General features: G+C 72.6%; 106 protein-coding genes, 1 tRNA gene and 1 other RNA gene (2 of these 108 only partly in view). 52 read left to right on the top strand and 56 right to left on the bottom strand.

The annotated features are described in order from the left end of the window. A protein-coding gene (locus BTM25_RS25310; RefSeq protein WP_103565881.1) for a BTAD domain-containing putative transcriptional regulator crosses the window boundary here: on the bottom strand, window positions 1–789 show its beginning. 2442 nt of this gene lie to the left of the window's left edge; the window shows 789 of its 3231 coding nt (coding positions 1–789); its start codon is at window positions 787–789; its stop codon lies beyond the left edge, outside the window. A 98-nt stretch (window positions 790–887) separates the two neighbouring features. Continuing rightward, window positions 888–2249, bottom strand: a complete 1362-nt coding sequence (locus tag BTM25_RS25305; RefSeq protein WP_103565527.1) for an NAD(P)/FAD-dependent oxidoreductase — start codon at window positions 2247–2249, stop codon at window positions 888–890. Between the two features lie 329 nt (window positions 2250–2578). Between BTM25_RS25305 and BTM25_RS25300 the strand changes: the two genes are divergently transcribed. From BTM25_RS25300 to BTM25_RS25290, 3 genes are all read left to right on the top strand, one after another. After that, complete coding sequence (locus BTM25_RS25300) at window positions 2579–3160, top strand: YbhB/YbcL family Raf kinase inhibitor-like protein (RefSeq protein ID WP_103565526.1); 582 nt, start codon at window positions 2579–2581, stop codon at window positions 3158–3160. Window positions 3161–3426: 266 nt separating this feature from the next. Next, window positions 3427–5217, top strand: coding sequence for a chromosomal replication initiator protein DnaA (locus tag BTM25_RS25295; RefSeq protein WP_146059148.1), 1791 nt, complete (start codon window positions 3427–3429; stop codon window positions 5215–5217). An 84-nt stretch (window positions 5218–5301) separates the two neighbouring features. After that, a complete protein-coding gene (locus BTM25_RS25290) occupies window positions 5302–6063 on the top strand; it encodes a carbonic anhydrase (RefSeq protein WP_235828649.1) in 762 nt (253 codons plus the stop codon). Window positions 6064–6110: 47 nt separating this feature from the next. Here the strand turns inward: BTM25_RS25290 and BTM25_RS25285 are convergent, their stop codons facing one another. Continuing rightward, the gene (locus BTM25_RS25285) at window positions 6111–6311 is read right to left on the bottom strand and encodes a hypothetical protein (RefSeq protein ID WP_103565524.1); all 201 of its coding nucleotides are present in this window, start codon (window positions 6309–6311) and stop codon (window positions 6111–6113) included. Window positions 6312–7438: 1127 nt separating this feature from the next. On the opposite strand from BTM25_RS25285, the gene BTM25_RS25280 reads away from it, so the two are divergent. From BTM25_RS25280 to BTM25_RS25270, 3 genes are all read left to right on the top strand, one after another. Continuing rightward, a complete protein-coding gene (locus BTM25_RS25280; protein ID WP_103565523.1) occupies window positions 7439–10291 on the top strand; it encodes a helix-turn-helix transcriptional regulator in 2853 nt (950 codons plus the stop codon). Between the two features lie 318 nt (window positions 10292–10609). Next, complete coding sequence (locus BTM25_RS25275) at window positions 10610–11416, top strand: AfsR/SARP family transcriptional regulator (RefSeq protein WP_103565522.1); 807 nt, start codon at window positions 10610–10612, stop codon at window positions 11414–11416. A 5-nt stretch (window positions 11417–11421) separates the two neighbouring features. Continuing rightward, window positions 11422–12018 (top strand): dTDP-4-dehydrorhamnose 3,5-epimerase family protein, encoded by a 597-nt coding sequence (locus BTM25_RS25270; protein WP_103565521.1) that lies wholly within the window; start codon window positions 11422–11424, stop codon window positions 12016–12018. Window positions 12019–12122: 104 nt separating this feature from the next. Here BTM25_RS25270 and BTM25_RS25265 read toward each other — a convergent pair whose 3' ends face one another. From BTM25_RS25265 to BTM25_RS25255, 3 genes are all read right to left on the bottom strand, one after another. Then, window positions 12123–13049 carry an NADP-dependent oxidoreductase gene (locus BTM25_RS25265; protein WP_103565520.1) on the bottom strand — a complete coding sequence of 309 codons (927 nt, stop codon included), beginning with the start codon at window positions 13047–13049 and terminating at the stop codon, window positions 12123–12125. A gap of 72 nt (window positions 13050–13121) precedes the next feature. Continuing rightward, entirely contained in the window at window positions 13122–13514 is a 393-nt protein-coding gene (locus BTM25_RS25260; RefSeq protein WP_103565519.1) for an SgcJ/EcaC family oxidoreductase, read from the bottom strand. After that, window positions 13511–15091: an FAD-binding oxidoreductase gene (locus BTM25_RS25255; protein WP_103565518.1), complete on the bottom strand. Its 1581-nt coding sequence runs from the start codon at window positions 15089–15091 to the stop codon at window positions 13511–13513. Before BTM25_RS25255 ends, BTM25_RS25260 begins: the two co-directional genes overlap by 4 nt. Before the next feature lie 155 nt (window positions 15092–15246). Here BTM25_RS25255 and BTM25_RS25250 point away from each other — a divergent pair, with 155 nt between their 5' ends. The 18 genes from BTM25_RS25250 (at window position 15247) to BTM25_RS25165 (ending at window position 34020) form a co-directional block, all read left to right on the top strand. After that, window positions 15247–16398 (top strand): glycosyltransferase, encoded by a 1152-nt coding sequence (locus tag BTM25_RS25250; protein ID WP_103565517.1) that lies wholly within the window; start codon window positions 15247–15249, stop codon window positions 16396–16398. After that, on the top strand, window positions 16395–17480 hold the full coding sequence (locus BTM25_RS25245) for an acyl-CoA dehydrogenase family protein (RefSeq protein WP_103565516.1): 1086 nt from the start codon (window positions 16395–16397) through the stop codon (window positions 17478–17480). The genes BTM25_RS25250 and BTM25_RS25245 overlap by 4 nt, the downstream gene beginning before the upstream one ends. Continuing rightward, complete coding sequence (locus BTM25_RS25240; RefSeq protein ID WP_103565515.1) at window positions 17477–18301, top strand: aromatase/cyclase; 825 nt, start codon at window positions 17477–17479, stop codon at window positions 18299–18301. Before BTM25_RS25245 ends, BTM25_RS25240 begins: the two co-directional genes overlap by 4 nt. Next, window positions 18298–19047 (top strand): cyclase family protein, encoded by a 750-nt coding sequence (locus BTM25_RS25235; protein ID WP_103565514.1) that lies wholly within the window; start codon window positions 18298–18300, stop codon window positions 19045–19047. The genes BTM25_RS25240 and BTM25_RS25235 overlap by 4 nt, the downstream gene beginning before the upstream one ends. A gap of 14 nt (window positions 19048–19061) precedes the next feature. After that, on the top strand, window positions 19062–19661 hold the full coding sequence (locus tag BTM25_RS25230) for a malonic semialdehyde reductase (RefSeq protein ID WP_103565513.1): 600 nt from the start codon (window positions 19062–19064) through the stop codon (window positions 19659–19661). Window positions 19662–19696: 35 nt separating this feature from the next. Continuing rightward, on the top strand, window positions 19697–20962 hold the full coding sequence (locus BTM25_RS25225) for a beta-ketoacyl-[acyl-carrier-protein] synthase family protein (RefSeq protein ID WP_103565512.1): 1266 nt from the start codon (window positions 19697–19699) through the stop codon (window positions 20960–20962). After that, window positions 20959–22182: a ketosynthase chain-length factor gene (locus BTM25_RS25220; protein WP_103565511.1), complete on the top strand. Its 1224-nt coding sequence runs from the start codon at window positions 20959–20961 to the stop codon at window positions 22180–22182. Before BTM25_RS25225 ends, BTM25_RS25220 begins: the two co-directional genes overlap by 4 nt. Before the next feature lie 55 nt (window positions 22183–22237). Further along, a complete protein-coding gene (locus BTM25_RS25215) occupies window positions 22238–22483 on the top strand; it encodes an acyl carrier protein (RefSeq protein WP_103565879.1) in 246 nt (81 codons plus the stop codon). Continuing rightward, window positions 22483–24021 (top strand): FAD-dependent monooxygenase, encoded by a 1539-nt coding sequence (locus BTM25_RS25210; protein WP_103565510.1) that lies wholly within the window; start codon window positions 22483–22485, stop codon window positions 24019–24021. Before BTM25_RS25215 ends, BTM25_RS25210 begins: the two co-directional genes overlap by 1 nt. After that, window positions 24018–24467: a lipocalin-like domain-containing protein gene (locus BTM25_RS25205; RefSeq protein WP_103565509.1), complete on the top strand. Its 450-nt coding sequence runs from the start codon at window positions 24018–24020 to the stop codon at window positions 24465–24467. The genes BTM25_RS25210 and BTM25_RS25205 overlap by 4 nt, the downstream gene beginning before the upstream one ends. Before the next feature lie 73 nt (window positions 24468–24540). Then, entirely contained in the window at window positions 24541–25392 is an 852-nt protein-coding gene (locus BTM25_RS25200) for an NAD(P)H-binding protein (RefSeq protein WP_103565508.1), read from the top strand. Beyond that, entirely contained in the window at window positions 25389–26252 is an 864-nt protein-coding gene (gene rfbA / locus BTM25_RS25195) for a glucose-1-phosphate thymidylyltransferase RfbA (protein ID WP_103565507.1), read from the top strand. Before BTM25_RS25200 ends, rfbA begins: the two co-directional genes overlap by 4 nt. Window positions 26253–26289: 37 nt before the next feature. After that, entirely contained in the window at window positions 26290–27291 is a 1002-nt protein-coding gene (gene rfbB, locus BTM25_RS25190; RefSeq protein WP_103565506.1) for a dTDP-glucose 4,6-dehydratase, read from the top strand. Beyond that, complete coding sequence (gene rfbD / locus BTM25_RS25185; protein WP_103565505.1) at window positions 27288–28229, top strand: dTDP-4-dehydrorhamnose reductase; 942 nt, start codon at window positions 27288–27290, stop codon at window positions 28227–28229. Before rfbB ends, rfbD begins: the two co-directional genes overlap by 4 nt. 100 nt (window positions 28230–28329) lie before the next feature. Next, a complete protein-coding gene (locus BTM25_RS25180) occupies window positions 28330–29364 on the top strand; it encodes a ketoacyl-ACP synthase III family protein (protein WP_146059146.1) in 1035 nt (344 codons plus the stop codon). Between the two features lie 17 nt (window positions 29365–29381). Continuing rightward, window positions 29382–30359: a 3-oxoacyl-ACP synthase III family protein gene (locus tag BTM25_RS25175; RefSeq protein WP_103565503.1), complete on the top strand. Its 978-nt coding sequence runs from the start codon at window positions 29382–29384 to the stop codon at window positions 30357–30359. 141 nt (window positions 30360–30500) lie between these two features. Continuing rightward, on the top strand, window positions 30501–32045 hold the full coding sequence (locus tag BTM25_RS25170) for an acyl-CoA carboxylase subunit beta (protein ID WP_103565502.1): 1545 nt from the start codon (window positions 30501–30503) through the stop codon (window positions 32043–32045). A gap of 202 nt (window positions 32046–32247) precedes the next feature. Beyond that, complete coding sequence (locus tag BTM25_RS25165; RefSeq protein ID WP_103565501.1) at window positions 32248–34020, top strand: acetyl/propionyl/methylcrotonyl-CoA carboxylase subunit alpha; 1773 nt, start codon at window positions 32248–32250, stop codon at window positions 34018–34020. On the opposite strand, the gene BTM25_RS25160 is transcribed toward BTM25_RS25165, so the two are convergent. From BTM25_RS25160 to BTM25_RS25135, 6 genes are all read right to left on the bottom strand, one after another. Further along, the gene (locus BTM25_RS25160; protein WP_205648264.1) at window positions 34007–34705 is read right to left on the bottom strand and encodes a DUF2306 domain-containing protein; all 699 of its coding nucleotides are present in this window, start codon (window positions 34703–34705) and stop codon (window positions 34007–34009) included. The genes BTM25_RS25165 and BTM25_RS25160 overlap by 14 nt on opposite strands. Window positions 34706–34857: 152 nt before the next feature. Continuing rightward, window positions 34858–35280, bottom strand: a complete 423-nt coding sequence (locus BTM25_RS25155) for a hypothetical protein (protein ID WP_103565500.1) — start codon at window positions 35278–35280, stop codon at window positions 34858–34860. A gap of 55 nt (window positions 35281–35335) precedes the next feature. Further along, window positions 35336–35720: RNase P RNA component class A (gene rnpB / locus BTM25_RS25150), an RNA gene on the bottom strand. Between the two features lie 42 nt (window positions 35721–35762). Then, a complete protein-coding gene (locus tag BTM25_RS25145) occupies window positions 35763–36860 on the bottom strand; it encodes a bifunctional RNase H/acid phosphatase (RefSeq protein ID WP_103565499.1) in 1098 nt (365 codons plus the stop codon). Then, entirely contained in the window at window positions 36857–37600 is a 744-nt protein-coding gene (locus tag BTM25_RS25140; RefSeq protein ID WP_103565498.1) for a zinc ribbon domain-containing protein, read from the bottom strand. The genes BTM25_RS25145 and BTM25_RS25140 overlap by 4 nt, the downstream gene beginning before the upstream one ends. Beyond that, window positions 37597–38415 carry a Nif3-like dinuclear metal center hexameric protein gene (locus tag BTM25_RS25135; protein ID WP_103565875.1) on the bottom strand — a complete coding sequence of 273 codons (819 nt, stop codon included), beginning with the start codon at window positions 38413–38415 and terminating at the stop codon, window positions 37597–37599. The genes BTM25_RS25140 and BTM25_RS25135 overlap by 4 nt, the downstream gene beginning before the upstream one ends. A gap of 211 nt (window positions 38416–38626) precedes the next feature. Between BTM25_RS25135 and BTM25_RS30750 the strand changes: the two genes are divergently transcribed. Together BTM25_RS30750 and BTM25_RS25125 are read left to right on the top strand one after the other, a co-directional pair. Further along, window positions 38627–38980 (top strand): DUF6191 domain-containing protein, encoded by a 354-nt coding sequence (locus BTM25_RS30750; RefSeq protein WP_103565497.1) that lies wholly within the window; start codon window positions 38627–38629, stop codon window positions 38978–38980. An 8-nt stretch (window positions 38981–38988) separates the two neighbouring features. Then, a complete protein-coding gene (locus BTM25_RS25125; protein ID WP_103565496.1) occupies window positions 38989–39351 on the top strand; it encodes a hypothetical protein in 363 nt (120 codons plus the stop codon). Between the two features lie 9 nt (window positions 39352–39360). Here BTM25_RS25125 and BTM25_RS25120 read toward each other — a convergent pair whose 3' ends face one another. The 8 genes from BTM25_RS25120 to BTM25_RS25085 all read right to left on the bottom strand — a co-directional run bounded on the left by BTM25_RS25120 (window position 39361) and on the right by BTM25_RS25085 (window position 50213). Next, complete coding sequence (locus tag BTM25_RS25120; RefSeq protein ID WP_103565495.1) at window positions 39361–40287, bottom strand: hypothetical protein; 927 nt, start codon at window positions 40285–40287, stop codon at window positions 39361–39363. Continuing rightward, a complete protein-coding gene (locus tag BTM25_RS25115) occupies window positions 40284–41522 on the bottom strand; it encodes a glycosyltransferase (RefSeq protein WP_103565494.1) in 1239 nt (412 codons plus the stop codon). Before BTM25_RS25115 ends, BTM25_RS25120 begins: the two co-directional genes overlap by 4 nt. Then, window positions 41519–41767, bottom strand: a complete 249-nt coding sequence (locus BTM25_RS25110; protein ID WP_103565493.1) for an acyl carrier protein — start codon at window positions 41765–41767, stop codon at window positions 41519–41521. The genes BTM25_RS25115 and BTM25_RS25110 overlap by 4 nt, the downstream gene beginning before the upstream one ends. A gap of 34 nt (window positions 41768–41801) precedes the next feature. Further along, the gene (locus tag BTM25_RS25105; RefSeq protein WP_103565492.1) at window positions 41802–45887 is read right to left on the bottom strand and encodes a type I polyketide synthase; all 4086 of its coding nucleotides are present in this window, start codon (window positions 45885–45887) and stop codon (window positions 41802–41804) included. Between the two features lie 138 nt (window positions 45888–46025). Continuing rightward, the gene (locus BTM25_RS25100) at window positions 46026–47036 is read right to left on the bottom strand and encodes an alpha/beta fold hydrolase (protein WP_103565491.1); all 1011 of its coding nucleotides are present in this window, start codon (window positions 47034–47036) and stop codon (window positions 46026–46028) included. A 206-nt stretch (window positions 47037–47242) separates the two neighbouring features. After that, window positions 47243–47863: a DUF6069 family protein gene (locus BTM25_RS25095; protein ID WP_103565490.1), complete on the bottom strand. Its 621-nt coding sequence runs from the start codon at window positions 47861–47863 to the stop codon at window positions 47243–47245. A gap of 175 nt (window positions 47864–48038) precedes the next feature. Beyond that, entirely contained in the window at window positions 48039–49058 is a 1020-nt protein-coding gene (glnII, locus tag BTM25_RS25090) for a glutamine synthetase (RefSeq protein WP_103565489.1), read from the bottom strand. Window positions 49059–49343: 285 nt separating this feature from the next. Further along, the gene (locus BTM25_RS25085) at window positions 49344–50213 is read right to left on the bottom strand and encodes a LysR family transcriptional regulator (RefSeq protein WP_103565488.1); all 870 of its coding nucleotides are present in this window, start codon (window positions 50211–50213) and stop codon (window positions 49344–49346) included. Window positions 50214–50308: 95 nt separating this feature from the next. On the opposite strand from BTM25_RS25085, the gene BTM25_RS25080 reads away from it, so the two are divergent. Further along, window positions 50309–51490, top strand: a complete 1182-nt coding sequence (locus BTM25_RS25080) for an MFS transporter (RefSeq protein ID WP_103565487.1) — start codon at window positions 50309–50311, stop codon at window positions 51488–51490. A gap of 3 nt (window positions 51491–51493) precedes the next feature. On the opposite strand, the gene BTM25_RS25075 is transcribed toward BTM25_RS25080, so the two are convergent. The 4 genes from BTM25_RS25075 to BTM25_RS25060 all read right to left on the bottom strand — a co-directional run bounded on the left by BTM25_RS25075 (window position 51494) and on the right by BTM25_RS25060 (window position 56121). Continuing rightward, window positions 51494–52930, bottom strand: a complete 1437-nt coding sequence (locus BTM25_RS25075; RefSeq protein ID WP_103565486.1) for an alkaline phosphatase family protein — start codon at window positions 52928–52930, stop codon at window positions 51494–51496. A gap of 172 nt (window positions 52931–53102) precedes the next feature. Then, a complete protein-coding gene (locus tag BTM25_RS25070; protein WP_205648263.1) occupies window positions 53103–53939 on the bottom strand; it encodes an NAD-dependent protein deacetylase in 837 nt (278 codons plus the stop codon). 14 nt (window positions 53940–53953) lie between these two features. Then, a complete protein-coding gene (locus BTM25_RS25065) occupies window positions 53954–55138 on the bottom strand; it encodes a thiolase family protein (protein ID WP_103565485.1) in 1185 nt (394 codons plus the stop codon). 62 nt (window positions 55139–55200) lie between these two features. Beyond that, complete coding sequence (locus tag BTM25_RS25060) at window positions 55201–56121, bottom strand: TauD/TfdA dioxygenase family protein (RefSeq protein WP_103565484.1); 921 nt, start codon at window positions 56119–56121, stop codon at window positions 55201–55203. 136 nt (window positions 56122–56257) lie between these two features. On the opposite strand from BTM25_RS25060, the gene BTM25_RS25055 reads away from it, so the two are divergent. The 5 genes from BTM25_RS25055 to BTM25_RS25035 are packed head-to-tail and all read left to right on the top strand — an operon-like array spanning window position 56258 to window position 63545. Then, the gene (locus BTM25_RS25055) at window positions 56258–57820 is read left to right on the top strand and encodes an ABC transporter substrate-binding protein (RefSeq protein ID WP_103565483.1); all 1563 of its coding nucleotides are present in this window, start codon (window positions 56258–56260) and stop codon (window positions 57818–57820) included. A gap of 10 nt (window positions 57821–57830) precedes the next feature. Further along, window positions 57831–58790, top strand: a complete 960-nt coding sequence (locus BTM25_RS25050; RefSeq protein ID WP_103565482.1) for an ABC transporter permease — start codon at window positions 57831–57833, stop codon at window positions 58788–58790. Then, the gene (locus BTM25_RS25045) at window positions 58787–59629 is read left to right on the top strand and encodes an ABC transporter permease (protein ID WP_103565481.1); all 843 of its coding nucleotides are present in this window, start codon (window positions 58787–58789) and stop codon (window positions 59627–59629) included. Before BTM25_RS25050 ends, BTM25_RS25045 begins: the two co-directional genes overlap by 4 nt. Further along, window positions 59626–61230 carry a dipeptide ABC transporter ATP-binding protein gene (locus tag BTM25_RS25040; protein ID WP_103565480.1) on the top strand — a complete coding sequence of 535 codons (1605 nt, stop codon included), beginning with the start codon at window positions 59626–59628 and terminating at the stop codon, window positions 61228–61230. The genes BTM25_RS25045 and BTM25_RS25040 overlap by 4 nt, the downstream gene beginning before the upstream one ends. Beyond that, window positions 61227–63545: an arylsulfatase gene (locus tag BTM25_RS25035; RefSeq protein WP_103565479.1), complete on the top strand. Its 2319-nt coding sequence runs from the start codon at window positions 61227–61229 to the stop codon at window positions 63543–63545. The genes BTM25_RS25040 and BTM25_RS25035 overlap by 4 nt, the downstream gene beginning before the upstream one ends. On the opposite strand, the gene BTM25_RS25030 is transcribed toward BTM25_RS25035, so the two are convergent. Then, complete coding sequence (locus tag BTM25_RS25030; protein WP_103565478.1) at window positions 63546–63965, bottom strand: hypothetical protein; 420 nt, start codon at window positions 63963–63965, stop codon at window positions 63546–63548. Between the two features lie 137 nt (window positions 63966–64102). Beyond that, a complete protein-coding gene (locus BTM25_RS25025; protein WP_168212236.1) occupies window positions 64103–65002 on the bottom strand; it encodes a LysR family transcriptional regulator in 900 nt (299 codons plus the stop codon). A gap of 94 nt (window positions 65003–65096) precedes the next feature. On the opposite strand from BTM25_RS25025, the gene BTM25_RS25020 reads away from it, so the two are divergent. Together BTM25_RS25020 and BTM25_RS30535 are read left to right on the top strand one after the other, a co-directional pair. Next, the gene (locus BTM25_RS25020) at window positions 65097–66182 is read left to right on the top strand and encodes an alcohol dehydrogenase catalytic domain-containing protein (RefSeq protein ID WP_205648262.1); all 1086 of its coding nucleotides are present in this window, start codon (window positions 65097–65099) and stop codon (window positions 66180–66182) included. 79 nt (window positions 66183–66261) lie between these two features. Beyond that, window positions 66262–66642: a helix-turn-helix domain-containing protein gene (locus BTM25_RS30535; protein WP_235828643.1), complete on the top strand. Its 381-nt coding sequence runs from the start codon at window positions 66262–66264 to the stop codon at window positions 66640–66642. Between the two features lie 491 nt (window positions 66643–67133). Here BTM25_RS30535 and BTM25_RS25005 read toward each other — a convergent pair whose 3' ends face one another. Beyond that, entirely contained in the window at window positions 67134–68012 is an 879-nt protein-coding gene (locus BTM25_RS25005) for a phenylalanine 4-monooxygenase (protein ID WP_103565475.1), read from the bottom strand. Window positions 68013–68187: 175 nt separating this feature from the next. Beyond that, entirely contained in the window at window positions 68188–68343 is a 156-nt protein-coding gene (locus tag BTM25_RS29810; RefSeq protein ID WP_168212235.1) for a hypothetical protein, read from the bottom strand. 461 nt (window positions 68344–68804) lie between these two features. On the opposite strand from BTM25_RS29810, the gene BTM25_RS29365 reads away from it, so the two are divergent. Continuing rightward, window positions 68805–69227 carry a hypothetical protein gene (locus BTM25_RS29365; protein WP_146059145.1) on the top strand — a complete coding sequence of 141 codons (423 nt, stop codon included), beginning with the start codon at window positions 68805–68807 and terminating at the stop codon, window positions 69225–69227. A 289-nt stretch (window positions 69228–69516) separates the two neighbouring features. Here the strand turns inward: BTM25_RS29365 and BTM25_RS25000 are convergent, their stop codons facing one another. Next, entirely contained in the window at window positions 69517–70419 is a 903-nt protein-coding gene (locus BTM25_RS25000; RefSeq protein WP_103565474.1) for a helix-turn-helix transcriptional regulator, read from the bottom strand. A gap of 100 nt (window positions 70420–70519) precedes the next feature. On the opposite strand from BTM25_RS25000, the gene BTM25_RS24995 reads away from it, so the two are divergent. Together BTM25_RS24995 and BTM25_RS24990 are read left to right on the top strand one after the other, a co-directional pair. Continuing rightward, the gene (locus BTM25_RS24995; RefSeq protein WP_103565473.1) at window positions 70520–71176 is read left to right on the top strand and encodes an Atu4866 domain-containing protein; all 657 of its coding nucleotides are present in this window, start codon (window positions 70520–70522) and stop codon (window positions 71174–71176) included. Then, a complete protein-coding gene (locus tag BTM25_RS24990; protein WP_103565472.1) occupies window positions 71173–72501 on the top strand; it encodes an amidohydrolase family protein in 1329 nt (442 codons plus the stop codon). The genes BTM25_RS24995 and BTM25_RS24990 overlap by 4 nt, the downstream gene beginning before the upstream one ends. Window positions 72502–72596: 95 nt before the next feature. On the opposite strand, the gene BTM25_RS24985 is transcribed toward BTM25_RS24990, so the two are convergent. Beyond that, a tRNA-Val gene (locus BTM25_RS24985) sits at window positions 72597–72669 on the bottom strand. 56 nt (window positions 72670–72725) lie between these two features. Continuing rightward, window positions 72726–73274: a dihydrofolate reductase family protein gene (locus BTM25_RS24980; protein WP_103565471.1), complete on the bottom strand. Its 549-nt coding sequence runs from the start codon at window positions 73272–73274 to the stop codon at window positions 72726–72728. Window positions 73275–73398: 124 nt separating this feature from the next. On the opposite strand from BTM25_RS24980, the gene BTM25_RS24975 reads away from it, so the two are divergent. After that, a complete protein-coding gene (locus BTM25_RS24975) occupies window positions 73399–74019 on the top strand; it encodes a TetR/AcrR family transcriptional regulator (protein WP_235828641.1) in 621 nt (206 codons plus the stop codon). Here BTM25_RS24975 and BTM25_RS24970 read toward each other — a convergent pair. After that, window positions 73997–74410, bottom strand: coding sequence for a VOC family protein (locus BTM25_RS24970; RefSeq protein ID WP_103565470.1), 414 nt, complete (start codon window positions 74408–74410; stop codon window positions 73997–73999). The two genes, BTM25_RS24975 and BTM25_RS24970, sit on opposite strands and share 23 nt — an antisense overlap. Window positions 74411–74496: 86 nt before the next feature. Here BTM25_RS24970 and BTM25_RS24965 point away from each other — a divergent pair, with 86 nt between their 5' ends. Continuing rightward, window positions 74497–75444, top strand: a complete 948-nt coding sequence (locus BTM25_RS24965; protein ID WP_103565469.1) for a helix-turn-helix transcriptional regulator — start codon at window positions 74497–74499, stop codon at window positions 75442–75444. On the opposite strand, the gene BTM25_RS24960 is transcribed toward BTM25_RS24965, so the two are convergent. The 6 genes from BTM25_RS24960 to BTM25_RS24935 form a co-directional block, all read right to left on the bottom strand. Continuing rightward, entirely contained in the window at window positions 75426–75980 is a 555-nt protein-coding gene (locus BTM25_RS24960; protein WP_103565468.1) for a carboxymuconolactone decarboxylase family protein, read from the bottom strand. The genes BTM25_RS24965 and BTM25_RS24960 overlap by 19 nt on opposite strands. After that, the gene (locus tag BTM25_RS24955) at window positions 75977–76858 is read right to left on the bottom strand and encodes an SDR family NAD(P)-dependent oxidoreductase (RefSeq protein ID WP_103565467.1); all 882 of its coding nucleotides are present in this window, start codon (window positions 76856–76858) and stop codon (window positions 75977–75979) included. Before BTM25_RS24955 ends, BTM25_RS24960 begins: the two co-directional genes overlap by 4 nt. Before the next feature lie 45 nt (window positions 76859–76903). Next, a complete protein-coding gene (locus tag BTM25_RS24950; RefSeq protein WP_103565466.1) occupies window positions 76904–77809 on the bottom strand; it encodes a proteasome assembly chaperone family protein in 906 nt (301 codons plus the stop codon). Between the two features lie 74 nt (window positions 77810–77883). Continuing rightward, on the bottom strand, window positions 77884–78843 hold the full coding sequence (cbbX, locus tag BTM25_RS24945) for a CbbX protein (protein ID WP_103565465.1): 960 nt from the start codon (window positions 78841–78843) through the stop codon (window positions 77884–77886). Beyond that, a complete protein-coding gene (locus BTM25_RS24940; protein ID WP_103565464.1) occupies window positions 78840–79265 on the bottom strand; it encodes a ribulose bisphosphate carboxylase small subunit in 426 nt (141 codons plus the stop codon). The genes cbbX and BTM25_RS24940 overlap by 4 nt, the downstream gene beginning before the upstream one ends. Next, entirely contained in the window at window positions 79265–80698 is a 1434-nt protein-coding gene (locus BTM25_RS24935) for a form I ribulose bisphosphate carboxylase large subunit (RefSeq protein WP_103565463.1), read from the bottom strand. The genes BTM25_RS24940 and BTM25_RS24935 overlap by 1 nt, the downstream gene beginning before the upstream one ends. Window positions 80699–80895: 197 nt before the next feature. Between BTM25_RS24935 and BTM25_RS24930 the strand changes: the two genes are divergently transcribed. Beyond that, window positions 80896–81783 carry a LysR family transcriptional regulator gene (locus BTM25_RS24930; protein ID WP_235828639.1) on the top strand — a complete coding sequence of 296 codons (888 nt, stop codon included), beginning with the start codon at window positions 80896–80898 and terminating at the stop codon, window positions 81781–81783. 40 nt (window positions 81784–81823) lie between these two features. Next, window positions 81824–82999, top strand: a complete 1176-nt coding sequence (locus tag BTM25_RS24925; protein ID WP_103565461.1) for a saccharopine dehydrogenase family protein — start codon at window positions 81824–81826, stop codon at window positions 82997–82999. Here BTM25_RS24925 and BTM25_RS24920 read toward each other — a convergent pair. Both BTM25_RS24920 and BTM25_RS24915 read right to left on the bottom strand, forming a co-directional pair. Next, window positions 82959–84143 (bottom strand): GAF domain-containing sensor histidine kinase, encoded by a 1185-nt coding sequence (locus tag BTM25_RS24920; RefSeq protein WP_103565460.1) that lies wholly within the window; start codon window positions 84141–84143, stop codon window positions 82959–82961. The genes BTM25_RS24925 and BTM25_RS24920 overlap by 41 nt on opposite strands. A 34-nt stretch (window positions 84144–84177) precedes the next feature. Further along, entirely contained in the window at window positions 84178–84834 is a 657-nt protein-coding gene (locus BTM25_RS24915; RefSeq protein ID WP_103565459.1) for a response regulator, read from the bottom strand. A 160-nt stretch (window positions 84835–84994) separates the two neighbouring features. Between BTM25_RS24915 and BTM25_RS24910 the strand changes: the two genes are divergently transcribed. Further along, window positions 84995–85966, top strand: coding sequence for a phosphoribulokinase (locus BTM25_RS24910; RefSeq protein WP_235828638.1), 972 nt, complete (start codon window positions 84995–84997; stop codon window positions 85964–85966). 153 nt (window positions 85967–86119) lie between these two features. Here the strand turns inward: BTM25_RS24910 and BTM25_RS24905 are convergent, their stop codons facing one another. Continuing rightward, complete coding sequence (locus BTM25_RS24905; RefSeq protein ID WP_205648261.1) at window positions 86120–87910, bottom strand: chloride channel protein; 1791 nt, start codon at window positions 87908–87910, stop codon at window positions 86120–86122. Between the two features lie 330 nt (window positions 87911–88240). On the opposite strand from BTM25_RS24905, the gene BTM25_RS24900 reads away from it, so the two are divergent. The 3 genes from BTM25_RS24900 to BTM25_RS24890 all read left to right on the top strand — a co-directional run bounded on the left by BTM25_RS24900 (window position 88241) and on the right by BTM25_RS24890 (window position 90886). Then, the gene (locus BTM25_RS24900) at window positions 88241–89257 is read left to right on the top strand and encodes a trypsin-like serine peptidase (RefSeq protein WP_103565458.1); all 1017 of its coding nucleotides are present in this window, start codon (window positions 88241–88243) and stop codon (window positions 89255–89257) included. Window positions 89258–89568: 311 nt separating this feature from the next. Beyond that, entirely contained in the window at window positions 89569–90570 is a 1002-nt protein-coding gene (locus BTM25_RS24895; protein WP_103565457.1) for a trypsin-like serine peptidase, read from the top strand. Between the two features lie 94 nt (window positions 90571–90664). Further along, window positions 90665–90886, top strand: coding sequence for a hypothetical protein (locus BTM25_RS24890; protein WP_103565456.1), 222 nt, complete (start codon window positions 90665–90667; stop codon window positions 90884–90886). 64 nt (window positions 90887–90950) lie between these two features. Here BTM25_RS24890 and BTM25_RS24885 read toward each other — a convergent pair whose 3' ends face one another. The 7 genes from BTM25_RS24885 to BTM25_RS24855 all read right to left on the bottom strand — a co-directional run bounded on the left by BTM25_RS24885 (window position 90951) and on the right by BTM25_RS24855 (window position 98345). Next, entirely contained in the window at window positions 90951–91148 is a 198-nt protein-coding gene (locus BTM25_RS24885) for a DUF397 domain-containing protein (protein ID WP_103565455.1), read from the bottom strand. Continuing rightward, window positions 91145–91954 (bottom strand): helix-turn-helix domain-containing protein, encoded by an 810-nt coding sequence (locus tag BTM25_RS24880; RefSeq protein ID WP_103565454.1) that lies wholly within the window; start codon window positions 91952–91954, stop codon window positions 91145–91147. Before BTM25_RS24880 ends, BTM25_RS24885 begins: the two co-directional genes overlap by 4 nt. A gap of 316 nt (window positions 91955–92270) precedes the next feature. After that, window positions 92271–96356, bottom strand: coding sequence for a trypsin-like peptidase domain-containing protein (locus BTM25_RS24875; RefSeq protein ID WP_103565453.1), 4086 nt, complete (start codon window positions 96354–96356; stop codon window positions 92271–92273). Between the two features lie 63 nt (window positions 96357–96419). Continuing rightward, the gene (locus BTM25_RS24870; protein WP_103565452.1) at window positions 96420–96755 is read right to left on the bottom strand and encodes a CU044_2847 family protein; all 336 of its coding nucleotides are present in this window, start codon (window positions 96753–96755) and stop codon (window positions 96420–96422) included. Window positions 96756–96792: 37 nt separating this feature from the next. Continuing rightward, window positions 96793–97236 (bottom strand): peroxiredoxin, encoded by a 444-nt coding sequence (locus tag BTM25_RS24865; RefSeq protein ID WP_103565451.1) that lies wholly within the window; start codon window positions 97234–97236, stop codon window positions 96793–96795. Between the two features lie 74 nt (window positions 97237–97310). Then, complete coding sequence (locus tag BTM25_RS24860) at window positions 97311–97739, bottom strand: DUF3052 domain-containing protein (RefSeq protein WP_103565450.1); 429 nt, start codon at window positions 97737–97739, stop codon at window positions 97311–97313. 192 nt (window positions 97740–97931) lie between these two features. Next, on the bottom strand, window positions 97932–98345 hold the full coding sequence (locus tag BTM25_RS24855; protein ID WP_103565449.1) for a YjbQ family protein: 414 nt from the start codon (window positions 98343–98345) through the stop codon (window positions 97932–97934). A 264-nt stretch (window positions 98346–98609) separates the two neighbouring features. Here BTM25_RS24855 and aceE point away from each other — a divergent pair, with 264 nt between their 5' ends. Continuing rightward, on the top strand, window positions 98610–101396 hold the full coding sequence (aceE, locus tag BTM25_RS24850; protein ID WP_103565448.1) for a pyruvate dehydrogenase (acetyl-transferring), homodimeric type: 2787 nt from the start codon (window positions 98610–98612) through the stop codon (window positions 101394–101396). A 133-nt stretch (window positions 101397–101529) separates the two neighbouring features. Here the strand turns inward: aceE and BTM25_RS24845 are convergent, their stop codons facing one another. The 7 genes from BTM25_RS24845 to BTM25_RS24815 form a co-directional block, all read right to left on the bottom strand. After that, complete coding sequence (locus BTM25_RS24845) at window positions 101530–101907, bottom strand: VOC family protein (RefSeq protein WP_103565447.1); 378 nt, start codon at window positions 101905–101907, stop codon at window positions 101530–101532. A 95-nt stretch (window positions 101908–102002) separates the two neighbouring features. Next, the gene (locus BTM25_RS24840; protein WP_103565446.1) at window positions 102003–102707 is read right to left on the bottom strand and encodes a helix-turn-helix transcriptional regulator; all 705 of its coding nucleotides are present in this window, start codon (window positions 102705–102707) and stop codon (window positions 102003–102005) included. A gap of 38 nt (window positions 102708–102745) precedes the next feature. Beyond that, window positions 102746–103702, bottom strand: a complete 957-nt coding sequence (locus BTM25_RS24835) for an alpha/beta fold hydrolase (protein ID WP_103565445.1) — start codon at window positions 103700–103702, stop codon at window positions 102746–102748. Between the two features lie 52 nt (window positions 103703–103754). Continuing rightward, window positions 103755–105263 (bottom strand): glycosyltransferase family 39 protein, encoded by a 1509-nt coding sequence (locus BTM25_RS24830; protein ID WP_103565444.1) that lies wholly within the window; start codon window positions 105261–105263, stop codon window positions 103755–103757. 120 nt (window positions 105264–105383) lie between these two features. Then, the gene (locus BTM25_RS24825) at window positions 105384–106586 is read right to left on the bottom strand and encodes an RNA polymerase sigma factor (protein WP_235828636.1); all 1203 of its coding nucleotides are present in this window, start codon (window positions 106584–106586) and stop codon (window positions 105384–105386) included. Beyond that, on the bottom strand, window positions 106577–106924 hold the full coding sequence (locus tag BTM25_RS24820) for a YciI family protein (RefSeq protein WP_103565442.1): 348 nt from the start codon (window positions 106922–106924) through the stop codon (window positions 106577–106579). Before BTM25_RS24820 ends, BTM25_RS24825 begins: the two co-directional genes overlap by 10 nt. Before the next feature lie 17 nt (window positions 106925–106941). Next, window positions 106942–107343, bottom strand: a complete 402-nt coding sequence (locus BTM25_RS24815; protein ID WP_103565441.1) for a DUF6069 family protein — start codon at window positions 107341–107343, stop codon at window positions 106942–106944. A 226-nt stretch (window positions 107344–107569) separates the two neighbouring features. Here BTM25_RS24815 and BTM25_RS24810 point away from each other — a divergent pair, with 226 nt between their 5' ends. The 6 genes from BTM25_RS24810 (at window position 107570) to BTM25_RS24785 (ending at window position 113850) form a co-directional block, all read left to right on the top strand. Further along, on the top strand, window positions 107570–108685 hold the full coding sequence (locus tag BTM25_RS24810) for a PucR family transcriptional regulator (protein WP_407923411.1): 1116 nt from the start codon (window positions 107570–107572) through the stop codon (window positions 108683–108685). 123 nt (window positions 108686–108808) lie between these two features. Next, complete coding sequence (locus BTM25_RS24805) at window positions 108809–109726, top strand: ACP S-malonyltransferase (protein WP_103565439.1); 918 nt, start codon at window positions 108809–108811, stop codon at window positions 109724–109726. Continuing rightward, window positions 109723–110691, top strand: a complete 969-nt coding sequence (locus BTM25_RS24800; protein WP_205648260.1) for a beta-ketoacyl-ACP synthase III — start codon at window positions 109723–109725, stop codon at window positions 110689–110691. Before BTM25_RS24805 ends, BTM25_RS24800 begins: the two co-directional genes overlap by 4 nt. Before the next feature lie 38 nt (window positions 110692–110729). After that, window positions 110730–110987, top strand: coding sequence for an acyl carrier protein (locus BTM25_RS24795; protein WP_103565438.1), 258 nt, complete (start codon window positions 110730–110732; stop codon window positions 110985–110987). Window positions 110988–111076: 89 nt separating this feature from the next. Next, window positions 111077–112381 carry a beta-ketoacyl-[acyl-carrier-protein] synthase family protein gene (locus BTM25_RS24790; RefSeq protein ID WP_103565437.1) on the top strand — a complete coding sequence of 435 codons (1305 nt, stop codon included), beginning with the start codon at window positions 111077–111079 and terminating at the stop codon, window positions 112379–112381. A 41-nt stretch (window positions 112382–112422) separates the two neighbouring features. Beyond that, window positions 112423–113850 (top strand): acyl-CoA carboxylase subunit beta, encoded by a 1428-nt coding sequence (locus tag BTM25_RS24785; protein ID WP_103565436.1) that lies wholly within the window; start codon window positions 112423–112425, stop codon window positions 113848–113850. 51 nt (window positions 113851–113901) lie between these two features. Here BTM25_RS24785 and BTM25_RS24780 read toward each other — a convergent pair whose 3' ends face one another. Continuing rightward, window positions 113902–114133, bottom strand: partial view of a DUF3145 domain-containing protein gene (locus tag BTM25_RS24780; RefSeq protein ID WP_103565435.1) — the final stretch only. The gene runs 263 nt beyond the window's last position; 232 of the gene's 495 nt are visible here — the last part of the coding sequence; the start codon falls outside the window, past its right edge — the gene reads right to left on this strand; its stop codon occupies window positions 113902–113904.

Genomic DNA, 114133 nt, shown 5'->3' with positions numbered 1-114133 from the left:
GGTCAGCGGGGCGCGCAGGTTGCCCGGCGGCGGCTCGGCCGGGGCCGCGGCCGGCGGCGCCAACAGGACCGGGTCCCGCCGCAGCATCGCGACGTGCAAGTCCGCCAGCTCCGGCGACGGGTCGACGCCCAGCTCGTCGGCCAGCTCCCGGCGCAGCGCCGCGTACTCGGCGAGCGCGTCGGCCTGGCGTCCCGCCGCGTACAGGGCGCGGATCAGCCGGGCCCGCAGCGGCTCGCGGAGCGGGTCGGCGGCGGCCAGCGCCGCCAGCTCGGGGATCAGCCCGGCGTGGCCGCCGAGCGCGAGGTCGGCGTCCAGCCGCTCCTCCAGCGCCGCCCGGCGCAGCGCCTCCAGCCGCGCGGCGCGCGCGTCGGCGGCCGGACGGCCCCGCGCGTCGGCCAGCGCGGGCCCGCGCCACAGGTCCAGCGCCGCGCGCAGCCCGGCGGCGCGCTCGGCGGCGGTCCCGGCGCGGCGGGCGGCGGCGACGCGGGTCTCGAAGTCGTGGGCGTCCACCGCCTCGGGCGGCACCGCCAGCCGGTACCCGGCGGGCCCGGACGGCACCAGGTCGCGCCCGATCGCCGCCCGCAGCCGCGACACGAGCGACTGGACGGCGTTCGGCGCGGCGGCGGGCGGGTCCTCGCCCCACAGCGCGTCGACCAGCGCGTCCACCGCGACGGGCCGGCCGGCGTCCAGCGCGAGCACCGCCAGCAGCGCCCGCAGGCGCGCCCCGCCCACCGCGACGGCGCGGCCGTCCGCCGTGACCTCAAGCGGGCCGAGAATCGCGATCCGCACCAGGTGATTGTGCCCCATCCAGGGCACCGGGCCGAGACGTGCGGACGCCCCGGCGGTCACGGGGACCGCCGGGGCGTCCGGCCGGGAGGACGGGCGGGTCAGGCCGCGTTCTCCTTCGGCTTGGCGTCCGCCGTCGCGGCCAGCTCGAACTCGGCGCGCGGCTGCTCGATGCTGCCGAGCGAGACGGTCTCGCGCTTGAAGAACAGCGCGAGCGTCCAGTCGGCCAGGACGCGGACCTTGCGGTTGAAGGTCGGGACCCGCGACACGTGGTACGTGCGGTGCATGACCCAGGCCGGGAAGCCCTTGACCTTGATCCCGTAGGTGTTCGCGACGCCCTTGTGCAGGCCGAGGCCCGCGACCGAGCCCACGCTGTTGTGGACGTACGGCTTCAGCGACTTGCCGCGCAGCGCCCGGACGAGGTTGTCCGCGAGCACCTTCGACTGCCGCACCGCGTGCTGGGCGTTCGGGGCGCAGAACATGCCGTCCTGGGTCAGGTCCGGCACGGCCGCGTTGTCGCCGGCGGTGAACGCGCGGACGACGCCCTCGACCGTCAGGTACTCGGTCGCCTTCACCTGGCCGCGCTCGTTGAGCGGAAGGTCGGAGTTGCGGACGACCGGCGCCGCCTTCACCCCGGCCGTCCAGACGAGCGTGCCCGCCGGGAAGCTGCTGCCGTCCGAGCACTCGATGACGCCGCCGACGGCCGACTGGAGGAACGTCTTGAGCTTGACGTCGATGCCACGGCCGCGGAGCTGCTCGGCCGTCCAGCGGCCCATGTCCGGGCCGACCTCGGGCAGGATGCGGTCGGCGGCCTCGACGAGGACGAACCGCAGGTCCTGCGGGGTGACCTTGCGCATGTACTGGACCGCGCCGCGGGCCATGTCCTCCAGCTCGGCGAGCGCCTCGACGCCCGCGAAGCCGCCGCCGACGAACACGAAGGTCAGCGCCTTGCGGCGGATCTCCTCGTCGTCGGTCGACTCGGCGATCTCGAGCTGCGCCAGCACGTGGTTGCGCAGGTGGATCGCCTCGCCGATGGTCTTGAAGCCGATGCCGTTCTCGGCCAGGCCGGGGATCGGGAGGGTGCGGGAGACCGAGCCGGCCGCCATCACGAGGTAGTCGTAGGAGATGCGCTCCGGCGGCCCGGCGAGGGGCTGGACGATCGCCCATCGCTCGGCGTGGTTCAGCTCGGTCACGCGGGCGTTGCGGACGACGCAGCGGGGCAGCACCCGGCGCAGCGGCGCGACGACGTGGCGCGGGGACACGTTCCCCGCGGCGGCCTCGGGAAGGAACGGCTGGTACGTCATGTACGAGTTCGGGTCCACGACGGTGATGCTGACGTCGCCCCGCTTCAGCTCGCGGCGCAGCTTCTTCTGCAGTCGCAGAGCGGTGTACATGCCCACATAGCCGCCACCCACGATGAGGATGTGGGGAGCGCCAGAGGTTCCCTCGGCGGTCCTGGCCATTGCGGCCCTCCAATGTTCACGGTCGGCTTGTGAAGACATTCACAAGCTAGCCGATGGCACGGGCCAAACGCCAACCGGTATCCGTGAAAGAACGCATCTTCTTTCCGTCCGGGCAAATTGGACCGCGCCCAGGGCGTGAACTTCGCCACTCCTTCTCCCGGAAACGGCCATCTGGCAGCAAACGACGCATGACTAACGTCACACCACGAATCTGCCGGGGCTCGCGGTGCCGCGAGGCGAAGTCCCGTCCCACCCCGCCGCACACTCTATGGTTGGGGCGGACGAGGAAGGGGGCGCCCGCGCGGGCGTGCGACGCGGGACGAAGCATCATGAGCATTGACCGACGCCCGGCCCTGGCCGCGGCGGGCGCGCTCGCGCTCACCGCGCTGCTGAGCGGCTGCGGAACGGTCGGCCTGCCGGAGAACGCCAGCGCCGAGCTTTCCGACGGTTTCACCGTGACCAGCCCCGCGTTCCATGATGGCGGCGACTTGCCCACGCGATTCGCCTGCGCCACGTACTCTGGCTCCGACGCCCTGGGCCGGACCCCGCCGCTGCGGTGGTCCGGGGCGCCGACGGGCACGCGGTCGTTCGCCATCGTCATGGACGACCCGGACGCCAGCGACGGGGCCTACGTGCACTGGGTGTACGCGGGCATCGACGGCAACAGGCAGGAACTCGTCGAGGGCACCCATTTGGACAAGACGGTGGAGGGGCTCAACACCGGCAAGAAGGTGGGCTACAAGCCGCCGTGCCCGCCCAAGGGGGAACGGCACCGCTACCGGTTCACCATCTACGCCCTGAACTCCCCCGCGCCGTTCGCGAACGGGGCACCGCTCAAGGACTCGCTCGCCGCGATAGCCGAGCACGTCATCGCCCGGGGCAGGATCACCGGGAACCTCGGCGGCAGGTAGGCGCGTTCAGTCATGAGGCCGTCCCGCCCGCGATGCCGCCGGAGTCCCGATCCGGGACCCCGGCCGACAGACAGGCGCCGTCCGGCCGGACTGGCCGTACGGCACACCGCCATGTGAGGGTAGATGTGCACGAAGGGTGTGACAACGGTCATAGCGGTCGGCCAGAATCAATCTAGGTCCGCGGGAAACCGGCTGCTTGCGACAATGGGCACGGCCCCGTGGTCCGTGCCTGGGACTCTCGCCGGGCCAAGGCATTGGGTGGTGGCATGACTTCTTACATCGTGGTCTTCGGCCTGATCGTGGTCGTCGTCCTCGTGGTGATCCTCGTCGCCCTGGGGCTGCGCGCCAGCAGAGCCGGGCAGGACGACGACGACTGGATGGACGAGGAGCCGCAGCAGCCCCGGGGCCGCCGCGCCGCTCCCCCCGTCCCGGAGCAGCAGGCCGACGACGGTTACGGGCACGACGCCGACGGCTACGGCGCCGCCCCGCAGCCCGGCGCCCCCGCCGAGGCCCCCGAGTTCGACCGCCGCGTCGCCGGGGGCGGCGGCCCGCTCGCCGCCCCGCCCTCCGCCGCGCCGGCCGCCCCGCCCCGGGGCGGGTCCAGCGACGAGCTGGAGGACGACGACTACTGGGCGACGATCACCTTCGACAAGCCCAAGTTCCCCTGGCAGCACGACGAGAGCGGCGACCGGCCCGAGCCGGACCCGGCGGCCGACCCGCTGAACGTCCAGGCGGCGCAGGCGGGACCGCAGCCCGGGCCCCAGACCGGCCCGCAGCCGGTCGAGCCGCCCGGCCTCACCCAGCCGGTCCCGGCGGACATGTTCCCCAATGGCGTGCCCGGCTCCACCGGCCCGCAGCAGACGCCCGGGTCGTTCGCGCCCGCCGCGTTCGGCGCCGACCCCTCCGCGACGGCCAGCGACCCGCTCCCGGTCGAGCAGCCGTCCTACGAGCCGCCGTCCTACGACCAGCCGGTGTACGAGCAGCAGCAGCCCTCGTACGACCAGCCGTCGTACGAGCAGCCCTCCTACGGGCGCACCGAGCAGCAGGGCTACCCGGACAAGCCGGGCTACGGCGAGTCCTACCCGGACTCCCAGCCGACGTACGGCACGCCGGAGCCCGCTCCGTCCTACGACTCCTCGCCGTACGGCGGCGACCCGCTCGGCGGGGGCCTGTCGGTGCCGCCCGCGGCGACGCCGTCCCCCGCGTCGTCGTTCGACCGGCCGTCCGACCCGCTCGGGCTGCCGCTCGGCCGCGCCGAGGAGCCCGCCGCGCCCGCCGCGAGCTGGGACTCCGGGCCGCTCGCCCCGCCGCCCGCCCCGCCCGTCACGCCGCCCGTCGCCCCGCCGGTCACCCCGGCCGCGCCGCAGCCGGCCGCCGCGGACGCCGACGGCGGCAGCAAGCTCCCGACCGTGGACGAACTGCTCCAGCGCATCCAGTCCGACCGGCAGCGGTCCGCGAGCACGCCGTCGGCGTCGGGCGAGACGCAGAGCACCTCCTACGGGAGCGGGCTCCCCGACCCGCTCGGCGCCGACCCGCTGAGCACCGGGCCGTCCTACGGCGGGTCCTCGTGGTCGCCGCCGGCGCCGGCCGCGCCGTCCTACGACCCGGACGCGTCCGGGTCGTCCAGCGGCGGGTACTCCACCGGCGGGACGGGCGGATTCGGGACGCCCGGCGACGGCTACCCGAGTTCCCCGTACGGCGACCCGCTGAGCACCGGCCCGACGTACGGCGGGTCGTCCTCCTACGGGACGACGGGCGAGCAGCCGTCCGAGCCGAGCCGCTACGGCGACTTCAGCGGCAGCAGCTACAGCGGCTCGGGCGACCCCCTCGGCACGGGCGGCACCCCCGCGCCGTCCTACGACCCGAACGCCACGCAGGCGTACGGCGGCGGGTACTTCGGGCCGTCCTCGAGCGGCCAGGACCAGCAGGGCGGCAACCAGGCCGCGCCCGGCGCCCCGGCGCCCGAGAACGGCGGCCGGTACGGGTCGTCCTATCCCGGCCAGGAGCCGCGTTCCCCGCAGGACGACTGGGAGAACCACCGCGACTACCGGCGCTGACGGGCGTCCGCGCCGGACCGGCGCACCATGAGGGAAGGGTCACCGCACCGCGCGGTGACCCTTTTCATTTGGTATGAAAGAGATGTGACAGGTGATTTGTCTGCATCGCGTCCTTCGTCCCAGCGCTGGTGGGCCCCCTGGTCCAACCGGAAGCGCCGGACCCCGGCCGACCTCGACGCCCCCGGGGTCTCGCCGAGCGACGTGCTGCTCGACGGCGTCCGCGACTACCACGGCACGATGGCGCCGCTCGTCCGGCCGATCATGGCCGAGCTGGCGTTCGCGCAGAAGCCCCAGCACCTCTTCATCACCTGCGTGGACTCGCGCGTGGTGCCCAACATCATCACCGCGAGCGGTCCCGGCGACCTGTTCATCAACCGCAACGTCGGGAACCTGGTGCCGCGCTCCGGCTCCCGGACGCCGGACGACTCGGTGGCCGCGACCGTCGAGTACGCGGTGAACGTCCTCGGCATCCGCACCATCACCGTCTGCGGCCACTCCAACTGCGGCGCGATGGCCGCCCTGCTCGCGGGCGGCACCGAGGTCGAGCACCTGCGCTCGCTGACGCACTGGCTGCGCCACGGGCACCGCAGCCTCGCCCGTTTCCTGGACGAGGGCCCCGACGAACGCGCGCCGCTGGCCCGCCTCTGTCAGATCAACGTGGAACAGCAGCTCGACAACCTGCTCACCTACCCGTGGCTGCGGACGATGGTGGACGCCGGGGACGTCGAGTTGGTCGGCCTCTACCTGGACCTGGAGTCCGCCGAGGTCAGCGCCCTGAACCGCGAGACGCGCGAGTTCGCCCCGGTGGCGGGCACGCCGCCCCAGGAACCCGTCCCGGCCCCCTGACACGCCGTCCGGGCCGTCCCGCTCCGGTGCGGGACGGCCCGTCCGCGTCAGCGGCGCACGAGCCGCTCGTCGTCGCGCGCGGCGCCGCCGCCGCGCACGTACATTCCGGTGAGCCGCCGCGCACGGCGCGCGTGCGCCGAGGACGCCGGCTGGAACAGGGAGTCGTTGCGGCTGGCCCGGGCGAAGTCCACGAGCCAGCCGATGAGCAGGAGGGGCACCAGCGCGCCCGCCAGCAGAAGGACGATCATCTGCACTCCTCTCCGCGGGGCTCGTCGCGCCCCGCCGGCCGCCGCCGCCCAACGCCGCCGACCGGCCGTGTTCCTCACGGTAGGCCGGTCGACCGCACGACTTTGTGTCCGGCGACCCGAACTTTCCGGTAATTCGCCACACCCCACCCACAAACGAAAAACCCGCCACACGGCTCGGCCGCAAGCGCCGTCGCGCCGACGGCATCGGCGCGCGACTCGTCCTCGATGCACGACACACCCCGAACGACCGCAGGCCGACAGGGCCGACACGGAGGCAAAACATCCACATCAACCGGATGTGGACGAAAGATCCGAAAGGGCCATCCAGCCGCAGCACACTTTCTGAAGGACCACCGAATTACCCGGCCCTTCATCCGCCAGCAACGGCCCCCGCCGCCCCCTGGCGTTCGCATCGAAGAACAATGACCAAACCTTGACCGGAAGGGTCTTGCACCAGACAAGCAATCTTTACATCTGTGACATATATCACCGAACACCATCAACTTGTGGCCACTATATTGACCAGCAATGGGTGGCATAGACGCGTTTCCAGCGCGTTAACGTACTTCAATTTTAAGTTACATAATGCGTCATGCCGAAAGTAGTGGAACGGGGGAAGGGTGTAATGCTGGAAGGACGCACTGTAAAACGGCCAGGCTGATACCAACGATCCTCGTGGTCGGCAATTCGAGCACCGGCGGCCGGACGGACCCGCGCCTCATCCGCTTTGACGAGCGCCGCGCTGGAACGTTACCGAGGGATCGCCCGCAGCGAACCGGCCGGACCCGAGCAGCCCGTCCGCCCACCGGGGATCGCCACGGCGACCGGCGCCGGGCCGCCACCGGCATGTGATCGCCCTTCAGTGCGATGCCGCGGACCGGCACACCTGCGCGGACACCGCCGGGTTCCGACCCGAGACCGTCACCCGGCCCCGAAAGGAGACACGGCACGACCGGCTCGAACTCGCTTATCAATATTTAATGAGCACATTTTATTATTGAACGAGCGACGACCACATGTTCGTAATCCCGCGACGCACGCGCCGCCACCGCCATCGATCGACCGCCGTTTCATCGGATTCGGGCATCGATCACACGGGGCAAGCACGAAGTTGGAGGTTGTGAACGATGCTGATCGAACGGGACACGGAGAGCGAGGAACTCGCCGACGCCCTCTCCGCGGCCGCGGACGGCACCGGCGGAATGGTCCTCGTGACAGGTCCCGTCGGAAGCGGGAAGACCGAGTTCCTGTCCGCGTTCGCCGGACACGCCGTACGTGCGGGAGCCGTGGCCGTGCGCGCCACGGGCTCGGCGGCGGAGCGGAACGTCCCGCTCGCGGTCATTCACCAGCTCACCTCTGATATACCGTCCGACAAGGCGGCGGCGATCGGTCTCCGGCGGCTGCTCAGTACGGCCCGGGACGGCGTCCATGACCTCACCTTCTCCCGGACGGGCGCGATCACACCACCGGCGGCGAACCTCTTCATCGACGTGTGGGAGCACATCCTGCGTCTGGCCGACCAGACGCCGTTGGTCATTCAGGTCGACGATGTCCAGCACATCGACGACGCCTCTCTGCACTGCCTGCTGTTTTGTGCCCGCCGGCTCTCGTCGGCCCGGGTCCTGCTCGTCCTTGCCGACAGCGGCCAGTCCCGGCAGCTCTCCACGATGTTGCAGGCGGAGGCCGCGCACCTTCCGAACTACCGAAGCCTGCGGCTCGCCCCGCTGACGCCGCGCGGGACGGCACGCGTACTGTCGCGACATCTCGGCGTGCCCGCGCCCCCCAGGCTGGTCGCAGCCTGCCACGCGCTCACCGGCGGAAACGTTTCCCTCGTCCGCGCGATCGCGGCGGATTGTGCGAACGCGCGCGGACGCCCGGCGGACGAACCGGTGATCGGTGCCGCCTTCCGCTCCACCGTGCACGCGAACGTCCGTCGCTGCGGGGATGCCACCGTCCAGGTGGCGGCCCTGCTCGCGGTGCTCGGTGGTCTGGCGACACGACGGCTGCTGACCAAGGCTCTCGCTGCGGACCCGATGGCGATCGCGCAGGACCTCGACACGCTCGAGGCGATGGGCCTGACCGAGGGCGAGCGCATACGGCGGCCCGCCGTAGGCGCGGCGGTGCTGGAGAGTTTCTCCGCCGAGACGCGGGCGGGCCTGCACCGGCAGGCTGCCGTGCTGTTACACGACGTCGGCGGCCCCGCGACGGTCATCGCGGACCACCTGCTCGCCGCCGGCTCCATCGACGCATCGTGGGCGGGCGGCATCCTGGAAGAGGCCGCCGATGCCGCTCTGGACGCGGGTGATCACCATCGGGCGATCGAGTTCCTCCGCCTGGCCGCACAGCGTCACGGCGCCGGGGGGCGTCAGTACGAGATCATCGCCAAGGTCATGCTGATCGAGCGGCAGCATGATCCGCGCTCCGCGATCAGGCACCTGCCGACACTGGTCGATGCCCACCGGCTGGGACGCCTGGGCGACCGGACCGCACTGGAACTGGTCGACGCGCTCACGTGGGACGGGCAGTACGCATCGGCGTCGAAGATCCTCCGGCAGATGACGGCGCCGGGGACGCGGCACGATCCCGAAACCGTCTCCTGGCTCCATGTCACCCGGTACCGTGCGCGGCACACGTTTCCGGTACTGCGGCAGAGTCTTCGAGAGGTACAGGAAACGGACGTCCGACACGTCTCGACCGCGGAGCGCGCCGCCGCGGCGCTCACGCGGGTGCTGGCCCGGGACAACGAGGCCGAGGCCGCCGACCAGGCCGAGTTGATCCTCACGATGCCGCCCGTGGCCGACTACACGACGAGTGCGATCAAGATGGCCGTGGTCGCGCTCGTCTACGCCGGCCGGATCAAGAAGGCGCGGCAGTGGTGCGACCGGTACCTGCGCGAGTGGGCGGCGAGCGCACCGGCCGCCTGGCGGGGAGCGCTCTCGGCTATCCGCGCGGACATCGCGCTGCGGGAAGGCGATCTCGGCGCCGCGTCCAAGCACGCCAGGAAAGCACTCGACCTGGTGGACTTCGACACCTGGGGGGTGGGCCTGCCCGATCCGCTGGGCAAGCTCATTCTCGCCGCGACCTGGTCGGGAGACCTCCAGACCGCGACCCATCTGATCAGCCGTCCAGTGCGCCAGGAGGCATTCCAGACGCGTTTCGGCCTTGTCTACGTCCACGCGCAGGTGCATTACAACCTGGCCCTGAGGCAGCCGGAGGTCGCCTTGCGGAAAGCCCTGGCCTGCGGTCGGCTGATGCAGGACTGGGACCTCGACCATTCGTCGCTCGTTCCCTGGCGCACCGACGCCGCCGAGGCATATCTCCAGTTGGGCGAGCTGGATCGCGCCAAAGAACTGGCCCAGGAGCAGTTGCGCCGGGCCGGCGCGACCGATGCCCGGTCCCGTGCCATCGCGCTCCGCGTCGTCGCCTCGACCATCGAACCGTCCAGCAGGCTTCCCCTCCTGACGCGCGCGGCCGACCTGCTGCGCGCCTGTGGCGACCGGCTCGAACTGGCCCGTGTCCTGGCCGACCGGGGGATCGCCCGCTGGGCGCTGCACGAGGCCGATCGCGGCACGGCCGATCTGGCCGACGCCCGTCGCCTGGCCCTGGAGTGCGGCGCGATGCCGCTCGTCTCGGCGCTGGATCCCCTGGTCGAGAAGGAGAACGCGGTCGAGGAGACCCCGGTCGTGTCGCCCGGCGTCTCGCTTCTCGCCCCCCGGCGGGACGCCAGGGCATCGAGGAAGAACCTGGAGTCGCTCACGAAAGCCGAACTGCGGGTCGTGGAACTGGCCGCGGCCCGGCATTCCAACCGTGAGATCTCCAGAAAACTGAGAATCACGGTCAGTACCGTCGAGCAGCACCTCACGAACGCTTTCCGCAAGCTGGGGGTTCGTCGCAGGACCGACCTGTGGACGTTCTTCCATGTCGATGCGCTGCGCAAGCCCCCGGGAGATCACGGCTCCGCTTCCGGTAACGCGGTCTGAGCGACCCTCCGGTCCACCCGGGCGCGAGCATCGACACCGTGCAGCGTTGCCCACGGGACTTCCGGCGGAAGGCGTGGCTTTCTCTCGGTGTATCACTCGCCGACGCGGGCCAGCTCGCCCACAGTGATGCCGTCGCCACGATCGGCCGCCATTTCCTACGCGACCCCTTAGGGGTCGGACAAAAATTTATAGGGGTCGGCTCCGTCAAATCATTGGGGGTCGCATGCCACTCGACAATTAATATCTCACAGGGCTGTACGCCGGGATGTCACGCGACTTACGCTGAGATCACCGCCGTCCCCGCCTTGGAGGTCGAACGTGGAAGAACACCGGAGGATCACCGTTCTCGGGCCGCTCACCCTGTCCACTCTCAACAGGGTCAACGCCGCTCCGAGCGCTCCCAAGGAACGCAAGATACTCGTCCTCCTGCTCCTCAATCACGAGCAGACGGTACCGGTGTCGGTACTGATCGACGAGCTGTGGGGAGAAGCTCCCCCCAAGTCCGCTCGAACCGCGCTCCAGACCCATGTCATGAACGTCCGGCGCGGCCTCACCGAGAAGTTCGGCCTGTCCAGCGAAACAGTGCGAAGGCAGGTGCTCACAACGAGCAACGATGGATATTCGATAAACTTCGGCTCGGTTTTCTTCGACCTCAGGGAGTATCTCCGCCTCATTCGAGAAGGACAAAACTCCGTCGCCGCCGGGAACCACCACCGATCGGTGGAACTCTTCCAGACGGCCGAAGCTCTGTGGCAGGGGCCCGTCCTCTCCGACGTCGAACACGGGATGCCGCTGCGCGCCGAGGTCACCCGTCTTGAGCAGCTGCGGCTGGCGAGCCAGGAAACGTGCATCGAGAGCGAGCTGCGCCTCGGGCGCCACCGGGAACTGATAGCGGAGTTGTCGCGGCTCACGCTGCAGAACCCCTATCACGAACGGTTGCACGAGTACCTGATGCTCGCCCTCCATCGGGCGGGCAGGCGCGTGCAGGCGCTGGAGGTGTTCCACCGGCTGCGCAAGGCGATGATGGACGAGGTCGGCCTCGTGCCCTCCGGACGGGTCCAGAGGCTCCAGGAGGAGATCCTGCACGCCCGCGACGGCGGCGAACTCTCCCTGGCGAATGGATGACGGCGATGGAGCCCCTGTCGCTGGACGGCGCCCATCTGATCAGTCCCGTGCCGCACCCCGACGAGAGAGGCGAGCTTTACCAGATCTTCGACTCCGGCGAGCTCCGGGCCGCCGTCGGGCACGCGATGCGGGTCAGCCAGGCCAACTGCCTGGTGTCCCGGCGCGGCGCGATCCGCGGGATCCATTTCGCCGAAGTCCCACCCGGTCAGGCCAAATACGTCATGTGCCCGTCCGGTTCGGTCCTCGACGTCATCGTCGACCTGCGCGTCGGATCGCCGACGTTCGGCCATTGGGAGAGCGTGGTCCTTGACGACGCGCGTCCGCGCTGCGTCTACGTGGCCGAGGGTCTCGGCCACGCCCTGATGGCCCTGTCGGAACGGGCCGCCGTCGTTTACCTGTGCTCCCGTCCGTACACGCCGGAACGGGAGCACGCCGTCAACCCGATGGACGACTCGATAGGAATCGACTGGCCCGCCGATATTCAACCGATCCTTTCGGAACGGGACCGCGGGGCGCCGACCCTGGCCGAGGCCGAGCGGGCGGGCGTGCTGCCGACGTACGCGGCCTGCCAGGCGTTCGCCTCGGCGTTGCGGGCCACCTGACCCGTCGGCGCGCACCGGTCTTCGGCGACCGCCCGGTACGCCTCCGGCCCCGCTCGTACGAGCGGGGCCGGAGGGACGCGCGGACCCGTCAGGACGGGCCGGTGTCAGCCCGGCAGCACGACGAGCTTGCCGCGGGCGTGACCGGTCTGGCTCTCCCGGTGCGCGTCGGCCGCCTCGGCCAGCGGGTAGGCGTGGCTGACGGTGAGGGTGACGTGGCCGTCCGCCACCAGTTCCGCCGCCGCGCCGAGCAGCCGGGAGATCTCTTCGGCGGGGGCGGCGACGAATCGGACGCCCGATTCCGCCGCGCTCGCGTCGGCGATCGTGAGCACCCGGTCGGCGCTCCCCGTCAGGTCGAGGAGCTCGGCCAGGCTGCCCGCCCCGGCGAGGTCCAGCGCGCCGGCGATCCCGTCGGGCGCGACCTCCCGGACCCGCTCGGCCAGCTTCTCGCCGTAGGCCACCGGCACGACGCCCAGCGAACGCAGGTAGTCATGGTTCCGGGCGGACGCGGTCCCGATCACGTTCAGGCCCTGGTGCCGCGCGGCCTGGACGGCGAACGTGCCGACGCCGCCGGCCGCCCCGTCCACGAGGAGAGTGTCCCCACGCGACAGCCCGAGCAGTTCGAGCAGGTACAGGGACGTCGACCCGGCCACCGGCAGCGCGGCAGCGGTCTCCCAGGGGATCGAGGCGGGCTTGCGCACCAGCATCTCGGCGGGGGCGAGGGCCAGTGCGGCGTACCCGCCGGTGCCGATCGAGCCGAGCACCTCGTCACCGACCGCGTGACCTGTCACGCCCGGGCCGACCGCGTCCACCACGCCGGCGACCTCGCCGCCGGGTACCGCCGGCAGGTCGACGGGCATGAACTGCGCCATCGCACCGCTGCGCAGTTTCCAGTCCATCGGGTTCACGCCCGCCGCACGCACCGAGACCCGCACCTGGCCGGGGCCGGGGGGCGGGACGTCCAGTTCCACCGTCCGGAGCACGTCCGGCTCTCCATACTCGGAAAACTGGACGGCCCGATAAGTACGTGTCATGTGTCCTCTTCCGCGATCTCGGAGTTGGTCATGGGGCGCTCGGGAGTCTACTCCGCCGCAGCTCCTTCGTGATCACTTCAGGGGGCAGTTGTGATACGCGGTGATGAACCATTCGCCGTCGACCCTGGTGATCGTCCAGGTGGCCACTCGCCTACCGTCCTCCGGCACGGCGTTTTCACCTGCCATGATGATGCCGATGTCGCTGATAACGACCACGGTGTCGTCGTTGATACGGCGGATCAGCCGCGGCTTGTTCGTCGCCCGGCTGCCGGTGAGCTGGCCGTCGAAGGCCGTGCGCATGAACTCCCGGATCTCCTCGCGCCCGTTCTGGAAGATGCCGGTCATGACGAGGGTGGCGTCCTCGGTGTAGACCGCCGCCACGGCGTCGGCGTCATTGGCGGCCCACGCTCCGACGAACCGGTCCAGTACGTCGCGGACGATCGTGTCGGTCTCATTGGTGGTCATCGCTGCTCACTCCGATCAGATGCGGGACGAATGGACAGTGTGTGCTGGAAAACGTGCAACGGATCCCAGTCGGCCTTGATCCGCTGCAGTCGCGGATAGTTCTCCTTGTAGTAGAGGTCGTGCCAGGGCACGCCCGAGGCGTTCCATGCGGGATCGGTCAGGTCGACGTCCGGATAATTGATGTAGGAGCCGTCATTGGCCGCACCCGGCACCGGTACGCCGCCGGTATCGGCGTACACGTCGCGGTAGAGCCGCCGGAGCCAGTCGAGATTCTCGGCGTCGGCGTCCGCGTCCTGCCAGGTCGCCGTGTAAACGGCTTTGATGATCGAGTCGCGCTGTGCGAGCGCGGTGGCCGACGGGCCGACCGCGTTCACCATTCCGCCGTAGGAGACGAGCCAGAGACGCGCCAGTTCGATGGACGGCCGACGTTCGATGAGGTAGTCGTAGATCGTGTCGACCTGGCGGTCGGAGAACGAGCGCCGCAGGTATCCGGCCTTGCCCTTGTACCTCGCGTACTCTGCGCCGCGCTGGGAATCGGTGTCGGGACTGTGCGGGATGACGGCGTGCATCCAGGGTGTTTTCGCGCCGACCTGCCGGACGCCGCCCACGCCGGCGTCGACCGCGTCGAAGTAGTTCTCGAGCATGGCGGGCGCGTCCGGCCGTCCACCGTCCACCTGGGCGAAGAGCAGGAGGTCGGCCGGGCCGTCGACGGCCTGCCGCCCGGTGATCATCAGGGTGGAGTGGAGTGCGTTGGTCCGTTGCCCCGGCGCGCTGTTGTCCTCGTGCCAGCGGCCGTGGTTGCTCATGAGCCGCTGGAAGTCCTCGCGCGTCAGGTCTTTCCATGACCACATGAGCGCGCCGCCGATCAGCGCCGTCGGCGGTTTCGGCAGCGACGCCGCGGGATCGGATCCGTCGCCGCCGGGTGATCGCAGCCAGTACCGGGTGACGACGCCGAAATTCCCCCCGCCGCCTCCCGTGTGCGCCCACCACAGGTCGTGGTTCGGATCACCAGGGTCCCGGGTGGCGCGCACCGCGCGAGCGACGCCGTCACGTCCGACGACCACCACCTCCACCGCGTGCAGGTGGTCGACGACCGAGCCCAGCGAACGGGACAGCGCCCCGTAGCCTCCGCCCTGGATGTGGCCTCCCGCGCAGACCGAGTGACACCAGCCGCCGGGGATCGTCACTCCCCAGCCCAGATAGAGGGTGCGGAAGATGTCGCCGAGCTGCGCTCCGGACTCGACGGCGAAGGCCCGCATCTCGGGGTCCCAGTACACGGCGTTCATCGCCGACATGTCGAGGATCGTTCCGCCCGGACGCTCGCCGACCGAGTTCTCCAGCGAGTGTCCGCCGCTGCGCACCGTGATGTGCAGCCCGTCCGCGACCGCCCCGGTCACTGCGGCGGCGACCTGTTCGGCGGAGGACGGCAGGTGGAACCGCTCCGGCCGGTGGTCGAAGCGCTCGTTCCTCCTCCGCAGCGTCAGATCCGCGTAACGCCGGTCTCCGGCGCCGACGGTGACCAGGGATGCCCTCTCCGCTCCGGCCGCCGCGACGGGCGCCCCTGCCAGGTTGAACATGTGCCCACTTTCCGTTCGTCGGTGCGAGAACGTTTCGGTCGCCCATGATCGGCCATCGCACTTTTTGAACGCTCAAGGATCACTCAAAAAATCGGGATGACGCGGATGAGTGATCCTTGAGCGAGCACGGAGCGACCCCGCCTAGCTTTTGACTCATGCGAATTCTCGTCTGCACCTACCCGACGGCCAGCGACATTTTCTCCACGGTTCAGTTGGCGTGGGCGCTGCGCTCCGCCGGGCACGAGGTCCTCTACTGCGGAGCGGGCGACGGCATGCGAGAGGTCGCCGGCGCCGGACTTCCCTATGCGGACATCGCGCCGCCGGGAGCCGACCTCACCGCGCCTTTCACCCGGCGGGCGCAGCGCAGCGGTGCCACGGGCCAGCTCGTCTGGTATCGCGGCGGGACAGTGCGGGAGAGCGATGTCGAGTCCGCCGTCGAGTTGTTCGGTGAGCTTTCGGCGATGGTCGCCGGCGGCGCGGTGCGACTGGCCCGCGACTGGCGGCCCGACCTGGTGATCGGGACCGATCACCAGGGCTCCGGACCGCTCGTGGCCGCGCAGCTCGGCATCCCGCTGGTCTCGGTGAGCCCGCTGTTCGCGATCATTCCCGACATGCTGGACCGCGTACGGCGATCCATCGCCGACTCCTATCAAGAGAACGGGGTCACCGGCGCTCCGCGAAAAGTGCTGAAACTGCGGCAGGCGCCACCCAGCCTCAACCGGCTGGAATCGGATCATCGGCCCATGCGCCATGTTCCCTACAACGGGACGTACGCGCATCCTGTCAACGAATGGATCTCGCCGGAGAAGGGCCGAGCCCGCGTCTGCGTCACCCTCGGGACGTTTGTGCCGAAATATGACGGCATGGAGACCTTGCGCAAGCTCATGAAGGAATTCGGTCAGGTTCCAGCGACGATCGTCATGGCGCTCGGAGACGTCGACCTGAGCGAGCTCGGCGACGTGCCGGACAATGTGCGGCTGCATCGCTGGATTCCGCTGAACCTGCTCCTGCGGACCTGCGACGCGATCGTCCACCACGGCGGGTCGGGGACGACCTTCGCCGCGCTCGAGGCGGGATTGCCGCAGATCGTGCTGCCGCACGGGGCGGACCAGTACTTCAACGCCTCCACCGTCGCCGAGCGCGGCGTCGGGGTCATCGGCGAGCGCGCGTCCCTGACCGCCGGCGACATCGCCGCGGTTCTCGCCTCCCGCGCGGCGGCGGAGGCGGCTGCCGAGGTCAGGGCCGAGATCGCGGCGATGCCGGCGCCCGCCCGGATCGCGGCCGAGGTGGAGGAGTTCGCCCGATGAGCACCCGCACGCGCATTCCCCGCACCCTCGCCGCGACGGCCGCCGAGTTCGCGGTCTCCGCCGACGTCGAGCGCGAACTCGTCCCCGAGGTGGCGGCCGGTCTCATCGACGCGGGATTCGCACGGTGGTTCACGCCCGCCGTCACCGGTTCGTTCGCCGAACTGGCCGACGGCCTGCGGGAGGTCGCGGTCAACTGCCCGGCCGCCGCCTGGTGCGGCCTGGTCTGGGCCACTTCGGGGCGCATGGCCGCCTTCCTTCCCGAACGGGGACAGCGCGACGTGTGGGAGGACGGCCCGGACGTCCCCATCGCCGCCTCCCTCATGCCCGCCGGAGCTGCGGAACGCGTCCCCGGAGGCTGGCGCCTCACCGGCGAGTGGCACTACCTGTCCGGCATCGACCACGCGCGGTGGGCGCTGCTGTGCGCGACGGCCGGCGGCGAGCCCCGCTACTTCGCTGTCCCCGCCGCCGACTACGTCGTCAAGGACACCTGGTTCACGCTCGGCATGCGCGGTACCGGGAGTAGATCGGCCGTGCTGGAGGGCGTGACGGTGCCCGAGCATCGCACGGTTCCGCAGGCCCGGGTCTGGAACGGAGTCCCCGGCGATCCCCGACACCTCTGCTACCGCGTCCCGCTGACCGGCGCGCATCCGACGATGTTCGCCTGCCCCGCGCTCGGCGCGGGCGACGCCGCTCTCGCGCTCTGGTGCGAGTCGGTCGCGCACCCGGGTGCCGGAGGCGGCCACGACGAGATCTTCGCCCGTTCTGCCGGCGAGCTGGACGCGGCCCGGCTCCTCATCGCGCGAACCACCCGAGCCTTGGACGCGGGCGAGACCACGGCGGTGGACGCCGCGCGGAACGCCCGTGACGCCTCGTTCGCGGCCGATCTCGTACTCACCGCCGTGGACCGGCTCTTCCGGTCCCGGGGCGCCGCCGTCCACACCGAAGGCGATCCCCTTCAGCGACTCTGGCGCGACGTGCGCACCGCCACATCGCACGCCGCCCTCCATCCTGCCCGCAACTACGCCCTGTACGCGCACGCCGTCCGGCAGCGCGCGACCACCACCGAGACGGAGAACCGATGATCCATCACACCCTCATCTACCGCTTCGCGGATTCGGTGTCCGAGAAGGACCGTCAGCAGTTCCTCCATGAGCTGGGCGAGCTGGTCCTCGGTTCGGGCCTGGTCGAAGGCTTCGACGTGCAACCCCATCAGTGGCTGCCGGTGGACGACCGCTCGCCCGGCCTCACCGGCACCGTCATCGCGACCTACGCGTGCCGTGACCTGGAGACCATGCAGCGCTTCTCCGAGCAGCCGCGCACGCACGAGTTCATCGCCGGCTGGCGGTCGCGCATCAGTTACGAGGCCGCCTACGCCAACCACGCACCGCTCGTCCCCGTCGCCCCGGAGGTCTCCGCCATGAAGCACACCGAACACACCGTGACCGTGAACGCCCCCCTCGACGTCGTCTGGGAGGTGCTGGTGGACGTGGAGGGCTACGCCGAGATCTTCCCGCCGACTCAGGAGGTGACGATGCTGGAGCAGTCGCCCGAGCACCAGATCGCCCGCCTCGTCGTGGACGTCAACGGTGAGATCCAGTCGTGGGTGTCGCGCAGGGACATCGACGTCCAGCACCGGATCATCTCCTACCGGCAGCTGGAGAACGCGCCGCTCATGGCCCACATGGGCGGGGACTGGCGGGCCCTGCCGATCAAGGACGACGTCACCCAGCTCGTCCTCACCCATGACTTCAAGGCCAAGGATCCGGTGGACGGGAAGGTCGCCGGCAAGTACACGCCCGAGGAGGCCGAGGCGATGCTGGACGCCGCCGTCGAGCGCAACAGCGTCGCCGACCTCGGCGCCGTCAAGGAGGTCGCGGAGAAGAAGGCGGCCGAGCGGTCATGACGCGCCTGATCGACCTCAGCGTGAGCACCCGGGACACCCCGAGCGAGGCGACGCCGGTCAAGGTCGACCTCCTGGACCACGTGGCCGGCGCGACCGTCCTCGGCCTGTCGCCGGAGGACTTCCCGGGCGGGATGGCGATCTCCAACGAGACCGTCACGCTGACCACCCACACCGGGACGCACATGGACGCGCCCCTGCACTACGGACCGCTGACCGGCGACGCGCCGGCCAAGAGCATCGACCAGGTGCCGCTGGAGTGGTGCTGGGGACCGGGCGTCCGGCTGGACGTCCGGCATGTACCGCCCGGCGCCGGCATCACGGTCGCCCACCTGACGGAGGCACTCGAACGGGCCGGGCACGACCTCGCGCCGGGCGACATCGTGCTCCTGTGGACGGGCGCGGACGCCTTGTGGGGACGGGCGGACTATCTCACGTCGTTCCCCGGCCTCACGGGTGAGGGCACGGCGTTCCTGGTGGAGCGCGGCGTCAAGGTGATCGGAATCGACACCTGGGGGCTGGACCGGCCGCCCCGCTCGATGATCGAGGACTACCGGCGCACCGGCGACTCCTCCGTTCTGTGGCCCGCGCACATCTACGGCCGCGTCCGCGAGTACCTGCAGCTGGAGAAGCTCGCCCGGCTCGGCGACCTGCCGGCCGCCACGGGTTACACGGTGGCGTGCTTCCCGGTCAAGGTGGCGGGCGCGGGTGCGGGCTGGACCCGTGTCGTCGCGATCTGCGATCCCTGACCCGAGGAAACAGGATGTCCGACGTATCCCTGGCTCTGGACCCCGCTGCGCAGAGCCTGCTGTTCCGGCAGGCGCGCACCCCCAACTCCTTCGCCGCGACCCCGGTGCGCGACGAACAGCTCGAAGCGATCTACGACCTGGTGAAGTGGGCGCCGACCTCGACGAACCAGCAGCCGATGCGCATCACGCTCGTCCGGTCCGCCGAAGCCCGCGCCAGCCTGCTCGAACACGTCTGGCCGAGCAACCGCGGCAAGGTGAGTTCCGCCCCGGTGGTCGCGCTCCTCACCGCCGACCTGAACTTCCACGAGCGGCTCCCCGAGCTGTTCCCGCACGCGCCGAACTGCAAGGACCTCTACGCCGATCCGGATGCGCGGCGCGAGTCCGCGGTGTTCAACGCCGCCCTGCAGGTCGCGTACTTCATCATCGGCGTCCGCGCCGCCGGCCTCGCCGCGGGGCCGATCCTCGGCTACGACCCGGACGGGATCAACAAGACGTTCTTCGGCGACGGCGGCCAGGTCGTCGTCACGGTCCTCAACATCGGCGTCCCCGGCGAGAACCCGTGGTTCCCGCGCCTGCCCAGGCTCACGTTCGGCGACGTCGTCTCCTCCGTCTGACGACGGGTCCACTCCCCCTGCGAGAAAGGTCTCCCGTGCCCCATCGAGTAGCCATCACCGGAATCGGGGTCCGCGCCCCCGGCGGCCGTGGCCGCAAGGAGTTCTGGGATCTGCTGACCTCAGGCCGGACCGCGACTCGGGCGATCAGCCTCTTCGACGCCGGCGCGTTCCGGTCGCGGGTGGCCGGCGAATGCGACTTCGACCCGGAACTGGAGGGTCTGAGCCACCGGCAGATCCGCCGGATGGACCGGTCGACTCAGCTCGCCGTCGTCTGCGCCCGCGAAGCGGTCGCCGACAGCGGCCTGGACTTCGCGTCCACTCCCCCGCACCGCGTCGGCGTGAGCCTCGGCAGCGCCGTCGCCGCGGCGACCAGCCTGGAACGCGAGTACCTGGTGCTCTCCGACAGCGGACGCGACTGGCTCGCCGACCACCACCATTTGTCGCCCCACATGTTCGACTACCTGACGCCGGGCGTGGAACCGGCCGAGGTGGCCTGGGCCGTCGGCGCGGAAGGCCCGGTCACGATGGTCTCCGACGGCTGCACGTCCGGTCTGGACGCCCTCGGCCACGCCTGCCGGCTCATCCAGCGGGGCACCGTGAGCGTCGCCGTCGCCGGAGCCGCCGACACCCCGATCACCCCGATCGTCGTGGCCTGCTTCGACGCCATCAAGGCGACCACCACCCGCAACGACGACCCCGAGCACGCCTCCCGGCCGTTCGACCGGACCCGCGACGGATTCGTTCTGGCCGAGGGCGCCGCCATGTTCGTCCTGGAAGACCTCGACGGGGCACGTGCCCGCGGTGCGCACGTCTACGCCGAGATCACCGGGTACGCGACCCGGCTCAACGCCTACCACATGACCGGGCTGAAGACCGACGGCAGGGAGATGGCCGAGGCCATCGGGGTGGCGCTCGACCGGTCCCGCGTCGCACCCGCCGACGTGCACTATGTCAACGCGCACGGCTCGGGGACCAAGCAGAACGACCGGCACGAGACGGCGGCCTTCAAGCGCAGCCTCGGCGACCACGCCCGCCGTGTCCCGATCTCCTCGATCAAGTCGATGGTGGGGCACTCCCTGGGCGCGATCGGTTCGATCGAGATCGCGGCCTGCGCGCTGGCGCTGAACGACCAGATCGTCCCGCCGACCGCCAACCTGCACGAGCCCGCCCCCGAGTGCGACCTCGACTACGTGCCGCTCACGGCCCGGGAGCAGGAGATCGACACCGTGCTCAGTGTCGGGTCGGGGTTCGGGGGCTTCCAGACCGCGATGGTCCTGCGAAATCCGGAGGTCGCCGGATGAACGGCCAGGTGGCCGTGACGGGACTCGGCCTGCTCACGCCGATCGGCCGGACGGCCGAAGCCCACTGGTCGTCGGTTCTGGCGGGCCGCCATGGCTTCAGCGAGCTGACGCGCTTCGACTCCGCCGGGTATCCGGCACGGCTGGCCGGCCAGGTCACCGGCTTCGACGCCGCCGCGCACCTGCCCGGTCGGCTGCTCGCACAGACCGACGTGTCGACCAGGTTCGCGCTGGTCGCGGCCGAGGCGGCGCTCGCCGACGCCGGACTCGACACGTTGCTCGCCGAGGGCGGCGTTGACGACTACGACGTCGGCGTCATCACCTCCAACGCCACCGGCGGGTTCGAATTCACCCACCGGGAGTTCCGCAAGCTCTGGAGCGAAGGCCCGAAGTCCGTCAGCGTCTACGAGTCGTTCGCCTGGTTCTACGCGGTGAACACCGGGCAGATCTCGATCCGCCACGGGCTGCGCGGTCCCGGCAGGGTCGTCGTGGGCGAGCAGGCCGGGGGCCTGGACGCGATCGGCACCGCCCGGTCCACGGTGCGGGACGGCACACGTTTCGTGGTCACCGGCGGCGTCGACTCATCGTTCGATCCGTGGGGCTGGGTATCCCATCTGTCCTCCGGACGGATCAGCCACGCCGACGATCCGGAGCGCGCCTACCTGCCGTTCGACAGCGCGGCGAACGGTTACGTGCCCGGCGAGGGCGGGGCGATCCTGGTGCTGGAAGATCCCGCGTCCGCGCGGGAACGCGGCATCCCCGTGCACGGCCGGATCACCGGGTACGCGGCGACCTTCGATCCCCCACCGGGTTCGGACCGGCCCGGCAAGCTCGGCCTGGCGGCCGAACTGGCACTCGCGGACGCGGGCCTCGACCCGGCCGACGTGGACGTCGTCTTCGCCGACGGCGCGGGCCTCGCCGACCTCGACCGCGCCGAGGCGGCGGCGATCGTCGCGCTGTTCGGCGAGCGGGGCGTCCCGGTGACCGTGCCGAAGACGCTCACCGGACGGCTCTACGCCGGGGGCGGGCCGGTGGACGTCGCGACGGCCCTGCTCGCCCTCCGGGACGGCGTCATCCCGCCCACCGCGCACATCTCCTCGGTTCCCGGCCACTACGGGATCGACCTGGTGACCGGAGGCTCCAGGCCCGCCCGCCTGGCCAGCGCGCTCGTGCTGGCCCGCGGCAGGCACGGCTTCAACGCGGCGGTCGTGGTCCAGCGATGATCCGCCCGCCCGTCCGCGGACGGCTTGAGTTCCCCGAACGTGAAAGGTGCTGAAGATGACCGGTGAACAGTTGCTGACGATCCTGGCCGACTGCTCGGGAAACCGCGATCTGACCGATCCCGGAACCGACGCGCTCCATCGCACCTTCGAGGAGCTGGGCCTGGACTCGCTCGCGGTGATGGAGTCCGCGACGCGTGTCGAGCGCGAGTTCGGGGTGGCCCTCCCCGACGAGCGCATCGTCGACCTGGCGGGGCCGGCCGCGCTCCTCGCGGAGATCAACTCCCTGGCGGAGCACGCGTGATGGGCGCCGCGCCGCCGGTCGTGGTCGCAGGGGCGGGGCCCGTCGGGCTGACCCTCGCGGGCGAACTCGCGCTCCACGGCGTCGAGGTACTGGTGCTGGAACGGCGTGCCACGCCCGACCCGCTGGTCAAGGCCGGCTCGATCGGACCGCTGGCGGCCGGGTTCCTGCGCAGGCGCGGCCTCGGCGACGCGCTGGACCGGGCCGAACGCCGGACGCTGGAGCGTTATGAACAGATGGCCCGCGCGTCCGCGATCCCCCCGGAGAGCGTCGTGCCGCGTGAGCATCTGGCGGGCTTGGAGAAGGTGGAACACCGTGACGCCTCCCGTCGCCGAATGCGCGTCGAACAGCCCGTTCTCGTCGAGCTTCTGACCGAGCATGTGACGAGGCTCGGCGTCAGGGTGCTGCGCGAACGCGAGGTCGTCGGCGTGGACCAGGACGACCACGAGGTCGGTGTCACGGTGGCCGCGCCGGACGGTGCGAGCACCTTCCGTGCCTCCTTCCTCATCGGGTGCGACGGCGGCGACAGCGCCGTGCGGCGGCTCGCCGGCATTCCCTTCGTCGGGACGGCGCCGACGGTGACCGGACGGCAGGGAGTCGTCCGGCTCGCGGACGGGGACCGTCTCCCGCACGGCTTCCACTACACGGCCGCGGGCCTCGTCGTATGGGGACTCGGCGTGGACCGGGTCGCGGTGATCGAGTTCGACGGGCCGCCCGATCCGGACGCCGGTCCCATGACCCGTGCGGAGCTTCAGGAGAGCCTGCGGCGGGTCTCGGGACGCGAGGTGACGATCACCGCGATGGAGACGGGCGGCCGGTTCAGCGACCCCGCCCTCCAGGCGGAGACCTACCGGCTGGGCCGGGTCCTGGTCGCCGGTGACGCGGCCCATCTCCATGCCCCGTTCGGCGGGCAGGGACTCAACACCGGGATCACCGACGCCGCCAACCTGGGCTGGAAGCTCGCCGCGCACCTGAACGGCTGGGCCAGGGAAGGACTTCTCGACACCTACCACGCCGAACGGCATCCCGTCGGCGCGCGGCTGCTCGCCAACACCCGCGCGCAGACCGCGTTGATGAGGCCGGACGCCCACAGCACCGCCCTGCGCGCCCTGGTCGACCGGTTCCTGGACTTGCGGGAGGCCCGCCTGTTCGCGGGCGATCTGCTCAGCGGGACCGACCTTCCCTATGCGGTGGCCTGCGAGCACCCGCTGGCGGGCACCTTCTGCCCGGACATGACGCTGCGGACGTCCGGCGGCCGGCAGATCGGCCTCGCCGACCTGACCGCCGCCGGCCGGGGCGTGCTGCTCGACCTTTCCGACGACCCCGGCCTGCGGCGGGCCGCGGCACCGTGGACGCATCGCGTGGACGTCGTGACCGCCGTCACCGACCGTCCCGGTCCGCGCGCCCTGTTGGTCCGCCCGGACGGCTACATCGCCTGGGCGTGGAGCGAGGACGGGGAATTCTCGGTCCGGTCGCTGCTCCAGTCCCTGCGCACCTGGTTCGGACGGCGCCGGATCGACCGCGCGGAGGCCGCCGCATGACCGGGCCGCGCGGCGACGCCGCGAACGCGGCGCGGGTTCCCGCGCCACCGGACCTCGTCGGGGTCTGGACGCTGGCCGCCTTCCACGACGTCGAAGCGGACGGCGAACGCTCCGAAGGCCCGCTCGGCCCCGAGCCCCGGGGGCTGCTGATCTACACGGCCGACGGTCACGTCTCCGTCCACATGATGCGCGTCACCGGCACCGCGTCGGCCCCCGGCGCCCGCGACTACATGGGGTACGGGGGGACCTGGCGCATCGAGGACGGACGGATCGTGCACACGATCCGCGTCACTCCGACGCGGCCGTGGATCGACACCGAGCAGATCCGGGTCGCCGAACCGGACGGCCGGGACCGGCTCACGCTCCACGGCTCCGCCCGCGTCGGGGACGCCGAACGCAGGCGCGTCCTGGAGTGGCGCCGGCAGACCGGAGGCCCCGGTTCCTGAGACGGGCCGTCCCACGCACGCGCGGCCGGCGAAGGGCCGGCCGCTCCGGAGAACCGAACAAGGAGAAAAGGACATGACCATTCTCGTCACCGGCGGCCGTGGACACGTGGCCCGTAGCCTGACCGGCAAGCTCCTGGACGCGGGAGAGAAGGTGCGCGTCGGGACCACGACGCCGGACGGCTTCCCCGCGACCGACGCCGAGGTCGTCGAACTCGACCTGGCACGCCCCGAGACGTTCGCCGCGGCGCTCGACAAGGTGACGACCGTCTTCCTCTACGCGCGTCCGGAGGGCGTCGACGAGCTCGTCCAGGCGATGGAGCGCAGCGGCGTCGAGGCCGTGACCCTCCTCTCGACGCGCTCGCTGACGTTCGACGGCGCCGACTCCAACCCCATCGCCCAGATGCACGCGGCGGTGGAGAAGGTGCTGAGCCGGTCGGCGATCCCGTGGACGTTCCTGCGGGCGGGCACGTTCGCCACCAACACGCTCCAGTGGGCGAAGTCCATCCGCTCCGAGGGACTGGTACGCGCCCCCTACCCGAATTCGCACGCCGCCGCGATCCACGAGGCGGACATCGCCGACGTCGCCGTGCTCTCTCTCACGCAGGACGGGCACGCGCGCCGGTCCTATGTGATGAGTGGCCCCGTCTCACTGACGCAGCGTCAGCAGGTCGAGGCCATCTCCCAGGCGACCGGCCGCGAGATCGAGTTCGTGGACATCGACCCCGACGAGTACCGCGAGACCCTCAAGCGGTGGGGGCAGGGCCAGTTCGTCGACCAGCTGCTCCGCTACCTGACCATGTGGGACGGCAAGCCCGTGCCGGTCGTGGACGTGCGGAAGCAGCTCACGGGACGCCCCGGGCGCGGCTACGCGCAGTGGGCCATCGACCACGCCGAAGACTTCCAGCAGAGGGCCGAAAAGTCATGAAGGGCATCATCCTCGCGGGAGGAAACGGCACCCGCCTGCTCCCGCTGACCATCGCCGTCTCGAAACAGCTCCTCCCCGTCTACGACAAACCGCTCATCTACTACCCGCTGGCCACGCTGATGCAGGCGGGGATCCGGGACGTCCTCATCATCTCGTCCCCGGCGGATCTCCCCAGCTTCGAACGGGTCCTCGGCAACGGCTCGGACCTCGGGATGCGGCTGTCCTACGCCGAGCAGGCACGTCCCGTCGGCATCGCCGACGCGTTCCTGGTCGGCTCCGACTTCGTCGGCGACGAGCCCGTGGCGCTGATCCTCGGGGACAACGTGTTCCACGGGGCGCGCCTGCCGGAACTCGTCCGCGCCGCGGCCCGGGACCTCGACGGATGCGTCCTGTTCGGTTACCACGTCGCCGATCCACGCCAGTTCGGCATCGCGGAGAAGGACGCCGGCGGACGGCTCGTCGGCCTGGAGGAGAAGCCGGAGCATCCGCGCGGCTCCGAGGCGGTCACCGGGCTGTACCTCTACACCCCCGACGTGGTGGACATCGCCCGGAGCCTGCGTCCCTCCGCCCGCGGCGAACTGGAGATCACCGACGTCAACCGCGCCTACCTCGCGCAGGGCCGGGCGGAGCTGGTGTCGCTCGGACCGGGCCACGTCTGGATCGACGCCGGCACCCACGAGGGGCTGCTGGACGCCGCGCAGTACGTGCGGACGGTCCAGCGGCACGAGAACCTGCGCATCGCCTGCCTGGAGGAGATCGCCCTGCGGATGGGTCATATCAGCCCCGAGACCTGCCGGTCGCTCGGATCCCGCCAGGACGCCTCCGGATACGGCCAGTACGTCCTGGCCACGGCCGGTTAGCCGCCCCGCCGTCTTCCAGCGGAAAGGTGTATCACGCATGACACGCTTTCTCGTCACCGGCGGGGCGGGCTTCATCGGCTCGCACTACGTCCGGCGACTCCTGACCGATCCCGCCCCGGCAGCCGCCGACAGGACCGTCACGGTCCTCGACCGGCTCACCTACGCGGGGAACGAGGCGAACCTGGCGCCCGTGGCCGACGACGGGCGGCTGCGGCTGGTCGTCGGCGACGTATGCGACACCGCGCTGCTCTCCCGGCTCCTGGCCGACACCGACGTCGTGGTGCACTTCGCCGCGGAGTCGCACGTCGATCGGTCGATCTCCGGAGCCGCCGAGTTCATCCGGACCAACGTGCAAGGGACCCAGTCCCTGCTCATGGGCTGCCTCGAACATCGGGTGCGCAAGGTCGTGCTGGTGTCCACCGACGAGGTATACGGCTCGGTCCCTGCCGGATCCAGCACGGAGGACGACCCGCTCGATCCCAGCTCGCCGTACTCGGCCTCCAAGGCCGGCGCCGACCTGCTCGGCATGGCGTTCCACCGTACCCACGGGCTCCCGGTCTGTGTGACCAGGGGCTCCAACACCTACGGGCCGTACCAGTTCCCCGAGAAAATCATCCCCCTGTTCGTCACCAACCTGCTCGACGGCCTGCCGGTCCCCCTTTACGGGGACGGCCTGCACGTTCGCGACTGGCTGCACGTGGACGACCACTGCGCGGGAATCCAGCTCGTCGTGGCGGGCGGACGGCCGGGCGAGGTCTACAACATCGGTGGCGGCAACGAGCTGACCAACCGCGCGCTCACCGACAAGATCCTGCGTCAGGCGGGCGCCGGTCCGTCCGCGGTCCGGCGGGTGCCAGACCGCGCCGGACACGACCTGCGCTACTCCCTCGACTGCTCGAAGATCCGTGAGGAGCTGGGCTACCGGGCGAGGGTCGACTTCGACCGGGGGCTGGCCGAGACCGTCCGCTGGTACGCGGCCAACCGCGCGTGGTGGGAGCCCATGAAACAGCGTTCGGAACCGTTGGTGAGCGTTCGATGACGGGTCCGGCGATCCTCGTGGCCGGCGGGCACGGCCTTCTCGGCACCGAACTGGCGCGGGTGGCGTCGTCCGCGGGCGTCCTGCTCGTCCGTGCCTCGTCAGCCGAGCTGGACGTCACCGATCCCGTGTCGGTGGCGTCCGGCGTGCGCCGGTTCACGGAGGCCGCGCGGGCGGGGAACCGGCCGGCGGTGGTCGTCAACGCCGCCGCCGACACGGCGACGGACGCCGCGGAGAGCCGGCCGGACCCCGCCTACCGGGTGAACGCCGAAGGCCCGGTGAATCTCGGCATGGCCTGCCTGGACCACGGGATCCCGCTCATCCACATCTCCAGCGACTACGTCTTCGACGGTCGAGCCCGCGTCCCCTACGAGCCGTACCATCCGCCCAATCCGCTGAACGTCTACGGGAAGAGCAAGGTCGCGGGCGAGCGTGCGCTGCTGGATCTCGGAGCGCCCGCCTGGATCGTGCGCACGTCCTGGCTGTTCTCCGCGCAGGGGGGCAACTTCCTCACCACGATGGCCCGTCTCGAACGGGAACGGGCCGAGATCACCGTGGTGGACGACCAGACCGGATCCCCGACCTGGGTGCGCGATCTGGCGTCCGGTCTGCTCGCGCTCGCCGGGCGGGTGACGGCGGACGACCCGCCGGCGGGGAGCAGGGTCCTGCACTACGCGAACGCCGGGCAGACCACGTGGCACGGCCTCGCCCACGCCGTCTTCGACGCGCTGGGAGCGGATCCGTCCCGTGTCCGGCCCTGCACCAGCGAGGAGTTCGCGCGTCCCGCACGCCGTCCCTCGTACTCCGTGCTGAGTCCGCGGGCCTGGTGCGAGGCGGGGCTCCCGCCGCCCCCGCCGTGGCGGTCGGCGCTCACCGCCGCCCTGGCCGCGAACGGACCCGGCGAGGTCGTCGATCAGGAGCGGACCTTCCTGTCCCGCTGAGAGGACAGACCGCGCGGGGCGGAGCGGGCGCGCCGGAGCCGTGGGTCCGCCGGCCGCCCGCGCCACCCGGCCGGTCCGCACGAAGACGAAGGGACAAGACGTGCGATGGGATGACGTGTTCATCGCGGGGACGGGTGCGAGCCTCCCCGCCGGAGTCACGGCCGCGTCGGCGGTCGCGGCGGGACGGTACGACGCGGAGGTGGCGGCGCGCAGCCGGCAGCTCGCGGTGACCGTCGCCGGGGACGGTGCCGGAACGGCCCCGGAGTTCGCGGTCGGCGCCGCGCGCCGGGCGCTCGCGGGGTCCGGGCACGAACCCGGCGACGTGGGGATCCTGCTCCACGCGGTCGTCCTCCACGACGGCATCGACGCCTGGAATCCGGCGACCTACATTCAGCGGGAACTGGGGATCACGCAGTGCGTCCCCGCCCAGCTCCGCATGGTGTGCAACGGCAGTCTCGTCGGCGTCACCCTCGCGTGCGCGTTCTTGCGGGCCCTTCCGGCGCAGCCCGCCGCGCTCATCACGGCGTCCGACTGCTGGCCCGATCCCGTGATCGACCGCTGGGACGCCCCCGGGTTCGTGTTCGGCGACGGAGGTGGGGCCGTGGTCCTGTCCCGCGAGGGCGGATTCGCCCGGCTGCTCGCGACGGCGACGCACACCGACCCGGAGGTCGAGGGCCTGACCCGTGGCGCCGAGCCGTTCGGTCCGTTCCGGACGAGCGCCGACAACCCGATCGACCTCCGGCGACGGGCGAAGGAGTTCCTCGGGACCGCCATGCCCGACGAAGAACTGTGGAAGCGCTGGGACGACGGGATGCGAGCGGTCGCGGACGAGGTGACGGCGGACACGGGGATCCGCCCGGACGACGTCGAGCACATCATCACCCCGTTCCTCGACCCGTCGAACGTCGACCGGCAGTACCTGACGCCGCTGGGACTCGATCCGGCGCGCACCACGTGGGAGCACGGCCGGCACATCGGTCACCTCGGCGCCGCGGACTATTTCGTGGCGCTGGACCGGCTGGCCGGGTCGGGGCAGCTCGCCCCCCGCGATCGGGTGCTCGTCCTCGGTGCCGCCGGGGGGACCTGGTGTGCCGTCCTACTGGAGATCGTCGCGCCGCCCCCGGCGCGTCCCTAGCAGACGGAGGAAGAACCATGCCTGCCGGAATCCTCGCGATGGGCGGTCACGTGCCGCCGGACGTCGTCGGCAACGACACGATCGCGGCCTGGGCCGATACGACGCCCGCGTGGATCGAGACCCGCACCGGCGTCCTCGAACGGCGCTGGGCCGCCCCGGAGACGCCGACGTCGGAACTGGCGCTCGCGGCGGTGCGCGACCTGCTCCGCACGAGCCCGGCCGCGCTCGACGATCTCGGCGCGATCATCGTCGCCACGTCCACTCCCGACCAGCCGCAACCGTCCACGGCGGTGATCGTGCAGGACCTGCTCGCCGCCGCGCCCGTCCCGGCCTGGGACGTCAACGCGGTGTGCAGCGGGTTCCTGTACTCCCTGGTGATGGGGGCCGCGCTGGTGAAGGACGGCGGTGCGCCCGTCCTCATCGTGGGTGCCGACAAGTACTCGTCGATCGTGGACGGCACGGACCGGCGCACCGTGTCGTTGTTCGGGGACGGCGGCGGGGCGGTGGTGCTGGGCGACGTGCCCGAGGGCTACGGTCTGCGGGCTTCCCGGCTCGCCGCGCACGGACGGCACCGCGCCTACGTGGAGGTCGTCGGCGGTGGTACCCGCCGCCCCCTGGACACCAGCGGACTCGCGGTCGGGGACCACCTTTTCCGGATGCAGGGACGGCCCGTCCGCGACTACCTCTTCCAGGTCCTGCCGGGCATGATCCATGACGTCCTCGACGACGCCGGGATGAAGGTCGGGGACGTGGACCGCTTCATCTTCCATCAGGCGAATCCGCGTCTCCTCCAGGAGCTTTCCCGTGACCTGGGCATCGACCCCGGAAAGATGCCGCTGACCGCCGACTGGTTCGGCAACACGGGTGCGGCGTCGGTACCGCTCACCCTCTGGCACAGCGACACGACACGTCCGCTGGAGCGCGGCGAGCAGGTGCTCCTCGCCTCCGTGGGCGGCGGCATGACCGCGGCCGCCGCCGTCATGACGTGGTACTGAGCGCATCACCGAACGACGGGTTCAGCCGTACCGGCCCCGCACGGCCCGAGCCGTCCGCGGGACGAGGAAGGAGAGGACACCATGAGCATCGCCGAAGAAGCCGCCCCGCCATCGGTTCTCCAGCGACGAGCGGAACCCCGGATGCGCGACCTGGCCGCCGACCTGCAGCGGCGCCGGGAGGACGTCCGGAGCGGACCGGACGTCCGGGCGACCGAGGCCCAGCGGGCGCGCGGCAAGCTGACCGCGCCGGAGCGGCTCGATCTGCTGTTCGACGCCGGCACGTTCACCGAGATCGAGCCGTGGCGCCGGCACCGCGCGACCGGATTCGGGCTGGAACGGCGGCGGCCCCACGGCGACGGAGTCGTCACCGGGTGGGGACACGTCCACGGCAGGACCGTGTTCGCCTACGCCCACGACTTCCGCGTCTTCGGCGGGGCCCTCGGTGAGGCGCACGCCGAAAAGATCCACAAGCTCATGGATCTCGCGGAGGCCGCCGGAGCGCCGATCGTCGGCGTGTGCGACGGCGCGGGTGCGCGCATCCAGGAGGGGGTGACCGCCCTGGCCGGCTATGGCGGCATCTTCCAGCGGAACGTGCGCAATTCGGGCGTGCTGCCGCAGATCAGCGTGATCGTCGGCCCGTGCGCGGGCGGCGCCGCCTACTCGCCGGCCCTCACCGACTTCGTGTTCATGGTGCGCGACATCGCGCAACTGTTCGTCACCGGGCCGGACGTGGTGCGCGCGGTGACCGGCGAGACCGTCACCATGGACGAGCTCGGCGGCGCGGACGTCCATGCCGACTCCTCCGGAGTGGCGTCGTTCGTCTACGACGACGAGGCGTCCTGCCTGGACGACGTCCGCTACCTCCTGTCGCTCCTCCCGTCCAACAACCGCGAGCTGCCGCCGGAGGCGTCGTGCGCGGACCCTGTCGACCGGCGTGCCGACCGGCTGCTGGACCTGGTGCCCGCCGATCCCGGTCAGGCGTACGACATGCGCGGGGTGATCGGCGAGATCGCGGACGACGGCGAGTTCTTCGAGGTGCACGAGCGCTGGGCGCCGAACCTCGTGTGCGCGCTGACGCGGCTCGGCGGACACGTCGCCGGGATCGTCGCCAACCAGCCCGGACGGCTGGCGGGCGCACTGGACATCGCGTCCGCGGAGAAGGGGGCGCGCTTCGTGCAGATGTGCGACGCGTTCAACATCCCGCTGGTCACGCTGGTGGACGTTCCCGGTTTCCTCCCCGGGGTGGACCAGGAGCACGGCGGCATCATCCGGCACGGCGCGAAACTCCTCTACGCCTACTGCAACGCCACCGTGCCCCGCGTACAAGTGATCCTGCGCAAGGCGTACGGCGGCGCCTACATCGTGATGGACTCCCGCTCGATCGGCGCGGACGTGTCGTTCGCGTGGCCGGCCAACGAGGTCGCCGTGATGGGGGCCGAGGGGGCGGCGGGCGTGATCTTCCGCCGCGAGATCGCCGCGGCCGCCGAACCCGAACGTGCCCGGGCCGAACGCATCGCCGAATACCGGGAACGGCTCATGCATCCGTACTACGCCGCCGAACGGGGTCTGGTCGACGACGTCATCGACCCGGCCGACACCCGGTCCGCGCTGATCGGCGCGCTCACGATGCTGCGCGCCAAACACCGGCCGATTCCCTCCCGCAAGCACGGGAACCAGCCGCAATGAGCACGGTGGGGAGAGAAGGCCCGCCCGCCGAGTCCGGAGATCTCGTCGTGGACGGAGACCTCGGGAACGAAGAGATCGCGGCCCTGGTCTCCGTCCTGGCGCTCCAGGCGAACCAGCCGCGAACCGTCGCGGCGCCGTCCGGCCCGTGGCGGCCGATCAGAGCGGATTTCGACGCTCCGGACTGGAAGGGAACGAGCCGATCATGCGCAGGGTCCTGATCGCCAACCGGGGTGAGATCGCGGTCCGGATCGTCCGCGCCTGCCGCGACGCGGGCCTGGCGAGCATCGCGGTCTACGCCGAACCGGACCTGCACGCACCGCACGTGCTGATGGCCGACGAGGCGTACGCGCTCGGCGGCCGGACCGCCGCCGACACCTACCTCAACATCGGCAGGATCTTGGAGGTCGCCGCCGAATCGAAGGCCGACGCGGTGCATCCCGGCTACGGCTTCCTGTCCGAGAACGCCGACTTCGCGCGGGCCGTCCAGGATGCGGGCCTCCGCTGGATCGGGCCGCCGCCCGCCGCGATCACGGCGCTGGGCGACAAGGTGCAGGCCCGGCGCATCGCCCGCAGCGTCGGCGCGCCCCTGGTGGCCGGGACCGACGAACCGGTCGGCGACCCGGCGGAGGTCGTCGCGTTCGCCGCGCGGCACGGGCTGCCGATCGCGATCAAGGCGGCGTTCGGCGGCGGCGGACGGGGACTCCGCGTCGCCCGCACCCTGGACGAGGTCGCCGACTGTTACGCGTCGGCCGTGCGCGAGGCGACCGCCGCGTTCGGCCGCGGCGAGTGCTTCGTCGAGCGCTACCTGGACCGGCCCCGGCACGTCGAGACCCAGTGCCTGGCCGACGCCCATGGCAACGTGGTGGTGGTCTCCACCCGGGACTGCTCGCTCCAGCGCCGTCATCAGAAACTGGTGGAGGAGGCCCCCGCCCCGTTCCTGACCGACCGGCAGGTCGAGGTGCTGCGGTCCTCGTCCAAGGCCATTCTGCGCGCCGCCGGATACGTGGGCGCGGGAACCTGCGAGTTCCTCGTCGGCCGGGACGGGACGATCTCCTTCTTGGAGGTCAACACCCGGCTCCAGGTCGAGCATCCGGTCACCGAGGAGGTCTCCGGCATCGACCTGGTCCGCGAGATGTTCCGCATCGCGGACGGTGCGGAACTCGGCTATGACGACCCTCCGATCCGGGGTCACTCGATCGAGTTCCGGATCAACGTCGAGGATCCCGGGGCCGGCTTCCTGCCCGCCGCCGGAACCGTCACCCGCTGGATTCCGCCGTCCGGGCCGGGCGTTCGGGTCGATGCCGGGTGCGGGGAAGGACACGTCGTCCCGCGGGAGTTCGATTCCATGATCGCAAAGCTGATCGTGACCGGCGCAACCCGGCGGCAGGCCGTGGAACGCGCGGGGCGTGCGCTGGCCGAGTTCACGGTCGAGGGCGTGCCCACCGTGCTGCCGTTCCATCGGGCGGTGCTGCGCGATCCGGCGTTCGCACCGGAAGATCCCGCTGAGCCGTTCACCGTTCACACCCGGTGGATCGAGACCGAGTTCGACAACCGGATCCCGCCCTTCAGCACGCCGGTGACCGGTGACGCCGCGTCCGGCGCACGCCGGACGCTCGTCGTCGAGGTCGGCGGGAGGCGCGTCAAGGTCACGTTGCCGGACGGTTTCGGCGCGGTTCCGGCCGCCCCGTCCGCCCCGGGCACGGCCGCGCCGCCGCGCCGCAGCGCCGCCGGGAAACGCGCCCTCGTCCCCGTGTCGGACGGCGCGCTGGTCTCCCCCATGCAGGGCACGATCGTCAGGCTGGTGGCCGAGAACGGCGCGGTCGTCCAGGCCGGAGACCCGGTGGTGATACTGGAGGCGATGAAGATGGAACAGCCCCTGACCGCCCACCAGAGCGGCACTGTCGCGGGCCTGTCGAGCCGGGTCGGCCAGACGGTCTCCGGCGGCGAGGTGATCTGCGAGATCAGGGACGCGTGACGGAGCGGACGGTCTTCGTCGGCGTCGCCAACTCTGACCGGGCGGCCCTGCGGCGGATGAGGTATTCGGCGAGGGCGAGGTTGACGAGCCAGCCGAGGGCCTGGCCGACGGGGATCGTGCCGTCGACCAGGGCCTGGCGGCCCCCGGCGGGGGCGCCGGCGATCGCCAGGCGGGCGAGGAGCAGAAACGGAACAAGGATCCGGGACGTGACGGCGAGGAACGTCAGGGCGTAGTTGCGGGTCATCCAGTCGCGGTGCGCGGCGTGGTCGCCGCGGCGGGCGGCGCGGACGGCGAGGTAGGCCGTCACCGGCCAGAGCAGCGCGGGGATCGTGAGGCCGATCTGCGTCAGGAGCCGTCCCGACAGCAGGGCCACCGGGACGCCCGCCGCCGCCGACGGCAGCACCCCGGCGAACACGTAGCAGCGGCCGAGGACGCGGTGGACGCGGCGCCGCGCCCGCACGGCGGGCAGGAACTGGAGCGGGCCGAGGACGAGCGCGACGAACGCCGTGAAGATGTGCGTCACCAGCAGCGCGTAGTGGACGCCGTGCGCCTCGACGCGGCTGCCGTCCACGTCGAGCGTCGCGTAGGGGACGACCAGGACCGTCCCGACGACGACGGCCACGACGAGCAGCGCCGGCGGCCGGCGCGGATGGCGTGGGGCCGCGCCCTCCACGGTGTGCGCCAACGGTCCTCCCAGGGTCGCGCGGCGGCGCGCGGAGGCGGGCCGCCGCTCGGACGAGCGGTCGGCCTTATCGTCGGCGCACGACCCGCCCGTCCGCGTCCCCCACCGGGCGGCACCCGCCCTAAGCCCCCGGGAGTACACCCCGGCGGCGCGGGTCAGCGGCGGCGGGTGAGGCTCTCCAGGACGAGGCCGGCGCCGATGCCGAGGAGCCAGGTGTCCTTGGCGATCGGGACGCCCTGCTCGGTCGGGCGAAGGCTGTTCTCGCGGCGCAGGCCGGGCGTCTTCAGGTAGAGGCCGACGAGTCCGCCCGCGAAGGCGGTGAGCGCCGCGCCGGCGACCACGGACGGCACGAACGGCAGGACGAGCGCGGCGCCGAGCGCGATCTCGGCCTGCGACAGCCGGCGGGTGAACTCCTGGGCGTCCATCTTGGCCAGGAACGGATAGGTCCCGGCGGCCATGCCGTGGATCCCGGCGGCGGTCTTCTCCTCGGCGCCGGACTTGCTCAGGCCGGAGTTGAGGATGAACGCCCCGGTGGCCAGGCGCACGGGCATCTGGTGGAGCAGGGTCAGTTTCGCCATGCTGACCCGATTCCCCTGCCGGCCTGCCCCAATCACCGGGCGGGGCGGAGTGCGGCGGACGAGTCGGCCTGTAAGCCGGGTTCTGTCCCCGCCTCGCGGCGGGTGACGGCCATCCATCTCGGGCCGCCGTTGCCGACGGCCTCCAGCGGTCTACCCGCAGACTCGGGCGGGCCGCCCTCGAACGCCTGCGCGGAGAACTGGCGCTCTCCTTCTTGACCTTGCTCCGGGTGGGGTTTACCGAGCCGCCCACGTCACCGTGGGCGCTGGTGAGCTCTTACCTCACCGTTTCACCCTTACCACCGGCACGCCGGTGGCGGTCTGCTTTCTGTGGCACTGTCCCGCGGGTCGCCCCGGGTCGGCGTTACCGACCACCCTGCCCTGTGGAGCCCGGACTTTCCTCGACGGGGATCGCTCCCCGACGCGGCCGTCCGGCCGGCTCGTCCGCCGTACCCAGAGGATAGTGGACGCGGCCGGAATTCCGGTCAGTCGAGGTGGTGGGTGTCGTTGAAGGCGCGCAGGGACGCGGGGCCGTCGGCGTACCACTGGACGGACGACAGCGACGCCACGTCCAGGTGCATCCGGTACAGCGCGTCCATCGGCGCGCCGAGGGCCCGCCGGACGAGCAGCTTGATCGGCGTCACATGCGACACGACCAGCACCCGCTGCTGCCGGTGCCGAACCATCAGCTTGTCCAGCGCCGTGTCCACCCGCCGCGCGGCCTGGGTGAAGCTCTCCCCGCCGGGCGGCGCGACGCCGGGGTCGGCGAGCCAGGCCCGCAGCGCGTCGGGGTCGCGCTCGCCGACCTCGGCGAACGTCAGGCCCTCCCAGGCGCCGAAGTCGGTCTCGCGGAAGCCGGGCTCGACGCGGACGGGCGCGCCGGTCGCGGCGGCGACCTCGTCGGCCGTCGCCCGGCAGCGCGCGAGCGGCGAGGAGACGATCGCGTCGATCTCCGCGGTCTTGAGGGCCTGCGCGGCCGCGCGGGCCTGGGCGCGGCCGGTGCCGGTGAGCGGGACGTCGCCCGTCCCGGCGAAGCGGCGTTCCACCGACAGCGGCGTCTCGCCGTGCCGGAGCAGCAGCGTCGTCGTCGGCGTGGTGGTCGCGCCCGACCACCCCGGCGCCGGAACGGGCGCGGGCGCGGCGGCCGAGCGCTCCCACTCCTCGCCGCGCGCGGCGGCGTCCATCGCCTCGTTGGCGAGCCGGTCGGCGGCCGTGTTGCGCGCCCGGGGCACCCAGCCGTAGGCGACCGACCCGAGCGACGCGGCGATCTCCCGGGCCTCCAGCGCCAGCGGGACCATGTCCGGGTGCTTGATCTTCCAGCGGCCCGACATCTGCTCCACGACGAGCTTGGAGTCCATCCGGACCTCGACGCGCGCCCCGGCGTCGATCGAGGCCGCGAGCCGCAGCCCCTCGATCAGCCCCCGGTACTCGGCGACGTTGTTGGTGGCGTGCCCGATCGACCGGGCGTGCTCGGCGAGGACCTCGCCGGTCAGGGCGTCCCGGACGAGCGAGCCGTACCCGGCGGGCCCCGGGTTGCCCCGCGACCCGCCGTCGGCCTCGACGATCAGTTTCCGTCCGGTCACAGGCCCGACTCGGCGGTGCGGACGAGGATCCGGCGGCACTCCTCGCAGCGGATCACCTCGTCCGGCGCGGCGGCGCGGATGCGGTTCAGGTCGACCGTGTTGAGCGCGAGCCGGCAGCCCTGGCACGACCCCCGGTGCAGCACGGCCGCCCCGACGCCGCCGAACTGGCCGCGCAGCTTCACGTAGAGCGCGAGGAGGTCGTCCGGGACGTCCCCGGCGACGCCCTTGCGCGCGGCCGTCGTCAGCTCGATCTCCGCGTCGATCTTCTGCTGGGCCTCGTCGCGGCGCGTCTGGAGCCCGGTCAGCTCCTCCTCGGCCTTCTCCCGCTCGGCGCGCAGCGCGGCGACGCGGCCGTCGGCGGCCTCCCGCCGCTCCATGATCTCCAGCACGACCTCCTCCAGGTCGGACTGGCGGCGGTGCAGCGACTCGATCTCGGTCTGGAGGCCGCTCAGGTCCTTGGCGGACGTGATCTGCCCCGAGTCCAGCCGCTTCTGGTCGCGTTCGGCGCGGACGCGGACCTGGTCCACGTCCTGCTCGGCCTTGCGCTGCTCGCGGTCCAGGTCGCCGATCTCGGTCTCGGCGGCGACGATCGCGTCGCGCAGTTCGGTGCGGCGGGCCTCCAGCCGCTCGATCTCGGCCAGCTCCGGCAGCGTGCGGCGGCGGTGGGCCAGCCGGTCCAGCGAGCCGTCCAGCTCCTGGAGGTCGATGAGGCGTTTCTGCGCGTCCGGTGCGGCTTTCACTTCACTCCTTCGTCGTGCAGGCTCCACGCGTCGGTGACGAGCGTGGACACCCTGGTCTCCAGTGTGCCCGGACCGAGCAGTGCGCCGAGCCGCCGCTCGGCGTCCGCCAGCCAGGGCCACTCGGTCGCCCAGTGTGCTGCGTCCACGAGGGCGGGGCCGTCCTGTTCGGCGAATTCGGTCGCGGGATGGTGGCGGAGGTCGGCGGTGAGGTAGACGTCGGCGCCCGCCGCGCGGGCCGCGCCGAGCAGGGAGTCGCCCGCTCCGCCGCAGACGGCGACGGTCACGACCGTCCGGCCGGGGTCGCCCGCCGCGCGGACGCCCCACGCGGTGGCGGGCAGGCCGCGCGCGACGGCGGCGGTGAACGCGGCGAGCGTCGTCGGCTCGGGCAGCGTCCCGACGCGGCCGAGGCCCCGGCGCGGGTCGTCGGCGGACGGGACGAGCGGCCGCAGCTCCCCCGTCACCCCGACCGCGCGGGCCAGCGCGTCCGAGACGCCGGGGTCGGCGACGTCGGCGTTGGTGTGCGCGGTGAACAGCGCCACGCCGTTGCTGATCAAGGTGTGGACGGCGCGGCCCTTGGGCGTCGTCGCGGCCACCCCGGTGACGCCGCGCAGCAGCAGCGGGTGGTGCGCGACGATCAGGTCGGCGTTCCAGGCGACCGCCTCGGCCACGACCGGGGCCAGCGGGTCCACGGCGAACAGGACGCGCCGGACGTCCTGGCCGGGGTCGCCGGTGACGGGGCCGACCGCGTCCCAGGACTCGGCCCAGGCGGGCGGGTACAGCTCGTCGAGGGCCGCGAAGACGTCGGAGAGGCGCACGACGGGCAGGCTACCGTTCTGCGGCGTCCCGGCGGAGCGCGCGGGGGTCGGCGCCGGGGGCCGGCGGCGGCTAGGGTGGGACGTCGCGGATTCCCAGGTGAGCGCGTTCCGGCGCGCGGCCCGGGAGGTCGCGGCACGGCCCGGGGCGGCTCCGCCGTCCGTCCGCCCGGTCGGCGGGATCAAAATGCCGGCTCATCGCGTTGGAGTGTGTGTGAAGTCACCTTTTCGCCGCCGCAGGCGCGTCAAGGGGCGCGCGGCCGTCAAGCGCGCGCCCGTGGAGCAGGAGACCGTCGACTGGCCCACGGAGGGCACCGGGAGGTCGTCGCTGATGGGCGCGATCCGGGGCGACGGCGAGACCGGCGCCGGGTTCGGCGGCGGGATGTTCGAGGACCTCGCCTCCGCGTTCGAGGGCTCCCGGAAGGTGAAGCAGGAGGAGCAGGAGGCGCAGAAGGTGCGCCGCCAGGACGACCACCGCCAGGAGGGCGAGGGCGGGGGCCGCGACGACCTGGACTCCGGCCGGATCCGCATCAAGCGCGGCCCGGGCGGCCCCGGCACGTCCTCCTGACGGACCCCGTGGCCACCGGCGTTCCGCCCGGCTGGCCCGGCGAGGTGCGCCCGCCGGGCTCCGCGGGCTTCGAGGAGACGGCGCTGGCGTGGCTGCTGGAGATCGTCCCGCCGGAGTACCGGCGGTACGGGGTGCTGCGCCGCTACCCGGTCGCGCTCGCGCGCATGGCGCGCCAGCACGTCGCGGCGGCGGTGACGGCGGCGCGCGAGGGCTTCCGGTCGGCCCGGGTGGACCTCGGCGGGACGGTGCCGCCGCACGGCGTCGAGGCCGTCCTGGACGCCTACCGGGCCGAGGGCGCGCGGCTGGTGGCGCTGGCGGCGGCGGTCGAGCTGGTGGAGGCGGCGCTGCTGCGCGCCCCGCCCCGTGATTGAGGACGGCGGCTAGGACGGCGTGGCCAGCCGGAAGCGCGGCGCCCGCCCGAGACTTTCGGTGATGAGCGCGCGGGCGCCCGGGACGGCCGTCAGCGGGATCAGCGCGACGACGCAGCGGCCGAGCGCCCGTCCGCCGAGCGCGCCCGCCGCGCGGGCCGCGGCCAGCGCCTCGTCGGCGGCCCGGCAGCCCGGCAGGTGCGCCTCGGTGAGCAGCGGCCCGAGTTCGGCGACGTTCCCGGTGCGCAGCACGGCGGCGGCCCGGTCCACGACGCCGAGCGGCGCGGGGCCGGCGGGCGGCGCGGGCGCGTCCGGGCCGAGGTCGGCGATCAGCAGCCGCAGCCCGGCCGCCGCCAGGTCGCACGGCAGGTGCCGGATCTCGGTGCCCGCGACGAACAGCGCGTGCGCCTCCCGCGCCCGCAGCGACGCCGTGTAGGACGGGTCGTGCGGACGGCGTCCCGGCCCCGCCGGCGGCCCGTACAGGTCGCCGAGGGCGAGCGACACCGCGCAGCGCGCCGCGCCGCCGTCCACCAGGCCGAGCGCCTCGGGCAGCTCCCGGTTCAGGACGATCCGCGCGGCGGGCGGCGGCACGGCGTGCGCGGTGAGCGCGGCGACGGCGGGCACCGCCCACCCCGGGACGGCCCCGGCCGCCACCGTCGCCGCCAGATGGTCCGGGCCGGTGGTGAAGCGGTCGGTGTGCCGGTTCGCCGAGGACAGGTCGACGCGGCCGTCGCGGGACCGTCCGGCCGCGACGACGGCGCCCCACGGCAGGGCGAGTGCGAGCGCGGCGCCGTCCGGGCCGGCGAGCAGCGTGCAGCCGCCGCGCACGTGCCGGACGGTCTGCGGCGCGCTCCCGTTGACGCGGCCGAACAGGTCGGCGGTCAGCCGGACCTCCGGCGGCGGGACCGGGTCGGCCGTGCCGGCGCCGGCGGCGGTCACGTCAGCTTCTCCAGCCGGTCGGCGGCGGCAGCGGCCCCTCCCGCCCCGTGGAACGACGCGCGGACGCGTCCCGCGGCCGTCCGGTAGGACGCGTCGGTGAGCACGTCGGCGAGCGCGGCGCGCAGGTCGGCGGCGGTGCACCGGCCGAACCGCACGGACCGTCCGGCGCCGCACGCCTCGACCTGCCGGGCGACGACGGGCTGGTCGTCGCGGATCGGCGCGACGACCTGCGGGAGCCCTTGCGCGAGCGCCTCGGTGACCGTGGTGTGGCCGCCGTGCGAAACGACGGCCGCCATGTGCTCCAGCAGCGCGCGCTGCGGGACGTGCGGGAACACGAGCGCGTTCGGCGGCGGGTCGGGCAGCAGCGCGTCCGTCGCGACGACGACGGCCTGGACGTCCATCCCGGCCAGGGCGTCGGCGGCGGCCCGGAGGAACCGCGCGGCGCCGGGGCCGTCGGCGCCGCCGAGCGTGACGAGCACGGCGGGCCGTCCGTCCAGCCGGTCCAGCGGGAAGTCGCCGCGCGGCGGGGCGCCGAGCGCGGGGCCGACGAACGCGACGTGGTCGGGGAAGTAGGACACGTCCCCGAACAGCGCGGCGGTGCTGTAGACGAGCGCGAGGTGGTCGGAGAACCGCAGGTCGACGAGGTCCTCGATGCCGTTGTCGAGCTGGAACCCGCCGATCAGGTCGCGGATCCACTCCTCGACCAGCGGCAGCGCCGCGAGCGGCCGGGTGAACTCCGCCGAGGTGGACGCCGACGTCGCCCACGGCAGCCCGCGCCGCCGCGCGACGACCGGCGCGGCGAGGACGTCCTGGTCGGCGACCACGACGTCCGGCCGGAACCGGTCGACGGCGTTCTCGACGCCGGGCAGCATCGCGTGCCCGAGCGGGATCAGCAGCCGCTCCCACCGGAACCGCAGCGCGGCGGGCCCGCGCAGGTCGCGGCCCTCGCGGCGGGCGGTGTCGAGCGCGGCCGTCCAGGCGGGGTCCTCGGCGTGGAAGACCCGTGACCCGCCGCGCAGCAGCGGTTCCAGCCGCTCGCGGTGCCCGGCCCACGCGACGCGGTGGCCGCGCGCGGCCAGTTCCTCGGCGACGGCGCGGGCGGGCGCGACGGCCCCGGCGACGGCCGGGACGGCGAACAGGAACCGGCGGCGCTCGGGCCCGTCGTCCTCGGGCGGGACGGGCGCGGTGCCGAGCAGCGTGTCCAGGGACGGGACCTGGACCCGGCGCGCCCTCATCGCGCGCCCCCGTCGACGCACGCGGCGACGTCGCCGACGGTCAGCCCGATCAGCGCGTCGATGTCCAGGTCGGCGAGCAGGTCGGCGCCGTAGCGCTCGCGCAGCCGTCCGGCGAGCGCGGCGAACTCGACGCTCTCCAGCGCGAGGTCGCCGAACAGGGCGGTGCCGGGTCCGATCCGGGCGGCGTCCGCGCCGGCGATCCCGGCGAGCAGGCCGGTGATCTCGGCGACGGTGGTCGCGGTCATGTGCTGTCCTCTCGGCGGCGGGCACGGGTTCGGGTCATGGGGCGGGGGCGAGGACGACGCGCGGCTCGTCCCCGTGCGCCAGCTCGTGCAGCAGGACGCCGACGGCGGCGTCGGCGTCCCCCGGCCCCCAGTCGGCGGCGAGGACGCGGCAGCCGAGCGCCTCCCGCCAGAGCGGGACGAGCGCGGCGCAGGCGTCGTGCGCGGCGGCGTGGTCGGCCCGTCCGGCGCCGCCGAGGACGGCGAAGAACCGCAGGCCGCGCGGGACGGCGGCGGCGAGGGCGCGGGCGCCGTCCACACGGGTCCGGTAGACGCGGTCGAACAGGCGCGGCGACATGTCGCGGACGAGCCGGTCCGGCGCGAGCCCGGCGGCGTGGACGACCCCGTCCAGGCGGCCGTGGCGGCGGCGGACGTCGGCGACGAGCGCGCGGACGGCGGCCTCGTCGCGCACGTCCGCCTGGTGGTACCGGACGGACGCGCCGAGGTCGCGGAGCGTCGCGCGCATCTCCCGTTCGGCGAGGACGCGGCGGACGGCCCGGTCGACGTCCCCGGACGTCCGCCGGGCGAGCACGCGGCGCAGGGCGGGCTCGTCGCGGGCGGCGGCGAGCGCGGGGTCCTCGGGCGGCGGCTGCGGGGCGCGGCCCGCGAGTTCGAGGCGGCAGCCGCTCGCGGCCAGCGCCCGCGCGACGCGGGCCGGGACGCCGCGCGCTCCCCCGGTGAGCAGGACGACCGAGCGCCCGTCCAGGCCGAGGCCGCCGCGCGGGGCGGGCAGCGCGGCCGGGACGGTCTCGGGCGCGAGCCGGGCGGCGCCGGCGTGGACGACGGCGACGGGCCCGCCGGCGTCGAGGAGTTCGGCGAGCAGCAGGGCGGCGAGCGCGGCGGGCGGGCGCTCCTTGGCGTCCACCTCGACCGACCGGACGAGCACGCGCGGGTACTCGCGGGCGAGCGTCCGGGCGAGGCCCTGGAGCCCGGCGCCCGCCTCCCCGCCGGACGCCAGCAGCACCCAGCGCGGCCCCCCGGCGAGCGCCGCGCGGATCCCCGCGTACGCGCCGGGCAGCACGGGCGCGGCGCCGGGCCGCAGCGCGCCGAGGTGGATCAGCCCGTCGCACGGGCCGCCCGCCTCGGGCGGGGTGGTGACCCGGGCGCCCTGGCGTTCGAGCAGGTCGGCGAGGGCGAGCGCGACGCCGCCGCCGTCGTCGGCCACGACGAACCGGCGGCCGGCGAACCGGCCGGGCGCGGGCTCGGGGACGGGCAGCGGCGGCAGGTCCCGGGCCCGGACGACGTGCCGGACGGGCTCGGCGGGCCGGACATCGGGCAGGACGACGGCGTCCCGTCCGGCGAACAGCGCGGACGCGTCCACCGGCACCCCGGCGGCGGCGAGTTCGGCGAGGGCGAGCAGCAGCCGGGGCAGGCCGGGCTCCCCGGCGACGTCGCAGGCCACCGCGCGGTGCGGCCGGTCCCCGAGGATCTCGGCGACGAGGCCGGTGAGGGCGTCCCCCGGCCCGGTCTCCACGAACACCCGCGCGCCCGCCGCGTACATCGCCTCGACCAGTTCCACGAACCGGACGGGCGCGGCGGCCTGCCCGGCGAGCGCCGCCGCGAGCGCGCCCGGCTCGGCGGGATGCGGGGCGGCGGTCGCGCCGGACCAGACGGGGAACGCGGGCGAGCGCAGGTCGCGTCCGGCCAGGGCGCGGCGCAGCGGGGCGGCGGCGCCCGCGACGGACGGCCCGTGCAGCGCGCAGTCGACCGCGAGCCGTTCCACCGGCAGCCCCCGCGCGGCGAGCGCCGCGACGGCCCGGTCCAGCGCGGCCGTCGGGCCGGACACCACGACCTGGCGGGGCGCGTTGTGCTGGGCGACGACGACGCCGGGGACGCCCGCGAGCGCGGCCCGCACCGCGCCGGGCGCGCCGGTGACGGCGGCCATCCCGCCCGGGTCGCCGTCGGCGGCGCAGGCCGCGTCGCGCAGCGCGGCGGCGCGGGCGGCGCCGAGCGGGACGAGGTCGCTCTCGGCGACCACCCCGGCGGCGCACAGCGCGACCAGTTCGCCGCCGCCGTGCCCGGCGGCGAGGTCGGGCCGGACGCCGAGTTCGGTGAGCAGCCGGTGGACGGCGAGGCCGACCAGGGCGGGCGCGTCCCGCCGCCGGGGCGGGCCGGCGGGCGGGAACAGCGCGGCGACGCCGTCCGGGCCGGCGAGGCGCAGCAGCCGCCGCAGCCGCGGGAACGCCAGGAACAGGTCGGCGGGCGGACGCGCGGGGGCGCCGTCGTGGCCGGGGTGCAGGAACGCGACGGCGCCGGGCGCCGGGGTCGCGGCGAACACGCCGGGCGCGGGCCGGCCGGCGCGCACCGCGTCGATCTTGGCGAGCAGGTCGGCGCGTCCGGTGGCGACCAGCGCGGCCCGCACCGGGCCCGTCCAGGCCGCGCAGGTGCGGGCGAGGTCGCGCAGGCGGGCGCCGTCGCGGCGGGCCAGGGCGGCGAGCCGGGCGAGGGCGGCGTCCCGGTCGGCGCCCCGGACGAGGAACAGCTCGGCGGGCCAGGCGTCCAGGCCCGACACGGGGTCGGGGGCGCCGTCGTAGCCGGTGAGGACGGCGTGGAAGACCGTCCCGCCGAAGCCCGCGCCGCTGACGGCCGCGACCCGCGCGCCGGGCCCGGCGGGCCACGGGCGGGCCGCGTCGCCGGTCGCGAACGGCCCCCCGCCGGGGACGTCGTGCGGCGTGGCGGGCAGGATCCCGGTGTGCAGGGCGTGCGCGGCCTTGACCAGCCCGGCCAGGCCCGCCGCGCACCGCGTGTGCCCGATCCGGGACGTGACGGCGCCGAGCGTCGCGGTGCCGGGCGGGGCGGCGGCGTGGACGGCGGCGAGCGCGTCCGGCTCCACGCCGTGCGCCTCGACCAGCCCGGCGGCGGGCAGCGGGTCGGCGCCCGTCCCGACGGACGCGACCAGCGCGAGGACGCGGTCGCCGTCGCGCTCGGCGTCGGCGCGGCGCTTCAGCACCAGGCACGCGGCGGCGAACGGCCCGCCCCGCGCCCCGTCGCAGGACGCGGCGCCGCCGCACAGGACGGTGTCGCTCGTCCCGGCGGCCAGTTCCTTGCAGGCGGCGTCGAGCGCGGCGAGCGGGGACGCGCACGCGGCGTCCACGGTGTAGGCGGTGCCGCCGAGGCCGAGCCGGGACGCGATCCACGCCGCGACACCGCCGTCCGCGCCGACGATCACCGCGGTGCGGGCCCGGTCGAACGGACGGTCGGCGTATCCGGCGTCGGCGAGCGCGCGGGCCGCGACGTCCAGCGCGAGCCGCGCCGGGTCCCCGCCCGAGGCCCCGGACGGGCGCGGGCAGTTCCCCGCGACGACGTGCGCCCAGTGCCGGGCCGCGTCCGGGGCGCCGGGGAACGCACACCCGACGCCGACGACCGCGACGTCGAGCGGCGCGGGCCGGGCGCGGGCCGCGCCGCCCCGGACGCGGGCGTCGATCGCCGCGCGGAACACCCGGACGACCCCGCCCGCCGTCTTGTGCCGGACGGCCGGGGACGCGGCGGGGTTCCCGGCGAGCGCGGCGGCCACGTCGGCGGGCAGCCCGGTCTCCCGGGCGAGCGCGAGCTGCAGGTCCAGGACGATCCCGGCGGCGCCGTCGGCCACGGCCCGCGCCGCCCCGGCGGGGTCCAGGTCGCCCGCCGCGTACACCGGGCGGGCCAGCCGCGACCCGGCGAGCAGGCGCGGGAGCAGGGAGTCGCGGGCGATGAGGCCGCCGGGCGGTCCGGTGCCGTCCAGCAGGCGCAGCGCGGCGGCGACCTCGCCGAGGTCGGTGACCTCCAGCAGGGCGCGGCGGCCGGCGGCGTACGCGGCGGCGGCGTCGGAGCACAGGACCGTCCCGTCCAGGACGACGGCGCGGACGGCGGCGGGCAGCTCGTCCGGCCGCACCCCGCAGCCCGCCGGGACGCGGACGCCGAACGGTCCGCGCCACCAGCGGCCGACCTCGGCGAGCGCGGCCAGCGCGGCCTGCCGGTCGGCGCCGAGGTCCAGGACGCCGAGCCCGCCCGCCCGCGCGACCGCCACCGCGACGCGCGGCGCCGGCCGGCCGAACGGGCCGATGCCGACGATCTCGCCGGCGGTTTCCCCGGTGGAGCCCGTCATCCGCCGCCCTTCCGCCATCCCTCGCCCCGGCCGGGACTCGTGCGAACCGGTGCGCCACACTACGTTCGGTGACGATGTGATCGCAGGGACGACACACCAGGGATGGCGGAATCCGCGCGAAACCGGGGGCGGGGCGCGTCAGCCGGAGGCGGCGGCCACCCGGCGGGGCGCGCGGATGCCGTGCCGGACGGTGCCCTCGTCCAGCCAGCGGCCCAGGTGCGCCCACGTGGTGCGGCGGGCGGACCGGCCGGTGAGGACGCCGAGGTGCCCGCCCGGCGCGACCGCGAACCGCACCTGCGGGGCGCGCGGCAGCAGCCGGGTCAGCGGCCGGACGGACGCGACGGGCGCGACCTCGTCGGCCTCCCCCGCGACGGCCAGCACCGGGACGCGCACGTCGTCCAGCCCGACGCGGCGGCCCGCGATCTCGACGCCGTCGCGGGCGAACGCGTTGCCGCGCAGGAGCGTCCGGTAGATTTCGGCGGCCGACGGCCCGGCGGCGATGTTCGCGAAATGGTCGACGGCCTCGGCCTGGGCGAGGAATTCCGCGTCGTCCAGATGCGTGATCGTCCGGTAGGGCCGCAGCAGTGAATTGTCGATGCCGGTGAGCCGCCGGGCCCGTTTCAGCGCCGTGTGCGCCATGCCGCCGCCGAGCGGGACGGCGCGGCGGACGGCGGCGGCGTCCACCGGCGTCGCGATCACCGCGACCGACGCGATCGGCAGGTCCGGGTCGGCGGCGGCGGCCAGCAGCGCGGCCAGCCCGCCGAGGCACCAGCCGACGAGTTGGACGGGCTGCCCGCCCGCGGCGGCGCTGACCTCCCGGACCGCGTCCGGCAGGACCGTCCCCGCCAGTGTTTCCAGGTCCAGGTCAGCGCCGGGGTCGAGGAGGTTGCTCAGCCGTCCGGCGTTCACGACGTGCTCGGCGAGGCTGCACCCCCGGCGCAGGTCGTAGCAGCGCGCGGGCGCGGCGGGCGACGGGACGAACAGGACGGGCGGCCCGGCGGGCACCACCCCCCGGGGCGGCCGGTAGCGGCGGACGGAGCCGTCCGCCGTGTCGGCCGGCATGGGCCGCAGGTCGGCCAGACCGCCGTACAGGACCTTGTGGGCGACGTTGACGGCCGCGGTGCGCAGCGTCCGGGGGGAGCGAATCATTTCTTTATCATCCATCTCCAGGAGGTGTCCGGACGCGAGGGCCGATTGACCGGAGCCGGTCGGTGCTCGCCGTAGGGTATTTCTATCCTGGTCACCGATCCGGGGAAATCTCCAGCCGATGAAGTGCGTGTTAAATAACGTTGACAAGCGTGCGGTAAGGCGCGACGCGCGCGAGGAATTCGTGACCGCCCGGTCGTCTCGGTGGATCAGTGGCGCCAGCGACGACGGCGGCGGCGCCGGACGTCCGGCCACTCCCGCGACGCCGCGCCCACGAGCGTCATCATCCCGACGATCAGCGTCCCGCCCGCGAGGTTCAGCGCGGCGGTCGCGACCATCGCCCGGACGTCCCCGCGCACGGTCAGCGGCAGCAGCGCCGCGATGACGACGACGAGCGCGCCCGTCCACGCGAACGACCGCACCGGGCGCTCGGCCGTCCCGGACAGGACGTGCAGCAGCGCGGTCGCCTGGATCGTGACGGCCCCCGCGCAGACCCCGTAGGTGAGGCCCGCCGAGCCCGGCCCCGCCTCGGCGTCGAGGAACGCCGGGACCGGGACGCCGAACAGCGCGCGGCCGAGGAACGCCGCCGAGGCCGCGAGCGCCGCCGCCGCGAACGCCAGCGCCACGCCGCACCACCAGACGCGGCGGACGTCGATCTCCGGTTCCTCGGCCCACCGCTCGTGCAGGGCGACGAAGTCGTCGTAGCGGCGCACGGCGCGCTCGGGGGCGCGGTCCAGGGCCGTCCGGCAGCGGTACGAGCGCCGGTAGGAGGCGGGCGGCCGCGTCCCGCGCGCCGCCCGGCGCCGGTGTTCCGACGCGCCTGAGCCCATGACCCCTCCCCCCGGTTCGGTCATCGGTGAACTACCCCCCGTGACCGCGCCGAACGCTCGCCCTTTCCGCTCTTTGTCGTCATTTGAGGCGGGGCGCCGAACGGCCGAGAGGCCCCGGAGCGGACTCCGGGGCCTCTCGGCACGAGATCCGGCGCGGCGGCGCCGGACGGGGGGATCAGACCTGGCCGGCCTTCTCCAGCGCCTCGCAGCAGGTGTTCACCAGCAGGCGCGTGACGTTGTACGGGTCGATGTTGGCGTTCGGGCGACGGTCCTCGATGTAGCCCTTCTTCTCCACCTCGACCTGCCACGGGATGCGCACCGAGGCGCCGCGGTTGGAGACGCCGTAGCTGTACTCGTTGAACGGCGCGGTCTCGTGCAGGCCGGTGAGGCGGTCGGCGATGCCTTCGCCGTACCCGGCGATGTGCTCCTCGACCTTGCCCTCGGCGCCGAGCGACTCGCACGCGGTGACGATCGCGTCGTAGCTCTCGCGCATCGCCTTGGTGGAGAAGTTGGTGTGCGCGCCCGCGCCGTTCCAGTCGCCCTTCACCGGCTTGGCGTCGATGCTGGCGGCGACGTCGTGGTCCTCGGCGATGCGGTAGAGCAGCCAGCGCGCGAGCCACAGGTGGTCGGAGACCTCCAGCGGGCTCGCCGGGCCGATCTGGAACTCCCACTGGCCGGGCATGACCTCGGCGTTGATGCCGGAGACCTTGATGCCCGCGATGAGGCACGCCTCCAGGTGCTCCTCGACGATCTCGCGGCCGAAGACCTCGTCGGCGCCGACGCCGCAGTAGTACGGGCCCTGCGGGGCGGGGAAGCCGGTCTCGGGGAAGCCGAGCGGACGGCCCGCCTGGAAGAACGTGTACTCCTGCTCGATGCCGAACCAGGACTCCTGCGCGGCGTACTTCTCGGCGACCGGGCGCAGCTTGGCGCGGTTGTTGGTCGGGTGCGGCGTGCCGTCCACGAGGTAGACCTCGCAGAGCACCAGCTTGTGCTCGCCGCCGCGGATCGGGTCCGGGACGGCCAGGACGGGCTTGAGCACGCAGTCCGAGTTGTCACCGGGGGCCTGGTTGGTGCTGGAGCCGTCGAAGCCCCAGTCCGGCAGGTCCGCGCCGTCGGGGAGGATCCTGGTCTTGGACCGGAGCTTGGCGGACGGCTCGGTCCCGTCGATCCAGATGTACTCGGCCTTGTAGCTCAACGTCGGTTCCCTTCGTCATGCCCGCCTGTGGTGACCGACAGCGAGGATGGCAACCGGGCATTTCACACCTGTTGCTCATATGTGAACGGCATGTTAAACAGGCCTTGACCTGCCACTTTACCGTGAGAGAGATCTCACATGGAGCGTTTGAAGGGACTTTGCTCCCCGCAGGCCCGACGACGACGAACCGTGGCGGCGTGACCATGCCGTGACGGTCCGTCGCTCCGGGCGGCCCTCCGGCGCGCCGACTCTCGCGTGCGCCCGGCCGCGTCCCGAATCGGCCGGTCAGGCGCCCGGCAGCATTGCCAGGAACGCGGCCGTCGCGGGCGCGGGCGGGCGGTCCGCCGCCGTGGCGACCGCCAGCTCGAACGGGATCTCCGGCTCGACGCCGACCGCGACGACGCGCGGCCCGGCGCGGCGCAGTGCCGACCGGGGCACCAGCGCGATCCCGAGCCCTTCGGCGATGAGATCGACCAGGTCGGGGATGAGGTCCACCTCGCAGGACGCGCGGCGGTGCAGCCCGATCTCGGCGCAGCGGCGGTCGATCAGCGCGCGCAGCGCCGAGTCGGCCCGGAACTCCACGAACTCGCGGTCGCCGAGCCCGGCCAGGTCGACCACCGTCTCCTCCGCGAGCGGATCGTCCGCCGGGACGGCCAGCACCACCGATTCCGTCGCGACCGGGACGAGCCGCAGCGGGCGCGCCCGCATCGGGAGGCCGAGGAACGCGACGTCCAGTTCCCCGTCGGCGACGGCGGCGGCCAGCGCGTCCACGCTCGCGGTGCGCAGCCGCAGCGTGACGCCGGGGTAGGCGCGGTGGTAGCGGGCGATGAGCGCGAGCGGGTCGATCGCGCCGAACGACTGGATGGCGCCGATCGCGAGGTGTCCGCGCAGCAGGCCGCGCACCGCGTCGACGGCGTCGCGGCCGTCCCGGGCGGCGGCGAGCGCGCGGCGGGCGGCGGGCAGCAGCGCCCGGCCCGCCTCGGTCAGCTCGACCCGGCGGCTGTTGCGGACCAGCAGCTCCGCCCCCAACTCCCGCTCCAGCGCGCGCAGCGAACTCGACAGGCTCGACTGGACGAGGTGGACGCGCCGCGCCGCCCGCGTGAAGTGCCGTTCCTCGGCGACCGCAACGAAATGCCCGAGTTGGCGCAGCTCCATGGATGGATGGTACCGATCGAAGCTATGGGAAGAATCTGTTGGATAGATGCCTCCTCGGACGTTCATCCTGATCTCTCGTGAGCACTCCAAGGACTATGGATCGATCCACCGAACGTCCCACGGCACGCGCGGGCGTGGTGTTCGTCGCCTTCGCCTTCACCGTGGGCATGCTCGGCACGACGCTTCCGACACCGCTGTACGGGCTCTACCAGCAGCAGTTCGGCTTCTCGAACCTGATGACCACCGTCATCTACGCGGTGTACGCGGGCGGGGTCCTGCTGGCGCTGCTGCTGTTCGGCCGCGCCTCCGACGTGCTCGGCCGCCGCCCGCTGCTGCTGGCCGCGCTCGCGACGTCCGCGCTGTCGGCCGTGCTGTTCCTCACCGACGGCGGGATCCCGGTGCTGATCGCCGGGCGGCTGGTGTCCGGCGTGTCCGCCGGCTTCCTCACCGGCACCGGGACGGTCGCGCTCGTCGAACTCGTCGCCCCCCGGCACCGGCCGCGCGCGGCGATGCTCGCGACGGCCGTCAACATGCTCGGGCTCGGCATGGGCCCGCTGCTGGCCGGGCTGCTCGCCGAGTACGCGCCCGCGCCGCTGCGCCTGCCGTTCCTGGTCCACCTGGCGCTGCTGGCCGTCGCGGCCGTCGGCGTGTGGCGGACGCCGGAGACCGTCGCCGCGCCGCGCCACGAGCTGCCGCGCCCGCAGCGGCCGGGCGTGCCGCCGGAGGTGCGGCCGGTGTTCGTCCCCGCGGCGCTGGCGGTGTTCGCGGCGTTCTCGGTGTTCGGCCTCCTCACCGCGATCGAGCCGGGCTTCCTCGCGACGCTGCTGCACCTGACGAACCGCGCGGTCGCCGGGGCGGTCGTGTTCTCGATGTTCGCGGGCTCGATCCTCGGGCAGACGGCCCTGTCCCGCGTGCCGGGACGGCTGGCGCTGCGGCTCGGCGGCGTCGTGCTGATCGCCGGGCTGGGCGCGATCGCCGCCGCCTTGGCGACGAGCACGCTCGCGCCGCTCGTCCTCGGCACGGTCGTCGTCGGGATCGGGCAGGGCCTCGGCTTCCGCGCCGGGATGACGGCGATCAGCGAGGCGAGCCCCGCCGCCCGGCGCGCCGAGACGGTGTCCAGCTTCTTCGTCGTCGCCTATGTCGGCATCTCGGTCCCGGTGATCCTGGTGGGCGTGGCCGCGCACGCGTGGGGCCTGCGCACGGCGGGCCTGACGTTCACGGGCGCGGTCGCGCTGGTGGCGCTGACGGCGTTCCTGCTCCTGCTGCGCCGCCGCTGACCGTCAGCCGCGCGGGCGCGGGCGATCGCCGCGCTCCTGGACGGGACGCTTCTGCTTCGCGCCGGGCAGCCTCGGCGCGGGCAGGGTCTCGACGTTCCCGATCGCCCGTGCCAGCTCCCGCTTCGTGTTCGGCAGGCTGGGGAACCGGGCGGCGGACGCGAACCCGAACGCCGAGGTCAGGTCGCCGAACGTCCGGCGGCGCCAGGCGGTGAGGTTCGGGATCGCGACGCCGGTCAGCCGTTCCAGGAACCGCAGCGGCGAGGTGTGGTCGAACTTCTCGCTCGCGACCCAGCCGCCGCGCGTCCACGGCGAGACGATCACGCACGGCACGCGGAAGCCGCCGCCGATGGGGAGGCCGCCGATGAACTCGTCCGGGGTGCCATCCGGCGGCGTGGGCGGCGGGACGTGGTCGAAAAGGCCGTCGTTCTCGTCGTAGGTGAGGATGAAGACCGTCTTGGCCCAGACGTCCGGGTTGGCGGCGATGGCGTCGATCTTGCTCGCGATGAAGTCGGCCCCGGCGGCGGGCGTGTAGTCCGGGTGCTCGGACTGGTAACTGGTCGGGATGATCCACGAGACGGTCGGGAGGCGGTCGTGCGCGGCGTCGTACTCGAACCGTCCGGCCTCGGACGTGCGCAGCGCGCTGCGGTGGAGCGTGGAGCTGACCCGCGCGTCCTGGTAGGCCTTGAACTGCTCCAGGACATTGCAGCCGTAGTTATCGGCCTCCTGGTAGACCTTCCACGTCACACCGGCCTCGGTCAGCGCCTCCGGATACGTCTTCCACGTGTAGGGCGTGGGCGCGACGTTGCTCGTGACGGGTCCGCCGTGCTCGCCGGACGGGTCGATGCTCGCGCTCATGAGGTACAGCCGGTTGGGCCACGTCGGACCGAACACCGAGCAGTGGTACTGGTCGCAGACGGTGAACTGCTCGGCCAGCGCGAAGTGGAACGGGATGTCGTCGCGGGTGTAGTAGCCCATGACGTAGGGGCCGTCGGCGCCGTCGGCCTTGCGGTGCGCGGGCAGCCAGGCGTCCATCTTCCCGTGGTTCCACGCCGCGTGCTGGACGCCCCAGGCGTGGCTGGTGGACGGGATGGCCTGCGCGCTGGTCGTCCCGGTGTCCAGGTGGAACGGCAGGACGTAGCCCGCCGGGTTGACGTCGTCGGGCTGGTGGAACACCGAGCGCCCGGTGTCGAGCGTGAGGGCGTCGGGGTCGTCGAAGCCGGCGACGCCGGGGAGCGTTCCGAAGTAGTGGTCGAAGCTGCGGTTCTCCTGCATCAGGATCACGACGTGCTCGATGTCGCTGATCATGCCGGCGCGGCGGGCGGGGGCGGCGAGCGCGCGGCGGACGTTCGGCGGGAGGACGTCGGCGGCGAGGGCGGCGGCGGTGGCGGCCCCGGCGGCGGTCAGGAAGCGGCGGCGGCTGGGCGTGGCGGTGTCGGGCATGGGAGCTGCACTCCTCTGGAAGAAGCGGACTAACCCGACAAGGAACGATTTATGGCCGTTTCTGCCGCACGGCAGACGAGGCGTGAATGCGGGGAGAAAACAACCGGTCACCCGGGATCACCCGCCAGTGAACTCTATGTCACTCAACGGGTACAGAAAGTAGCCACGCCGGTCAGGCGGTCAGCCGCGCCGCCAGCCCGGTGAGCGTCGTGCCGAGCGGCGCGTCGATGCGGACGAGCGCGTCCGCGTCGCCCCGCGTCGGCCCCTGGTTCACGATCGCGACCGGGACGGCCAGCCGCGCCGCCCGCCGCACGAACCGGTACCCGGACTCGACCGTCAGCGACGTGCCGAGGACGAGCAGCGTCCCCGCCCGCTCGGTCAGCGCGAAGCACCGCTCGACCAGCGGGCGCGCGACGTTCTCGCCGAAGAACACCACGTCCGGCTTGAGGACGCCGCCGCAGTCCGCGCAGTCCACGGTCCGGAAGGCGGCGACCTGCGCGTCGCCGAGGACGACGTCGCCGTCGGGGTTGACGGCTCCCGCGGCGGCCGTCCAGCCGGGGTTGGCGGCGCGCAGCCGGGCGTCCAGCGCCGCGCGGGGCGTGCGGGCGCCGCAGCCGAGGCAGACGACGCGGTCGAGGGCGCCGTGCAGTTCCAGGACGTCCCGGGCGCCCGCCGCCTGGTGCAGGCCGTCCACGTTCTGGGTGATGATCCCGGCGAGCAGGCCGTGCCGCTGGAGCGCGGCGACCGCGCGGTGCCCGGCATTCGGCGCGGCGCCGGTGACGTGCCGCCACCCGACGTGGCTGCGCGCCCAGTACCGCCGCCGGGCGGCCTCACTGCCGACGAACGTCTGGTACGTCATCGGCGTGGCGGGCCGGCCGCGCGCCGCCGGGCCCCGGTAGTCCGGGATGCCGGACTCGGTGGACAGTCCCGCCCCGCTGAGCACCACGACCTCGCCGTCGGCGAGCAGGTCGGCGAGCACGGCGGTCGCATCGGGGGCGGAAACGGTCACGCTTTCATAGTGCCTCAGCGTTCGAGGACCAGCGCCACGCCTTGCCCGACCCCGACGCACAGCGCGGCGACGCCCGTCCCGGACCCGGCGGCGGCGAGCTGGTGCGCGACCGCCCCGGCGATCCGGGCGCCGGACGCGCCGAGCGGGTGGCCGATCGCGATGGCGCCGCCGCGCGGGTTCACCACGGCCGGGTCCAGCTCGGGCCACTCGGCCAGGCAGCCGAGCGCCTGCGCGGCGAACGCCTCGTTCAGCTCCAGTACGCCGACGTCGGCGAACGTCCGTCCGGCCCGTTCCAGGGCGGTGCGGACGGCGCGCACCGGGCCGAGACCGAAGTACTGCGGCTCGATCCCGGTCACGGCCGACGCCCGCACCCGCGCGAGCGGCTCCCGTCCGGTCGCCGCGAGGCCCGCCGCGTCGGTGACGAGCAGCGCGGCGGCGCCGTCGTTGAGCGGGGAGCTGTTGCCCGCCGTGACCGTCCCGCCCGGCCGGAACGCGGGCGCGAGCCGGGCCAGCGCCTCGGGCGAGGCGGTCGCGCGGATCGTCTCGTCGCGCGTCAGGTCCGTGCCGGGCACCGGGACGCTCTCGGCGCCGAACAGCCCGTCCGTCCAGGCGCGGGCGGCCTTCCGGTGGCTGGCCAGCGCGAACGCGTCCTGGCTCTCCCGCGTGATCGCGTGCTTGTCAGCGACCAGCTCGGCGCCCTCGCCGAGCGCGACCGTCCACTGCGGCTCCATGCGCGGGTTCACCATCCGCCAGCCGAGCGTGGTGGAGAACATCTCCGGGGCGCCCGCCGGGAAGGCCCGCTCGGGCTTGGGAACGACCCACGGCGCCCGGCTCATCGACTCGACGCCGCCCGCGACGACGACCGACGCCTCACCGGCCGCGATCGCCCGCGCCGCCTGGATCACCGCCTCCAGCCCGGACGAGCACAGCCGGTTGACCGTCGCGCCCGGCACCGTCACCGGCAGCCCGGCCAGCAGCGCCGCCATGCGCCCGACGTTGCGGTTCTCCTCGCCGGCGCCGTTGGCGTTGCCGAGGACGACGTCGTCGACCCGTCCGGGGTCCAGCGCGGGCGAGCGCGCGAGCAGCGCGCCGACGGCGTGCGCGGCGAGATCGTCCGGCCGCACCCGCGCCAGCGCGCCGCCGTACTTCCCGACCGGCGTGCGCACGGCGTCCACGATGAAGACGTCCCGGTAGACCATGAAACCGAGTCTGGTTCGGGTAACGGGACGCTGTCAACGCGCGGCGCACGCCGGCCCGCCCGCTAGGCGGCGAGCGAGGAGAAGCCGGACGCGTCGCCCTCGATGACGGTGCTGACGTCCCCGTCGATGCCCACCGGCACCTCGCCGGCCACCGTGATCCGGTGCAGGCGGCGGGGGTGGTCGTCGTAGTCGGCGACGGCGTAGTGCTGCGTCGAGCGGTTGTCCCAAATCGCGATGTCGCCCGGCCGCCAGGTCCACCGCACAGTGTTCTCCAGCTTGGTGATGTGCCGCTGGAACAGCGTGTAGAGGTCCTGGAAGTCGGCCGAGGACAGCCCCCGGATCGACTGCGCGAAGTGGCCGAGCAGCAGCGACGGCTCGCCGGTCTCGGGGTGGACGCGGACGAGCGGGTGCTCGGTGACGAACGAGGTGTTCCGGAACTCGGCCCGGTACGCCTCCTCCTTGACGTCCACGCCGCCGATCACCGGGCGCTCGATGGCGTAGTCGAACGCGTTGCTGTGCCGGACGCGCAGCCGCGCCGCCAGCGCCTGGAGGCCCGGGTGCAGGGTGGCGTAGGCGTTGACCGTGTTCGCCCAGACCGTCGTGCCGCCGTAGGGCGGCAGCGTGATGGCGCGCAGGACGCTGATCGCGGGGACGCGGTCCACGAACGTCACGTCGGTGTGCCAGCTGTTGGCCTTGCCCTGCTCGGAGTCGATGGGCAGGATCGCCCGGCCGTCGCCGCGCACGGTCGGGTGCGGCGAGGTGACCTCGCCGAGCTGCGCCGCGAAGGCGTACTGGTCGTCGTCGGTGGCGTGATCCTGGTCACGCAGGAACACGACCCGGTGCTTGAGCAGCGCCGCCCGGAACTCCGCCACGGCCGACGGCGCGAGGTCCGCGCCGATGCGCAGGCCCGAGACGACAGCGCCGATGTTGCCCCCGACGGGCGCGACGTCCAGCGCCGCCCGACTGCCGGTGAACTGGGTCATAGGTCATAATCCTCTCGAAAAGACGCCATCTCGGACGCCGCCCAAACCCGTCTAACTTGATCGGGTAAGTAGGAATACTATACAAACGAGGCACACGGAACGTGCCCCGGTCGCGGGCGAGCGAAGAGAGACCCCCATGAACCCAGCCCTGTCCCGACGCGCACTGCTCACCGGCGCGGCCGGTGGCGCCGCCCTGCTGGCCCTGGCCGGCTGCACCTCGGCGGTCGGCGCCCAGAACTCCGGCACGGCGAAGAAGGGCGGGACGTTCCTCGGCGGCATCTCCACCGACCTCGTCCCCGCGAACTTCTTCACCAACTCCAACGCCGGCGTCACGACGATCATCGGCCTGGTCTACGAGAGCCTGATCCACTACCCGGTGGACCGGCTGCGGCCCGAGCCCCGGCTGGCGAAGGACTGGACGATCTCCCCCGACGGCCGCACCGTCACGCTCCACCTGCGCGACGACGTGACGTTCCACACCGGCCGTCCGTTCACGTCGGCGGACGTCGCCTTCTCGCTGAGGACCTACGCCGACCCGAAGTGGAACGGCCAGCTCAAGAGCACCGCGCAGGCCATCACGTCGATCGACGCGCGCGACCCGCACACGGCCGTCCTGCACCTGGCGCACCCGCTCGGCAACATCCTCGACCTCCTGGAGATCGTCCCGATCGTGGACGAGAAGACGTTCGCGGGCGTCGGCGACGGCAGCCGCTACGTCGGCACCGGGCCGTTCGTGTTCGAGAAGTGGAGCCCGAACTCCCGGCTGAAGTTCGCGAAGAACCCGAAGTACTGGGTGCCCGGCCGTCCGTACCTGGACGCGGTGGACATCGCCGTCATCACCGACACGACGTCCCTGACCAGCCAGCTCCGCAGCGGGCAGATCGACTACGCCTACGGCAGCAGCTTCCTGGACATCGAGCGGCTGGAGAAGTCCGGCAAGTTCGACACGATCCAGCTTCGCGGCGCCGAGACCCAGGTGTACGTCGGGACGAACGTCACCGCCGAGGGGCTTGCGGACGTGCGCGTCCGGCAGGCCATCGCGCACGCCCTCGACCGCGACCGCGTCATCGCCGAGGTCTTCCGGGGCAGCGGCTACACGGCCAACCTGCCGTGGCCGAAGACCTCCCCCGCCTACGACGCGCAGCTCAACGCGTCCTACGGCCGGGACGTCGCCAAGGCCAAGAGCCTGCTCGCGGCGTACGGCAAGCCCGTCCCGACGCTGAAGTACAGCTACATCGCCAAGGACCCGCTGCTCGCGGCGACCGCGCAGATCGTCCAGGCGAACCTGAAGGAGATCGGGATCACCGTCGCGCTGGACCCGCTGGACCCGCCGACGTTCGTCGCCCAGCTCATCGGCGGCAAGTTCCCGGGGCTCTGGACGGCCTACCACTCGTGGGCGCAGTACACGCCGTCCACCCTCACGGTCAGCGCGTATCCCTTCAACGCGCTGAAGAACTCGTCGCACTACACGTCGGCGGCCTACACCCGGGACGCGGACGCGGCGTGGCGGCAGGTCGCGGGCGACAGCGTCGAGGCGCGGAAGGCGTACACCGCACTCTCGCGCGACCTGCTCGACGGGCTGTTCCTCATCGAGATCGGCGTCATCGAGGGACGCTGGGCCGTCAGCGACCGGGTCCGGAACGTCGCGTACACCAAGCGCTCCGAACTCGTGCTGACCGACGCGCAGCTCACCGCGTGAGGACGCCGTCGTGACGTCCTACCTCCTGCGCCGGCTGCCGTCGCTGGCCGCCGTGCTCGCGGTGTCGTCCGTGCTGGTGTTCGGGCTGATCCGGCTCGTCCCCGGTGATCCCGCGACGACGCTGGCCGGGGCGAACGCCACGCCCGACGCCGTCGCGGCGATCCGCCACCAGCTCGGCCTGGACCAGCCGCTCCTCACCCAGTACCTCCGCTGGCTGGGCGACCTGCTGACGTTCGACCCCGGACGGTCGTACATCATCGGCGGCGGCATCGGCTCGCTCGTCGGCGACGCGCTCGGCAACACGCTCCTGCTGACCGGGACCGCCCTGCTCCTCGCCGTCCTGTCCGCGCTGCTGCTCGGGCCGCTGTGGGCCGGGACGCGGCGGCGCTGGCTGGAGCACCTGCTGACGGGCGTCAACACGCTGGCGATCGCGATCCCGACGTTCGTGCTCGGCGTCGCGCTCGCGCTGGTGTTCGGCGTCCTCGTGCCGGTGCTGCCCGCCGGCGGCGTGCCGCGCGACGGGCTGCTCGCCGACCCGTCCATCACGGCGCAGTACCTGCTGCTGCCCGCCGTGTGCCTCGGGCTGCCGGTCGGCGCGGTGCTGACCCGCTACCTCGCCGAGTCGCTGCGGACCGAACTCGCCAAGCCCTACGTCGTGACGGCGCTCGCGGCGGGGGTGGCGCGGCGGCGGCTGCTGTTCCGGCACGCGCTGCGCAACGTCCTGCCGACGAGCCTGACCGTGCTCGGCCTCCAGACGGGCGCGCTGCTCGGCGGCGCGGTCCTGGTCGAGTTCACCTTCTCCTGGCCCGGTCTCGGGCTGCTGATCGAACGCGCGGTGACCGGCCGCGACTACCCGGTCGTGCAGGTGCTGCTGATGCTGTCGGTGACGGTGTTCGCCGTCCTGCAACTGCTGACCGACGCCGCGCACGCCCTGCTCGACCCGCGCATCCGGCTCGGGGGTGCCCGATGACCGGTCTCGTCCTGGCGAAGGCCCCGCGGCGGGGCGCGCTCACGCACGGGCGCGGCCTCGCGGGTCTCGTGCTCGTCGGCGCGGTCGTGCTGCTCGGCGTCCTCGCCCCGCTCGTCGCGCCGTACGCGCCGCAGGAGCAGATCCCGGGCGCCAACCTGCTCGGCGCGAGCGGCGCGCACCTGTTCGGCACCGACGAGGTGAACCGGGACGTGTTCTCCCGGGTGCTCTACGGCGTCCGGATCGACCTCGCGATCTGCCTGGTGGCCGTCCCGTGCGGCGCGCTGCTCGGCGGCCTCGCCGGGCTGCTCGCCGGGCAGGCCGCGCCCGCCGACGTGCTCGCGCAGCGCGCGTTCGACGTCCTGCTCGCCTTCCCGCCGATCATCCTCGGGATCGCCATCGCGGCCGTCACCGGGCCCGGCGTGCTGCCGGTCGTCTGCGTCGTCGTCGGCGCCGAGGTGCCGCTGTTCGGACGGCTCGTCCGGACGGCCGCGCTGGAGGTCCGCGAACTGCCCTACGTGGACGCCGCCGAGACGATGGGCGCGTCCCGGACGTGGGTGCTGCGCAAGCACGTCGTGCCCAACATCCTCGACGCGGTGATCGTCCAGCTCGCGCTGTCGGCGTCGGGCGCGGTGTTCATCGACAGCGCGATGAACTTCATCGGGATCGGCGTCCGGCCGCCGACGCCGTCGCTCGGCGGCGTCCTCGCCGCCGCGATGGGCCAGCTCGGCGCCAACGCGTTCTATGCGGTCGGGCCGCTGCTGGTGATCGTCCTGCTCGTCCTCGGTTTCCAGCTCATCGCGCAGGCCCTGCTGGCCGCGCGGCGCGGAGGTGCGCGATGACCCCGGTGCTGCGGATCAGGGACCTGGCCGTCCGGTTCCCCGGCGGGACGGCCGTCCAGGGCGTCGACCTGGACCTGGAGCCGGACGAGGTCCTGGCCGTCGTCGGCGAGTCCGGGTCGGGCAAGTCGGTGACCGCGCTCGCGGTCCTCGGCCTGCTGCCCCCGGGCGCGACCGCGTCCGGCAGCGTCACGCTGGACGGCCGGGAACTGCTCGGCCTGCCCGAGGACGCGCTGCGCCGCGTGCGCGGGGCCCGGATCGCGCTCGTGTTCCAGGAGCCGTCGACGGCGCTCAACCCCGTCGAGCGCGTCGGCTGGCAGATCGGCGAGGTGCTGCGGGCGCACGGGACGTCGTCGCGCCGCGAGCGGGCGAAGCGGGCGGGCGAGCTGCTCGCGTCCGTCGGGATTCCGCCCGGCCGGGCGCGCGACTACCCGCACCAGTTCTCCGGCGGGCAGAAGCAGCGGATCGTGCTGGCGCTCGCGCTCGCCGCCGATCCGGACGTCCTCATCGCCGACGAGCCCACCACCGCGCTCGACGTGACCGTCCAGGCCGAGATCCTCGCCCTGCTGCGGGACCTGCGGCGCGAGCGGCGGCTCGCGGTACTGCTCATCACGCACAACATGGGCGTCGTCGCCGACCTCGCCGACCGGGTCGCCGTCATGCGCGACGGCCGGGTGGTCGAGACGCAGGACGTCGGACGGCTGTTCGACGCGCCCGAGACCGAGTACGCGCAGCGGCTGCTGGCGGCGGTGCCGCGCCTGGACGGGTCCGAGCCCGCGTCGCGGGCCGCGCGGCACGGCGAACCGGTGTTCGCGGTCGCGGACCTGGTCGTCGACCATCCGGGACGTCCGGCGACGCTCGACGGCATCACGCTGTCGGTCGCGCCCGGCGAGGTGCTCGGGCTGGTCGGCGAGTCCGGGTCCGGCAAGACGACGCTCGGACGGGTCGCCGTCGGCCGGCTGCGTCCCGCGTCCGGGAGCGCCCGCCTGTTCGGGCGCGACCTGGCCGCGCTCGGGCGGTCGGAGTTGCGCGCGTTGCGGCGGCGGATCGGGGTCGTCCACCAGGACCCGGCCGCGTCGCTCGACCCGCGCCGGACCGTCCTGGAATCGATCACCGAACCGCTCGACGTCCACGGGATCGGCACCCCGGCGGAACGGGCCGCCCGCGCCGAGGACCTGCTCGAACAGGTCGCGCTCCGCCGCGAGCACGGCCGCCGCCTGCCCCGCGAGCTGTCGGGCGGGCAGCGGCAGCGGGTGGCGCTCGCGCGGGCGCTCGTCCTGGAACCGGACCTGCTGCTGGCCGACGAGCCGACGAGCGCGCTGGACGTGTCCGTGCAGGCCGCCGTCCTCGAACTGTTCGCCGAACTCCAGGAACGGCACGGGTTCGCGTGCGTGTTCATCAGCCACGACCTCGCGGTCGTCCACCGGGTCGCCGACCGGGTCGCGGTGCTGCGCGGCGGGCGGCTCGTGGAGTCCGGACCGGCGCGGGACGTCCTGACGCGTCCCGCCGACCCCTACACGCGGGCGCTCGTGGCGTCCGTCCCGATCCCCGACCCCGTCGCGCAGCGGTCCCGGCGCGGACCCGACCTGGAGGTGCCGGCATGAGCGTCCCCCCGTACGCCCGAGGCTACGAAGGCTTCCGGGGCCGCGTCGGACGGACGGCGGCCGAGTCCGAGCCGTGGTGGCCCGACGTCCCGAGGCCGCGCGCGGGCGCGCCGAACATCGTCGTCGTGCTCGCCGACGACCTCGGCTACTCCGACATCGGCCCGTTCGGCGCCGAGGTGCCCACGCCGACGCTGGACCGGCTCGCCGCGCGCGGCTACCGGTTCTCCAACTACCACACGACCCCGGTCTGCTCGCCCGCCCGCGCGGCGCTGCTGACCGGCGTGAACCCGCACCGGGCGGGGTTCGCGAACGTCGCGAACTTCGACCCCGGCTTCCCCGGGCTCACCCTCGAACTGGGCGACGACGTCGTCACGCTGCCCGAGGCGCTGCGCGAGGCGGGCTACGCGACGTTCATGGCCGGCAAGTGGCACCTCACCCGCGACGCGCAGATGAGCGACGCCGGGCGGCGCGGTTCCTGGCCCGTCCAGCGCGGCTTCGACCGCTACTACGGGACGCTGGAGGGGCTGAACAGCTTCTTCGCGCCGAACCGGCTCGTCCGCGACAACAGTCCCGTGGAGGTCGACCGCTACCCCGACGACTACTACCTGACCGACGACCTCACCGACGAGGCCATCGGGATGATCCGGTCGCTGCGGGCATCCGACGACCGTCCGTTCTTCCTCTACTTCGCCCACCACGCGATGCACGGGCCGCTCGGCGCCCCGGCCGAGGCGATCGCCCGGCAGCGCGGCCGGTACGACGGCGGCTGGGACGAACTGCGGGACGAGCGGTTCGCCCGGCAGCTCGCGTCCGGGCTCTTCCCTGCCGGGACGCGGCTCGCGCCCCGCAACGCCGAGCCCGGCCTGGACGTGCCCGCCTGGTCGTCCCTGCCCGCCGCGGAACGGTCGCTGCTCGCGCGGTACATGGAGGTCTACGCGGCGATGGTCGAGAACATCGACCAGAACCTCGGCCGCCTGCTCGCCGCCATCGAGGAGTACGGCGAACTGGACAACACCATCGTCGTGTTCACGTCCGACAACGGCGGGACGGCCGAGGGCGGTCCCGCCGGGACGCGGAGCTACTTCAGCCAGTTCGTCCACGTGGCGGGGCTGCCCTCGTCGTGGTCGCGGGACACGCCGCTGGATCCGTCGCTCATCGGCGGGCCGCAGGCGATGGTCCACTATCCGCGCGGGTGGGGCATGGCTTCCAATACGCCGTTCCGTCTCTACAAGGGGAACACGTTCGCGGGCGGTGTGCGGGTGCCGTTCGTCCTGTCGTGGCCTGCCGGGCTGCCGCGCGGGGACGGCGACTCGGGGCTGCGTCCGCAGTACCAGTACGTCACCGATCTGTATCCCACGCTGCTGGAACTCGCCGGGGTGTCGCGTCCTGCGGCCCGTCAGGGCGTGCCCGTGCTGGACCTGGACGGCACCAGCTTCGCGCCCGTCGCGCAGTCGGAGCAGGTTCCGAGCACGCACCCCGAGCAGTACGCCGAGTGGGGCGGGCAGCGCGGCTACTACCGCGACGGCTGGAAGCTGCTGACGCTGCACGCGCCCGGCACGCCCTACGACGACGCGGAATGGGAGCTTTACAACGTCACAGCCGACCCGACTGAAATCGACGACGTCTCCGCCCAGTACCCCGAGCTGACCCGCGAGCTGGCCGACGCGTGGGAGCAGGCCGCATGGCGCAACACGGTCTTCCCCCTGTCGGACGCGTCGGGACTGCTGAACGTCCGCCGTCCGGCCGAGGCGGCACTGAGCCGCCCCGTGACGCTCCCGGCCGGCACGCCCGCTCTGGAGCGCTACCGGTCGTCCAAGCTGATCGCGCTGCGGGACGTGGACATCGAGGTCCGCGCGACGCTCGCGCCCGGCGACGCGGGCGTCCTGGTGGCGCACGGCGACCAGGGCGGCGGCTACGTCCTGTTCGTGGAGGACGGCCACCTGCGCCTGGACTGGAACGCGTACGGCACCCTGCACTCCCTGGACGCCGGCCCGGCCTCCCCCGGCCCCGCCGCGTGGGTGCTGCGCCTGACCGCTCTGCCGGACTTCCGGTGGCGCGTGTCGGTCCACTCGGGCGACACCGAACTGGCCGCCCTGGACGAGGTAGCGATGCTCGTCGGCATGGCACCGTGGACCGGCATCTCCGTCGGCATCGACCGGGGCGGCCCGGTGTCGTGGCCCCTGCACGAACGCCACCGCGCGTTCCCGTTCACCGGCCGCCTCCACCACGTCCGCTACGTGCCGGGCGCGCCCGCCAACTACGCGCCCGGCCGCGTCCGCGCCGCCACAGCCGCAGCAACGGACGTCTACGAGTAACTACCGCAACGCGCGGAGCGCCTTCGTGAACCGCTTCTCGTGCGCCGGACGGTAGCCCCACGCGAGCGGGTGGGGCGACGTCCGGCCCGCGAGCCGCAGATGGCGACGGGCGCGCTCCTCGTCACCCACCTGGAAGAACACCGCGCCGAACAGATGGTGGGCCTCGCGGACGCGGGGATGCCCGGGACGTCCCGCGCCGAACCGGTCGGCGACATCCGCGAGCGCGGCGCGGATGTCCGGGGCGGCGAGCGCGGCCAGGTCGTTCTCCAGATGCGCCACCGCGAGCATCACGGCGACGGGATCGCCCGCCTCGGCCCGTCCGGCGACGTCCGTGCCGAACGCCAGGACCTCGTCGTCCGAGCCCCACCACTTGCGGCACAGCGCCTGGGCGCGGTTCCATGCCACCCCGACCGACTGCACGATAGAACGCCTACCCGAGAACAACGGCTGAGCAGCCCGCTTCACCGACCGCGCCGTCCACCTCCGCGCCGACGAGGTCAAACACGCCGACCCCGCCGCGGCGAGCACTTTCGGTCCGCTCGCCAGAAGCACGGTCGTCACGACGCGACGATGGACCCGATCGCCCCGGTGACGGCGATGATCGCCGGTGTGGCCGGGCCGGGGAGCCGGGCGACGAGGACGCGACGGATCTCGGGCGGCGCGCCTCGCACGCGGAGGCAGATGACGTCGGGTGGGAGAACCGGTGACAGGCGGTCCGGGATCGTCGTGACGCCGAAACCGCCCGCGACCAGTTGCAGTTTCGTCAACCAGTCGCGTGCGCTGTGGACGACTCGCGCCCGTCCCGGCAGGCCCGGCCAGACGCCGAGCAGCGGCTCGGCGCTCGATGACGGGGCGGCGACCCAGGGCGCGTCCACCAATTCGTCGACGTGCACCGACGTGCGGCCGGCGAACGTCCCGGTGGCCGACGCCGCCACGAGAAGTTCGGTGTCCTGGACCGTCGTGAGGTGCAGGCGCGGCGACTCGCCGTCCGGCGGACGGTACGGCGGACGCGACGTCAGGACCGCGACGTCGATCGAACCCGTGCGCAACGCCCGCGTCAGGCCGGGTGTCGTGCCCTCGCGGGTGGTGACCCGGACCCGTGGCGCCGTCTCGGCGAGCCGCGCGAGCGCGACCGGCAGGATCACCGGCCCCGCGCTCGGGAACACCCCGAGCCGCACCTGCTCCGTGCGCGGAACTCCCCCGGCGAGGTCGCGTTCGGCCGCGTCGACGGACTCCAGGATCGTCCGCGCGTGGCGCAGCAAGGTCAGTCCGGCCCGGGTGAGCCGCACCCCGTCCGGCCGCCGCTCGAACAGCGCGGCCCCGGCGCTGCGTTCGAGGGCGAGCGCCTGCCGCGACACCGCCGACTGCGTGTAGCCCAGCCGCGCGGCGGCTGCGGTGAAGCTCCCCGACTCGGCGATCTGGCAGAGCACCCGAAGGCTCGCACTCGACACGTCCATGCTGCCTACGCATACCAGAGATGCCGGATCGTCGCTTCCCGCATGTCCCTGCGCTGCCTACCGTGGCCAGAAGACGCGACAGAAAGGCTCCCCCATGCGAGCAGCGACACTGACCGATTTCGGCGCCCCGCTCACAGTGCGGGACGTGCCCGACCCGCGAGCCGGCGGCGGCGAAGTCCTGGTCGAGGTCCTGGCGACCTGCGTTCCCCCGTACGCGGCCGAAGTGTTCAGCGGCGAACGGCGCTACCCGCTCGAACCACCGGTCGTCCCGGGCGTGGGCGGCATCGGCCGCGTGGTGAGCGTGGGCCCGGACGCGACCAGACTGCGCACGGGCGACATCGTCTGGTGCGACTCGACGGTCCGCGCCCGCGACGACGCCCTCACCCCGGACATCACCCTGCAAGGCTGGAGTTCGCGCGGCGAAGGCGGCGCCCGACTGGCCCGGCACATGCACGACGGCCCGTTCGCCGAACTCATGCGCGTCCCCACCGAGAACGCATACCCGCTGCCCGAAGCAGCGGCAGCCGACCCCGCGCGATGGTCAGCGCTGGGAGTCCACACCATCCCCTACGGCGGCCTGCTAGCGGGACGCCTCCAAGCCGGGGAAACAATCCTGATCAACGGCGCGACAGGCAACCTGGGCAGCAGCGCGGTCGCCATCGCCCTGGCAATGGGCGCCGGCAAGGTGATCGCCCCGGGCCGCAACCAAGCCGCCCTAGCCCTGCTGACAGACCGCTTCGCCCCCCGACTGACACCAGTCGAACTAACCGGCGACGAAGACACCGACCGCGCCGCGATGCAGGCCGCCGCCGACGGCCCGATCGACATGGCACTCGACCTGCTACCCCCTCAGGCACCGGCCACGGCGACCCGAGCGGCGGCCATGACCGTCCGCGAATACGGACGGATCATCCTGATGGGCGGCGTGGGAATGCTCGGCGGAGCCGACCTGGCCCTCCCCTATCCCTGGATCATGCGGAACTCGATAACCCTGCGCGGCCAATGGATGTACCCGCGCACAGCGAACGTCGGCATGATCCGCCTCATCGCCTCAGGCGCCCTCGACCTGGCCCCTGAGCACGTAACCCGCTTCACCCTGGACCAGGTCAACGAAGCAATAACCCACGCCGCAAAACACAACGGCCCTTACGACCGCACCGTCTTGACGCCGATAGGGTGACGACCCACGCGGGGCGGGATGGGTGGAGGTTGCTGGACCTTACTACAACACGAAACGCCACATCAGGGCGTTGGAAGCGGTGATCCGCAAGCTGCCATCGCCCAGCGCACCGCCGCAGATGCCTCCAACCCTTCGAACACTCGGACGGACGCGCAAGCTCGATGAAAACGACTTTCACCAACTCATCGACGGCTATCAGGCAGGAGCGACCGTGTATGAGCTGGGCGAGCGGTTCGGGATCGATCGGCAGACAGCGAGCAAGATCCTCCAGCGTGCCGGCGTCGCGATACGGCGGCACGGACTTTCGCCCGAACAGGTAGATGAGGCGGTACGGCTCTACGAGAAAGGCTGGTCACTTGCGCGGATCGGCGAGCGCTTCGATGTTAGCGACATGACCGTGCAAAGGCGCTTGAAGGAGCGGGGCATGCAGATGCGGCCACGGCGCGACCAGACACAGTAACCAACTAGCAAGCTGCCGCCCAGTGAGCCGATGGCCTCGGAGCCTGAGCACTGGAGCTTGGACTCACCATGCCCATCTCTTCCACCACCCATAGGTTCGTCTGTGACCGCGTCCGCGACCCGGAGCTGACCGAGCGCGCCCGCGAACTGGTCGCCCTCTACGAAGCCTGCACACCTACGGCGGCATGGCGGGACGGGACATGGAGGCCGTCGCGCGCGGCATCACCGAGTCGGTCCGGGAAACCAACATCCGCGCGCGCGTCGGCCAGGTCGCCTACCTCGGCGGACGGCTCGCCGACGCGGGGCGTCCCGGTCGTCTTCATCGGCCGCCCATACCGCCGACGACATCGACCGCGACGGCATGGCCTTGGGAGACGTCCGCGACGAGCCGGCCCGCCGCTGATCTGTCTCCCGTAGGCTCCCGAACTGACCGTAGGCCGGGACCCACGTCCTTGGGCCTGAGGACGTCAGCGGGGCGTCAGTTCTGCGTCCCTACCTGCTGAGTGCAGCGATCGACTCGTCGGTGCAGGTGTCCCAGAAAGCGCCCGCGACGTCCTCGACCTGGGCGAGGGAGTCGGCGGCGAACAGGTGGTCCTGGTACTTGGTGATGTCGTAGTGCGTCGAACCCATGATCTTGAGGTCGAGCGGGTGGATGTGCATGTGCCGGAACTCCTCGATCTCGCCGTACGACGACAGGATCCCCGCACCGTAGGCGCGCAGCTCGCCGTCCTCGTACAGCACGCCGAACTCGAGAGTGAACCAGAAGACCTTGGAGACGAACTCCAGGGCCTCGGTCGTCTCGACGCGGCGGGCGGCCCCTCCGGCGGCGCGGTAGAGGGCGGCGAACCGGTCGGACGCCAGGGCGTTGCCGTGCCCGATCACCTCGTGGATCACGTCCGGCTCGGGCGTGTAGAACGGGACGCTGTGGTGCCGGATGTACTGCGTGGAGTGGAAATAGGAGTCCGCCAGGGACCCGTAGAAGTCGCGGAGCGGGACCAGCCCGGCGGCCGGCAGGTAGCGGAAGCCGGTCAGCGGCTCCAGCAGCCGGGACACCGCCTCCAGCTGCGGCACCCGGTCGGCGGGCAGGTCCAGGCGGTCTTTGGCGTCCAGGTACTCGGCGCAGGCGTAGACCTCGTGCTTGGCCTTCAGTTCGGCCGAGACGAGCCGCCACACTTCATGCTCCTCGGCGGTGTAGCGGGCTTGCTGGATCGGCTCGCCGCGCCGATGGTTGAGCGCGAGATGAGCGATCTGGTTACGGCGTTCACGGTAGACCGGGTCGGCGAAACCCGGGTGAGTCCGCGCCAGCTCTACCGTCACCGCCCCGTGTTCGTCCCGCGTCACAGGAGCGAAGTACTGGGCTTCCTCGAACAATTCAGTCCTCCTTGTCGACTGTCTGCTTCTGCGAGGGTCCACCGAGCGGCGCTCCTAGGGAAGCCCCGCGCCTTCGGCGTGCTCAAAGGCGCGGGCCAACGGCGACCCGGCCGTACCGCCCCAGCCCGTCGCGCCTGGGGCGCGACGGACGAGAGCGGGCACTTGACGCGAATCGCTAGTACACGGCCCGCGCCGGCAAGGGGCAGGGGCTCAGCGGGCGCATGGCCTCGGTGCACTGCTCCGCCATGCGATCGGGCTGCTCCGCCATGCGATCGGCGACCTCCTCCGGCGGCAGGTCCTGCTCGCGGGACGTCCGCCAGACCTTGGTCAAGGTTTCACCGATCGCCATGATCCGGCGCGCGGCCGTGGGAAGGTCATGACCCCGCGAGGAGGAGAACCTCCTCGACCTGGCGGCAGACGGCACCCTCCCACAAGCCAAGATCAAAGAACGGCTCCGTGACATCGAACGGCGCCGCCAGCGTTTGACCGAACGGCTCGGCCAAACCAACGAAGAACTCGCCGGATCCGCCCGGCTGATCGACCTCGTACTCATGCTCCTCGAGGATCCCCAGCCCTCTACCGCCGGGCCGACGAGGAATGCCGCCGCATGCTCAACCAAGCGATCTTCAACGCCCTGTACCTCAACGACGAGGACATCAGCGGCCACCACCTCCAAGAGCCGTTCGCCAGCCTCCACGCACTGCACGACGACAGCCAGGATCCGCCCCCGCCCGACGTCAAGCCCGCGCCGTCCTCACCCAGCACCACCCGGCGGTGTTCTTCTCCTATGGAATGGGCGTCGATTCCACGGCGATCCTGCTGCTGTGGATTCACGAGCCGCAGTCGCGGGATTTCGACTTGGGCGACCTCGTCGTGCTGACGGCGATGACCGGGGACGAGTGGCCGGAGACGGCGCGCATGGTGAGCAATTGTGTTCTGCCGCTCCTGCGCGAGCACCGCGTTCGTTACGTGCAGGTGGCGCGTGCCGGTCCCAGGCAGGCGGACGGCATTCAGATCCTGGACGATTCCCGGTCGCCTCGCCGGTTGTTCGTCGAGGCGGCTACACGCTCGGCACCGAGATGCTCACCGCGGGGACGGCGCCGCAATGCGGCGGTGCACGCAAATGTTCGGCGAAAGCCAAGGGGTGGCCGCTGGAACAGGCCATCGCCCGTATCGCCTGCGGCCCGTACCGGCATGTCATGGGGTTCGAGCTGAGCCTATGTTGTGGGTTTATTATCTGTCCACTGTCCACACTCTGCCTCCGATCGTTCCGACAGTAGGGCCCGAATGCGTCGCCTTCGGGGTTCGCCGTAGTGCCTGGTAAAATGTCCTCGAACGAGGCGGAACTGCTGAACACGTGCCCTGTTCGGGCACCTGTTCTGGGTCGAGCGCGACACTCTGGTCTTGGCGCGCGTGCTCGACGTCCGCCCGCCGCACCGGATCGACCCGTGCGGCCAAGCCGCGTTCGACGCGACTCGCGCGGCTACGCGTTGATGGGCCGGGACTACGTGATGGTCGGCGCACCACCGGACCAGTTGCTGGGCACCGGCGGCTGGCTCGGCGGCCAGTGCCGAGGTTCAACGCCGTCGGCTTGGTGAGTTGGTGCGAGCATGCCGAGTAGTCGAACGGCGTCCGCGTCGCGGCTGTTCGGCGCCGCCCGGTAGACGATCAGTTGCTGGCCCGACGCGCCGCGAACGTCGAAAGTTCGGTAGGTCAGTGTCAGATCCCCCACCGCACTGTGCCGGAATTGCTTGGCTTCGTGCGTCTTGCCGTGCACGTCGTGCCGCCCCCACAACCACCGGAAGTCGTCGTCGGCCGCCGCCAGTTCTTCGGTCAGCGCGAGAGTGAGCGGGTCGTCCGGACAGTACCCGAGCGCCAGTCGCAGGTGCGCTACGCATGCTTCGGCCGCGCGGTCCCAGGCGGCGAAGAACGTGCGGCCCGCCGGATCGAGGAACGTCATGCGGGCCAGGTTGTCCGTATCGGCGAAGTCCGAGTAGAGCGCGTCCGCGATCGCGTTGCGGGCGAGTAGGTCCAGTCGCCGGTTGACGATGACGGCGGGCAAGTGCGGCCATTCGGCAAGCAGTTGCCGCAGATCGTCGTCGACGCGATCCTCCAACGGTTCCCGATCGCTGATCGGGACGTCGGCGAGGCGGAACAGGTGCTCGCGAGCCTCCGGGCCCAGATCGAGCGCACGGGCGACACCGTCCAGCACCGAGGCGGACGGGGCGCGTTCCCGGCCCTGCTCGAGCCGCGCGTAGTAGTCGGCACTCACCCCGGCACGCACGGCGACCTCTTCCCGGCGCAGCCCCGCCACCCGGCGCCGGCCGTGCGAGACGAGGCCGACGTCCTCGGGAACCAACCGCGCGCGGCGAGCGGTGAGGAACCTGCCAAGGTCAGTCTCAGGCATGTGACCAGGATAAATTCCAGTACCGCCGGTAGCCAGGGTGCGCCGCACCCCGGAAAACCCCGCACTGGTTGCGGCCGGTCCCAGCGCCGATGGTGAGTGCATGGCCGCACCGAAGATCGACAGAGCCGCGCTGAACGACGCAGCTGGACCGCTACTGTTCGTCAACGCGACGATCCACACGCTGGACCCCGTCATCGGAGACATCGAGACCGCCGACCTGTTGCTGGCCGGCGACAAGATCGCCGGCGTCGGGCCCGGCTTGCACACCGCGGCCGGGGACGACGGCGCGACCGTGGTCGACTGCAGCGGCCTGAGCATCGTCCCGATCGCCGGACTCAGCACCCTTGCGCCAGGAAGCCCGGCCACCTTCGCAGTGATCGACACCCACGGCCGCAACGCCTGGGAGTACGTCATCTGGCGCCCGGAGCACGCGGTCCTGGTAGTGGTCGACGGGATCTCACGGGCGACCACGTCCTCGCCGGCTGTCCCGGTTGCCCGGCGGCGCCCGGCCCACAGCCCGTATGTCGGGATGTGGATCGACGAGTCCGGCTTCCTGTACCAGGAACTCACCCCCGACGGCCGCTACGACGAGACCCGCGGCGGTCGCCCGCACGCTTACCAGGGCAGCTTCTGGATCGACGGGAATCGCATCGTCTACCTCGACGATCTGGGGTTCTGGGCGTACGGCGAGTTCCTCGACGGCGTGCTGCACCACGCCGGCTACATCCTTCACCGAGCACCCCAGGAGCGATCATGAACATCCTGTTCACCGGCGGCTCCGTCGTCACCATGGACCCGGAGCTGGGCGACCTGGCACGGGGTGACGTGCTGGTCAGCGGCGAGCACATCGTGGCTGTCGGGCCCGATCTGCGCGACCACCCCCAGGCCCGCGGCGCCGAAATCGTCGACACCACCGGCCGGATCGTGAGCCCTGGCTTCGTCGACACGCACCGGCACGCGTGGCAGGCACAGTTGCGACGCAGCATCCCCGACGTGACCGACCTCGGCGCCTACGTCACGAGCACCCTCGCCCGCATCGCGCCCGCCTACAGGGCACATGACGTCTACGTCGGGACCCGCCTCGCGGCCCTCTCGGCGCTGGACGCCGGCATCACCACGATGCTCGACTTCTCGCACAACTCGCGCAGCGCCGCCCACTCCGACGCCGCGATCCAGGCACTGGTGGACACCGGAATCCGAGGCGTGCACGCCTCGATGGCGCCGCACTTCGGCGACTGGGACCAGCAATGGCCGCAGGACGTGCAGCGACTGCACGCGGCGCACTCCTCCGGACTGGTCACAGTTCGGCTGGCCACACTCGCGACCAGCGAGATCGCCGGGCCACTGCATGCGTACGCGCCGCGGCTCGCGGCGTTCGCCCGGGAGCTGGGTATCGGCGTCAGCGTGGACGCGGTGTTCGGTATGTCGTCGTCCGCGGCAATCTTGGACTGGGCAAAGGACGGGTTGCTCGGCCCGCACGTCACGCTGATCCACGCCACCGGGCTGACGGTGGAGGCGTGGCGGGCGATCGGCGACACCGGCACGACCGTCTCGCTCGCGCCGACCTCCGACGCCCAGATCGGCCTGGAGACCGCGATCCCGGCCATCGACGAGGCGCTGGCGGCCGGGGTCCGTCCGGGGCTCAGCATCGACGTGGAGGTGGCGCTGGCCAGCGACATGTTCACCCAGATGCGGGCGCTGCACGCGATCCAGCGAATGCGGGCGGTCAACCGCGCATACGGCACCGACGCCATTCCGAACCGGATCACCACCCGCGACGTGCTCGATTTCGCCACCCTGCAGGGCGCGCGCACCAATGGGCTGGACTCGATCACCGGCTCGCTCACGCCCGGCAAGCAGGCGGACCTGCTGGTCGTCAACGCCACCGACGTCAACACCATGCCGCTCAACGACGCCGTGGGCACGCTCGTGCTGGGCGCCGACCCGCGCAACATCGAGACCGTGCTGGTCGCGGGCGTGATCCGCAAGTCCGGTGGCCGGCTGGTCGGTGTCGACGCGGCACAGCTGCACGAGCAGGTCGTCGCTTCCCGGGACGCCATCCTCGCCACGGCAGCCTCGTGACCTGGCCGCCTCCAGTCGAGGTGGCCCGCGACGTGGGCTGGAAGTGATCTTGGGCGCTACCGCAGTGGCCCAGTGTTCTAGTAAGCCCACCAAGGTGGGGCTGGCCGGACTCGAACCGACGACCTACGAGGTGTAAGCTCGCCGCGCTACCAACTGCGCCACAGCCCCTTGACCGCAAAGACGATACCGTCTTCGGGGCCGTTGGCTGTACTCGGTTGTCGGCGTCAGGCGGCGGCCGGGGTGTAGGTCGTGTGCAGGACGCCCGTCTTGAGGGTCTTCTGCTGCGTCAGGGTCAGCGGGTAGGTCTCGCCGTCGGTGAAGAGGCGTTCTCCGTGGCCCACCACGATGGGGTGGATCAGGAGTTCCAGGCGGTCCAGCAGCTTTTCGGCGAGGAGCCAGCGGACGAGGGTCGTGCTGCCGGACATGCCGATGTCGCGGGGCAGGGACGACTTCAGGGCGCGGAGCTCCTCGGCGGCGGTGGCACCGGGGATGATGGTCGTGTTCGACCAGGTCGCCTCGGTGAGGCTGTTGGAGACCACGTACTTCGGGATCTCGTTGATGAACGTGGCGAACGGCTCGTCCGCGCTCTGCTGCGGCCAGTACTGCGACCACTCGTCGTACATCGTGCGGCCCATGAGGAAGGCGTCGTAGGTCTTCATGCCCGCGCCGATCGTCTCCCCCATCTCGTCGTTGAAGTAGGGGAAGTGCCACTGGTCGGGGCGCTCCACGACGCCGTCCAGCGAAATGAAGAAGTTCGCGACGATCTGTCCCATGATGACAACTCCTGACGGCCTGCACGCCGGTCCTTCCGGCCCCGCCCACTATGGCGACCGGGTACGACAGAACCGGACGCCCGCCGGGGACTGCGCAAGGGAAGGCTTGTTCTAAAGTGTGGGCGTGACCGTCCCCACACATCGACGCCTGCCCCGCGGGCGCCACGCGCTGCCCCCCGACGAGGTCGCGCGGACGCAGCGCGCCCGGCTGTTCCTGGCGATGGCGCAGGCGATGAGCCGGCAGGGGTTCGCGGCCACGTCGGTCGGGGACGTCCTGAAGCTCGCCGGCGTGTCGCGCCAGACGTTCTACCAGCTCTTCTCGTCCAAGCTCGACTGCTTCATGGCGACGTTCGACGCGGCGACCGAGCTGCTGGAGGCGCGCCTGAACGAGGCCGTGGAGGGCGCCGGCACGCCGCTCGAACGGTTCGAGCGCGCGATCGACGCCTACGTGACGTCGCTGGCGAGCGAGCCCGGCTACGCGCGGCTATTCCTGGTGGAGGCGCACGCGGCGGGGCCGGAGGCGATCACCCGGCGGCTCCAGTTCCAGTACCGGCTGGCCGACCGCATCGCGGGGCTGTTCGACTCCGGGTCCGAGGACGCGCGGTTCGCGTGCCGGACGATCGCGGCGGCCGTCGCGTCGATGGTGGTCGGGCCGCTGCTGGACGACGACCCCGAGGGGCTGCGTCAGCTCGCGGCGGACATGACGCGGCACGTCCGCAGGCTCAGCGAGTGCGGCGTGCTCTAGCGAACTTCTCGACGGCCGCCGGGGTGACGGGCGTGAAGAAGTTGACGAGGTTGCCGTCGGGATCGCGGAACAGCAGCGACCGGTTGCCCCACGGCATCGTCGTGGGTTCGGCGACGACGTCAGTGACGAAGCCGGTCAGGTTCTGGAAGACGCGGTCCACGTCGTCCACCAGGAATTCGGTGATGACACTGTGGTTGTCGGCCGGACGGGCCGAGCCCGGCGCGAACAGCGGGACGGTCCGCGTGCTGGCGATCGCCAGCGTGGCACCGGACGTCGTCAGCTCAGCGAAGTCCTCGGTGGACCAGTCCGCCTGCACGCCGGTGACCTTTTCGTAGAACGCGACGAGACGCGCGACGTCCTCGGTGATGATGCGGATCGAAACGAAGTCCATGCTGTTCCTCCCAAGGTTCGGATAGGGGGAACGCTAGAACGAATAGTGGACAGAACCGGTCCACTATCGGACGTAGCCTGGTAAATATGTCCCGACCCACCGGCCGCGTCCTCACCCTGCTGGAACTGCTGCAATCGGGCGGCACCCGGACGATCGCCGAACTCGCCGACCGGCTCGGCGTCGAAGGGCGCACCGTCCGGCGCTACGTGGACCAGCTCGTCGACCTGGACGTCCCCGTGGAATCGGTGCGCGGCCGATACGGCGGGTACCGCCTCGCCCCCGGCTACCGCCTGCCCCCGCTCATGTTCGGCGACGACGAGGCGCTGGCCGTCCTGCTCGGCCTGATCGCCGGCCGCCGCGCGGATCTGACGACCGCCCAGCGCACCGCGAACGAGACGGCGGCGGCGAAAATCCGGCGCGTGCTGCCGAAGCACATCGCCCGCAGGCTCGACGCCCTTGTGGAATCGCTCGAATTCACCGGCCGCCCCGGAACATTCGACATCCCGGACGCCGAAATCCTGCTCACCCTCGCCGACGCGGTGCGCCACCGAAGGCCGGTGGCGATCCGCTATACCGACCGCGAAGGAAGGCGCACCGAACGCACCCTGCACGCGTACGGAATCGTCGCCCACGGGGGCCGCTGGTACGTCACCGGCGAGAACAGGACCTTCCGGCTGGACCGCATCACGGACGCGAGAACCCGGCCCGGCTCATTCGAGAAGCCCGCAGGCCCCGGCCCGGCGCAACGTTTGGTGGAAGCGTTCGCCACGGCCGAGTACCGGCACGAAGTGACCATAAGAATCCACGGGACGGACGAGCAGATCCGCGCCCACCTGCCCCCGACCGTCGCGCGGTTGAGCCCCGCGAAGGACGAAGGCTGGCGGACGGTCGAACTGCGGGCGGAACGACTCGACTGGCTGCCGCAGGTGCTCGCCGCACTCGACCGCCCGTTCGTCATCGAGCGCCCCGGCGAACTGCGCGACGTCGTCGCGGCGCGAGCCGAACGCCTGGCGTCCTACGCCCGCCGGACCTGACCGCGCGGGGCGTCCGGTTCGATGCGCAGGGCGCCGATAACGGTCGCCAGCATCTCGTAGTGGCCGGCGAGCATGCACAACTCGACGCACTCGGGCTCGGTGAGGTGCCGCCGCAGCGCGGCCCACGTCGCGTCGGAGAGGTCGCGGGAAGCGTGCAGGTCGTCCACGGCGGCGAGGACGGCCCGCTCGCGCTCCGTCCAGCCCGGCGCGGACGGCCCGGCGACCAGCCGCTCCACGTCGGCGGCACGGACCCCGGCGCGGCGGGCGAGCCGGACGTGGTGGTCGAACTCGTACCGGCACGACCGCAGGTGCGCGACGCGCAGGATCACCAGTTCGCTCTCCCGGCGCGGCAGCACGCCGCCGGGCATCAGCGACCCCGCGAACAGCAGCCAGGTGTGGAACATCCGGGGACGGCGCCCGAGCGTGAGGAACAGGTTGAGCGGCCCCGTCCCGGCGACGCGGCCGGACAGGCGCGCGAACAGCCAGGTGAACGGGCCGATCTCGGCGAGCCGGCCGGGCCGGACGCGCGGTGTCACGCGACGTCCCCGGGCGGCTGCGGCGTGGTGAGCGGGGCGTGCTCGCCGCGCGCGATCTCCAGCGCGCGGTCCAGGTCGCGCTGGACGATCCGGTCCAGGAACGGCTGCGCGACCATCCGCAGCGGCAGCGCCCCGGCGACCCACCAGGGCGCGACGACGCGGCGGGCGCGCCGGGCGATGCCGCGTTCGAGGGCGTCGATGCCGACGTCCAGCGGAGTGACGCCCGCCAGCCCGGACGCCGACCGCCGACCGCCGATGAGCGCGGCGGCGGCCTCGGTGCCGAACCCCCGGCTGGTCATGTCGGTGTCGAGTTCGGCGAAGTAGGCGACGCCGACGCGGGCGCCCGACGGCCGCAGCTCGGCGCGCAGCGTGTTGCCGAGCGCCTCGACGGCGGCCTTGGACGCGCTGTAGGCGCCGAGGAGCGGGAGCTGGACGGCGGCGGCGGCCGACGCGACCGCGAGCGCGTACCCGCGCGGGTGCGCGACGTGCGGCCCGGCGGCGCGCAGCGTGTTGTAGGTGCCGGTGGCGTTGACGCGCAGGGTCTGGTCCCAGACGGCCGGGTCGCCGCCGAGGACGGGCAGTTGCGCGGCGATCCCGGCGTTGGCGACGACGACGTCCAGGCCGCCGAGGGCGCCGACGGCCGCGGCGACGGCGGCGTCCACGGCGGCGCGGTCGGCGATGTCGCACACGGCGAAGGGCGCGTCCCCGCAGCGCGCCGCGACGGCGGCGAGCAGGTCGGGTTCGAGCCCGGCGAGGGCGACGCGGGCGCCCCGGGCGTGCAGGCGCTCGGCGAGCGCGGCGCCGATGCCGCGCGCGGAGCCCGTGATGAGGACCCGGCGCCCGGTCAGCGGGGGGAGGCGGCGCGCGTTCGCAATCATGCGCGGGACCGTATCACACGCGAACAGACGTGTTCTTTTGACAGTTCACGCGGAGTCCGTGCCGTCCTGCTCGGCGAGGAACCGCTCGAACTGGGCGGCGATCTCGTCGGCGGTCGGCATGTCCCGCTCGTCGGCGAGCAGGCTCTCGCGCTCGGCCGCGCCCGCGAACGCGTCGTACTGCTGCTCCAGGGCCCGGACGACCTTCTCCACCTCGTCGTTGCCCGCCACCTGCTCGGCGATCTCGGCGTCGGTGCGGGCGGCGGCGTCGCGCAGCCCGTCCGACGGCAGCACCAGCCCGGACGCCCCGACGACCGCCTCCAGCCCCGCGACCGCCGCCGCCGGATACGACGCCTGCGCCAGGTAGTGCGGGACGTGGACGGCGTACCCCACCGCGTCGTGCCCCGCCTCCCCCAGCCGGAACTCCAGCAGCCCCGCGACGCTGCCCGGTACCTGCATCCGGTCGAACCACGCCGCCCGCGTGACGAGGTCGGGACGCGTCGCGTGCGACGTCATCCCCACCGGCCGGGTGTGCGGCACGCCCATCGGGATCCCGTGGACCCCGACGACGAGCCGCACCCCGAGCCGCTTGACGAGGTCGCGCACCGACGCCACGAACCCCTCCCAGAGCCGGTCGGGCTCCGGGCCCGTCAGCAGCAGGAACGGGGTGCCGACCTCGTCGCGCAGCAGGTGGACGGCCAGTTCGGGCGCGGCGTAGTCCGACCAGTGGTCCTTGTCGAACGTCATGGTCGGGCGCCGCGCCCGGTAGTCGATGAGGGAGTCCACGTCGAACCGGGCGATGACCCGGTGCTCCAGGGCGTCGAGCAGGTGCTCGCGGAGGAGCTGTCCGGTGGACCCCGCGTCGACGAAGCCGTCGAGGCTGTGGAGGAGGACCGGCCCGTCCAACGCGGGCAGGTCCCCGTCCAGCTCGTACAGGTCCTCTGGGTTGCGCACCGTACCCCCCAAGTCCAACGTCGAATGAACTCAACATTAGGACATGGCGGGCTTCTTCCCCGTCCCCGCGAAGGTCAGCTTCCGGGACCGAACACGCGGCTGCCGAGGAAGTCGTCGGCGCGCAGCGTGGTCAGCTCCGCGCGATCGACGGACCCGCCCGCGTCCAGCAGCCGGTTGGCGTGCCGGAGTCTGGCCCGCTCGATCGCGTTGCGCACCGACCGGGCGTTGGCGAACCGCGGCTGCTTGCGCCGCCGTTCCACGTACTCGCGGAAGACGGGTTCGGCGGCCGGGTCGAGGCGGTAGCCCTCGCGCTCCATCATCATGGTCCCGATCTCCTCCAGCTCGCCGGCGGCGTAGTCGGGGAAGTCGATGTGGTGCGCGATGCGGCTGCTCATGCCGGGGTTGGACGAGAAGAACGAGTCCATCCGGTCCTTGTACCCGGCGAGCACCACCACGAGGTCGTCGCGCTGGTTCTCCATCACCTGGAGCAGGATCTCGATGGCCTCCTGCCCGTAGTCGCGCTCGTTCTCCGCGCGGTACAGGTAGTACGCCTCGTCGATGAACAGGACGCCGCCCATCGCGCGCTTCAGGACCTCCTTGGTCTTCGGCGCGGTGTGGCCGACGTACTGGCCGACGAGGTCGTCGCGCGTGACCGACACGAGATGGCCGCGCCGGACGTACCCGAGCCGGTGCAGCAGCTCGGCGAGCCGGACGGCGACGGTCGTCTTGCCCGTCCCGGGGCTCCCGGTGAAGCACATGTGCAGGTTGGGACGGCCCGAGTCGATCCCGAACCGCTCCCGGACGCGGTCGATCAGCAGCAGCGCCGCGATCTCCCGGATCCGGGTCTTGACCGGGACGAGCCCGACGAGTTCGCGGTCGAGCGCGTCCAGGACGTCGTCCACCTGCGAGTCGGCGCGCTCCCTGGCGAGGTCGATCGACGCGTCCGGGGGGAGCGGCGCCCCGGCGGGGAGAGTCTCCTCCTCCGCCGGGGAGCCGGACCCGGGACGCATCCCGAAGCCGAGCCGATCGGTCATGACGTCGGGTACCGGTCGCCCTGCGGGCGGTCGAGCGCGTACGGGTGGGTCGTGTACTGGGTGCGCCGGTCGGAGGTCTCGGTGCGGTCCAGCCGGAACCCGGGCTCCTCGGCGGGACGCTGGACGATGAACGACAAAGCGGTCGTCTGCCGTCCGTACCGGGCGTCGTAGGCGTTCAGCCGGATGTAGTGGTTCGGGTAGGCCTTGCGGCACTCGTTCACTTCGAGCAGGACGCCCGCCGGGTCCTTGAGGTCGAACATCGGCAGGCCCCACATCTCCCAGTAGGAGTTCCGGGGGTGCGGGTCGTCGGTGAACTCCACCGAGCAGGGCCAGTCCCGGTCCAGGGCGTAGGCGATCTGCCGGGCGATCTCCTCGTCGGTGAAGTCCGGCAGGTAGGAGAAGGTTCCTTGGGTCACGCGCATCAGATGCTCACCGGGGTCTCGACGACGTCAGGGGTGTCGGTGGACTCGTAGTTGAACGTGATGTCGCCCCAGGTGGACAGGGCGACGTCCAGCTCGCGGCTGTGCTTGGCGGCGGCGCGCAGGATGTCGCCGCCCTCCTTGAGGAAGTCGCGGCCCTCGTTGCGCGCCTTGATCATCGCCTCCAGCGCGACGCGGTTGGCGGCGGCGCCCGCGGCGATGCCCATCGGGTGGCCGATCGTCCCGCCGCCGAACTGGAGGACGACGTCCTCGTCCAGGTAGTGCAGGAGCTGGTGCATCTGCCCGGCGTGGATGCCGCCGGACGCGACCGGCATCGTCCCCGGCAGCGACGCCCACTCCTGGTCGAAGTACAGGCCCTTCACCGGGTCGGCGGCGATCTTGTCCAGCCGCAGCGTGTCGTAGAAGCCGGCGACGGTGTTCGGGTCGCCCTCCAGCTTGCCGACGACCGTCCCGGCGTGGATGTGGTCGACGCCCGCGAGCCGCATCCACTTGGCGATCACGCGGAAGCTGACGCCGTGGTTCTTCTGCCGCGTGTAGGTGGAGTGGCCGGCGCGGTGCAGGTGCAGGATCGTGCCGTTCGCCCGCGCCCAGTTCGCCATCGACTGGATCGCGGTGTAGCCGATCGTCAGGTCGATCATGACGATGACGCTGCCGAGCGCCTTGGCGAACTCGGCCCGCTCGTACATCGCCTCCATCGTCCCGGCGGTGACGTTGAGGTAGTGGCCCTTGATCTCGCCCGTCGCGGCCTGCGCCTTGTTGACGCCCTCCATGCAGTAGAGGAACCGGTCGCGCCAGCGCATGAACGGCTGGGAGTTGATGTTCTCGTCGTCCTTGGTGAAGTCGAGGCCGCCGCGGAGGGCCTCGTAGACGACGCGGCCGTAGTTGCGGGCCGACAGGCCGAGCTTCGGCTTGACGGTCGCGCCGAGCAGCGGGCGGCCGAACTTGCCGAGGTACTCGCGCTCCATGATGATGCCGTGCGCGGGGCCCTGGAACGTCTTGACGTAGTGCGTCGGGATCCGCATGTCCTCCAGGCGGAGCGCCTTCAGCGCCTTGAACCCGAACACGTTGCCGATGATCGACGACGTGAGGTTCGCGATCGACCCCTCCTCGAACAGGTCGAGGTCGTAGGCGATGTAGGCGATGAACTGGCCCTCCTGCCCCGGGACGGGCTCCACCCGGTAGCACTTGGCCTGGTAGTTCTCGTAGCTGGTGAGGCGGTCGGTCCAGACGACCGTCCAGGTCGCCGTGGACGACTCGCCCGCGACGGCCGCGCCGGCCTCCTCCGGCGGCACGCCCTGCTGCGGCGTGATCCGGAAGGCGGCGAGGATGTCGCTGTCCTTCGGCTCGTAGTCCGGACGCCAGTAGCCCATCTCCGCATACGGGATCACGCCCGCCGACCATCGGCCCGCGCTCATGTGCGCTCTCCTTCTCCGCCGGGACGGCGGGTCTTCGGACCGGAACGCGGCGCCTCTCCCGAGAAAGGACGGCAGGCCCAGGGGTCGACGGGAGGAGCGCCGCGTTCCGGCCACGGTGTCTCGTGGACGGGACGAGCTTCGCCGCCCGATACTTGCGCTGTCCATCAAGTGTTCCGGGCCGAACATCAAGTGTTCGGTTGAACCAGGAGGTCGTGCGGATGACCGAGGGACGGTTGCGGACGTTCGTCACCGTCGCCGAGACGGGCTCGGTCCGGGAGGCCGCGCGGCGGCTGTACGTGACGGAGTCGGCGGTGTCGGCGGCGGTGGCGGGACTGGCCCGTGACCTGGGCGTCCCGCTCGTCCGGCGGGCCGGGCGGGGCCTGGCGCTGACCCCGCCGGGCGCGGTCTACGCCGGGTACGCGCGGCAGGTGCTCGGGCTGCTGGAGCAGGGCCGGGCGGCGGCGCGGGGCGCGGCGGACCCGGCGCGCGGGCCGCTGCGGCTCGCGGCGGTCACGACGGCCGCCGACGAACTGCTCCCCGACCTGCTCGCGGGGTTCCGGACGCGCTGGCCGGACGTGGAGCTGACCCTGTTCGTCGGGCCGCGCCGCGCGGTGTTCGACCGGCTCGGCGCGCACGACGCCGACCTGGTCCTCGCGGGGCGCCCGCCCGCCGAGCTGGACGCGACCGTCCTCGCCCGGCACCCGAACGACCTCGTGGTCGTCGGGGCTCCGGGCCTGGCCGCCGGGTTCTCGCTGGACGCGACGCCGTGGGTGATGCGCGAGCCCGGCTCGGGCACCCGCGCGACCGCCGAGGCGTACCTGGCCGAGCACGACGCGGCGCCGCCCCGGCTCGTCCTCGGGTCCAACGGCGCGGTCGTCGCGGGCGCGGCGGCGGGGCTCGGCGCGGCGCTGGTGTCGCGGGAGGCGGTCGGCGCGCACCTGGCCGACGGACGGCTCGTCGTGGTCGACGCCCCCGGCACCCCGCTGGACCGTCCCTGGCACGCCGTGTCGGGCCCCGACCCCACCGCGACCACGCGGTTGTTCGTGGACCACCTCCTCGGCGCGCCGGGCTGGACGGCGGCCTGACACAATCGACGCAGCCGATCCGTTCGCCAGGGAGCCGCCCATGCCCGCCGACCGCGCGTACGACATCGTCCTGTTCGGTGCCACCGGGTTCACCGGCGGGCTCACCGCCGAGTACCTCGCGGCCCACGCGGGCCCGGACGTGCGGTGGGCCATCGCCGGACGGGACCGGGGACGTCTCGAAGCCGTCCGCGACCGTCTCACCGCGCTCGACCCCGCGCTCGCCGAGCTGCCGCTGCTGCACGCCGACACCGGCGACACCGCGTCCATCGAGGCCGTCGCGACCATGACCCGCGTCGTGATCACGACCGTCGGCCCGTACGCGCGGCTCGGCGAACCGCTCGTCGCCGCGTGCGCCCGCGCCGGGACCGACTACGTGGACCTGACGGGCGAGCCGACGTTCGTCGACGAGATGTACGTCCGCCACCACGAGCAGGCCGTCCGCACCGAGGCGCGGATCGTCCACGCCTGCGGGTTCGACTCCGTCCCGCACGACCTCGGCGCGTACTTCACCGTCAAGCACCTGCCCGAGGGCGTGCCGCTGCGCGTCGAGGGGTTCGTGCGGGCGCGCGGCGACGTGTCGGGCGGCACGCTGGAGTCGGCCCTCGGGATCTTCGCCGACCCGGTGCGGATGCTGCGCGCCGAGCGCGCCCGCGCCGCCGCCCAGCCGCGTCCCGCCGGGCGCCGGGCGCGGATCTCGCGGCGGCCCGCCCCGCACGCGCGGGTGCGCGGGTGGGCGCTGCCGCTGCCGACGATCGACCCCGCGGTCGTCGTCCGGTCGGCCGCCGCGCTGGAGCGGTACGGGCCGGACTTCTCCTACGGGCACTACCTCGCGGCGCGGCGGTTCGCGACGGCGGCCGGGCTCGCGGCCGGCTCGGTTGCGCTCCTGGCCATCGCGCCGGTGAAGCCCGCGCGGAACCTGCTGCTGCGGCTGCGGCGGCCGGGCGAGGGGCCGTCGGAGACGGTCCGCGCCCGCAACTGGTTCCGCGTGACGTTCGTCGGCGAGGGCGGCGGACGGCGCGTCGTCACGGAGGTGTCCGGCGGCGACCCCGGCTACGGCGAGACGGCCAAGATGCTCGCCGAGTCGGCGCTGTGCCTGGCCCTGGACGAGCTTCCCGATACGTCCGGGCAGGTCACGACCGCCACCGCGATGGGCGACGCGCTGATCGAACGGCTCGTCAAGGCCGGGCTGTCGTTCCGGGTGCTGCGGGCCGGATGAACGCCGGGACGGGCACGACGGCCTCGACCGTCGTCCCGACGCCCGGCCGGCTCGTCACCGTGACGCGTCCGCCGAGCAGTTCGGCGCGCTCGGCCATGCCGCGCAGGCCGTAGGAGTCCAGCGGGACGCCGGCGTCGGGGACGGCGAAGCCCCGGCCGTCGTCGGCGATCCGCAGCCGCACCCGGTCGCGCTCGTTCTCCAGCAGGATGTCCACCAGCGTCCCGTCCGCGTGGCGCAGCGCGTTCGCGACCGCTTCCTGCGCGATGCGGTACAGCGCAGTCTGGACGTGGTCGGGCAGCGCGTCGTCCAGTTCGCCGGTCACGGTCACGGTGACGTCCAGGGACGCGCCGGTCTCGCGCGCCAGCCCGGCGAGCGCCGCCGACAGCCCGAGGTCGTCCAGCACGGGCGGGCGCAGCCCCCCGATCGCGGCGCGGGTCTCGGCGCCCGCCCGGTCGCACTGCGCGCGGGCGAGCCGGAGCTGTTCGCGCGCCTCGGGATGGTGGTCGGGCACGGCGCGTTCGGCCGCCGACAGGTGGAAGCCGAGACTGGCCAGGCGCTGCGCGATGCCGTCGTGGATGTCGCGGCTCAGCCGGGTGCGCTCGGCCTCCTGCGCCTCGACCGCGCGTTCGGCGAACCGCTCGGCGGCGTGCTCGCGCTCCTCCGCCGCGCGCAGCCGCCGCGCCGAGCACAGGACGGGCGCGAACAGCTCGCCGAGCGCGGTGACGAGCGTCACGTCGTCGCGGCGGCACGGCCCCGCGAACCGGATGTCGAGGACCGCGATCGTCGCGTTGCCCCGGTGGACGGGGATGGCGACGCCGCGTCCGTCGGCGTGCGGGCGGGCGCGGCCGTGCGCGGCGACCCAGCCCGCGTCGCCCATCCCGAGCGGGACCGGCGGGCCGCCCCACTCCAGCCGCCGCCCGTCCTGGTCGACCACGTAGACGTCGCAGAACGCCACCGCCTCCGCCGACCGGACCACGAGCCCGGACAGCTCGGCGGCCAGTTCGGGCAGGTCCCGGTCCTCGCACGCGACGGTCACGATCCGCACGAGCAGGTCCCGCCCCCGCCCGGCCAGCAGATCCAACGCGCTCTGTGCTTCCCGCTCCCCTGCGGCGCGCTTCAAACCGCGCGCTTCCGGCTCGCTCATGCCGTGTCCCCCCGCTCGCCTGCGGCGTGTTCGCTCACCGGAACAGGCCCTCGCGCAGCGCCACCGCGATCGCGGCGGACCGGTCGGCGACCTCCAGCTTCCGGTACAGCGCGCGGAGATGGCTTTTGACCGTCTCCTCGCTCAGGACGAGCCGCGCCGCGATCGCCTTGTTCGACAGGCCGCCCACCAGCAGGCTCAGCACCTCGCTCTCGCGCTGGGTGAGGCCCCGGTTGGCGCCCGGCCAGAACTCGCCGCGGGTGAGGCGGGCGGCGGTGACGGCCATCCGCCCGGCGAGGGTCGGGTCGACGACCGTCTCGCCGCGCGCGACCTCCTCCAGGCGCCGGACGAGTTCCGGGCCGTCCACGCGTTTCAGCAGGTAGCCGCCCGCGCCCGCGCGCAGCGCCTCGAAGACGTACTGCTCGTCGTCGTAGACCGACAGGAAGACCACGCGCGACGACGGCGCCCGTCCGGTCAGCGCGCGGCACAGGTCCAGGCCGCTCTCGGGGCCGAGCCGGACGTCCAGGAGCACGACGTCCGGGCGCAGCGTGGTGACCAGCCGGGTCGCGTCCTCGGACGTGGCCGCCTGGCCCACCACCCGCACGCGGCCCGCGAATCCCGCCAGCATGGCCTGGAGACCGGCCAGGATCATTTCGTGGTCGTCCACGAGGACGACGCGTACGGGGGTGCCCATCCCGGCACGATAACAACCGCAAACTACTCGTCAGTAGCCCCTGCCGCGCCGGGCTTCGGGAGCATTCACCCGCGCCCTCACCCATCCGGGGGACGACCGGTGAGGACGCCCTGCCTAGCGTGTCGGAGGACACATTGACCCCCTGCGAGGAGGAGGCCAGGTGCCCCATCGGATCGTGCACATGCTCCGGGCGCGCGACGCGGGCCGGCGGCCCGTCATGCTCGCCATCGCCGGCGACAGCGCCGCGGGCAAGACGACCCTGACCAAGGGGCTCGTGGAGTGCCTCGGAGCGGACCGCATGACCGCGGTGTGCGTGGACGACTACCACCGGTACGACCGCAAAGAGCGCGTCGGCAAGCCGTTCACCGCCCTCCACCCCGACTGCAACCACGTCGACATCATGGAGCAGCACCTTCAGCTCCTGTCGATGGGCGAGCCGATCCTCAAGCCCGTCTACGACCACGCGACCGGCGAACTCGTCCGGCCCGAGCTGGTCACGCCGAAGGACTTCGTGATCGTCGAGGGCCTGCTGCCGCTGCACACGCGGCTGGCCCGCGCGTGCTTCGACATCACCGTCTACCTGGACCCGCCCGAGCCGCTGCGCCAGTCCTGGAAGCAGCAGCGCGACTGCGGCAAGCGCGGCTACACCCCCGAGCAGGTCCAGGCCGAACTCGACCGGCGCGAGCCCGAGAGCGCCGCCTACATCCGCCCGCAGCGCCGCTGGGCCGACATCGTCGTGCGGTTCGCGCCCGTCGCCGGACGCGTCGACCCGCCCGGCACCCCGCTGTCCGCCGAGCTGCTGCTGCGTCCGACGATCGACCACCCCGACCTCGCCGGCGTGCTGGCCGAGGCCGGTCCGGCGGGCGCCGAGACCGCGATGCACCTGAGTCTTCACCGGGACGACGACGGACGTCCGGTCGACGCGCTGCACGTCCACGGCTATGTTCAGCCCAACGAATCTGAAATCGTGAAAAAGGCGATCTGGGAACGGGTGGGGCAGCGCACCGGCGACGGGCGGCTCGACGCCGACGCCCTCGGCCGGTTCGGCGAGGGCACCAGCGACCCGCTGGCGATCACGCAGCTCCTGCTGCTGTACCACCTGCTGGACGCCGATCACCGCCAGGCCGCCTGATCCGGTTCCCCGCCCGCGCGGCGGGGTACCGGACGGGCTCGCGGGTCGCGCGGGGAGGCCCCGGTTCGCCGGGCCGCGCGGCACGCCACGACCGGGAGGGCCGCCCGACAGGGCGCTCGGGCGCCCTCCCGGTCCGTGTTCTTTCCGCGCGCGTCAGCGGCTGTGCGCGAACCGCCGGGAGCGCGGGCCGAGATGCCGTTCGCGGTGGTGCTCCTCGGTGAGGTCGAACAGCCGGGCCTTCAGCAGGTCGCGCAGCGCGATGACGCCGAGCACGCGCTCGGGGTCGGCGTGGTCGACGACGGGCGCGCGGGTGACGCCGTGCGCGGCGAACACCGACGCGACGTGCCGCAGCGTGTCGTCGTCCCGCACGACGACGGGGTCGGCGGTCATGACGTCGCCCGGCGTCCGCCCGTCGCCCAGCGCGCGGCGGGTGGCGACGCCCGCGAGCCGTCCGCCGTCGGTGACGGGGAAGAGGGACTGGTCGCCGAGGCGGGCCGCGTCCACGGCGCCGGCGGCGTCCAGGACGACGGCGCCGTCGTCCATCACGTCGCGGGCGAAGAACGTCTCCAGCGGGTCGGTGGAGTACTCGCGCGTCAGGTGCAGGCCCCGGCGGGCGATCTTCTCGGTGAGCACCGAGCGCTTGAGCAGCAGCGCCGAGACGGCGTACGCGGACGTCGCGGCGATCACCAGCGGCAGCAGCACCGACCAGGCGTGGGTGAGTTCGAGCGTGAACACGACGCCGGTGAGCGGCGACCGCATGACGCCCCCGACGACGGCGGCGAGGCCCATCATCGCCCAGAACCCGGGGAACACCGACGGGAGCACGTGGCCTTCGAGCGCGCCGAGCGCCCCGCCGATCATGAAGACGGGCGCGAGGACGCCGCCGGACGTCCCCGATCCGAGCGACAGCGACCAGATGAGCGTCTTCACGACCAGGATGCCCGCGATCAGCGACAGCGTGGCGCGTCCGGTCAGGAGCTGCCGGATGACGTCGTAGCCGACGCCGAGCGCGCGGGGTTCGACCAGCCCGCCGAGCCCGATGATCGCGCCGCCGATCGCGGGCCACCACATCCAGTGGACGGGCAGCCGCGCGAACCCGTCCTCGGCCCGGTAGACGAGCCAGGTCGCGGCGACGGCGAGCAGCCCGCCGGTCGCGCCGGAGACCAGGCACAGCGCCTGCGTCCCGGCGGCGAGGTGCACGTCGCCGGTGTGGACGGGGAACAGCGCGGACGTCCCGAGCAGCGGCCCGCGCGCGATCGCGGCGACGCACACGGCGGCCGTCACCGGGACGAGGCTGCGCGGACGCCACTCGAACAGCAGCAGCTCGACGGCCAGCAGGATCGCGGCGAGCGGCGAGTTGAACGTGGCGGCCATGCCCGCCGCCGCGCCCGCGACCAGCAGCGTCTTGCGCTCGTCGGCGCTCAGCCGCAGGCCTTGGGCGAGGATCGAGCCGACCGCGCCGCCCGTCATGATGATCGGTCCCTCGGCGCCGAACGGGCCGCCGGTGCCGATGCTGACGGCGGCGGACACCGGTTTCAGCACGGCCACGCGCGGCTGGACGCGGCTGCCGCCGACGAGGATCGCCTCGATCGCCTCGGGCATCCCGTGGCCGCGGATCTTCTCCGAGCCGTAGCGGGCCATCAGCCCGACGATGAGACCGCCCGCGATCGGTGCGCCCAGCACCAGCAGCACGCTGTGGTGGTGCAGGCCGGGCGCGACCATGTCGGTGTCGGCGCGCTGGTAGAAGACGAGATTGGTGATCAGGGCGATCAGCCGCAGCAGCGCCAGCGCGGTGAGCGTCGCGGCGCCGCCGACCGCGACGGCGAGCCCGGTGATCAGCAGGACGCGCGGGGAGAGCGTGAAGTCGCCGAGCGGCGGCCGACCGCGCGCGGCGGCGGGGAGACGGGGCGTTGCGGGGCGTAGCGAGTCGTCACGGTGCGGCACGGCGGAAGTATCGCATAGCGCCACACTTACCCCGAGGCTGGGGCATAGTACCCAGGCCGCGTCCCGAATTCCCGACCACTTGTGTGGGCTTTTTTCGCTGGCACGGTCCCGGAAATCTGTGCATTTATCACGGCAGTTCTTGCGACAACAGGTGACCAACTGCGCACCGGGGATCCACATGCGGACCGGTGCCCGCATACCGCCCGCCAACTGGCCCGATGTCCGCGGCGGGACGCTGACCTCTTACGGACGTCTGTCCTAGATTGCCGTTTTTGCGGCACTGCCGTCTCATGAAAGTCGTCAGCGAGAACCCCAGGAATTGAGGTCCGCATGCGGTCCCCCCTCAGACTGATCATGGCGTCGGCCACGGCGGCGGTGCTCGCCGCCGCGACGGCGTCCGCGGCCAACGCCGCGCCGGCCGTCCCGGCGGCCCCGGCGAAGACCGCCGCGACGAGCGCGAGCACGGCCCGGCTGTCGGACGGCGGCGCCGTCAACAGCGCCACCGCCGCGGCGAAGGTCTCCAAGTACTGGACGGCGGCGCGGATGAAGGCCGCCCGTCCCATGCCCGCGCCGAAGGCGCGCGGCGGCAAGGTGTCGGCGCAGGCCGCGCCGACCGGGAAGGCGGGCTCGTCGCCGTCGGCCAAGGCCATCGCGTCGGCGGCCAACAAGATGGCGGGCGGGAACCTCAAGCTCGCGGCGGCCATCACCGAGTCGGCCGTGGTCGGCAAGGTCTACTTCCACAAGCCGAGCGGCGGCGACTGGATGTGCTCGGGGAGCGCGCTCAACAGCCCGTCCAAGCAGCTCGTCATCACCGCCGGGCACTGCGTCCACGAGGGCGCGGGCGGCAATTGGGTGACGAACTGGACGTTCGTGCCCCGCTACCGCAGCGGTTCGCGGCCGTTCGGCACGTTCGCGGCCAAGCAGTTCCGGACGTTCAACTCCTGGATCAGCAGCAGCGACCTCCAGCGCGACGTCGGCATGGTGACGACGTGGCCGCTCAACGGGAACAAGCTCGTGAACGTCGTCGGCGGCAACGGCCTGAACTGGAACTGGCCGAAGAACGTCGCGGTGACCATTCTCGGGTACCCGGTGAACGCGAACAACGGTGAGATCCAGCAGTGGTGCCAGGGCACCACGTACGACGGCGGGAACTACACGATCGCGCTCGGCTGCAACTTCAACGGCGGCTCCAGCGGCGGCCCCTGGATCATGAGCTTCAACAACACCACCGGGCTCGGCCAGACCGACGGCGTGATGAGCACGATCGACGGGAACGGCGTGAACCGGGCGTCGTACTTCGACGACGCCGTCAAGGCGATGTTCGACGCGCAGGGCAGCGTGACCTGACGCACATTCCGCATTCTCCGTCCCGTCGGGACCGGCCGCTCGGCCGGACCCGGCGGGACGTCCCCGTTTCACGACAATTCCACTTCGACGCGGGAGCGCCCGGTGCGGTTCCCTGTTTTTCGTTAATTCCGAATGAACGGACGGGCGACGACCGGCGGGCCGGACCCTGGTCCTCACCCTCCGACCGTCTACGACGCAGTCCGATGACTCCCGGTTCGTGTCCCTTTCCGGACTTGCGAAGAACATTGTGCTTTGCCCGTCGGCAGGGTGTCATTGGACCGTCCAGAAGCACTGAACGAATTGAGGTCCGCATGCGGTCCGCCCTCCGACTCATCACGACGACGGCCACGGCCGGGGTCCTCGCCGCGGCGATGGCCTCGGCCGCGAACGCCGCCCCGGCGAACCCCGGCGGCACGAGCGCGAGCACGGCCCGGCTCACCGGCGGCGGCGCGGTGACCAGCGCCGCCGCCGTGGAGCAGGTCTCCAAGTACTGGACGGCGGCGCGGATGAAGGCCGCCCGTCCCGTCCCCGAGCCGAAGGCGCCCGCCGGTGTCCCCGCCGTCGCCGCGACGGCGACCGGGAACCCGGGCTCCTCCCCCTCGGCCGCGGCGATCGCCTCGGCCGCGAACAAACTCGCGGGCGGGGACGCGAAGCTCGCCGCGTCCATCACCGAGTCGAAGGTCGTCGGGAAGGTCTTCTTCCACAAGCCGAGCGGCGGCGACTGGGTCTGCTCGGCGAGCGCGCTCAACAGCCCGTCCAAGCAGCTCGTCATCACCGCCGGGCACTGCGTCCACGAGGGCAAGGGCGGAAAGTGGATGACGAACTGGACGTTCGTCCCGCGCTACCGCAACGGCTCGCGTCCGTTCGGCACGTTCGCCGCCAAGCAGTTCCGGACGTTCAACACGTGGATCAGCAGCAGCGCCTACAACCGTGACGTCGGCATGGTCACGACGTGGCCGCTGAACGGCCGCAAGCTCGTCAACGTCGTCGGCGGAAACGGGCTGAGCTGGAACTACCCGAAGAACGTCGCGGTGACCGTTCTCGGTTACCCGAAGAACTTCAGCAGCGGGCAGATCCAGGCCTGGTGCAAGGGCACCACGCGGGACGCGGGCGGCGGCCGGATCGCCCTCAACTGCAACTTCCAGCCCGGCTCCAGCGGCGGCCCCTGGATCCGCAACTTCGACAACACCACCGGTCGCGGCCAGACCAACGGCGTGACCAGCACGATCAGCACCACCGGCGGCGTCAACAAGTCGCCGTACTTCGACACCGCCGTCAAGAACATGTTCGACGCGCAGGGCAGCGTCACCTGACCCCGTCCGCACCTCGCCCCGCCGGCGCCGGCCGCATAGGCTGGCGCCGGCGGGTCTCGCGTCCGGCCGGGCGCGGCAACAGAGAAGAGTCACCATGAAGCGCACTCTCGTCCTGGTCCTCGCCGGTGCGGCGACGGCCGGCGTGCTCGTCGCGGCCGGGTTCGCCCTCTCGGCGTCCGCCGACGGCCCGAAGCCCGGCGACGGCGGCGGCGCCGGCGCGTCCACGTCCGGCCCGGTCCAGAAGCAGGACCCCGGCTACTGGACGAAGGAGCGCATGGAGCAGGCCCAGCCCGCCCCCATGCCCACCGACGACTGACGCCGCCTGACAATGCGTGAACCCCGGCACTCGGCCGGGGTTCACGTGGTCTGCGGGGGGTTGGTCAGAGGTTGAGGTCGTTGCGCTTCGCCTCGGCGAGCAGAGCGGCGAACGTGGCGGGGGTCAGCGTCAGGTGACCGGCGGACGGGGCCTTGCTGTCACGCAGGCCGACCGTCTCGGAAAGCTTGGCCACCTCGACGCAGTTGGTCCTGCCGCCGTTGTTCCCGCCGCTTCGGGTGCTTTTGCGCCACTGTGGGGTCACTGGAACATCTCCATCGTTTCTCGGATGAGCCGCAGGGAGGCGTCCACGGGAAGAGCGTGGTCCCCGATGCGCGCGAACTTCACTCTCAACGAGCTTACATCCGCGCTGTCCTCGGTGAGCCGCCCTCCCGCGCTGGCCTCGGTGAATGCCTGCTCTTCTTTGGCCGTCGCCATGAGCATGAACGCGCCGTCACGGCCGACGGTTGCGCCGACCGAACGGGGCAGAACGCGGATCGTGATGTTGGGCTGGTCGGCCAGCTCCAGGAGGCGGGCGAGCTGCGCACGCATGACCTCCGGGCCGCCCACCGGCGACTCGATCACGTCCTGGTAGACGTAGGCCCAGATGAGCGGCCACGGGTCGCGGGACAGGAGAGCCTGCCGCCTCATGCGGACTTCGACGAGCTCGTCGATCGCGCCGAGGCCGTAGCACTCGAACACGGCGCGGGCGTACTCGGGCGTCTGGAAAAGGCCGGGCATCCAGGACGTTTCCCAGATCCGGACCTCGTCGGCCTTCGCCTCGAACTCCTCGTGCGCCTTGAACCACTGCGGGTCATGCCCGGACTTCGCGAATTTCACGAGTCGCCCATACAGGCCACCCGTATTCCATGCGGCATCGATCTTCGCCGCGTGACGCGCCTGGAGTCGCGTATGCCCCGACTCAACCCGGGACACCAGCGAGCGTGTGCGGTCGATGACCTCACCGACCGCCTCCTGCGACCAGTCCCGCGCTTCACGGTCATTGCGCAGGTGATCGGCTATGAGATCCCACAGCGAGCTGTCGGGATCGAAGCCGCGACGCAGTTTCACGGACCCTCCTGTTGTTGCATTTCGCGGGCTCACCTGGCCAGGGGGTGGCCTAGGCGGCAGTCTTGGAGCACCGAACCGAGAGAATCGGGAAGGTCCGTCGTGGGGGCATGATGACCTTGAACGTTACGTCGGTTCGCGTGTCGGATTAAGACGATGCATGGTTCGCGGCGGAAGCGCAAGAAGTCTTTCGGAAGTTTGGGAAAGAATTCTGCAGCTTGCTCGCGTCCCGCCCGGCAGATGCCACGAGGCCACCGAACGGTACGAAAGGGAAACAACAGTCGATCGTCACACCGATTACAAAAGGAGAGTCATTGGCTCAGGTGACGTTGCGCTCGTCCAGCCGGATGAGCGCGATACCCGCGTCCATTCCGACCGCCAGCCCGGACGTCACACTCGCGACCGCGTGCGCGGTGTGGTGGACGGGGATGGTGAGCGACGACGCCGACCGCAGGTCCCACACCCGGACCGTCCGGTCGTTGCTCGCCGTCGCCAATCGCACCCGGCCGTCCCGGCGCGGCAGCACGCAGACGGCGTTCACCCAGTCGGTGTGCCCTTCGAGCACCTGCCGCACCGTCCAGGTCTCTGGATCCCAGAGCCGGACGGTGCGGTCGTTGCTCGCGCTCGCCAGCAGAACGCCTCCCCCGGCGTCCGGCACGACCGCCAGCGCGTTGATCCCGCCTGTGTGGCCTTCGAGGACCGCACGCGGGGACGCCGTGCGCGGATCCCAAAGCCGGACCGTCCAGTCGTCCCCCGCGGTCGCCAGCAAGACGTCCTGGCCGGGGAACGGAACGGCGCAGACCGCGCGGACACCGTTGGTATGACCGCTCAGGTCGTGCCGGACCCTACCGGTCCGAAGATCCCAGATCCGCGCTTTGCAGTCGTTGCTCCCGGTCACGAGTAGAGTTCTGCCGCCCGGGATGGCCAGCATGCAAACGGCGTTCACCGAACGCTCATGCTCGTTCCGCAGATGACGGTGCTGCCCAGTGCACGGGTCCGAGATCCGTACCGTGCCGTCGTTGCCGACCGTGGCAAGGTAAACGCCGTCCGGAACAGGCAGCACGCACACTGCGTTCACCGATCGATTGTGGGGGCGGTAGGAAAGCACAGACGCGCCGTTCGACTCGTCCACGATCTCCACCTTTCCGTCGCTGCCCGCAGCGGCGAGTAACGCACGCCCGTCGAGATCGGTGAACGAGCAAAGCGCGTTCGCCGAGCCGACGGCTTCTCGGGTGCCCGAGGACATGTCCCCACCTGCGTAGTCCCAGATCCGGACGGTGTGATCGTCGCCGCCGGTGGCCATCAACGTCCCGCCCCCCGGCACGGGAAAAGCACAGACGGCGCGGACCCAGTCGGTGTGGCCTTCGAACACCCGGTAGCCAGAACCGCCATGGACCTGCCGAATCCGCACGACGCGTTCGTCGCCGATGATCGCCAGCCGAGCGTCGCCACCTGGCTCCGGCAGCGCGCACATCGCACGCCCCATCGCGTAGTGGCTGCCGAGAGGGCGCGTCGTGCCGTCCTGTAGATCACAGAGATAGACGGAATGCGCTCCGACCGAGATCGCCAGAACTACGCGTCCATCGGCTCCGGGAAGGGCGCACATTGCTTTCCCCGGCTCCCCGAAGTCGTCCAAGAGCCGGTGCGTAACGCCAGTGATGGGATCCCAAACCCGTATCGACCCGTCCGCGCTGCCGCTCGCCAGCAACGGGCCGTCGCCAGGGACGGTGCACAGTGCTCCCCGGAATCCGTCGAAACGGCGAAGCAACTGCCCGGTGACCGGATCCCAAATCCGCAGCTTGCCGTCCGTGCTGCCGCTGACGAGCAGCGGCGTCCCGTCCCGATCATTCAGAGCACAGAGTCCGTTCACCAATCCGGCGTAGCCGCGCACGCGATAGGTCTCGGTTCCGGTGACCGGGTCCCAGACCCGTATGCCACTCAACTCTCCGGCCGTGGCCAGCAGCGTCCCACCGGTGGGAAGCGGGACCGCACACATCACACGCACCCAGTTGATGCCAACGTTCAGAACGTGGCGCGTGCTGCCGGTCGTCGGATCCCAGACGCGAACGGTGTCGTCGGCGGCGGCGGACGCGAGCACCACCGTCCCATCCGGGAGGGCGAGCGCGCACAGTGAGCGCACCGGCCCGGTATGGCCCTCAAAGCGGGTGACCTCCTGCCGGTGGCGCGTGGTCGCCCAGATGGGCCTGTAGGGGACGTCGGCCGTGCCCGTCAGTGCGTTGAAGGTGCCCTCGATCCCTTCCATCTTCTCGGTGAGGGCCAGCATCGCGAGACGTTCGGCCGGGTCGGCGCGCCTGGCCTGCGGCGTCAGGTCGAGCAGACGGACGCGCGTGCGCCCCGCATGGGTCCGGGCCAGGTGCTTGTCGGCAAGCAGGCGCGGCATGTCAGCGTGCAGGATGTAGCCGGTATCGACCAGCAGCGCGTCGAGCATTCCTGCGGGCGCCGCGTGTGCGGAAAGGGAACGCAGAAGATAGGCGGGCGCGTCGTCCCAGCCGGTCGCGCGGCCGTGGGCCAGGAAGGCCGTCGCGATGGCGCGTTCATCCTCTGCACGAGGCGTCAGCTTGGCGCGCGCTTCGAGCAGGACGTCGTCCAGCGCTTGGTGGAACAGGCGGTACGACTGGCCGTGCGCGGTCTCGACCAGGAAGTTCGCCGCCGACGAGCGGGCGAACGCGCGCAGATCCCGGTCGGTGAACGGCACGTCGGTCAGGGCGTTCACGGCGATCCGCCACAGGTCGGCGGGCAGGCCGGGGGCCTGGGCGTAGGCGAGGGCGAGGACGGTGAGCAGGTCGGCGGCCGGGACGCCGCGCACCGGCGGGACGCGGGCGAGGAAGGCGTGCAACGCGTTGTCGACCGTGCCGACGAACGACAGAACGTTCGGATCGACCGGGTCGGTGTCGTACAGGCCGTGGCTCTTTGCGACCAGGCCCGCGACCAGGAAGTTGCGGTCGGAGCGCTCGGCGATCCGTTCGGCGACCGGCTTCGCGATGTCGATGTCGTCGTAGGGGTTGCCGGGACGTTCGGACCCCTTCAACTGCAACGTCGCGAGGGCGTAGGCCGTGAGGTCGCGTAGCTCGAAGTATTCGGGCAGGTCCAGGTCGATGAGGGCGCGGGCCGCGCCGAACGTCTCCAGCAGGTCGCCGATGTCGTCGTGGCGGCGCGTGCCGACGACGAGCCGGACGCCCACGTCGGCGCAGGTCTGGGCGAGCGGCAGGACGATGTCGCCGACGACGCGGCGGGCGTCGACCGGCGTGGACGCCTCGTCCAGCGCGTCCACGACGATCGCGAACGGGCGGGGACGCTCGGTCAGTTCGGCGCGCACGGCGGGGGCCAGGTCGTCGGGCCGTTCGGGCAGGGGTGCGGACGCGGCGCGGGCGATTTCCGCCGCGACCTCCAAGGCCGTCTTGCCCTTGGCGTGGACGGCGCACTGGACGGTCCCGGGCGTCGCGCGGACGCCCTTGTCGTCGGCGGGCAGTTCGGCGCGGAGCACGGAGTCGGCGGTGGTGACGATCCGGCCGAGCACCGCCGACTTGCCGACGCCCGGTGAGCCCGTCACCACGAGGACGCGCCGGTCGGGACGGGCGGCGTCCAGCCAGCCGACGATCTCCGTCAGCGCCGCGTCCCGGCCCTCGAAGCGGTGGCCGCGCTCGCTGTCCACGGTCACGCCCCGGGCGCGCGGGCTCCAGTGGCGCGCGGTCTCCGGATCGTCGCTCAGATTCCAGCCGGAAACCGGACGGCGGGTGATTCCCCAGGACGTCCGGGCGACCTCGTCGGCGTCCCCGGCGGTCCAGGCCGCGAGGCGGTCCAGTTTCGCATCGGGGAAGCAGGAAATCGCCTTGTGAAAGGTCACGGCCTTTCCGTCGCCGGCCGGATTGGCCTCCACGACGACGCCCACGACCGCCTGGTACTCCGGCGACCACAGGCCGCTTCCGCTGAATCCCCGGCGCAGAGTAGAACGCGAGTCCGGACGGGCGTCCAGGCGCACGAAACCGCGTCCGAGGTCGATCCCGACGACACCCCGGGCGTCATTTCCGTGCGCTTCCCCGTCCGGATATCCGAACGTCCACCAGGCCCGGTCCACCAGCCCGGCCGGCGGCGGGTGCCGGACGGGCGCGGGCGCGACGCCGCACGGTCCGTCCAGCGTCAGCAGCGCCAGGTCGTAGCGCGGCGCCCGCTCGATCCGGACGACGCGATATCGCTCGTCGTCGCGCTCGGATTTCGGGAACTCGACCCACAAGTCATCGCCGACCGCGACATGGTCGCAGGTCAGTAACCGAGTGGCGTCCACCAGCACCGCGCTGCCGAGCGCCCGGTCGCCCGCGAAGACCAACGCCGCCCACGCGCTGTCGGCGGCGTGAGGCGACGCGGAGTCACCGGGAAAAGGGGACATGAAAGGTTCCAGAGGACGGGGCTTTTCAGCTTAGAAGCCGCAGGACCGGCCCGTCCGGCGAAACTACGCGTCCTCGGGTTCCTCTTCCGGAGCAGCAGCCGGGACGCCCGAGCGCCAGACGAGTTTCACCTCGAAGTTCGCGTCCGTGGCGGCCTTGGCGATGAGCCAGTTGGCCGTGCCGGACACCTTGACGCCGAACTTCACCTCGACCTCGTCCGGCGAGGCGTCCTTCAGACGTTCCAGCACGACCCGCGCGGCCCGCACCGCCGGGTCGATCGCGTCCCGCACGCGCCCGTGGACGTCCTCGGCCGTCCCCACCGGCCGGTACTCGTCCCCGGGGTCGATCTCGAACGCCACCTGCGTGGCGTCGTCCAGCTCGTACTTCACTACCTCGCCCATGCCCCACCGACGCGCGACGCGCCCCGGCGGTTCCCGCTCACAGGGCGGCGAGCGCCGAGCGGTAGTCGGACAGGCGGCGCGCATCGGGCAGGACGTTCTCGACCTTCCACCGCACAACGCCGGAAGAGTCGAGGACGAACGTCGCCCGCGTGGCCACCCCCCGGTCGGCGTCGAACACGCCGTAGCGGCGCGCGACGTCCCCGTGCGGCCAGAAGTCCGACAGCAGCGGGAACGGGAAGCGCTCCTGGTCCGACCAGGCGCGCAACGCGAACATCGAGTCCACCGAGACGGCCAGAATCCGGGCCTCCAGCGACGGCGACGCGTCCCGCAGGGTACGCAGTTCCCCGGTGCACACCCCGCTGAACGCCAGCGGATAGAACACCAGGAGCACGGGCGCGCGGACGTCGGACAGCCGGACCGGCGCGCCGTGCTGGTCGTCCAGCGTGAAGTCCGGCGCGACGGCGCCGATCTCGACGGCCACGGATCCTCCAGGTCAGGTCCCGGCCAGTCTGCCACCCGTTCCGGGCGTGACGGCCGCCGGGACCCGCCCGCGTCCTACTTGCGCACCTTCGGGGCGACGAGCCGGGTGCCCGACCACTCCCCCGCCGCGCTGATGCTGCTGGTCTGCGAGAGACCGGCGGTCTGGGCGGCCTCGCCGATGTCGCTCGGCTCGACGTGCCCGTCCCGGCCCGCCTTGGGGGTCAGCAGCCAGATCTGGCCGCCGCCGTCCAGCGCCACCATCGCGTCGGTGAGGGCCTCGAAGAGGTCGCCGTCCTCGTCCCGCCACCAGAGCAGGACGATGTCCACGACGTCGTCGTAGTCCTCGTCGACCAGGTCGCCGCCGGTGACGGCCTCGACGGAGCTGCGCAGCTCCTCGGCCACGTCGTCGTCGAAGCCGATCTCCTGCACCACCTGGCCGGCCTTGAGGCCGAGCCGTTCGGCCAGGCTGCGCTCAGACTGCGCCTGGCCCGCGGTCGCGCTCACGAAAGTCCTCCCCTTGTCGTCAGCCCGCGCCGTTCCGGCGGTTCTCGACCACCGGCCGCCGACGCGGCGTTTGCGGGACAGTCCACACAAGGTGGAGCCGTCGCGCAAGTGTCTTCCCGGCTTTTGGCGCCCTCATTGGCCGATCACCGGAATCGCGGTGACCGGGTACCCACGGAGCGTAACAACCCGTGCTCATCCCGCGAGGAACGACAACCGGACGCTCCGGTCGCGATTGTCGACGTTCAGGTCGACCAGCGCGACGGACTGCCATGTCCCGAGGGCCGGACGGCCCCCCAGGACGGGAATCGTCGCATAGGGCGCGACGAACGCCGGCATCACGTGCGAGCGGCCGTGTCCGCGCGAGCCGTGGGCGTGCCGCCACCGGTCGTCGGCGGGCAGCAGGTCCCCGAGGGCGGCCAGCAGGTCGTCGTCGCTGCCCGCGCCCAGCTCGATGAGCGCGATCCCCGCCGTCGCGTGCGGGACGAAGACGTGCAGCAGCCCGTCCCCGCCGCCGGACGCGTCCGCCGCGAAGCGCGCGCACGCGGAGGTGATGTCGTGGACGGTCTCCGTGCCGCCCGTGGTCACCTCGATGACAGTGCTCTCCACAGTGCCCCTCCATCATGTCCGGTCTACCCGTTCCGTCCCGTGCGACGCGTCCACCTCGCAAGTCGGGACGAATCGGGACCCCGGCGGTGCTCCCACCCCTGCTGACCGGGGAGAATGGTTACCGGTTGGTAGAGATGCGTTAGCCGCCACGAACGGCGACGATGGATCACGAACCACTGCGACCAACAGTCGTTCCGGGCTTCACTCCCCCGCTCCGGGGGCAGGGGGCCCACCAGCAGAAACGGTAAGCACAGAGGGGATCCCGTGGCTTCCGGACGTCAACGCTTTTCGATCATCAGCGACGGCCTGCCCACCCAGTTGCCCGACATCAACCCGGACGAGACCCGGGAGTGGTTGGAGTCACTGGACACGGTCATCAAGACCGAGGGGCGCAGCAGGGCGCGCTACGTCATGCTCCGCCTCTTGGAGCGCGCGCGGGAGCAGCAGGTCGGCGTGCCCGGCCTGCGCAGCACCGACTTCATCAACACCATCCCGCCGGAGGAGGAACCCTGGTTCCCCGGCGACGAGCACATCGAGCGGCGGGTCCGCGCCTACATCCGGTGGAACGCCGCGATCATGGTGTCCCGGGCCAACCGCCCGAACCTCGGCGTCGGCGGGCACATCGCGACCTACGCCTCGGCCGCGTCGCTGTACGAGGTGGGCTTCAACCACTTCTTCCGCGGCAAGGACCACGGCGAGTCCGGCGACCAGGTGTTCATCCAGGGCCACGCCGCGCCGGGCATCTACGCCCGCGCGTTCCTGGAGGGACGGCTCCCGGAGGAGCGGCTGGACGGCTTCCGCCAGGAGATGTCGCACCCGGGCGGCGGGCTCTCGTCCTACCCGCACCCCCGGCTCATGCCGGACTTCTGGGAGTTCCCGACCGTCTCGATGGGGCTCACCGCGATCGACTCGGTGTACCAGGCGCGGTTCAACCGCTACCTGTACAACCGGAAGATCAAGGACACGTCCCGCTCGCACGTCTGGGCGTTCCTCGGCGACGGCGAGATGGGCGAGCCCGAGTCGCTCGGCGCGATCGGCCTGGCCGCGCGCGAGGAGCTGGACAACCTGACCTTCGTGGTCAACTGCAACCTCCAGCAGCTCGACGGCCCGGTGCGCGGCAACGGAAAGATCATCCAGGAGCTGGAGTCGTTCTTCCGGGGCGCGGGCTGGAACGTCATCAAGGTGGTGTGGGGCCGCGACTGGGACCCGCTGCTCGCCCAGGACGCCGACGGCGTGCTCGTCAACAAGATGAACACCACGCCCGACGGCCAGTTCCAGACGTTCACCGTCGAGTCCGGCGCGTACATCCGGGACAAGTTCTTCGGGGACGACCCGCGCCTGCGCAGGATCGTCCAGGACCTGTCCGACGACGAGCTGCGCAAGCTGTCGCGCGGCGGCCACGACTACCGCAAGGTCTACGCGGCGTTCAAGTCGGCCCGTGAGCACGTGGGCCAGCCGACGGTGATCCTCGCCCACACGATCAAGGGCTGGACGCTCGGCACCGACTTCGAGGCCCGCAACGCCACGCACCAGATGAAGAAGCTCACCAAGGCCGAGCTGAAGGAGTTCCGGGACCGGCTTTACCTGGACATCCCGGACTCGGCGCTGGAGGGCGACCTGCCGCCGTACTTCCACCCGGGCGAGGACTCCGACGAGATCCAGTACATGCGGGAGCGGCGCGCGGCGCTCGGCGGGTTCCTGCCGCGCCGCGTCGTGCGGGCCAAGCCGCTGAAGCTGCCCGGCGACCCGGTGTACGCGGAACTGCGCAAGGGGTCGGGCAAGCAGAACGTGGCGACGACGATGGCGTTCGTCCGGCTGCTGAAGGACCTGATCAAGGACAAGGAGATCGGCGCGCACTTCGTCCCGATCGCTCCGGACGAGTACCGGACGTTCGGCATGGACTCGCTGTTCCCCACGTCCAAGATCTACTCACCGCACGGCCAGACCTACGAGGCCGTGGACCGCAAGCTGCTGCTCTCCTACAAGGAGTCCGAGCAGGGGCAGATGCTGCACGAGGGCATCAGCGAGGCCGGTTCGATGGCGTCGACGATCGCGGCGGGCACGGCCTACGCGACGCACGGCGTCCACATGATCCCGGTCTACATCTTCTACTCGATGTTCGGGTTCCAGCGGACCGGCGACCAGATGTGGGCGCTCGGCGACCAGATGGGCCGCGGGTTCCTGCTCGGCGCGACGGCGGGCCGCACCACGCTGACCGGCGAGGGCCTCCAGCACGCCGACGGGCACTCGCCGCTGCTGGCCGCGACGAACCCGGCGTGCGTCCACTACGACCCGATGTGGGCGTACGAGCTGTCCTACATCACGCAGGACGCCCTGCGCCGCATGTACGGCACGTCGGACGAGCACCCCGACGGCGAGAACGTCTTCTACTACCTGACCGTCTACAACGAGCCGTACCAGCAGCCCGTCGCGCCCGAAGACCTGGACGTGGACGGCCTGCTCAGGGGCCTCTACCTGTTCGGGCGCGGCCCGGCGGTGGAGGGCAACGGGACGGCCCCGAAGGCGCAGATCCTGGCGTCCGGCGTGGCCGGGCGGTGGGCGGTCGAGGCGCAGCGGATGCTCGCCGCGGACTGGGGCGTCAGCGCGGACGTGTGGTCGGCGACGTCGTGGAACGAGCTGGCCCGGGAGGCGCGGGCGTGCGAGGAGTGGAACCTCCTGCACCCCGACGAGGAGCAGCGCGTCCCGTACCTGACGAGCGCGCTCGGCGACGTCGCCGGGCCGATCGTGGCGGTGTCGGACTTCATGCGGGCCGTGCCGGACCAGATCGCGCCGTGGGTCCCCGGGGACTACACCTCGCTCGGCACCGACGGGTTCGGGATCTCCGACACCCGCGCCGCCGCGCGCCGGTACTTCCACGTGGACGCGGCGTCGATCGTGCTGGCGGTCCTGAGCCGGCTGGCGGGCCAGGGCGAGGTCAAGCACGAGGTGCTCCAGGCGGCCATCGCCAAGTACAAGCTGGACGCGCCGGTCAGCGCGGTGTTCGCGGGCGGCGTCGGCAGCCCGGAGAGCAACACCGGCGGCGAGGCGTGATCCGGCGGGCGGTCGCGGCGGTGTAGGCCGCGACCTCGCGCGGAAGGGCCGGTGTCCGAGGGGGACACCGGCCCTTCTCGTGCGCAGGGGCGCGCAGCCGGCGTCGGTGCGCCGGGTGCGGACCCGTGCGGGCTCAGACGGCGGGCGGCGTGAACACCCCGAAGTGGTGGCCCGCGCTGTCGGCGAGGTGGGCGAACACCAGGCCGTTGCCGGCCTCGGTGCGCGGGACGATCACCTTGCCGCCGAGTTCCTGGGCGCGCGCCACGGTGGCGGCGACGTCCTGGACGACCACGTAGAAGACCGCGTAGTCGGGGCTCGCGCCGCCGTTCGGGAAGATGCCGCCGCTCGGGGCGTCCGCGCCGGGCGCGGTGATCTCCTGGTAGGACATCTCGCCCTCGGGGCCGATCGCGAACGTCCAGTCGAACAGCTCGCCGAAGAACTTCCGGACTTCGGCGGGACGGTCGGTGCCGATCTCGAACCACGCCACCGAGTTGTAGGCCGTCGCGCTCATGGTCTCGCTCCTCTCGCAGGACCGGCCGGTCGCCGGTGTGAACGATCCTGCGCCTACCCCGCGACAACCCCCTGTCGGTGTTTCCGGAGGAATTTTCAGGCCAGTTCGAGGGACCGGGCGACCATGTTGGGCGGCCCGACGTCCAGGTCGCCGAGGCTGCGCTCGGGCGCGACCTCTTCGAGCAGGACGGCCCGGCGGACGCGGTCGATGCGGAACACGCGGGCCGCGCCGCGCAGCCGGCACCAGCCGATGAGGTACCAGACGCGGGCTCCGGCGGTGAACGCGACGGGTTCGACGTCGCGGTCGGTGACCGTCCCGCCCGCGTCGGCGTAGGCCAGCCGGACGACGCGGCGGGCCGTCATCGCCTCCTCCAGCACGGCCGGGACGGACGCGGGGACGTCGGCGTCCGGCCGGGCGAAGAAGTGGATGCGGGCCGCGAGGTCGCGGGCGGCGGCGCCGTCGCCCGCCGACATGGCCGTGACGATCTTGTTGAGCGCGGTGCGGGCCGCCCGGGAGTAGGGCGACCCGTCCGCGCGGGCGAGCGTGATCGCGACCGCCACGGCCTCGGCGGGCGTGAAGTTCAGCGGCGGCAGCGTGCGGCTCGGATCGACGGTGTAGCCGCCGGTGCGGCCGACGTCGGCGTAGATCGGGACGCCCGCCTGCTGGAGCGCGCCGATGTCGCGCTCGATGGTGCGGGCGCTGACCTCGTACAGGTCGGCCAGCTCGCGGGCGGTGACGCGGCGCGGCGCGCGGGCCCGCAGCTCCTCCACGAGGGCGTACAGCCGGTCGGTGCGGTTCACCCCGCCGACCGTACGCCGGGGCGGTGACATTTCCCGCGTCAGAGCGACCCGAGGAAGTCGATCATGGCGGCGGAGACCTCGGCGGGGCGTTCCTGCTGCGTCCAGTGGCCGCAGCCGGGGAGCAGGATCGGGTCGCGCAGGGCGGGGACGTCGCGGCGCATCCGCTCGATCGCCTGGAGCGCGCCGGGCGCGGTGACGACCATGTCGCGGTCCCCGGCGACGTACACGGCGGGCGGGGTGATCGGGGCGCGCTGCCAGGCGGCGGTCAGCTCCCAGTTCCGGTCCAGGTTGCGGTACCAGTTGAGGGGGCCGGTGAAGCCCGTCTCGGCGTACTCGTCGGCGAAGACGCGCACGTCGTCGGCGGTGAACCAGGACGGCTGCGTCTCCGGCTCCGGGCAGACGTCGAGGAAACTTTTACCTTCGGGGATGATCGGGACGAACGGCTCCGCGTCCCCCGACAGCGCCCACAGCACGCGCCGGAACGTCGATTCGCGGTCTTCGGCGAACGCGGCGTCGGGCACGCCGGGCTCCTGGAAGCGGAGCATGTAGAAGCCGTCCCCGGCGAGCGCGCGCAGCGACTCCAGCGGCGGCCGGGACGGACGCGGGTAGTGCGGCACCGACAGCCCGACGACGCCCCGGACGAGGTCGGGCCGGAACTGCGCGGCGGCCCACGCGACCGGCGCGCCCCAGTCGTGCCCGGCGACGACGGCGGTGTCGGCGCCGAGCGCGCCGATCAGCCCGAGGGCGTCCCCGGCGAGGTGGAGCAAAGAGTAGGCGGCGACGTCGGCCGGGCCGCCGGTGCGGGCGTAGCCGCGCTGGTCGGGGGCGACGGCGTGGTACCCGGCCTCGGCCAGGGCGGTGAGCTGGTGCCGCCAGGAGTACCAGCACTCGGGGAAGCCGTGCAGGAGCAGGACGAGCGGCCCGTCGCCCGCCTCGGCGACGTGCATGTCCAGGCCGCTCGCCGAACGGACGACGCGATGCGTGATCTCGGTCATCGGCCCACGCTAACCGAGGGACGCTACGCGGGCATGACGCGCGTAAACGGCTTCAGCGGCGTCCGGACGACCCCGCGGTGGCGCGTCCCGACGGCGCCCGGCGGGTGAAGAGGCTGAGGCTGACCCCGCCGAACTTCCACGGCCCGGCGCGGACGAAGCGGCGGTCGGCGCGCAGGGCCGCCAGGTTGCGGACGGCCGTGGGCGTCCGGTAGCGGTGGCCCGGCGGGGGCGCCTCGACGACCCAGACGCGCGACCGGGAGCCGAGCGCGGCCCGGAACCGGGCGGGCGGCCGGTCGTTCCCGTGGTCGAGGAACGGGGCCGCGTCGAGCCGGGCGAAGGCGTCGGCGTAGACGGTCACGAACGCTTTCCGCTCGGCGGGGACGTAGAGCACGGCGTCCCCGGGCCGGGACCGGCCGCGCAGGACGGCGGCGAGCGCGCGGAGGTCGTCCGGGCGGCTGCCGGGCTCGCGCTGGGCGAGTTGGGCGGGGAGAACGGCCACTGCGAGGCCCGCGATGACGACGGCCGCCGCGATCATGGCCCGTCCGGCGAGGAGCCGTTCGGTCAGCGCCGCCAGCCCCGCACCGGCCAGCAGGGCGAACGCGCACACGCAGTACAGGACGTAGCGCTCGTGGTAGACGGGGTGGACCTGCGAGATCGTCCACGCCGCCGCGAACGGCACGACCAGCCACGGGACGGCCAGGGCTCCGGCGTTGCGGCGGTCGCCGGTCGATAGCCGCACCGCGCCCGCCATGACCAGGAGCATCAGGACGAGCAGGACGACACGTCCGCCGCCCGTCACCGCCAGCCCGAAGTCGTAGCCCGCACCGAAGCCGGGGCGACGCAGCCAAGCCACCTGCGTGCCCTCCTGCGTCCGGGCGACGAGCGCGAGGGGCAGGACGGCCGTCACCGCGCCCGCGGCGGCGAGCCCCCAGGCGGCGAGATGGCGACCCCGCCGCGCCGGGTGCCGCCAGGCGAGCGCGGTGACGGCGTGCGCCGGGAGCAGGAAGAGGGCGTACAGGTGGAGCCAGCCGAGCAGGCCCAACGACGCGGCGTAGGCGGCGTACCGCCCGGCCTTGGCGTCCGGCCGGTCCAGGGCGCGGAGCAACAGGAAGGAGGCGAGGACGGCACCGGCGCTGACCAGCGCGTACTGACGCGTCTCCTGCGCGTACCGGCTCGTGATCGGCAGCAGGCCGTACAGCAGGCCCCCGTAGAGGCCCGCCCGCGCCGAGTGGAGGCGCCGGCCGATGGCGGCGATCCCGGCCGCCGCCAGCGCCGCGCCGACCGCCGAGGGCGCCCGGGTGACCGCCTCGCCGCCGCCGAACTCCGTCACGAGATGGACGAGCAGGTAGTAGAGCACGTGGACGGCGTCGACGTGCGCGGTGAACGCGCGGATCCCGGCCAACCCGGACCGTCCGACCACGACGCTGACGGACTCGTCCCGCCAGTAGGTGGGCGTACCGATCCGCCACATACCGACGCCGAACGCGACGGCGCCGGCCACCGCCGGGACCAGCCGGCCGCCGCGGGCGGCGGCGACCCGCTCGCCGGTGGTCGACGTCATGCCTTCCTCCCCGTTCGCGGCGTCCGCCCGATGATCACGCCGAGAGTAGGGGCGGCGGGACGCGGAACGGGCCGTCCCCGCCCCGCGCGCTCACGTGTTCACGCGGCGTCGGCCGCCTGTTCAACTCCCGGCGAGGCGGGCGCGGCGGGTCTCCAGGAACGTCCGCTCGGTGGCGTTGGTGGCCAGGGCGATCGCCTCGTCGTAGGCCGCGACGGCGTCGGCGGTGCGGCCGAGACGGGCGAGCAGGTCGGCGCGGGCGGCGGGCAGCAGGTGGTAGCCCGGCAGGTCGAGGTCCTCGATGGCCGCCAGCGCCGCCGCCGGGCCGTGGACCTCGGCGACGGCGACCGCGCGGTTCAGCGCCACGACCGGGGTCGGGACGTGGTGGAGGAGCTGGTCGTAGAGTGCGAGGACCTGCGTCCAGTCGGTGGCCGTCCCGTCGGTGTGGACGGCGTTGATCGCGGCCTGCAACTGGTACGGCCCCGGCTGGCCCCGCCGCAGGCAGCGGCGCACCAGTTCGTGGCCCTCGGCGATGAGGGCGCGGTCCCAGAGCGAGCGGTCCTGTTCGCCGAGGACGACCAGGTCGCCGTCCGGGCCGACGCGGGCGGGACGGCGCGCCTCGGTGAGCAGGAGCAGGGCCAGCAGGCCGATGACCTCGGGCTCGTCGGGCATCAGGTCGGCGAGCGCGCGGGCGAGGCGGACGGCCTCGCGGCACAGGTCCGTCCGGACCAGCTCGCCCGACGTGGCCGTGTAGCCCTCGTTGAACACCAGGTAGAGGACGGTCAGCACGGGCGGCAGCCGGTCGGGGAGTTCGGCGGCGCCCGGCACCCGGTACGGGATCCCGGCGTCGCGGATCTTCTTCTTCGCCCGGACGATCCGCTGCGCGACCGTCGCCTCCGGCACCAGGTAGGCCCGCGCGATCTCGGCCGTCTCCAGCCCGCCGAGCAGCCGCAGCGTGAGCGCGGCCTGCGCGGACGGCGCCAGCGCCGGGTGGCAGCAGGTGAAGATCATGCGGAGCTGGTCGTCGCGCACCGGTCCCACGTCCTCGGGTTCGTCGGGTTGCTGGAGCAGGAGGGCCTGCGCGTGGCGGGCCTCGCGGGTGGACTCGCGGCGCAGCCGGTCGATCGCGCGGTTGCGGGCGGTGGTGACGATCCACGCGCCGGGGTTGGGCGGCGGCTCGTCCCATTTCTCCAGGGCGGTGGCGAACGCGTCCTGGACCGCTTCCTCGGCGAGCCCGATGTCGCCGAGGAAGCGCGTCAGCGTCGCGACGCACCGGCCGTACTCGGCCCGGAAGACGCCGTCCAGCTCCATGCGCGCTAGACCCACTGCGCGTCTTCGAAGGGGCGGACCTCGATCGCCGCCCCGCAGGCCAGCGCGCACTTCTCCGCCCAGGCCAGCGCCTGGTCGAGGTCGTCGCAGCGGATCACCCAGAACCCGCCGAGCTGTTCCTTGGTCTCGGCGAACGGGCCGTCGGTCATCGTGACCGCGCCGCCGGCGGGCCGGACGACCGTCGAGGCGTGCGAGGGCAGCAGCCCGCCGAGGAACACCCACGTCCCGGCCATCTCCTCGTTGACCTTGGCCACCTGCGCTCGCTGCGCCTCCATCTCCCCCTCGGACCACTCGGTGGTCTCGTCGAACTGGACGGCGAGCAGATACGTCTTCATCTCGTTTCTCCTTCGGGTCAGGCGGACAGGCGGCGGGCGACGGCCGGGATCACGATCGCGGCGGCGACCAGGTGGGTGAGCATGAGCAGCGCCTTGGTGCTCGCGGACGCGTCCGCCAGCACGTCCGGCACGAGCGACAGGACGGTGAGCGCGACCGTGGTGCGGACGAACACCGCGCGCGGCCGGCGGACGGTGCGCGCCAGCACCAGCGCGAGCGCCAGGCCGATCACCGAGAAGACGGCGGTCAGCATCGCGAAGCCGGGCACCGGGATCGGCTTGCCGCCGATCTCCAGGCTGATCCCGGCGGCCGAGCCCACCGCCGCGACGACGGCGGTCGCGACGGACGCGGCGGCCGTGGCGGCGAGGCCGCCGAGGACCAGGGACTTGGCGGGGGCGGCGGTGAGGGTGGTGACGGACATGGTGTGCCTCCGGCGGGTGCGGCGACCGGGCCTTCCCGGTCTCTCACCCTTGCTACGAACGGGCTCGACGCCGATCGACATCATCGCCGAAAAACTTTCCGAAGATCTTCGGCGGCCAACGCCGCTGGTCAGTCCATCACGTCCGGGGTGGCACTCTGGGGGCGTGGACAACGGCGACGATCTCGACCTCATCCGCGCCCGGACGACCGAGCGCCTGGAGAAGGCGATGGGCACGTTCGGCACGGCCGCCCTCGCGAGCATGGAGGACCAGCTCCCCTGGTTCCGGCGGATGCCCGCCGACCAGCGGTCCTGGATCGGCCTGGTCGCGCAGGCCGGGATCGCCGCGTTCGTGGAGTACTTCAAGAACGGCGAGCAGACGCGGCCCGCCATCGCGGGCGAGGTGTTCGGCACCGCGCCCCGCGAACTGCTCCGGTCGATCAAGCTGCGCCACACGATCGACATGGTCCGCGTGATCATCGACGTGGTGGAGACCCGGCTGGACGACCTCGCGGCCCCCGGCGGCGCCGCCCAGCTCCGCGAGGCGATCCTGCGCTACACCCGCGACGTCGCGTTCGGCGCCGCCCAGGTCTACGCGCAGGCCGCCGAGACCCGTGCGGCCTGGGACGCCCGGCTCGAAGCGCTCGTCGTCAACGCCGTGCTGCGCGGCGAGGTGGACGACGGGATGCACTCGTGGGCGGCGGCGCTCGGCTGGACGTCCAAGCCCGTCACGGTCGTCGCCGGGCAGACCCCCGAGGACGAGGACCCCGAGGTCACCATCGACCAGATGCAGCTCGCCGCCCGCCGCGCCCGGGTGGACGTCCTCGCCGGGGTGCAGGGCCGCCGGGTCGTGGTGATCGTCGGCGGCGCGGCCGACCCGATGAGCGCCGCCAAGATCATCTCGGCGAAGTGCGGGCCCGGGCCGGTCGTCGTCGGGCCGTCGGTCGCCGATCTCTACGAGTCCACGCTGTCGGCGCGGGCCGCGATGGCGGGGCTGCGGGCGGCGGCGGGGTGGCCGGACGCGCCGCGTCCCGTCCACGCCCACGACCTGCTGCCCGAGCGCGCCCTCGACGGCGACGACGCCGCCCGCGCCTATCTCGTGGACGAGGTCTACACGCCGATGCTCTCCGCCGGAGCCCCCCTCCTGGACACGCTGACGACCTACCTGGAGCAGGGGTCGTCGCTGGAGGCGACGGCGCGGCTGTTGTTCGTCCACCCCAATACCGTCCGGTACCGCCTGCGCCGGGTGACCGAGCTGACGGGCCTCGCCCCCGCCGACGGGCGCAACGCGTTCACGCTGCGCATCGCGCTCGTCCTCGGCCGGTTCGGCGCCCGGACGGCCTGACGCGGGCGTCCCCGCAGGTCGGCCGCGCGGACGGAAACTGTAGGGGTTGTACAAACCCGCGTGACGAAACTTCGTGGGCGGCGGCATCGGCACCGGGGCGGTGCACAGGGGAGGGTTGTCGCTGTGATCCTCCTCGCCGCGCCCGGACAGGGCGCCCAGACCCCCGGATTCCTGACCCCCTGGCTGGAAGTCCCCGGCGTCGCCGACCGCCTCGGCTGGTGGTCGGCCGTGACGGGGCTGGACCTGGTCCGGTACGGCACCGAGGCCGACGCCGAGGAGATCCGCGACACCGCCGTCGCGCAGCCGCTGCTGGTCAGCGCCGCGCTGGCCGCGTTCGAGACCCTGTACGACGGCTCCGACCGTCCGGACGCCGTCGCCGGGCACAGCGTGGGCGAACTGGCCGCCGCCGCCGTCGCGGGGGTGCTGTCGCCCGAGGCGGCGCTGGTGCTCGTCCGCGAGCGCGGCCGGGCGATGGCCGACGCCGCCGCCGTCACCGAGACCGGCATGACGGCCGTGCTCGGCGGCGACCCCGATGACGTCCTGGCCGTGCTCGACCGGCACGGGCTGACCCCCGCGAACGTCAACGCGGCCGGGCAGGTCGTCGCCGCCGGGACGCTGCTCCAGCTCCAGGCGCTCGCCGACGACCCGCCCGCCAAGGCGCGGCTGCGCAAGCTGTCCGTCGCCGGAGCGTTCCACACCGAGCACATGGCCCCGGCCGTCGCGACGCTGCGGCGCCTCGCGCCCGGCGTCCGCGTCGCGGACCCGGCGATCACGCTGCTGTCCAACCGGGACGGCGCGGCCGTCGCGTCCGGCCGCGAGTACCTCACCCGGCTCGCCGAGCAGGTCAGCGCGCCCGTCCGGTGGGACGCGTGCATGGCCACGATGCGCGACCTCGGCGTCACCGCGATCATCGAGCTGCCGCCCGCCGGGACGCTCGTCGGCATCGCCAAGCGGGAGCTGAAGGGCGTCGAGACGCTCGCCCTCAAGACCCCCGCCGACCTGGCGCAGGCCCGCGAGCTGATCAAGGCGCACACGGCATGACCGGCGGCCTGAGGACCAACGCCCTGGTGCCCGGCTCGCAGGTGCTCGGGTTCGGCGACTACCAGCCCGCCCGGATCGTCACCAACGACGAGCTGGCGGAGACCGTCGACACCGACGACGCCTGGATCCGCAGCCGCGTCGGCATCGTGGAGCGCCGCATCGCCGCCCCGGACGAGACGATCATCGACATGGGCGTCCACGCCGGCGGCAAGGCCATCGCCGCCAGCGGCCTCACGCCCGGCGACATCGACCTCGTCATCGTCGCGACCTGCTCGGCCGAGTCGCCGATGCCCGCGCACGCCGCGAGCATCGCGCACCGCCTCGGCATCGCCGCCCCCGGCGCCTACGACCTCAACGCCGCCTGCGCGGGCTTCTGCTACGCGCTCGCGTCCGCCGACGCGGCCGTCCGCACCGGGACGGCCCGCAACGTCCTCGTCATCGGCGCCGAGAAGATGTCGCAGTGGCTCGACTGGACCGACCGGTCGACCTGCATCATCTTCGCCGACGGCGCGGGCGCTGCGGTCGTCGGCGCCGCCGCCGAACCCGGCGTCGGGCCGGTGGCGTGGGGCAGCGACGGCGGCCAGGCCGACAAGATCACGATCACCGGGCGGGCCGGGAGCATCCGGCAGGAGGGCCAGGCGGTCTTCCGCTGGGCCACCACCGCCGTCGCGCCCGTCGCGCTCGCCGCCTGCGAACGCGCCGGGGTGCGGCCCGAGGACCTCGCCGCGCTCGTCCCGCACCAGGCCAACCTGCGGATCATCGAGGCCATCGCGCGGCGGGTCGGGGCGGTGAACGCCGTGGTGGCCGACGACATCGTCCACTCGGGAAATACCTCGGGAGCGTCGATTCCGATCGCGCTTTCGCACATGCTCGAACGCGGCGACGTCCCGTCCGGCGCCCCGGCCCTCCTGGTCGGGTTCGGCGCCGGGCTGGCCTACGCTGCCCAAGTCATCCAGATCCCGTAGGCCGACTTTCGCCTGCGCAACCCACTAAAGGAGAACCGATGGCAATCGCCACCGAACAGGACATCCTGGACGGCCTCGCCGAGATCATCGACGAGATCGTCGGCATCGACAAGTCCGAGGTCACCCCGGAGAAGAACTTCATCGAGGACCTGGACATCGACTCGCTGTCGATGGTAGAGATCGCGGTTGCCGCGCAGGACCAGTTCGGCGTCGAGATCCCCGACGACGAGCTGCGCAACCTGAAGACGGTCAAGGACGTCATCAACTTCGTCCAGAACCTGCAGCAGCAGGGCTGAGCGACGCGGGAGCGCGCCGCCGGTCCCCCGGGCACGCGGCCCGGCGGCGCACCCTCTCTCCCCCCCCAGTTTGCGAGGAGCACTGAACTATGAGCAAAAGCCCGACCACCGTCGTCGTGACCGGCCTCGGCGCGACAACACCGCTCGGCGGCGACGTCCCGTCGACCTGGTCTGCGCTGCTCGCCGGTGAATCCGGGGTGCGCAATCTGGACTGGGAGGGCGTCGAGGAACTGCCCGTGCGGTTCGCGGCGCAACTCGCCGTGGACCCCGCCGAGAGCATCCCGCGCGCTCAGCTCCGCCGCCTGGACCGCAGCCAGGCCATCGCGCTGATCGCCGCGCGGGAGGCCTGGCAGCACGCCGGGTTCGCGCCGCCGGTGAAGCGCGCCAAGTCCGGCAAGGCCGCCGAGGCCGAGCCGGGCGACGGCTTCGTCGTGGACGGCGACCGGCTCGGCGTCGTCGTCTCCAGCGGCATCGGCGGCCTGCACACGGCCCTGAACAGCTACGACGTGTACAAGGAGAAGGGCTGGACGCGCGTCTCGCCCTTCACCGTCCCGATGCTGATGCCGAACGGCGCGTCCGGGCACGTCGGCATCGAGTTCGGCGCCACCGCCGGGTCGCACGCGCTCGTCAGCGCCTGCGCGTCCAGCGGCGAGGCCGTCGGCTACGCCATCGACATGATCCGCGCCGGCCGCGCCGACGTCGTGATCTGCGGCGGCACCGAATCGTGCATCCACCCGCTGCAGATGGCGTCGTTCGGGTCGATGCGCGCCATGTCCACCCGCAACGACGAGCCGCAGCGCGCGTCGCGGCCCTACGACAAGAACCGCGACGGCTTCGTCCTCGGCGAGGGCGCCGCCGTCATGATCCTTGAGTCGGAGGAGCACGCGCGGGCGCGCGGCGCCACGGTCCACGCCGTCGCGGCGGGCTGCGGCTACTCCAACGACGCCTACGACATCGTCCTGCCCGACCCGAGCGGCAGCGGGCAGGCCAAGGCCATGCTCCGCGCGCTCGACGACGCGGGGCTCCGCCCGGAGGACATCGTGCACGTCAACGCGCACGCCACGTCCACCCCGGCGGGCGACGTCGCCGAACTGGCCTCGATCCGGGCCGCGCTCGGGCCCGTCGCCGAGAAGCTGACCGTCACCGCGACCAAGTCCATGACCGGGCACCTGCTCGGCGGGGCCGGGGCGCTGGAGTCGGTGATCACGATCCTGTCGCTGCGGGAGGGGATCGTCCCGCCCACGGCGAACCTGGAGGACATGGACGACGAGGTCGACCTGGACATCGTGTGCGGCGAGCCGCGGACGATCCCGGCCGGCCCCGCCGCGGCACTCAACAACTCGTTCGGTTTCGGCGGCCACAACGTGTCGGTCGCCTTCCGTCGCGCCGTCTGACGCGGGGTCCCGCTCCGCCGCGGCCCTTTGAAGGAGCAGCTATGACCGTTCTCGACAACCGGGTCGTCCCGGACGAACCGGCGTCCGACCCCCGGCACCCCCGGGTCCGGCTCTCCGTGCTCTTCGACGAGGCGACGTTCCTGCCCCTGAGCGACGAGGACGACGGCAGCGGCGCCCTCGCCGGCGTCGGCCGGGTCGAGGGCCTGCCGGTCGTGGCGTTCGCGTCCGACCCGCGCATCCAGGGCGGCGCGATGGGGGCGGCGGGCTGCGCGGCGATCGTCGCGGCCTACGACCACGCCGTCCGGGAACGGCTGCCGATCGTCGGGCTCTGGCACTCGGGCGGCGCGCGGCTGGCCGAGGGCGTGGAGTCGCTGCACGCGGTCGGGCAGGTGTTCGCGGCGATGACGCGGGCGTCGGGGATCGTCCCGCAGATCTCGGTGGTGCTCGGTGCGGCGGCGGGCGGGGCGGCCTACGGGCCCGCGCTCACCGACGTCGTGGTGCTGTCGGAGAGCGGCAAGATCTTCGTGACGGGGCCGGACGTGGTGCGCTCGGTCACCGGCGAGGACATCGACATGGCGTCCCTCGGCGGCCCCGAACCGCACTCGCGGAAGTCCGGCGTGGTGCACGTGGTGGCGCGCGACGACGCCGAGGCCATCGCGCGGGGCCGGCGGCTGGCGGTGCTGCTCGGGCACCAGGGCCGGGTGCACCTTTCGTCCGTGGAGGAAAGGGATTTCTCGGGCCTTTTGCCGGAGAGTGCGCGGCGTGCTTACAGCGTCCATCCGCTGGTGCACGGAATCGTGGACGACGCGGCCGATGATTATGTCGAGCTGCACCCCAAGTGGGCCCCGAACATCGTGACGGCCCTCGGGCGCCTCGGCGGCCGGACGGTCGGCGTCATCGCGAACAACCCGCTGCGCCTCGGCGGCTGCCTGGACTCGACGTCCGCCGAGAAGGCCGCCCGGTTCGTCCGGATGTGCGATGCGTTCGGCGTGCCGCTCGTCGTTCTGGTCGACGTGCCCGGCTACCTGCCCGGCGTGGGCCAGGAGCACGAGGGCGTGGTGCGGCGGGGCGCCAAACTGCTGCACGCGTTCGCGGCGGCGACCGTCCCGCGCGTGACCCTGGTGACCCGCAAGGCCTACGGCGGCGCCTACATCGCGATGAACTCCCGCTCGCTCGGCGCCACCCGCGTCTTCGCCTGGCCGACCGCCGAACTGGCCGTCATGGGCGCCCTGGCGGCGGTGCGCGTCCTGCACCGCCGCAAGATCGCGGCCGTGCCCGAGGCGGACCGTCCGGCGCTCGAAGCCGAACTCGCCGCCGAGCACGAGAAGATCGCCGGCGGCCTCGACCGCGCCCGCGCCCTCGGCGTCGTGGACGAGGTCATCACCCCGGCCACGACCCGCCACGCCCTCGCCCGCGCGATCGCCGAGGCGATCCCCGCCCGCGGCGCCCACGGCAACATCCCGCTGTAACCGGACCCGAGGCCCGGCCGCCCCCGTCCAGGGGCCGCCGGGCCTTTCGCGTCAGACGGCGGCGTGGAGCCAGCGGACGGGGGCGCCGTCGCCCGCGCGGCGGAAGGGCTCCAGTTCGTTGTCCCAGGGGGTGCCGAGCAGGCGGTCCAGCTCGCTCTCCAAGGTCGTCTTGCCGAGGGCGGCGCCGGCCATGACCGAGCGCAGGCGGTCCTCGGGGATCATGATGTCGCCGTTGGCGCCGATGACGCCGGTGAAGACGCCGAGGGACGGCGTGAAGCTGTAG

The sequence above is a fragment of the Actinomadura rubteroloni genome (assembly GCF_002911665.1).
Lineage (GTDB): Bacteria > Actinomycetota > Actinomycetes > Streptosporangiales > Streptosporangiaceae > Spirillospora > Spirillospora rubteroloni.
The sequence above is the reverse complement of the archived record's forward strand: the minus strand, read 5'-3'. Positions and strand labels throughout refer to the sequence as shown.

Bases quoted from the DNA above. Each gene is read 5' to 3' on its own strand.
- BTM25_RS25305 (WP_103565527.1), bottom strand. From the start codon at position 2,249: ATGGCCAGGACCGCCGAGGGAACCTCTGGCGCTCCCCACATCCTCATC.
- BTM25_RS25300 (WP_103565526.1), top strand. From the start codon at position 2,579: ATGAGCATTGACCGACGCCCGGCCCTGGCCGCGGCGGGCGCGCTCGCG.
- BTM25_RS25295 (WP_146059148.1), top strand. From the start codon at position 3,427: ATGACTTCTTACATCGTGGTCTTCGGCCTGATCGTGGTCGTCGTCCTC.
- BTM25_RS25285 (WP_103565524.1), bottom strand. From the start codon at position 6,311: ATGATCGTCCTTCTGCTGGCGGGCGCGCTGGTGCCCCTCCTGCTCATC.
- BTM25_RS25280 (WP_103565523.1), top strand. From the start codon at position 7,439: ATGCTGATCGAACGGGACACGGAGAGCGAGGAACTCGCCGACGCCCTC.
- BTM25_RS25270 (WP_103565521.1), top strand. From the start codon at position 11,422: ATGGAGCCCCTGTCGCTGGACGGCGCCCATCTGATCAGTCCCGTGCCG.
- BTM25_RS25265 (WP_103565520.1), bottom strand. From the start codon at position 13,049: ATGACACGTACTTATCGGGCCGTCCAGTTTTCCGAGTATGGAGAGCCG.
- BTM25_RS25260 (WP_103565519.1), bottom strand. From the start codon at position 13,514: ATGACCACCAATGAGACCGACACGATCGTCCGCGACGTACTGGACCGG.
- BTM25_RS25255 (WP_103565518.1), bottom strand. From the start codon at position 15,091: ATGTTCAACCTGGCAGGGGCGCCCGTCGCGGCGGCCGGAGCGGAGAGG.
- BTM25_RS25250 (WP_103565517.1), top strand. From the start codon at position 15,247: ATGCGAATTCTCGTCTGCACCTACCCGACGGCCAGCGACATTTTCTCC.
- BTM25_RS25245 (WP_103565516.1), top strand. From the start codon at position 16,395: ATGAGCACCCGCACGCGCATTCCCCGCACCCTCGCCGCGACGGCCGCC.
- BTM25_RS25240 (WP_103565515.1), top strand. From the start codon at position 17,477: ATGATCCATCACACCCTCATCTACCGCTTCGCGGATTCGGTGTCCGAG.
- BTM25_RS25235 (WP_103565514.1), top strand. From the start codon at position 18,298: ATGACGCGCCTGATCGACCTCAGCGTGAGCACCCGGGACACCCCGAGC.
- BTM25_RS25230 (WP_103565513.1), top strand. From the start codon at position 19,062: ATGTCCGACGTATCCCTGGCTCTGGACCCCGCTGCGCAGAGCCTGCTG.
- BTM25_RS25220 (WP_103565511.1), top strand. From the start codon at position 20,959: ATGAACGGCCAGGTGGCCGTGACGGGACTCGGCCTGCTCACGCCGATC.
- BTM25_RS25215 (WP_103565879.1), top strand. From the start codon at position 22,238: ATGACCGGTGAACAGTTGCTGACGATCCTGGCCGACTGCTCGGGAAAC.
- BTM25_RS25210 (WP_103565510.1), top strand. From the start codon at position 22,483: ATGGGCGCCGCGCCGCCGGTCGTGGTCGCAGGGGCGGGGCCCGTCGGG.
- BTM25_RS25205 (WP_103565509.1), top strand. From the start codon at position 24,018: ATGACCGGGCCGCGCGGCGACGCCGCGAACGCGGCGCGGGTTCCCGCG.
- BTM25_RS25200 (WP_103565508.1), top strand. From the start codon at position 24,541: ATGACCATTCTCGTCACCGGCGGCCGTGGACACGTGGCCCGTAGCCTG.
- rfbA (WP_103565507.1), top strand. From the start codon at position 25,389: ATGAAGGGCATCATCCTCGCGGGAGGAAACGGCACCCGCCTGCTCCCG.
- rfbB (WP_103565506.1), top strand. From the start codon at position 26,290: ATGACACGCTTTCTCGTCACCGGCGGGGCGGGCTTCATCGGCTCGCAC.
- rfbD (WP_103565505.1), top strand. From the start codon at position 27,288: ATGACGGGTCCGGCGATCCTCGTGGCCGGCGGGCACGGCCTTCTCGGC.
- BTM25_RS25175 (WP_103565503.1), top strand. From the start codon at position 29,382: ATGCCTGCCGGAATCCTCGCGATGGGCGGTCACGTGCCGCCGGACGTC.
- BTM25_RS25170 (WP_103565502.1), top strand. From the start codon at position 30,501: ATGCGCGACCTGGCCGCCGACCTGCAGCGGCGCCGGGAGGACGTCCGG.
- BTM25_RS25165 (WP_103565501.1), top strand. From the start codon at position 32,248: ATGCGCAGGGTCCTGATCGCCAACCGGGGTGAGATCGCGGTCCGGATC.
- BTM25_RS25155 (WP_103565500.1), bottom strand. From the start codon at position 35,280: ATGGCGAAACTGACCCTGCTCCACCAGATGCCCGTGCGCCTGGCCACC.
- BTM25_RS25115 (WP_103565494.1), bottom strand. From the start codon at position 41,522: ATGAGGGCGCGCCGGGTCCAGGTCCCGTCCCTGGACACGCTGCTCGGC.
- BTM25_RS25110 (WP_103565493.1), bottom strand. From the start codon at position 41,767: ATGACCGCGACCACCGTCGCCGAGATCACCGGCCTGCTCGCCGGGATC.
- BTM25_RS25105 (WP_103565492.1), bottom strand. From the start codon at position 45,887: ATGACGGGCTCCACCGGGGAAACCGCCGGCGAGATCGTCGGCATCGGC.
- BTM25_RS25100 (WP_103565491.1), bottom strand. From the start codon at position 47,036: ATGATTCGCTCCCCCCGGACGCTGCGCACCGCGGCCGTCAACGTCGCC.
- BTM25_RS25095 (WP_103565490.1), bottom strand. From the start codon at position 47,863: ATGGGCTCAGGCGCGTCGGAACACCGGCGCCGGGCGGCGCGCGGGACG.
- BTM25_RS25085 (WP_103565488.1), bottom strand. From the start codon at position 50,213: ATGGAGCTGCGCCAACTCGGGCATTTCGTTGCGGTCGCCGAGGAACGG.
- BTM25_RS25080 (WP_103565487.1), top strand. From the start codon at position 50,309: ATGGATCGATCCACCGAACGTCCCACGGCACGCGCGGGCGTGGTGTTC.
- BTM25_RS25075 (WP_103565486.1), bottom strand. From the start codon at position 52,930: ATGCCCGACACCGCCACGCCCAGCCGCCGCCGCTTCCTGACCGCCGCC.
- BTM25_RS25065 (WP_103565485.1), bottom strand. From the start codon at position 55,138: ATGGTCTACCGGGACGTCTTCATCGTGGACGCCGTGCGCACGCCGGTC.
- BTM25_RS25060 (WP_103565484.1), bottom strand. From the start codon at position 56,121: ATGACCCAGTTCACCGGCAGTCGGGCGGCGCTGGACGTCGCGCCCGTC.
- BTM25_RS25055 (WP_103565483.1), top strand. From the start codon at position 56,258: ATGAACCCAGCCCTGTCCCGACGCGCACTGCTCACCGGCGCGGCCGGT.
- BTM25_RS25045 (WP_103565481.1), top strand. From the start codon at position 58,787: ATGACCGGTCTCGTCCTGGCGAAGGCCCCGCGGCGGGGCGCGCTCACG.
- BTM25_RS25040 (WP_103565480.1), top strand. From the start codon at position 59,626: ATGACCCCGGTGCTGCGGATCAGGGACCTGGCCGTCCGGTTCCCCGGC.
- BTM25_RS25035 (WP_103565479.1), top strand. From the start codon at position 61,227: ATGAGCGTCCCCCCGTACGCCCGAGGCTACGAAGGCTTCCGGGGCCGC.
- BTM25_RS25025 (WP_168212236.1), bottom strand. From the start codon at position 65,002: ATGGACGTGTCGAGTGCGAGCCTTCGGGTGCTCTGCCAGATCGCCGAG.
- BTM25_RS25020 (WP_205648262.1), top strand. From the start codon at position 65,097: ATGCGAGCAGCGACACTGACCGATTTCGGCGCCCCGCTCACAGTGCGG.
- BTM25_RS29365 (WP_146059145.1), top strand. From the start codon at position 68,805: ATGGGCGTCGATTCCACGGCGATCCTGCTGCTGTGGATTCACGAGCCG.
- BTM25_RS25000 (WP_103565474.1), bottom strand. From the start codon at position 70,419: ATGCCTGAGACTGACCTTGGCAGGTTCCTCACCGCTCGCCGCGCGCGG.
- BTM25_RS24995 (WP_103565473.1), top strand. From the start codon at position 70,520: ATGGCCGCACCGAAGATCGACAGAGCCGCGCTGAACGACGCAGCTGGA.
- BTM25_RS24990 (WP_103565472.1), top strand. From the start codon at position 71,173: ATGAACATCCTGTTCACCGGCGGCTCCGTCGTCACCATGGACCCGGAG.
- BTM25_RS24980 (WP_103565471.1), bottom strand. From the start codon at position 73,274: ATGGGACAGATCGTCGCGAACTTCTTCATTTCGCTGGACGGCGTCGTG.
- BTM25_RS24970 (WP_103565470.1), bottom strand. From the start codon at position 74,410: ATGGACTTCGTTTCGATCCGCATCATCACCGAGGACGTCGCGCGTCTC.
- BTM25_RS24965 (WP_103565469.1), top strand. From the start codon at position 74,497: ATGTCCCGACCCACCGGCCGCGTCCTCACCCTGCTGGAACTGCTGCAA.
- BTM25_RS24955 (WP_103565467.1), bottom strand. From the start codon at position 76,858: ATGATTGCGAACGCGCGCCGCCTCCCCCCGCTGACCGGGCGCCGGGTC.
- cbbX (WP_103565465.1), bottom strand. From the start codon at position 78,843: ATGACCGATCGGCTCGGCTTCGGGATGCGTCCCGGGTCCGGCTCCCCG.
- BTM25_RS24940 (WP_103565464.1), bottom strand. From the start codon at position 79,265: ATGCGCGTGACCCAAGGAACCTTCTCCTACCTGCCGGACTTCACCGAC.
- BTM25_RS24935 (WP_103565463.1), bottom strand. From the start codon at position 80,698: ATGAGCGCGGGCCGATGGTCGGCGGGCGTGATCCCGTATGCGGAGATG.
- BTM25_RS24925 (WP_103565461.1), top strand. From the start codon at position 81,824: ATGCCCGCCGACCGCGCGTACGACATCGTCCTGTTCGGTGCCACCGGG.
- BTM25_RS24920 (WP_103565460.1), bottom strand. From the start codon at position 84,143: ATGAGCGAGCCGGAAGCGCGCGGTTTGAAGCGCGCCGCAGGGGAGCGG.
- BTM25_RS24915 (WP_103565459.1), bottom strand. From the start codon at position 84,834: ATGGGCACCCCCGTACGCGTCGTCCTCGTGGACGACCACGAAATGATC.
- BTM25_RS24900 (WP_103565458.1), top strand. From the start codon at position 88,241: ATGCGGTCCCCCCTCAGACTGATCATGGCGTCGGCCACGGCGGCGGTG.
- BTM25_RS24895 (WP_103565457.1), top strand. From the start codon at position 89,569: ATGCGGTCCGCCCTCCGACTCATCACGACGACGGCCACGGCCGGGGTC.
- BTM25_RS24890 (WP_103565456.1), top strand. From the start codon at position 90,665: ATGAAGCGCACTCTCGTCCTGGTCCTCGCCGGTGCGGCGACGGCCGGC.
- BTM25_RS24875 (WP_103565453.1), bottom strand. From the start codon at position 96,356: ATGTCCCCTTTTCCCGGTGACTCCGCGTCGCCTCACGCCGCCGACAGC.
- BTM25_RS24870 (WP_103565452.1), bottom strand. From the start codon at position 96,755: ATGGGCGAGGTAGTGAAGTACGAGCTGGACGACGCCACGCAGGTGGCG.
- BTM25_RS24845 (WP_103565447.1), bottom strand. From the start codon at position 101,907: ATGAGCGCGACGGCCTACAACTCGGTGGCGTGGTTCGAGATCGGCACC.
- BTM25_RS24835 (WP_103565445.1), bottom strand. From the start codon at position 103,702: ATGACCGAGATCACGCATCGCGTCGTCCGTTCGGCGAGCGGCCTGGAC.
- BTM25_RS24830 (WP_103565444.1), bottom strand. From the start codon at position 105,263: ATGACGTCGACCACCGGCGAGCGGGTCGCCGCCGCCCGCGGCGGCCGG.
- BTM25_RS24820 (WP_103565442.1), bottom strand. From the start codon at position 106,924: ATGAAGACGTATCTGCTCGCCGTCCAGTTCGACGAGACCACCGAGTGG.
- BTM25_RS24815 (WP_103565441.1), bottom strand. From the start codon at position 107,343: ATGTCCGTCACCACCCTCACCGCCGCCCCCGCCAAGTCCCTGGTCCTC.
- BTM25_RS24810 (WP_407923411.1), top strand. From the start codon at position 107,570: ATGGGCACGTTCGGCACGGCCGCCCTCGCGAGCATGGAGGACCAGCTC.
- BTM25_RS24800 (WP_205648260.1), top strand. From the start codon at position 109,723: ATGACCGGCGGCCTGAGGACCAACGCCCTGGTGCCCGGCTCGCAGGTG.
- BTM25_RS24795 (WP_103565438.1), top strand. From the start codon at position 110,730: ATGGCAATCGCCACCGAACAGGACATCCTGGACGGCCTCGCCGAGATC.
- BTM25_RS24790 (WP_103565437.1), top strand. From the start codon at position 111,077: ATGAGCAAAAGCCCGACCACCGTCGTCGTGACCGGCCTCGGCGCGACA.
- BTM25_RS24785 (WP_103565436.1), top strand. From the start codon at position 112,423: ATGACCGTTCTCGACAACCGGGTCGTCCCGGACGAACCGGCGTCCGAC.